Origin of the sequence: Brevibacillus sp. M2.1A (genome assembly GCF_013284355.2) — a bacterium.
In the GTDB taxonomy this organism is placed as follows: domain Bacteria; phylum Bacillota; class Bacilli; order Brevibacillales; family Brevibacillaceae; genus Brevibacillus.
Genome location: NZ_JABSUY020000001.1, coordinates 990,172 through 1,105,131, shown reverse-complemented (window position 1 = coordinate 1,105,131; position 114,960 = coordinate 990,172). Strand labels below are relative to the sequence as shown.

General features: G+C 47.8%; 118 protein-coding genes and 2 riboswitches (2 of these 120 cut by a window edge). Of the genes, 34 read left to right on the top strand and 84 right to left on the bottom strand.

The window, feature by feature from the left end; translation table 11 throughout:
- On the top strand, positions 1–267 hold the 3' portion of the coding sequence (locus HP567_RS05470) for a hydrolase/acyltransferase (protein WP_173611936.1). The gene continues 72 nt to the left of window position 1, outside the view; 267 of the gene's 339 nt are visible here — the last part of the coding sequence; the start codon falls outside the window, past its left edge; its stop codon occupies positions 265–267.
- 76 nt (positions 268–343) lie between these two features.
- Positions 344–466 (top strand): cortex morphogenetic protein CmpA, encoded by a 123-nt coding sequence (cmpA, locus tag HP567_RS05465; protein ID WP_012684250.1) that lies wholly within the window; start codon positions 344–346, stop codon positions 464–466.
- Positions 467–491: 25 nt separating this feature from the next.
- Here the strand turns inward: cmpA and HP567_RS05460 are convergent, their stop codons facing one another.
- The 14 genes from HP567_RS05460 to HP567_RS05395 all read right to left on the bottom strand — a co-directional run bounded on the left by HP567_RS05460 (position 492) and on the right by HP567_RS05395 (position 12,916).
- Positions 492–2,654: a Tex family protein gene (locus tag HP567_RS05460; protein ID WP_173611935.1), complete on the bottom strand. Its 2,163-nt coding sequence runs from the start codon at positions 2,652–2,654 to the stop codon at positions 492–494.
- Between the two features lie 97 nt (positions 2,655–2,751).
- Positions 2,752–3,540, bottom strand: a complete 789-nt coding sequence (gene sigB, locus HP567_RS05455; protein WP_173611934.1) for an RNA polymerase sigma factor SigB — start codon at positions 3,538–3,540, stop codon at positions 2,752–2,754.
- Positions 3,509–4,003, bottom strand: a complete 495-nt coding sequence (rsbW, locus tag HP567_RS05450) for an anti-sigma B factor RsbW (protein ID WP_173611933.1) — start codon at positions 4,001–4,003, stop codon at positions 3,509–3,511. Before rsbW ends, sigB begins: the two co-directional genes overlap by 32 nt.
- Positions 4,003–4,329, bottom strand: coding sequence for an anti-sigma factor antagonist (locus tag HP567_RS05445; RefSeq protein WP_173611932.1), 327 nt, complete (start codon positions 4,327–4,329; stop codon positions 4,003–4,005). The genes rsbW and HP567_RS05445 overlap by 1 nt, the downstream gene beginning before the upstream one ends.
- Before the next feature lie 23 nt (positions 4,330–4,352).
- Positions 4,353–5,354, bottom strand: a complete 1,002-nt coding sequence (locus HP567_RS05440; protein WP_173611931.1) for a PP2C family protein-serine/threonine phosphatase — start codon at positions 5,352–5,354, stop codon at positions 4,353–4,355.
- Positions 5,355–5,374: 20 nt separating this feature from the next.
- Positions 5,375–5,788, bottom strand: a complete 414-nt coding sequence (locus tag HP567_RS05435) for an anti-sigma regulatory factor (RefSeq protein ID WP_173611930.1) — start codon at positions 5,786–5,788, stop codon at positions 5,375–5,377.
- Positions 5,789–5,996: 208 nt separating this feature from the next.
- Positions 5,997–6,347, bottom strand: coding sequence for a type II toxin-antitoxin system PemK/MazF family toxin (locus HP567_RS05430; RefSeq protein ID WP_005830205.1), 351 nt, complete (start codon positions 6,345–6,347; stop codon positions 5,997–5,999).
- 3 nt (positions 6,348–6,350) lie between these two features.
- Positions 6,351–6,650 (bottom strand): CopG family ribbon-helix-helix protein, encoded by a 300-nt coding sequence (locus HP567_RS05425; RefSeq protein WP_007721089.1) that lies wholly within the window; start codon positions 6,648–6,650, stop codon positions 6,351–6,353.
- Between the two features lie 246 nt (positions 6,651–6,896).
- Positions 6,897–8,084, bottom strand: coding sequence for an alanine racemase (alr, locus tag HP567_RS05420; RefSeq protein WP_173611929.1), 1,188 nt, complete (start codon positions 8,082–8,084; stop codon positions 6,897–6,899).
- Between the two features lie 2 nt (positions 8,085–8,086).
- A complete protein-coding gene (locus HP567_RS05415) occupies positions 8,087–8,527 on the bottom strand; it encodes a hypothetical protein (protein ID WP_047074011.1) in 441 nt (146 codons plus the stop codon).
- Between the two features lie 184 nt (positions 8,528–8,711).
- Entirely contained in the window at positions 8,712–10,085 is a 1,374-nt protein-coding gene (locus HP567_RS05410) for a hypothetical protein (protein WP_173611928.1), read from the bottom strand.
- 746 nt (positions 10,086–10,831) lie between these two features.
- Positions 10,832–11,869, bottom strand: a complete 1,038-nt coding sequence (locus tag HP567_RS05405) for an outer membrane lipoprotein-sorting protein (protein WP_173611927.1) — start codon at positions 11,867–11,869, stop codon at positions 10,832–10,834.
- A 264-nt stretch (positions 11,870–12,133) separates the two neighbouring features.
- Positions 12,134–12,520: a holo-ACP synthase gene (gene acpS / locus HP567_RS05400; protein WP_173611926.1), complete on the bottom strand. Its 387-nt coding sequence runs from the start codon at positions 12,518–12,520 to the stop codon at positions 12,134–12,136.
- A 153-nt stretch (positions 12,521–12,673) separates the two neighbouring features.
- Positions 12,674–12,916, bottom strand: a complete 243-nt coding sequence (locus HP567_RS05395; protein WP_173611925.1) for a gamma-type small acid-soluble spore protein — start codon at positions 12,914–12,916, stop codon at positions 12,674–12,676.
- 173 nt (positions 12,917–13,089) lie between these two features.
- On the opposite strand from HP567_RS05395, the gene HP567_RS05390 reads away from it, so the two are divergent.
- Positions 13,090–13,341, top strand: coding sequence for a glutaredoxin family protein (locus HP567_RS05390; protein ID WP_173611924.1), 252 nt, complete (start codon positions 13,090–13,092; stop codon positions 13,339–13,341).
- 21 nt (positions 13,342–13,362) lie between these two features.
- On the opposite strand, the gene HP567_RS05385 is transcribed toward HP567_RS05390, so the two are convergent.
- The 8 genes from HP567_RS05385 to HP567_RS05350 all read right to left on the bottom strand — a co-directional run bounded on the left by HP567_RS05385 (position 13,363) and on the right by HP567_RS05350 (position 19,903).
- Positions 13,363–13,698 carry an ArsR/SmtB family transcription factor gene (locus HP567_RS05385; RefSeq protein WP_047074001.1) on the bottom strand — a complete coding sequence of 112 codons (336 nt, stop codon included), beginning with the start codon at positions 13,696–13,698 and terminating at the stop codon, positions 13,363–13,365.
- Positions 13,699–13,794: 96 nt separating this feature from the next.
- Positions 13,795–15,414, bottom strand: coding sequence for a GMC family oxidoreductase (locus HP567_RS05380; RefSeq protein ID WP_173611923.1), 1,620 nt, complete (start codon positions 15,412–15,414; stop codon positions 13,795–13,797).
- Positions 15,401–16,003 (bottom strand): gluconate 2-dehydrogenase subunit 3 family protein, encoded by a 603-nt coding sequence (locus HP567_RS05375; RefSeq protein ID WP_173611922.1) that lies wholly within the window; start codon positions 16,001–16,003, stop codon positions 15,401–15,403. Before HP567_RS05375 ends, HP567_RS05380 begins: the two co-directional genes overlap by 14 nt.
- Before the next feature lie 27 nt (positions 16,004–16,030).
- Entirely contained in the window at positions 16,031–16,420 is a 390-nt protein-coding gene (locus HP567_RS05370) for a hypothetical protein (RefSeq protein ID WP_007721110.1), read from the bottom strand.
- A 132-nt stretch (positions 16,421–16,552) separates the two neighbouring features.
- On the bottom strand, positions 16,553–17,845 hold the full coding sequence (locus HP567_RS05365) for an arsenic transporter (protein ID WP_173611921.1): 1,293 nt from the start codon (positions 17,843–17,845) through the stop codon (positions 16,553–16,555).
- Positions 17,846–17,951: 106 nt separating this feature from the next.
- Positions 17,952–18,665, bottom strand: coding sequence for an SDR family oxidoreductase (locus HP567_RS05360; protein WP_173611920.1), 714 nt, complete (start codon positions 18,663–18,665; stop codon positions 17,952–17,954).
- Positions 18,666–18,699: 34 nt separating this feature from the next.
- A complete protein-coding gene (locus HP567_RS05355) occupies positions 18,700–19,251 on the bottom strand; it encodes an NAD(P)H-dependent oxidoreductase (RefSeq protein WP_173611919.1) in 552 nt (183 codons plus the stop codon).
- A 28-nt stretch (positions 19,252–19,279) separates the two neighbouring features.
- Entirely contained in the window at positions 19,280–19,903 is a 624-nt protein-coding gene (locus HP567_RS05350) for an ester cyclase (protein ID WP_173611918.1), read from the bottom strand.
- 171 nt (positions 19,904–20,074) lie between these two features.
- Here HP567_RS05350 and HP567_RS05345 point away from each other — a divergent pair, with 171 nt between their 5' ends.
- On the top strand, positions 20,075–20,413 hold the full coding sequence (locus tag HP567_RS05345; protein ID WP_007721121.1) for a winged helix-turn-helix transcriptional regulator: 339 nt from the start codon (positions 20,075–20,077) through the stop codon (positions 20,411–20,413).
- Between the two features lie 64 nt (positions 20,414–20,477).
- On the opposite strand, the gene pstB (HP567_RS05340) is transcribed toward HP567_RS05345, so the two are convergent.
- Positions 20,478–21,230, bottom strand: coding sequence for a phosphate ABC transporter ATP-binding protein PstB (gene pstB / locus HP567_RS05340; RefSeq protein WP_012684227.1), 753 nt, complete (start codon positions 21,228–21,230; stop codon positions 20,478–20,480).
- Positions 21,231–21,460: 230 nt separating this feature from the next.
- Here pstB (HP567_RS05340) and HP567_RS05335 point away from each other — a divergent pair, with 230 nt between their 5' ends.
- Together HP567_RS05335 and HP567_RS05330 are read left to right on the top strand one after the other, a co-directional pair.
- Positions 21,461–23,506 (top strand): methyl-accepting chemotaxis protein, encoded by a 2,046-nt coding sequence (locus HP567_RS05335; protein ID WP_173611917.1) that lies wholly within the window; start codon positions 21,461–21,463, stop codon positions 23,504–23,506.
- A 51-nt stretch (positions 23,507–23,557) separates the two neighbouring features.
- The gene (locus tag HP567_RS05330; RefSeq protein WP_229087918.1) at positions 23,558–23,950 is read left to right on the top strand and encodes a hypothetical protein; all 393 of its coding nucleotides are present in this window, start codon (positions 23,558–23,560) and stop codon (positions 23,948–23,950) included.
- A gap of 73 nt (positions 23,951–24,023) precedes the next feature.
- Here HP567_RS05330 and pstB (HP567_RS05325) read toward each other — a convergent pair whose 3' ends face one another.
- From pstB (HP567_RS05325) to HP567_RS05310, 4 genes are all read right to left on the bottom strand, one after another.
- Positions 24,024–24,797 carry a phosphate ABC transporter ATP-binding protein PstB gene (gene pstB, locus HP567_RS05325; RefSeq protein WP_173611915.1) on the bottom strand — a complete coding sequence of 258 codons (774 nt, stop codon included), beginning with the start codon at positions 24,795–24,797 and terminating at the stop codon, positions 24,024–24,026.
- A gap of 19 nt (positions 24,798–24,816) precedes the next feature.
- Positions 24,817–25,707 (bottom strand): phosphate ABC transporter permease PstA, encoded by an 891-nt coding sequence (pstA, locus tag HP567_RS05320; RefSeq protein ID WP_047073983.1) that lies wholly within the window; start codon positions 25,705–25,707, stop codon positions 24,817–24,819.
- Entirely contained in the window at positions 25,708–26,655 is a 948-nt protein-coding gene (gene pstC / locus HP567_RS05315) for a phosphate ABC transporter permease subunit PstC (protein ID WP_007721130.1), read from the bottom strand.
- Between the two features lie 89 nt (positions 26,656–26,744).
- Positions 26,745–27,680, bottom strand: coding sequence for a phosphate ABC transporter substrate-binding protein (locus tag HP567_RS05310; RefSeq protein ID WP_173611914.1), 936 nt, complete (start codon positions 27,678–27,680; stop codon positions 26,745–26,747).
- A gap of 184 nt (positions 27,681–27,864) precedes the next feature.
- Between HP567_RS05310 and HP567_RS05305 the strand changes: the two genes are divergently transcribed.
- Positions 27,865–28,068, top strand: a complete 204-nt coding sequence (locus HP567_RS05305; RefSeq protein ID WP_048036205.1) for a DUF378 domain-containing protein — start codon at positions 27,865–27,867, stop codon at positions 28,066–28,068.
- A gap of 1,089 nt (positions 28,069–29,157) precedes the next feature.
- Here HP567_RS05305 and HP567_RS05300 read toward each other — a convergent pair.
- From HP567_RS05300 to HP567_RS05265, 8 genes are all read right to left on the bottom strand, one after another.
- Positions 29,158–29,706 carry a GerMN domain-containing protein gene (locus HP567_RS05300; RefSeq protein WP_173611913.1) on the bottom strand — a complete coding sequence of 183 codons (549 nt, stop codon included), beginning with the start codon at positions 29,704–29,706 and terminating at the stop codon, positions 29,158–29,160.
- A 14-nt stretch (positions 29,707–29,720) separates the two neighbouring features.
- Positions 29,721–31,376, bottom strand: a complete 1,656-nt coding sequence (locus tag HP567_RS05295) for an N-acetylmuramoyl-L-alanine amidase family protein (RefSeq protein WP_173611912.1) — start codon at positions 31,374–31,376, stop codon at positions 29,721–29,723.
- A gap of 172 nt (positions 31,377–31,548) precedes the next feature.
- Positions 31,549–32,025, bottom strand: a complete 477-nt coding sequence (locus HP567_RS05290; protein ID WP_173611911.1) for a hypothetical protein — start codon at positions 32,023–32,025, stop codon at positions 31,549–31,551.
- Between the two features lie 41 nt (positions 32,026–32,066).
- Positions 32,067–32,324, bottom strand: coding sequence for a hypothetical protein (locus tag HP567_RS05285; RefSeq protein WP_173611958.1), 258 nt, complete (start codon positions 32,322–32,324; stop codon positions 32,067–32,069).
- Positions 32,325–32,454: 130 nt separating this feature from the next.
- Positions 32,455–34,047, bottom strand: a complete 1,593-nt coding sequence (locus HP567_RS05280; RefSeq protein ID WP_173611957.1) for a peptide ABC transporter substrate-binding protein — start codon at positions 34,045–34,047, stop codon at positions 32,455–32,457.
- A gap of 134 nt (positions 34,048–34,181) precedes the next feature.
- On the bottom strand, positions 34,182–35,831 hold the full coding sequence (locus HP567_RS05275) for a peptide ABC transporter substrate-binding protein (RefSeq protein WP_173611910.1): 1,650 nt from the start codon (positions 35,829–35,831) through the stop codon (positions 34,182–34,184).
- Between the two features lie 423 nt (positions 35,832–36,254).
- The gene (locus HP567_RS05270) at positions 36,255–37,880 is read right to left on the bottom strand and encodes a peptide ABC transporter substrate-binding protein (protein WP_173611909.1); all 1,626 of its coding nucleotides are present in this window, start codon (positions 37,878–37,880) and stop codon (positions 36,255–36,257) included.
- A gap of 242 nt (positions 37,881–38,122) precedes the next feature.
- Entirely contained in the window at positions 38,123–38,926 is an 804-nt protein-coding gene (locus tag HP567_RS05265) for a helix-turn-helix domain-containing protein (protein WP_173611908.1), read from the bottom strand.
- A gap of 115 nt (positions 38,927–39,041) precedes the next feature.
- Between HP567_RS05265 and HP567_RS05260 the strand changes: the two genes are divergently transcribed.
- Complete coding sequence (locus tag HP567_RS05260; RefSeq protein WP_173611907.1) at positions 39,042–39,491, top strand: SRPBCC family protein; 450 nt, start codon at positions 39,042–39,044, stop codon at positions 39,489–39,491.
- A 57-nt stretch (positions 39,492–39,548) separates the two neighbouring features.
- On the opposite strand, the gene HP567_RS05255 is transcribed toward HP567_RS05260, so the two are convergent.
- The 8 genes from HP567_RS05255 to HP567_RS05220 form a co-directional block, all read right to left on the bottom strand.
- Complete coding sequence (locus HP567_RS05255) at positions 39,549–41,198, bottom strand: peptide ABC transporter substrate-binding protein (protein WP_173611906.1); 1,650 nt, start codon at positions 41,196–41,198, stop codon at positions 39,549–39,551.
- Positions 41,199–41,386: 188 nt separating this feature from the next.
- A complete protein-coding gene (locus tag HP567_RS05250) occupies positions 41,387–42,226 on the bottom strand; it encodes a MetQ/NlpA family ABC transporter substrate-binding protein (protein WP_173611905.1) in 840 nt (279 codons plus the stop codon).
- Positions 42,227–42,286: 60 nt separating this feature from the next.
- Complete coding sequence (locus tag HP567_RS05245) at positions 42,287–42,952, bottom strand: methionine ABC transporter permease (protein WP_173611904.1); 666 nt, start codon at positions 42,950–42,952, stop codon at positions 42,287–42,289.
- A complete protein-coding gene (locus HP567_RS05240; RefSeq protein WP_173611903.1) occupies positions 42,953–43,966 on the bottom strand; it encodes a methionine ABC transporter ATP-binding protein in 1,014 nt (337 codons plus the stop codon). It lies immediately after the preceding gene.
- A 100-nt stretch (positions 43,967–44,066) separates the two neighbouring features.
- Positions 44,067–44,183, bottom strand: a riboswitch (SAM riboswitch).
- Positions 44,184–44,290: 107 nt separating this feature from the next.
- A complete protein-coding gene (locus HP567_RS05235; protein ID WP_173611902.1) occupies positions 44,291–45,424 on the bottom strand; it encodes a Ger(x)C family spore germination protein in 1,134 nt (377 codons plus the stop codon).
- Positions 45,424–46,548 (bottom strand): GerAB/ArcD/ProY family transporter, encoded by a 1,125-nt coding sequence (locus tag HP567_RS05230; protein ID WP_173611901.1) that lies wholly within the window; start codon positions 46,546–46,548, stop codon positions 45,424–45,426. The genes HP567_RS05235 and HP567_RS05230 overlap by 1 nt, the downstream gene beginning before the upstream one ends.
- A gap of 11 nt (positions 46,549–46,559) precedes the next feature.
- Positions 46,560–48,011, bottom strand: coding sequence for a spore germination protein (locus tag HP567_RS05225; RefSeq protein ID WP_173611900.1), 1,452 nt, complete (start codon positions 48,009–48,011; stop codon positions 46,560–46,562).
- A gap of 71 nt (positions 48,012–48,082) precedes the next feature.
- Positions 48,083–49,069 carry an LCP family protein gene (locus HP567_RS05220; protein ID WP_173611899.1) on the bottom strand — a complete coding sequence of 329 codons (987 nt, stop codon included), beginning with the start codon at positions 49,067–49,069 and terminating at the stop codon, positions 48,083–48,085.
- 186 nt (positions 49,070–49,255) lie between these two features.
- Between HP567_RS05220 and HP567_RS05215 the strand changes: the two genes are divergently transcribed.
- Positions 49,256–50,485: an MFS transporter gene (locus HP567_RS05215; protein ID WP_173611898.1), complete on the top strand. Its 1,230-nt coding sequence runs from the start codon at positions 49,256–49,258 to the stop codon at positions 50,483–50,485.
- Between the two features lie 59 nt (positions 50,486–50,544).
- Here the strand turns inward: HP567_RS05215 and HP567_RS05210 are convergent, their stop codons facing one another.
- The 6 genes from HP567_RS05210 to HP567_RS05185 form a co-directional block, all read right to left on the bottom strand.
- Positions 50,545–52,263: a DUF4179 domain-containing protein gene (locus HP567_RS05210; protein WP_173611897.1), complete on the bottom strand. Its 1,719-nt coding sequence runs from the start codon at positions 52,261–52,263 to the stop codon at positions 50,545–50,547.
- The gene (locus tag HP567_RS05205) at positions 52,260–52,814 is read right to left on the bottom strand and encodes an RNA polymerase sigma factor (RefSeq protein ID WP_173611896.1); all 555 of its coding nucleotides are present in this window, start codon (positions 52,812–52,814) and stop codon (positions 52,260–52,262) included. Before HP567_RS05205 ends, HP567_RS05210 begins: the two co-directional genes overlap by 4 nt.
- 242 nt (positions 52,815–53,056) lie before the next feature.
- On the bottom strand, positions 53,057–53,761 hold the full coding sequence (locus tag HP567_RS05200) for an SDR family oxidoreductase (protein WP_173611895.1): 705 nt from the start codon (positions 53,759–53,761) through the stop codon (positions 53,057–53,059).
- A gap of 565 nt (positions 53,762–54,326) precedes the next feature.
- Complete coding sequence (locus tag HP567_RS05195) at positions 54,327–54,755, bottom strand: BrxA/BrxB family bacilliredoxin (RefSeq protein WP_173611894.1); 429 nt, start codon at positions 54,753–54,755, stop codon at positions 54,327–54,329.
- A 79-nt stretch (positions 54,756–54,834) separates the two neighbouring features.
- A complete protein-coding gene (gene rnjA / locus HP567_RS05190; protein WP_047073943.1) occupies positions 54,835–56,505 on the bottom strand; it encodes a ribonuclease J1 in 1,671 nt (556 codons plus the stop codon).
- Between the two features lie 98 nt (positions 56,506–56,603).
- Positions 56,604–57,374: a hypothetical protein gene (locus HP567_RS05185; protein ID WP_173611893.1), complete on the bottom strand. Its 771-nt coding sequence runs from the start codon at positions 57,372–57,374 to the stop codon at positions 56,604–56,606.
- A 103-nt stretch (positions 57,375–57,477) separates the two neighbouring features.
- Here HP567_RS05185 and HP567_RS05180 point away from each other — a divergent pair, with 103 nt between their 5' ends.
- On the top strand, positions 57,478–57,816 hold the full coding sequence (locus tag HP567_RS05180) for a YqzG/YhdC family protein (protein WP_173611892.1): 339 nt from the start codon (positions 57,478–57,480) through the stop codon (positions 57,814–57,816).
- On the opposite strand, the gene HP567_RS05175 is transcribed toward HP567_RS05180, so the two are convergent.
- Positions 57,813–58,439 carry an SCO family protein gene (locus HP567_RS05175; RefSeq protein ID WP_173611891.1) on the bottom strand — a complete coding sequence of 209 codons (627 nt, stop codon included), beginning with the start codon at positions 58,437–58,439 and terminating at the stop codon, positions 57,813–57,815. The two genes, HP567_RS05180 and HP567_RS05175, sit on opposite strands and share 4 nt — an antisense overlap.
- 81 nt (positions 58,440–58,520) lie before the next feature.
- Positions 58,521–58,832 (bottom strand): rhodanese-like domain-containing protein, encoded by a 312-nt coding sequence (locus tag HP567_RS05170; RefSeq protein WP_173611890.1) that lies wholly within the window; start codon positions 58,830–58,832, stop codon positions 58,521–58,523.
- A gap of 311 nt (positions 58,833–59,143) precedes the next feature.
- Positions 59,144–59,250, top strand: a riboswitch (SAM riboswitch).
- Between the two features lie 89 nt (positions 59,251–59,339).
- On the opposite strand from HP567_RS05170, the gene HP567_RS05165 reads away from it, so the two are divergent.
- From HP567_RS05165 to HP567_RS05120, 10 genes are all read left to right on the top strand, one after another.
- Complete coding sequence (locus HP567_RS05165; protein WP_173611889.1) at positions 59,340–60,644, top strand: homocysteine synthase; 1,305 nt, start codon at positions 59,340–59,342, stop codon at positions 60,642–60,644.
- Positions 60,645–60,797: 153 nt separating this feature from the next.
- On the top strand, positions 60,798–61,847 hold the full coding sequence (locus tag HP567_RS05160; protein WP_173611888.1) for an ArsR/SmtB family transcription factor: 1,050 nt from the start codon (positions 60,798–60,800) through the stop codon (positions 61,845–61,847).
- On the top strand, positions 61,844–63,070 hold the full coding sequence (locus tag HP567_RS05155; protein WP_173611887.1) for an MFS transporter: 1,227 nt from the start codon (positions 61,844–61,846) through the stop codon (positions 63,068–63,070). The genes HP567_RS05160 and HP567_RS05155 overlap by 4 nt, the downstream gene beginning before the upstream one ends.
- A 48-nt stretch (positions 63,071–63,118) precedes the next feature.
- A complete protein-coding gene (locus tag HP567_RS05150) occupies positions 63,119–64,057 on the top strand; it encodes an AAA family ATPase (RefSeq protein ID WP_173611886.1) in 939 nt (312 codons plus the stop codon).
- A gap of 4 nt (positions 64,058–64,061) precedes the next feature.
- Entirely contained in the window at positions 64,062–65,252 is a 1,191-nt protein-coding gene (locus HP567_RS05145; RefSeq protein ID WP_173611885.1) for a DUF58 domain-containing protein, read from the top strand.
- Positions 65,249–66,577, top strand: coding sequence for a DUF4129 domain-containing protein (locus HP567_RS05140; RefSeq protein WP_173611884.1), 1,329 nt, complete (start codon positions 65,249–65,251; stop codon positions 66,575–66,577). The genes HP567_RS05145 and HP567_RS05140 overlap by 4 nt, the downstream gene beginning before the upstream one ends.
- Positions 66,578–66,732: 155 nt before the next feature.
- On the top strand, positions 66,733–67,830 hold the full coding sequence (locus HP567_RS05135) for an ArsR/SmtB family transcription factor (RefSeq protein WP_173611883.1): 1,098 nt from the start codon (positions 66,733–66,735) through the stop codon (positions 67,828–67,830).
- A 1-nt stretch (position 67,831) separates the two neighbouring features.
- Positions 67,832–68,641 (top strand): ABC transporter permease, encoded by an 810-nt coding sequence (locus HP567_RS05130; protein WP_173611882.1) that lies wholly within the window; start codon positions 67,832–67,834, stop codon positions 68,639–68,641.
- A 21-nt stretch (positions 68,642–68,662) separates the two neighbouring features.
- A complete protein-coding gene (locus HP567_RS05125) occupies positions 68,663–69,649 on the top strand; it encodes an ABC transporter ATP-binding protein (RefSeq protein ID WP_173611881.1) in 987 nt (328 codons plus the stop codon).
- Complete coding sequence (locus HP567_RS05120) at positions 69,646–70,461, top strand: ABC transporter permease (protein WP_173611880.1); 816 nt, start codon at positions 69,646–69,648, stop codon at positions 70,459–70,461. Before HP567_RS05125 ends, HP567_RS05120 begins: the two co-directional genes overlap by 4 nt.
- Before the next feature lie 66 nt (positions 70,462–70,527).
- On the opposite strand, the gene HP567_RS05115 is transcribed toward HP567_RS05120, so the two are convergent.
- From HP567_RS05115 to HP567_RS05075, 9 genes are all read right to left on the bottom strand, one after another.
- Entirely contained in the window at positions 70,528–71,223 is a 696-nt protein-coding gene (locus HP567_RS05115) for a M24 family metallopeptidase (protein ID WP_173611879.1), read from the bottom strand.
- Positions 71,224–71,243: 20 nt separating this feature from the next.
- Positions 71,244–72,017 carry an HAD family hydrolase gene (locus tag HP567_RS05110; RefSeq protein ID WP_173611878.1) on the bottom strand — a complete coding sequence of 258 codons (774 nt, stop codon included), beginning with the start codon at positions 72,015–72,017 and terminating at the stop codon, positions 71,244–71,246.
- Between the two features lie 103 nt (positions 72,018–72,120).
- Positions 72,121–73,506 carry a MocR-like pyridoxine biosynthesis transcription factor PdxR gene (gene pdxR / locus HP567_RS05105; protein WP_173611877.1) on the bottom strand — a complete coding sequence of 462 codons (1,386 nt, stop codon included), beginning with the start codon at positions 73,504–73,506 and terminating at the stop codon, positions 72,121–72,123.
- A gap of 71 nt (positions 73,507–73,577) precedes the next feature.
- A complete protein-coding gene (locus tag HP567_RS05100) occupies positions 73,578–74,957 on the bottom strand; it encodes an MFS transporter (RefSeq protein WP_173611876.1) in 1,380 nt (459 codons plus the stop codon).
- 74 nt (positions 74,958–75,031) lie between these two features.
- Positions 75,032–75,622, bottom strand: coding sequence for a TetR/AcrR family transcriptional regulator (locus tag HP567_RS05095; protein ID WP_229087916.1), 591 nt, complete (start codon positions 75,620–75,622; stop codon positions 75,032–75,034).
- 147 nt (positions 75,623–75,769) lie between these two features.
- On the bottom strand, positions 75,770–76,798 hold the full coding sequence (locus HP567_RS05090; RefSeq protein ID WP_173611874.1) for an NADH:flavin oxidoreductase/NADH oxidase: 1,029 nt from the start codon (positions 76,796–76,798) through the stop codon (positions 75,770–75,772).
- A gap of 559 nt (positions 76,799–77,357) precedes the next feature.
- Positions 77,358–78,461, bottom strand: coding sequence for a citrate synthase/methylcitrate synthase (locus HP567_RS05085; RefSeq protein ID WP_173611956.1), 1,104 nt, complete (start codon positions 78,459–78,461; stop codon positions 77,358–77,360).
- Positions 78,462–78,559: 98 nt separating this feature from the next.
- A complete protein-coding gene (locus HP567_RS05080; RefSeq protein WP_173611873.1) occupies positions 78,560–79,642 on the bottom strand; it encodes a DUF418 domain-containing protein in 1,083 nt (360 codons plus the stop codon).
- Positions 79,643–79,748: 106 nt separating this feature from the next.
- Positions 79,749–80,663, bottom strand: coding sequence for a LysR family transcriptional regulator (locus HP567_RS05075; RefSeq protein WP_173611872.1), 915 nt, complete (start codon positions 80,661–80,663; stop codon positions 79,749–79,751).
- A 214-nt stretch (positions 80,664–80,877) separates the two neighbouring features.
- On the opposite strand from HP567_RS05075, the gene HP567_RS05070 reads away from it, so the two are divergent.
- Positions 80,878–82,527 carry a DUF6583 family protein gene (locus HP567_RS05070; RefSeq protein WP_173611871.1) on the top strand — a complete coding sequence of 550 codons (1,650 nt, stop codon included), beginning with the start codon at positions 80,878–80,880 and terminating at the stop codon, positions 82,525–82,527.
- A 167-nt stretch (positions 82,528–82,694) separates the two neighbouring features.
- Here the strand turns inward: HP567_RS05070 and HP567_RS05065 are convergent, their stop codons facing one another.
- From HP567_RS05065 to HP567_RS05055, 3 genes are all read right to left on the bottom strand, one after another.
- Positions 82,695–83,129, bottom strand: a complete 435-nt coding sequence (locus HP567_RS05065; protein ID WP_173611870.1) for a metal-dependent hydrolase — start codon at positions 83,127–83,129, stop codon at positions 82,695–82,697.
- Between the two features lie 93 nt (positions 83,130–83,222).
- Positions 83,223–83,585, bottom strand: a complete 363-nt coding sequence (locus HP567_RS05060; RefSeq protein WP_173611869.1) for a cupin — start codon at positions 83,583–83,585, stop codon at positions 83,223–83,225.
- A gap of 78 nt (positions 83,586–83,663) precedes the next feature.
- Positions 83,664–85,520, bottom strand: coding sequence for an SgrR family transcriptional regulator (locus tag HP567_RS05055; RefSeq protein ID WP_173611868.1), 1,857 nt, complete (start codon positions 85,518–85,520; stop codon positions 83,664–83,666).
- Positions 85,521–85,592: 72 nt separating this feature from the next.
- On the opposite strand from HP567_RS05055, the gene HP567_RS05050 reads away from it, so the two are divergent.
- Positions 85,593–86,831: an MFS transporter gene (locus tag HP567_RS05050; RefSeq protein WP_173611867.1), complete on the top strand. Its 1,239-nt coding sequence runs from the start codon at positions 85,593–85,595 to the stop codon at positions 86,829–86,831.
- A gap of 61 nt (positions 86,832–86,892) precedes the next feature.
- Here the strand turns inward: HP567_RS05050 and HP567_RS05045 are convergent, their stop codons facing one another.
- Together HP567_RS05045 and HP567_RS05040 are read right to left on the bottom strand one after the other, a co-directional pair.
- Positions 86,893–87,840, bottom strand: a complete 948-nt coding sequence (locus HP567_RS05045) for a methyl-accepting chemotaxis protein (protein ID WP_229087914.1) — start codon at positions 87,838–87,840, stop codon at positions 86,893–86,895.
- Between the two features lie 4 nt (positions 87,841–87,844).
- Complete coding sequence (locus HP567_RS05040) at positions 87,845–88,579, bottom strand: HAMP domain-containing protein (RefSeq protein WP_229087912.1); 735 nt, start codon at positions 88,577–88,579, stop codon at positions 87,845–87,847.
- A 262-nt stretch (positions 88,580–88,841) separates the two neighbouring features.
- Between HP567_RS05040 and HP567_RS05035 the strand changes: the two genes are divergently transcribed.
- Positions 88,842–89,588, top strand: a complete 747-nt coding sequence (locus HP567_RS05035) for a hypothetical protein (RefSeq protein ID WP_173611866.1) — start codon at positions 88,842–88,844, stop codon at positions 89,586–89,588.
- Positions 89,589–89,688: 100 nt separating this feature from the next.
- Positions 89,689–90,324, top strand: a complete 636-nt coding sequence (locus HP567_RS05030; RefSeq protein WP_173611865.1) for a hypothetical protein — start codon at positions 89,689–89,691, stop codon at positions 90,322–90,324.
- 113 nt (positions 90,325–90,437) lie between these two features.
- Here HP567_RS05030 and clpP read toward each other — a convergent pair whose 3' ends face one another.
- The 4 genes from clpP to HP567_RS05010 form a co-directional block, all read right to left on the bottom strand.
- The gene (gene clpP / locus HP567_RS05025; protein ID WP_007726172.1) at positions 90,438–91,019 is read right to left on the bottom strand and encodes an ATP-dependent Clp endopeptidase proteolytic subunit ClpP; all 582 of its coding nucleotides are present in this window, start codon (positions 91,017–91,019) and stop codon (positions 90,438–90,440) included.
- A 35-nt stretch (positions 91,020–91,054) separates the two neighbouring features.
- Positions 91,055–91,312 carry a hypothetical protein gene (locus HP567_RS05020; RefSeq protein ID WP_173611864.1) on the bottom strand — a complete coding sequence of 86 codons (258 nt, stop codon included), beginning with the start codon at positions 91,310–91,312 and terminating at the stop codon, positions 91,055–91,057.
- The gene (locus tag HP567_RS05015; protein ID WP_007726169.1) at positions 91,309–91,902 is read right to left on the bottom strand and encodes a winged helix-turn-helix domain-containing protein; all 594 of its coding nucleotides are present in this window, start codon (positions 91,900–91,902) and stop codon (positions 91,309–91,311) included. Before HP567_RS05015 ends, HP567_RS05020 begins: the two co-directional genes overlap by 4 nt.
- 151 nt (positions 91,903–92,053) lie before the next feature.
- Complete coding sequence (locus HP567_RS05010) at positions 92,054–92,812, bottom strand: MBL fold metallo-hydrolase (protein WP_173611863.1); 759 nt, start codon at positions 92,810–92,812, stop codon at positions 92,054–92,056.
- Between the two features lie 118 nt (positions 92,813–92,930).
- Between HP567_RS05010 and HP567_RS05005 the strand changes: the two genes are divergently transcribed.
- From HP567_RS05005 to HP567_RS29815, 3 genes are all read left to right on the top strand, one after another.
- Positions 92,931–93,344, top strand: a complete 414-nt coding sequence (locus tag HP567_RS05005; RefSeq protein ID WP_173611862.1) for an Lrp/AsnC family transcriptional regulator — start codon at positions 92,931–92,933, stop codon at positions 93,342–93,344.
- A 98-nt stretch (positions 93,345–93,442) separates the two neighbouring features.
- Positions 93,443–93,733, top strand: coding sequence for a hypothetical protein (locus HP567_RS05000; protein WP_173611861.1), 291 nt, complete (start codon positions 93,443–93,445; stop codon positions 93,731–93,733).
- 26 nt (positions 93,734–93,759) lie between these two features.
- Positions 93,760–93,894, top strand: coding sequence for a hypothetical protein (locus HP567_RS29815; protein WP_012684166.1), 135 nt, complete (start codon positions 93,760–93,762; stop codon positions 93,892–93,894).
- Between the two features lie 50 nt (positions 93,895–93,944).
- On the opposite strand, the gene HP567_RS04995 is transcribed toward HP567_RS29815, so the two are convergent.
- On the bottom strand, positions 93,945–94,289 hold the full coding sequence (locus HP567_RS04995; RefSeq protein ID WP_173611860.1) for a cupin domain-containing protein: 345 nt from the start codon (positions 94,287–94,289) through the stop codon (positions 93,945–93,947).
- A gap of 230 nt (positions 94,290–94,519) precedes the next feature.
- Here HP567_RS04995 and HP567_RS04990 point away from each other — a divergent pair, with 230 nt between their 5' ends.
- Positions 94,520–95,683, top strand: coding sequence for a cation:proton antiporter (locus HP567_RS04990; RefSeq protein WP_173611859.1), 1,164 nt, complete (start codon positions 94,520–94,522; stop codon positions 95,681–95,683).
- Positions 95,684–95,776: 93 nt separating this feature from the next.
- Entirely contained in the window at positions 95,777–96,910 is a 1,134-nt protein-coding gene (locus HP567_RS04985; RefSeq protein ID WP_173611858.1) for a glycerate kinase, read from the top strand.
- Between the two features lie 11 nt (positions 96,911–96,921).
- Here the strand turns inward: HP567_RS04985 and HP567_RS04980 are convergent, their stop codons facing one another.
- The 4 genes from HP567_RS04980 to HP567_RS04965 all read right to left on the bottom strand — a co-directional run bounded on the left by HP567_RS04980 (position 96,922) and on the right by HP567_RS04965 (position 101,001).
- Entirely contained in the window at positions 96,922–98,358 is a 1,437-nt protein-coding gene (locus tag HP567_RS04980; RefSeq protein WP_173611857.1) for a glycosyltransferase family 4 protein, read from the bottom strand.
- Positions 98,359–98,492: 134 nt separating this feature from the next.
- Positions 98,493–98,642: a 50S ribosomal protein L33 gene (gene rpmG, locus HP567_RS04975; protein WP_012684162.1), complete on the bottom strand. Its 150-nt coding sequence runs from the start codon at positions 98,640–98,642 to the stop codon at positions 98,493–98,495.
- A 24-nt stretch (positions 98,643–98,666) separates the two neighbouring features.
- Complete coding sequence (locus HP567_RS04970) at positions 98,667–99,881, bottom strand: GTP-binding protein (protein WP_173611856.1); 1,215 nt, start codon at positions 99,879–99,881, stop codon at positions 98,667–98,669.
- A gap of 163 nt (positions 99,882–100,044) precedes the next feature.
- On the bottom strand, positions 100,045–101,001 hold the full coding sequence (locus HP567_RS04965) for a hypothetical protein (protein ID WP_173611855.1): 957 nt from the start codon (positions 100,999–101,001) through the stop codon (positions 100,045–100,047).
- Between the two features lie 254 nt (positions 101,002–101,255).
- Here HP567_RS04965 and HP567_RS04960 point away from each other — a divergent pair, with 254 nt between their 5' ends.
- From HP567_RS04960 to HP567_RS04950, 3 genes are read left to right on the top strand one after another with little or no spacing between them, the layout of a single operon-like run.
- Positions 101,256–102,620, top strand: a complete 1,365-nt coding sequence (locus tag HP567_RS04960) for a VCBS repeat-containing protein (RefSeq protein ID WP_173611854.1) — start codon at positions 101,256–101,258, stop codon at positions 102,618–102,620.
- 38 nt (positions 102,621–102,658) lie between these two features.
- Entirely contained in the window at positions 102,659–103,366 is a 708-nt protein-coding gene (locus HP567_RS04955) for a response regulator transcription factor (protein WP_173611853.1), read from the top strand.
- Complete coding sequence (locus HP567_RS04950; protein ID WP_229087909.1) at positions 103,353–104,747, top strand: sensor histidine kinase; 1,395 nt, start codon at positions 103,353–103,355, stop codon at positions 104,745–104,747. The genes HP567_RS04955 and HP567_RS04950 overlap by 14 nt, the downstream gene beginning before the upstream one ends.
- Before the next feature lie 106 nt (positions 104,748–104,853).
- Here the strand turns inward: HP567_RS04950 and HP567_RS04945 are convergent, their stop codons facing one another.
- Positions 104,854–105,486 (bottom strand): nitroreductase family protein, encoded by a 633-nt coding sequence (locus tag HP567_RS04945; RefSeq protein WP_173611851.1) that lies wholly within the window; start codon positions 105,484–105,486, stop codon positions 104,854–104,856.
- A 127-nt stretch (positions 105,487–105,613) separates the two neighbouring features.
- On the opposite strand from HP567_RS04945, the gene HP567_RS04940 reads away from it, so the two are divergent.
- On the top strand, positions 105,614–106,369 hold the full coding sequence (locus tag HP567_RS04940) for an SDR family NAD(P)-dependent oxidoreductase (protein WP_173611850.1): 756 nt from the start codon (positions 105,614–105,616) through the stop codon (positions 106,367–106,369).
- 223 nt (positions 106,370–106,592) lie between these two features.
- On the opposite strand, the gene HP567_RS04935 is transcribed toward HP567_RS04940, so the two are convergent.
- The 7 genes from HP567_RS04935 to HP567_RS04905 form a co-directional block, all read right to left on the bottom strand.
- Complete coding sequence (locus HP567_RS04935; RefSeq protein WP_173611849.1) at positions 106,593–108,266, bottom strand: b(o/a)3-type cytochrome-c oxidase subunit 1; 1,674 nt, start codon at positions 108,264–108,266, stop codon at positions 106,593–106,595.
- A 15-nt stretch (positions 108,267–108,281) separates the two neighbouring features.
- Entirely contained in the window at positions 108,282–108,749 is a 468-nt protein-coding gene (locus tag HP567_RS04930) for a cytochrome c oxidase subunit II (RefSeq protein ID WP_144618062.1), read from the bottom strand.
- A 23-nt stretch (positions 108,750–108,772) separates the two neighbouring features.
- Positions 108,773–108,940: a cytochrome c oxidase subunit 2A gene (locus HP567_RS04925; RefSeq protein ID WP_173611848.1), complete on the bottom strand. Its 168-nt coding sequence runs from the start codon at positions 108,938–108,940 to the stop codon at positions 108,773–108,775.
- A gap of 254 nt (positions 108,941–109,194) precedes the next feature.
- Entirely contained in the window at positions 109,195–109,977 is a 783-nt protein-coding gene (locus tag HP567_RS04920; protein WP_173611847.1) for a peptidase, read from the bottom strand.
- Between the two features lie 46 nt (positions 109,978–110,023).
- Positions 110,024–110,428 carry a hypothetical protein gene (locus HP567_RS04915; protein ID WP_173611846.1) on the bottom strand — a complete coding sequence of 135 codons (405 nt, stop codon included), beginning with the start codon at positions 110,426–110,428 and terminating at the stop codon, positions 110,024–110,026.
- A gap of 551 nt (positions 110,429–110,979) precedes the next feature.
- A complete protein-coding gene (locus tag HP567_RS04910) occupies positions 110,980–111,636 on the bottom strand; it encodes a response regulator transcription factor (protein WP_012684149.1) in 657 nt (218 codons plus the stop codon).
- Complete coding sequence (locus tag HP567_RS04905; RefSeq protein WP_229087904.1) at positions 111,611–112,681, bottom strand: PAS domain-containing sensor histidine kinase; 1,071 nt, start codon at positions 112,679–112,681, stop codon at positions 111,611–111,613. Before HP567_RS04905 ends, HP567_RS04910 begins: the two co-directional genes overlap by 26 nt.
- Before the next feature lie 159 nt (positions 112,682–112,840).
- Here HP567_RS04905 and HP567_RS04900 point away from each other — a divergent pair, with 159 nt between their 5' ends.
- Entirely contained in the window at positions 112,841–113,362 is a 522-nt protein-coding gene (locus tag HP567_RS04900) for a GNAT family N-acetyltransferase (protein WP_173611844.1), read from the top strand.
- A 40-nt stretch (positions 113,363–113,402) separates the two neighbouring features.
- On the opposite strand, the gene HP567_RS04895 is transcribed toward HP567_RS04900, so the two are convergent.
- Together HP567_RS04895 and yunB are read right to left on the bottom strand one after the other, a co-directional pair.
- On the bottom strand, positions 113,403–114,377 hold the full coding sequence (locus HP567_RS04895) for a copper amine oxidase N-terminal domain-containing protein (protein WP_173611843.1): 975 nt from the start codon (positions 114,375–114,377) through the stop codon (positions 113,403–113,405).
- Positions 114,378–114,503: 126 nt separating this feature from the next.
- A protein-coding gene (gene yunB, locus HP567_RS04890) for a sporulation protein YunB (RefSeq protein WP_173611842.1) crosses the window boundary here: on the bottom strand, positions 114,504–114,960 show its 3' portion. The gene runs 245 nt beyond the window's last position; 457 of the gene's 702 nt are visible here — the last part of the coding sequence; its start codon lies off the right edge, out of view — the gene reads right to left on this strand; its stop codon occupies positions 114,504–114,506.

Genomic DNA, 114,960 nt, shown 5'->3' with positions numbered 1-114,960 from the left:
TTAATCGCTCTATTAAAACGACTTAACAAGGAAATCGACAAATTGACGATCACAGAGCGCCCTGAATTGCCTACGGTTCTGGCAGACTGTGCGGATGTGGAACGGTTAGAGAGCGGGCTTTCGATCGTGGATGGTTTGGCGTACGTCAGTGGTCTGGAGCGACGCTTCGCTGCCCTACAAGAGACCGAGTATCCCCTCATCTCTTTATTGACAGAGATCCGTGCCCTGCAAGCCCAATTGGAGTATTTGCACGAAGAAGAAGAGTAAATAAAAATTCTAGGCACCTCCTGCTCGTCTCGGCGCATACATTGCCTATAGACGAATATCTCCAGGAGGTACTTTCATGCCACAATGGATGCGCAGGCAGTTGCAACGTGCCTTTAATGGGAAGGACGTTCGCCAAATCCGTGTGCTCAACAGTTGCTGGTTCTTATATTTAGAAAAAAATGGCGGCCGCCCTGACTGACAGGAGGCCGCCTTTTAGTTCATTCTTACCCTTCCGTTGGGGCGATCATGGTCATCCCTACACGCTGACGTTTCTCGTCAATTTCTACTACCCATACATCTACGATATCGCCAACAGTCACCACTTCAAGTGGATGTTTCACAAAGCCCTTCTTCAAGCGGGAAATGTGTACGAGACCGTCGTTTTTCAGACCGATATCCACAAACGCTCCGAAGTCGACCACGTTGCGCACAGTACCTTGCAGCTTCATGCCCACACTCAGATCAGACAACTGAAGGACATCACTTCGCAAGAGTGGTTTTGGCAGTTCGTCACGCGGGTCGCGACCAGGACGCAAGAGGCTGTCTACAATGTCTTGCAGTGTTGGCTCGCCAACCCCAAGCTTCGCAGCGGTCTCTTTTACATCCAAAGACTGCAAGCGTTCCTTGCAGTTCTCACTGCCGATCTCCTGAGCGCTAATGCCCAGCATCGACAGCAACTGGTGGGTCGCATCGTACGATTCCGGGTGAATCGGTGTTTTATCCAGTGGATTCGCTCCGTCCATCACGCGCAAAAATCCGATGCACTGCTCGTACGTTTTAGCACCTAAGCGTGGAACCGCCTTTAGCTGGGAGCGCTCCGTGAACTTCCCGATCTCGTCCCGTTTTTTCACGATATTCCCCGCCACTTGACGGCTGATCCCTGATACATACTGCAAGAGAGAAGGAGAAGCCGTATTCACATCTACCCCGACATGGTTTACGGCAGACTCAACCACAAACTGCAGACTGTCTGCCAGCCTTGATTGGGAAACATCGTGCTGGTACTGACCGACCCCAACGGACTTTGGATCGATTTTGACCAACTCCGCGAGCGGGTCTTGCAAACGTCGGGCGATCGATGCCGCACTTCGCTCTGCTACATCCAGGTCCGGGAATTCTTCCTTAGCCAAGGCGGATGCGGAATACACGGATGCTCCTGCCTCGTTCACGATGATGTACATCACCTCACGCTTCAGCTCTTTCAGCAGCGTGGCAATGAACTGTTCTGTCTCGCGCGAAGCAGTACCGTTCCCAATCGCGACAACCGTAACTCCATAGGTTTCGATCAACTGCTTCACTTTCACTGTAGCTTCTGCCACTTTATTGGCCGGAGGGGTTGGATAAACGACTGCAACCTCCAGCAGTTTGCCGGTTTCGTCTACAACGGCGAGCTTACAGCCTGTACGAAACGCCGGATCTACCCCAAGGACGACTTTGCCTTTTACAGGCGGTTGAAGCAGCAAATTGCGCAGGTTTTCCGCAAAGATGTGAATAGCACGTTCCTCGGCTGCCTCTGTCAATTCAGCGCGCACCTCTCGTTCAATAGAAGGGGCAATCAGGCGCTTATACGCGTCCTCGACTGTCAATGTCAGCAGATCGCGGGCAACTGTCTCATGCGGAATGGTGCGTTTTTGCATCCAAGCCAAAATCTCTGCGACTGGGGCCTCAATAGAAACCTTCAAAATACCTTCGTTTTCTCCCCGATTGATGGCCAGTACCCGATGGGGAACGACCTTTTTCAGAGGCTCACTATATGCGTAATACATCTGGTATACATTTTTCTCGTCTGCTTCTTCGGCTTTCTGCTCCGTCAGAAGCAATCCTTTTTGCACGGTGCGTTGACGAATCCACTGGCGAATTTCTGGGTCATCAGACAGAAGTTCCGCCACGATGTCCATTGCTCCTTGCAGAGCTTGCTCAGTCGTCTCGACGCCTTTTTCCGGGTTGATATATGGTTTTGCTTCTTCTTCCGGATTCCCGGTTTTCGGTAAGCTCATGAGGTAGTTGGCAAGTGGCTCTAGTCCCTTCTCCTTGGCCATGGTTGCACGCGTGCGGCGTTTTTGGCGGTAAGGGCGGTACAGATCCTCTACCTCTTGCAGCTTTGTCGCACGTTCAATAGCTGTGCGCAGCTCGTCCGTCAGCTTGCCTTGCTCATCGATGAGCCGAACAACTTCTTCCTTCCGCACTGACAGGTTGCGTAAATAGCGAACGCGTTCCTCAATCGCTCGAATTTGTGTTTCATCTAGCTGCCCCGTCATTTCTTTGCGGTAGCGGGCAATAAAAGGAACCGTGTTTCCTTCATCCAGAAGGGCAACCGTGCGCTCCACCTGGTGAGGTTTGACACCCGTATCTTGGGCGATTGTCTGGATCATCAACGTAAGCTCCATACCTGTCCTCCTGCGCTCATTCTTCGTCGTTTATTGTACCACATTTGCTAACAAGGACTGGAAAAAGGGAAGAAAAAAGAGGAGCCACTTGGCCCCTCTACGTCGCGGTTTCCAGCTGTTCCACTCTCAATGCTTCTCGCAGCTTGCCCAACGCCCTGCGCTGAAGGCGGGATATATGCATCTGCGACATCCCCATGATGTCCCCAGCTTGCTTCTGACTCAAATTTTGATAAAAAGTTAATTGAATGATTTCTTTTTCACGATGATCCAAAATTTGCAGGGCCCGCTCCAGCATCAGATTCTGCTCGACTGCTCCGTACCCTTCTTCCGTCGTCCCCACCAGGTCGAGTAAAGAAATGGTGTTGCCGTCCAGATCCGCTTCCAGCTCGCTGTCCATAGAGAGAGAATGATAGCTGCGCCCCATCTCCAATGTCTCCAGAATCGCTTCTTCTGTAACGCCGAGGCTGTTGGCAATGTCCGCAATTTGGGGAGAACGCTGCAGCTTGATCGTGAGCTCGTCGACCACCCTTTTGATCTTCGGGCTCAGCTCCTTTACTCTGCGCGGAACATAGACACTCCATGTCTTGTCCCGAATATAGCGTTTAATCTCCCCTACGATAGTCGGAATCGCAAAGCTCTCAAATGTCCGCTCAAAGCTAGGGTCGAACCGACGAAAGGAAGCAAGCAGGCCGATTAATCCCACTTGCACGAGGTCTTCATACATGACTTGTCCGCGAACAAACTTCTTCGCTAACGATTCCACAAGAGGAGTATAGGCCCTCACCAGTTGTTCCTGTATCGCAGGATCTTTTGTTTCACCATACAGGTGGATGAGCTCCTTCAACTCCTCTGGACTACATTTCTGCTTCCGAGATTGTCCAGTCATTGCCAGCCACCCCATCCTGCCGAACATACTTGGTCATGGAGACTACTACTCCTGACTCAGAGCGAATCTCCACCTCATCCATAAGCGTGTGGATGAGATAGAGCCCGAGCCCGCCCTCATCCAAATCCTCAAGGTTTTTCCCTGCATAAATCGGCGTCAGTTGCTCAGCAATGAGCTCATTTGAAAACCCAACGCCCTGATCGCTTATCTCGATCACCAATCGATCTTCATAAACGTGGCATTGGATATGAATGGAGCAAGGATTCTCTGTTTCCTTGTATGCATGTCTTACTACATTCGTGCATGCTTCTCCGACGGCAAGCTTGATATCCTCAATCTCGTCATAAGAAAAGCCCATACGGTTGGCTATACCGGATACAGTCAGACGTGCTACTCCCAAATACTCCGCCTTGCTTGGCAAAGTCAATTGAATCACGTCTGCCTGAGGTCGATTTGGACCCATTACTCGCTCTCTCCTTTGCGGATGGCAATATGATCGTATAAGCCAGTGATGCGAAATAGCCTTTCCACACGCGGAGACAATTTGTGCACCTCAAATGTACGATTTCGTTGGATGCACTCTTTCATAATCCCGATGAAAATTCCGATTCCGGTACTGTCCATGTATTCTACTGCTTCCAAATCAACCGTAATGTGATTGATATCCGGCTTGGTGACGAGTGACATGAGTGTTTCCTTTACTTTCGGTGCTGTAAAAGCATCAATATCTCCACCAAGGACCACTCGGTGCTCAGTTCCAAGGCTCGTTGTCTTAATTAGCAGGTCCATCTGCTTCTCCCCCCGTATGTTGCTTAGGTTCTTCGAAGTACAATCATGGTGTAATCATCCAGCAGGTTAAATTGGGAGAGCAGAAGCAGTCTATTGTACAGGCCGTTTGCCATCTTTTGGGCAGATTCGCCCACCTCTTTTTGCAAATGGTGTACAAGCTCTTCCCTTTGCAAATAATATCGGTTATTTTTGCATTCTGTTACACCATCCGTCAGAAGAATCAGAACATCATTTATTTCTAAATAAATCTCCTGAACCTGGTATTCACTGTTTGGGCATAAACCGAGTGCATTCCCTCGCCCTTCGAGATCGTAAAATTTTCCTTCCGCCGACTTGTACAAAAATCCTGGCTCGTGTCCTGCCATCGCATAACGGAAACAGTGTTCCACTGAGTCGTAACTGCCAAAAAGCATCGTCACAAACATGCTCGGATCAATATTTCTTCCCACGATCCGGTTTAAATGGTGCAGCATTTCATCGGGACCCAGCTCCATTTGTCCAAGGCTGTCTATTGCATATTTCACCATCGACATACACATCGCAGCAGGCATTCCTTTTCCGGTAATGTCTGCAATAGCGACGCCAAAACGCCCGTCACTTTGCTCAATGAAGTCGTAATAGTCGCCCGAGATTTGTTTCGCGGCAATACTCACTACGCCAATCTCCAGCTCTGGGTAGACCGGAACTTCACTTGGCAAAAGGGATTGCTGCATCGCTTTGGCCACGGCTATTTCTGATTCCATCTGTTGATGCCGATTCCGCCAGCTATTTACGGATCGGTGCTCGTTCCCATATTCAATCATGACCTCTGTCAAAATGGAGAAGGAGGAGCGCACAAACTCTGGCACTTCCCCAAGCTGCTCAAGCGCTTGCGCATGCAAATCAGTTATTTCTTCTGGTGAAATATCTTGAGAAAGCATCCATTTGCCCAACTGCTGGGCTCCATAAAGCTGGTCCTCCCCTTGAGCACTCAGGTAATCCCGAAGAATTTTGACATACTCTTCCTGGAAGCTCCGGGTTACCATCTATCTCATTCCTCCTTTGCTTAATCGCTCCACTTCACAACAACGACACGCGTCCCTTCTCCCAGGGTACTGTGGATCTCAAATTCATCCATCATGCGCCTGACACCCGGCAATCCGGCCCCGAGGGCACCCGAAGTCGAATAGCCATCATCTAATGCCTGGCGGATATCAGGAATCCCTGGACCGCTGTCATGTGCTATTATTTGCAGGCCGATCACTCCTTCGCGCTCAATCGGCGAAATGGTGATCGTCCCCGTACCCGCATACAAATAAATGTTGCGAGCTAATTCAGAGATTGACGTGGCGATGCGGGACTGCGTGATCGTGCCAAAGCCAAACGACTTCGACATATTTCGCCCCACTTGTCGCGCCGTCACGATGTCTGATTCTTGTTCTATATTGATTGTCTCAGGAGAATAGTCTGCCACAACCAAAAAAACCCCTTCCGCCTCGCTTGGTAGGTAGAAATGAGTTTTTTCTCTACCTCGAAAAATAAATCATATTGTGTCACATTTTGTCTGATATTCTCTTTTCGAACAGTTCGATGTGTACCTGCGAAATCCCTGCAAATTTGACAGCAAAAAACCACTTGCTTCACTCAAGTGGCTTTTCCTATCAAATGGTCTGATCTTTTTTCACACGTTAAAAATCAATGAGTCCTAAACTGATTTGCAAGGATTCATTAACCCGATCCATCATCTCGTCATCGAGATGCGTAATTTTATCAGTGAGACGTTGTTTGTCAATGGTTCGTATTTGTTCCAACAGAATAACGGAGTCACGATCAAATCCATAAGTTTTTGCGTCAATTTCCACATGCGTAGGCAGCTTCGCCTTTTGAATCTGCGCCGTAATGGCAGCGACGATGACCGTCGGACTAAATCGATTTCCAATGTCGTTTTGAATGACTAAAACAGGCCGTACGCCTCCTTGCTCAGAGCCAACGACCGGGGACAGGTCCGCGAAAAACACATCGCCACGTTTGACAATCACCAGTCACACCCCGCTAACTAAGCGGACAAGAGTATGGTCAGCCTCTTCTTCAGCGCCAAAAGCCTCCGATGCCATATTCAGATTGATCTTCGCCATCTCCATGTACCCTTTTTGCATGGTCTCACGGATTGTGCGTTTTTTTCGCTCTTTCAAATACAAATGCATCGCTTGGCGAATAAACTCGCTGCGATTGGATTTTTCCTTTTGAATAACGCCATCCACTTCCTGAAGCAAGTGTTGTGGCAAGCTGATCATGATGCGTTTCGTGTTTGACTTCGACAAGACAAATCCACCTCCAACCATGACCGTAACTTCCATCCGCTATGCTGGTTCTTGAAAGAACAGCCAATATGAACAATACCATTATGTCGAATCCATTGCAAAAATATACCTACTGTGCGCTTTTTCGGTGAAAAAACGTGAGTGTAAACAATCCAAAGGTGCAGGTGAAGACTTCGTTTACCCAAAAAAGCCAGCTTTTTCGCTTAACTAGTATTCGTGTTCCACGGGAAAATTCCTGCTGAATTTCCTTGCTAGTTATTTACATTTTCACGAAGACGAGTGCTTCATCGTCAATGGGTGAAAGACGTCCGTTACTTTCTGGTCGCGTAAATAGAGGCGCGGAATTCGATAATTCAGCATACAAGGCACCTCGTAATTGATTGTTCCCAGCAAATCGGCAATTTCATCCAAGGAGATTTCCTCGTCCCCCTGCTTACCATACAAGACGACCTCATCATTGACCGCTGCTTCTGTCGAATTCAGGCTGACCATCATTTGGTCCATGCAAACTCTGCCTGCAATCGGGTAGCGCGATCCATTGTACAACACCTCACCGCGGTTGGACAAAAGGCGAGAATAGCCATCTGCGTATCCGATCGGCAGCGTTGCGATCCACTCGTCAGGCTTTGCTGCATACGTAGCACCATAGCTGACCGTGAATGGCTCATCTGCCTTCTTGACGTGGGCAATTCTGGTCTTGAGTGCCAGGGCGGGGGCAAGAATGACATCCGCACGTTCTTTCATGTACAAAGAAGGATACAATCCGTATAAACCTATGCCTAAACGAATCGTATCATACCCCCAATCGGGAAATGCGATAGCCGCAGCCGTATTGCAGCAATGAACGGTCGGCAATGTTTTATTTGCTTCACGCAGTACTTGCAAAAAGGATTGAAACAAGTCGTGTTGTCGTCGCACATGGGTTGTATCTGGTTCATCCGCGCAGGCAAAATGCGTAAAAATGCCTGTCCACTCAAGCTTTGAGCATTCTTCAAGGGCATCTACAACCGCAAGCAAATCTTCTTTTGTCCGGACGCCCAAACGTCCCATGCCTGTATCGGTCTTCACATGAATCCCGACCGGCTTGTCATCATTTTTCTGAAGAATGTCGTTCGCTTCCGTGATCCATTCGACGCTGTAAGCAGTTAACTCCACTTCCAGCTCGCTTGCAGTGACAATGGATTCAACAGGTGTGTATCCCAACACTAAAATCGGCGCTGTGATCCCTGCCCTCCGCAAAATAAGCGCTTCATCGAGCAATGCGACTGCAAGTGAATCTGCACCGCTCGCCAACGCTTCTTTTCCAACATGGACAGCACCATGACCATACCCGTCTGCTTTCACAACAGCCATAATACCCGTTTTTTCTGGCAAATGACGTTTGAATGTCTCGAGGTTCGCCCGGATGGCATCCAAATCAACCTCTACCCAAGTGTCACGACAAAACGATTTCATTCCTATCTCCTCTTGTTCCCTTTTTTATAGTAAAACAAGCGTTCATTTAAATGACTGAGAAATTGCCTGGAAACCATCAGTGATTCCTTTTTGCCGCCTACACGATAAAAATGACGGCCTTCATAAATTTGCTCGACTTCAGACAGCGGGTAGCTCTTTTCCTGTCCTGACATAGAGATAATCAGGTGGGTCTTGGTCAGCTTGTACACCGGACGCAATACCGATTTGTACAGAAACGGAGATAATCCAACAACAGCAATGGCAATGGCAAAAACAAGCACTTTGAATCTCGTGTCATTGGTCGGGAAAAATTGAGAGAGAATCATCATCCCCAGCACAAACATGACAGTCTCGTTAATGCGCATTTTCCAGCTTTTTCGCAGGAGCATGTCTTTGTAGGTCGATGCTTCCTGGTACAAAACTTCGTTAGACGGTTTCTTCATGTAAAGCATGCCACCTCATTCAATAAGTTACTCTGAATGTATCGTGTTTTCCCGCTGTGTGTCAATTCGCGGATTGTCCTTTCACCTCATTCACACGTTGGTTTTTGTGTACAAATCGGCCCTCATCGACCAATCCCAGGAAAATAGAAAAGCAGATGGGATTCGCTCCCACCTGCTGACTTTTCTACATGGTTTTCTCCTGGTCTTTTTCCTCTTTTTCATGTCTGGGGAAAACGACTTTTTCAAAGCTGCCATCCACCATTTTTTGCACGATCGCTGTCAATTCCTCGCTGCGCTTATCTGCTTGCTCCTGTGTGAGCTTGCCTGCCTCTACTGCTTCTTTTAGCTTGGCTTCGTGCTGACCTACCAAGAGCTCGATGACGTCATCCACTTCTACGCCCTGCTCCTTGGCAATGGTCGCCAACGATTTTCCTGCTTTTTGCTCTTCCTTCAGCTTGTCTGCATCCAGCTTGAGGAGGGACAGCAGTTCTTCATTTTTTTCAATGCCCATTCCTTTACCCGGTCCGCGTCCGTGATGCGTGTTTTGCACCATTTCTTTTACCCGTTCGCTCGCATTCTCATTCATTTTGTCGGCCTGTTCCTGCGTCAGCTTCCCGGCGGTTACCGCCTCTTTCAGCTTGGTTTCCTGTTGTTTCACCAACAGAGCCACCAGATCATCCACGGATACGCCTTGCGCCTCTGCGATGGCAGCCAGCGATTTGTCTGCTTTCAGCTCTTCTTGGAGTTTATCGGCGTCCAGCTTCAAGAGGGACAACAGTTCTTCGTTTTTCTCGAAGCCCATTCCTTTACCCGGTCCGCGTCCGTGATGCGTGTTTTGCACCATTTCTTTAACCCGTTCGCTCGCATTTTCATTCATCTTGTCGGCTTGCTCCTGGGTGAGCTTGCCTGCTGCTACCGCCTCTTTCAGCTTGGTTTCCTGTTGTTTTACCAACAGCGCTACCAGATCATCCACAGATACGCCTTGCGCCTCTGCGATGGCAGCCAGTGATTTGTCTGCTTTCAGCTCTTCTTGGAGTTTATCGGCATCCAGCTTCAAGAGGGTCAGCAGTTCTTCGTTTTTCTCGAAGCCGCCAATGAAGCCTCCTTTGCCGAAGCCTTTATCCGGTTTCGCGTTTTCTACTTGCTCTTTAACACGATCGCTCAGATTTTCAGACAGCTTATCTGCCTGCTCCTGCGTTAGCTTGCCTGCTGCTACTGCTTCCTTCAGTTTGGCCTCTTGCTGGTCAACCAGAAGTGCCACGACATCAGCGGAGTCAACTCCTCGGGCTTGTGCAATTGCTGCGAGTGTTTTCCCTGCTTGAAGCTCTTCTTTCAGCTTGTCGGCATCCAGCTTCAACAGAGAGAGAAGCTCTGTATTTTCTTTGAGGCCCACACCACCGTGGTGGCCCATCTTGCCCGTTTTGAATTTTACTTCTGCAGGTTTATTCAATGAAGTTGGTTTTGCTGAATCGGCTGCCATTGCTCCGCCTATGCTACCCAAACTCAGAACCACTGCCATCGTTCCCATCAGCATTCCCATTTTCGTTTTGCTAAACATGTACACTCAACCCTTTCGTCTTTGCTCGTGTAGTGTGCTTGTTCTTTGGTACAAGACCAAGTGTACATGGGTTTTTTTAGATTCCCGTTTGAGAAAAAAGGAAAACTTGAGGGAAAATCGTAGAAAACTATGAAGGGCATTTTGGTTTGAGTCAACATAGTGGAGGAAAAGAAAAAGCACAGTTCTCTTCGACTCTGACACGCCAACGCGGGGGGATTCACTGGCCGTCTCCACTCCAAAAAGGGGACCGTCGATCCAAAGCCACCCTACGGGCGGAAGTTTCTCAGGGAAGAAGTGTTCGACAAGCGTGGTCCCCTTTTTGGAGTTCCGACTGGGTAGGCGTTGTCAAGGTCTGCGAGCCCTGTGCTTTTTCTTTTCGCCAGCTTTTTGGATTCATCGCTTCTTTAAAACTTAGGAAGATTCTCCTTTATGTATCAACAGGGGGAGTTTCTAAAATAGTAGAACAAAGTTGCTTGGGAAGAAGTGCATTTCCAGTCCAAGCGCCTCTGGAGCCCACCTGAGCGTAGGATTGAATGTCGGGGAATTTCAGCTTCACTTATGAACTACTTCATCGAAACTTCTACGTTTGAAGCGCTCCCGACATTCAATCCGGAGCGGACAGTCTAACCCCTTGCAGGGCGTAGGCCGAAGCGTAGACTGGAAATGCGCTTCTTCCCCTCCACAGCAGCTACATTCTAAAGCAAAAACAAAAGAGGACGGCATTCACCGTCCCCTCTCCCACGCTTTTATTTCGCGCTGAGGCCATATGTCGACTGTGCGACATTCACCATTTCTTCCTCAGGGAGATCCCCAGCGATTGTATATTCGATGCCGTCGAGCTCCCACGTCAGAAGTCGCTGATTTTCACCTGTCTGCGCAAGCACACCAACCGTAAAACCGAGGTTCACAGGCATACCTTGCTCATACGACACAGATGCTGCCGTCGGGCGCCCTTCGATTACTTTGTAGTTGTAGGTTCCTTTGTAGGTCAGGATAACCTTTCTCTCTCCATCACGGGTGACGGGCTCGATATCTCCTTGCGTAACCCCTTCTGGCATATACGTAGGGACGATGACACCGAATTGGCTGTTCGGTTGTTTCACGACCTGTCCATTTGTTGGTGCCATTGTTGGGATTGTTGTCAACGAGCTTGTTGTCATGTTGCGCTCTTTGTCAAAGGCGTCTTTGTCAAACATAGGGTTGAACGAAAAATCAGTGAAATCAATTCGTACGAGCGGATTCATGCTAGCATCCATAATTTCGGCGTGCGTCGGTTTGAAATCTTCTGTCAGCCAAATTTTTTGCTTGGTCAAAGAACGATTGCCGCTGTAGTTCGCTTTCACTTCGAATACATACTGTTTTTCTTCCATCTTCATTTGGCGCTCCGTGTCATCGATAATGCTCTTGGCCAGCGTTTCGTATAAATATAACGGTCCGTTGTTCTCAGGCCAGCCACTTTGGAAGCGGAAGCTCTTGTTCAGATGCGGGGTCAGTACAAAGACTCCTTCATTGTTTCGCAAGATGATTTGTGTAATGCCACGCTGTTTTGAGGTAAGAGCTACCCGATAATTGGTTGGCTTTTCATACCAGACCTGAACATCGTACTCCATGGGGGTAGAGCCTGTCTGCATGGTCAAAACTGCCTGAGACTTGTACCCAGTCATTTTTCCCAGTGCACCGTTCAGGTCGCTCACCACATCTTCTGGTGTTTTCTGACCGAAACAACCGCCGAGGAACAGGGTGAAAACCAACAATAACACCAGTGGTAAAGCTACCCGTTTCATTCAATGAACTCCTCCTTGTCAATATTTTCGACAAAGAAGGGCATCCCTGTCTATTTCCTGGGAAATCTGTCAGTCTCTCGCCCATGCAGCGCACATCGTGTCAATAGTTGCGAATGGTTACGAAGTTGGCGATATATCGCTTGGATCGGCTACAGACTTAGCCTTCCTGTGTAAGAGCAGGTAGTCCCTCCTGATCTACGCGATATAAATGTATGTCCATCCTCGTCCCAATATGCAGACAAGTTAATCGGTTTTTTCAAACATCTATCGTTCTTCTACAATGACTTGGGCAATCGCATGCGTCTGGCTATGCGAAATGCTCACATGAATATGAACGCGAGCGGGGTCAAGATCAAGCTTGCTGTACACCTCGTTCTTGATGGTCATGACGGGCTTTCCCGAATCATTCGGGAGGATTTCCATATCCAAAAAACTGAGCACAGCACCAATGCCTGTGCCCAGAGCCTTTGCTCCCGCTTCCTTGGCAGCAAATCTGCCTGCAACCATTTCCACCTGTCTCGTCTCTGCTTTTCCCTGTAGGAGCTGTTGTTCATCTGTGGTTAAAAAGCGTTTGATTGCACTCTCTTGTCTTTTTATCAAAGTAGCGATGCGCTCTATTTCCACAATGTCTACACCTGTTCCAATGATCATGAGCACTTGCCTCCTAGTGGGCTGATTTACGAATCACAGTATCATCCACTTCCACGCTTTTGCAAGTGCGAGGATAGAAACCACATTCCATGCATAGACTTTACGTAAAAAAATAAAACCCCCGCAAATTGCGAGGGCTCTGTCCGCTGGCTCCTACTCAGTAACTTGGCCAGAAGATTGTTGTGCAGCCGATTGTTGGTTTTGACGGCGAACTTCTGCAACATTTGTCTCACTTGCGAATTCAGTCGCAGTACCTTGGGAAGCAGCGCGCTGTGCAGATTGTTGGTTCTGACGACGAACCTCTGCTGCGTTTGTTTCACTTGCGAATTCAGTCGCAGTGTTTGCTGCTTGGCTAGCTTGGTTCGCTTGGCCCATACCTCTGTTTTGTTTAGGCATCGTTAACATTCACCTCCTCGACGTCACTGAATATAATTTGTACAGCCCCCTATGTGCGTATCCATCCTCATTTTTCCAAATCATGCTGTTGTTTACTTGCTTTGTCTCGACCGATCATTCATATTGGAAGGAGCAAGGCTTTTACTCTCTGCTTTTGAAAGGGGCAATTCTGTATGGCTCACAAGGTTATTATCTATACCCAAGTCACTTGCGGTCCTTGTCAGGAAGAAAAAATGTGGCTGACTTCCAACAACATTGCTTTCGAAGACAGAGACATTCGTCAAAACGAGGCGTTTTTCCAGGAAGCTATTCAGTTAGGCGCCAGCATGACACCTGTAACCCACATTGAAAAGGAAAATGGCGAGCAAATTGTCATCCATGGATTTGACAAGGAAGAACTAAAAAAAGCGTTGGATCTCAATTGATCCAACGCTTTTTACGACTGATCAGCCAAATGAAGGTTCACTTGCAACTGATTTTTGTTTGACTACTGGCGACATGTCCGGCAAGTTAGACAAAATTTGCTTCACTTCAGGACTGCATTCCGTATTAACGGAGTAATAAACCCATGGTCCTTTCCTACGCTCTTTGACCAAACCATGCGTTTTCAACTTAGCCAAGTGCTGGGAAACAGAAGGCTGGGAAGTTTGCAAAATTTCCACGAGATCACGGACACATAAGGACTGTACTTGCAGGAGAGCCATGATCGTCAAGCGCGTCTTGTCACCAAGTAGCTTATAAGTCTCTGACAAAAACAGTACCTGCATCAAATCCATTTCCATAAGGATACCCACCTTTGCCTTACATATCTGTTTATCAGTATACTATATGGCTTATATGATGGGGAAGATAGAACGCAAAAGTTATGTGAACCCTGCTTATACATCCTGCTTTTTCATCGCCTCAATGATCTTGTCTGCAGTGCGCGCAGCCAGCGCCATGACTGTATTTGTCGGGTTGCTTCCACTCGAGGTAACGAACGTAGAAGCACCTGCTATGAAAAGATTGGGTATGTCATGGGACTGCCCGTATTCATTCACAACAGAAGTTTCCTTGTCATTCCCCATCCGGCATCCCCCCATGAGATGAGCGGTATCAGATACCACATGCTCTGGCTGCCCCCCCATCGCTTCTATAATCCGGTTCATTTGCCCAATGGCATGCTTGTATAGCTGCTTGTCGTTCTCCTGATAACTGAACGTCACCGTAGGAATCGGCATTCCGTATTCATCTTTTTCACCTGAAAGCGTCACTCTGTTATCAGGATGAGGCAGCACTTCCCCTACCAAGGTGATCCGCGCATACATATTGTAATCCAGCATGGTCTCACGAAGCTGTTTTCCCCATAAATACGAGCCATCTTCCCTCTCGGCAGCAATGGCAGTCGCCATCGCGACCGGACGTGACCCGTGTGCACTCAATGTATATCCGCGGGCAAATCCTCGTTCCCGGTCTGTCTCGTAAAAATGCTGGGTCAAGGCAAGGACAGGTGTTCCCTTATACAATCGCACCTCCTCCGGAAGCCGTCCGTATACATCATGGCTGGAGTGGGGCATAATTGCTTTTCCTACCCATCCGCTCGAATTCGCCAGCCCTTGCGGAAACTGTGCATTCGCTGAACTGAGTAACAATCGGGGGGTCTCCACCACAAACCCGGCCAAAATGACGACACGAGCCATCTGCTTGTGCGTCAAGCCATTATGGTTAAACAACACACCGCTGACCCGGTCGCCTGCCATCAAAATTTCCGTCACCATGCAGTCGGACAGCACCTCTGCCCCCTCCGCTATCGCTTTGGGGATATGATGAATCAACCCGCTGTACTTGGCATTCGGCATGCACCCTTGATTGCAAAAGCCACGATTGATACAGGGAGGACGTCCATCAAAAGGACCCGATAAAATCGCCAGAGGCGCAACCACACTCTCGATCCCCAGCTTCTCGCACCCTTCCCGGAACAGTTGGGCATTGGCACTGATTGGCTCCCGAACGGGGTAAGGATACGGGCCTTGAAAGGAACCCCACGGAAAATGATTGGGACCTGAGACCGCAATCTCCCGTTCGATCTTGTCGTAATACGGGGCAAGATCCTGATACGTAATCGGCCAGTCCTCCCCTACGCCGTCTACGGTCTTTGTCTTAAAATCACTCTCGTGGAAACGCAGGAACACCCCCGTAAAATGCACGGTGCCTCCCCCAATTCCCCGTCCTGAGTTGTTATGTCCCAAACGCAGTGGGTCTTTGCCTGCTACCAGCCTCGTTTCCTGCCAGGCCAATCTCCGCATCGACAGCTCATCACTGGCAAAATCGTGTTGTGGGTCCCAAAACGGCCCTGCTTCCAGTACGACAACGCGCAACCCGGCCTTTGCCAGCTCATAAGCCAGCACGCCACCTGCCGCTCCAGCACCTACGATGCATACATCTGCGTCATTGGCGTATTTTCTTTGATCCACAGGAGTGGGGCGATGAGTAATCGTATGATGGTCATGACTCGTCATTTGTTTTCGCCTCCCATGGGTCCGTCAATCCTTTTTCCACCCGTACATAGCCACGCGGATAAGCGGGTCCGCCATAGCCGATATCCGACCAAACTAACGGATGTGAATAGTAAGCACTGACTGTGTCATGCAGCAACCGCTTGAAAAAATCTGCTGGAGCAAAGTCTTTCCACGCCTCCAGGTTTTGAATGCCCCCATTCGCAACGCGCTGAAGAACGGCTTCTTGCTGGTCTAGCTTCAACGCAACAAAATCAGTTCCATAAGCAACATGACTCTCCGCATCAATCCCTTTCAAGCCCGAGCGATAGAACTCTTTTTTGGGGGGAATTCCGACCTTTCGCTGTGATTCGCCGATATTACTAGCCGTCGTATTATCCAGATGCTCCACCACATAGGTCAGCACTTCCAAACGGTGATCATTGACCAATACGCCTACGACTGTCTGCAAGAGCAAGGATTCAGGCTTCGTAAAAAATTGATTGGCAATCGCGGGCATTCGTCTGGCGCCTACCACTTTCCTGGTGTGAGCATCCCACTCTGTATGCTGGTCCCAAACATCATAGGATGGGTAACGTTTAGGCTTTTCCATGTCCTCTCACCCCTTTGAAAACGATTTTTACCAAAACAGCGCAAGAAGCCCCAATGCAGACATGGCCGTGATCAGTAAAGGAAGAATCACAGGAGGACCGACGAGAAAATTTTGACCTTGTGAATAACCTCCCACACGCTGCCCAACCCCGACCGTATGTAAATAGGCCCCGTACAAACCACCAACCATGCCGACTACCATCATCAAGGCAAACACCCAACGCAGCCACCCCGCATTCACAAACGATAAAACAATAGCAGTAACCGCAAATACAGGGAGCTCAAGCACGGGAATCCACATTGCCCAATGGCGGAAGTTTTGTCTAGAGTGAAAAAGTGTGACCTGAACCGCAATCAGGGCGAACGCCAACCCAGCAAAAAGTATCAGTACGCGTTCGATCGGCCAGCCATGCCACATGGAAACATCCTCCTTTTTACGTACATTGCGCCTATTTTTTCCGTCCTTGTCAGGTCCTATTCTGCCTATTTCACTACAAGTAGCATGATGAATAGAAAAAAGCCTGCTACTAGCCAGCAGGCTTTTCATTCCCTATGAAAAATAAACCAATGTCAAATACAAACCGAGCAAGGTGAACAACAATGTCGGTACGGTCAAAATAACCCCCGTCCGAAAATACTGCCCCCACGTAATCGTCACGTCTTTGCGTCTCAAGACGTGCAACCAGAGCAAGGTCGCAAGCGATCCGATCGGCGTCATTTTCGGCCCCAAATCGCTTCCGATCACATTCGCGTAGATCATTGCTTCCCGCAACACTCCATCTGCTTGTGTCCCTGCAATTGCCAACGCGTTAAAGATGACTGTCGGTAGGTTGTTCATGACAGAGGAAATAGCAGCAGCCAGAAAGCCTGTTCCCAATGTCGTTGCCAATAAACCATGCGCCATGAACCAATCCAAGGCGTCTTTGACCAAGTCAGTCAATTTCGCGTTGTGCAGCCCCCACACCACGACATACATGCCAATCGAAAAAACAACGACTACCCACGGTGCTTCTTTCATAATCCGCCGCATGGCGATCGCTTCACTTTTTCTTGCAGCCAGACAAAAAATGATGGCTGCCCCTGCAATGATGATAGAAACGGGCGTATGGATGGACTCGCTAATAAAAAAACCAATCAACAAGACCGCAAGAATCGGCCACGCCAGGCGAAACATTCTGTGGTCGCGAATCGCTTCCTCCGGATTTTTCAGATGGGAAAGGTCAATCTGCGCTGGGATGCTTTTGCGAAAATATAGGTACAAAACCAGCAGGCTTCCACCAATCGAAAACAAAGTCGGAATGATCATTTTGGCCGCATACGCAGCAAAGCCAATATCAAAATAGTCAGCAGAAACAATATTCACCAGATTGCTAATCACAAAGGGCAAAGAGCTCGTATCTGCAATGAACCCGCTGGCCATGACAAATGCCAAAACTGTTTTCCCATCCAGCTTTAGTGCCCTCACCTGTGCCAACACAATCGGCGTCAGGATTAGGGCTGCCCCATCATTCGTAAACAAAGCGGATACGAGTGAACCAAGCAGGATCACATAAACGAACATCAACCGCCCATTCCCTTTGGCAAAACGGGCCATATGGAGCGCAGCCCATTCAAAAAAACCGACTTCGTCCAATACGAGCGAGATGATGATAATCCCAATTAGCGCGAGTGTCGCATTCCAAACAATGGAGGTTACCTCTGCAACATCACCGATCGTGACTACCCCAATCGCCAAGGCCAACAGTGCTCCACCGACAGCCGGATAACCAATCGACAACCCCCGCGGTTGCCAGATAACCAATGTCAACGTAATTAGAAAAAGGAAGAATGAAATCCAAACCATCGCATGTATCTCCTTTCCAAAAGCAAAAAAGAACGGACCTCAAAAAGTCCGCTCTCCTACCATACTACAAATTGAAATGATCTGAAACGTCAAGTAATGGAATCCTTTAAAGTAAAATGTGGCCACCTTCTACATGAAGTACAGTTCCGGTAACAAAACTATTTTGGAGCAGGTATAGTACGCTTTGTGCGACGTCTTTCGCTTGTCCAACTCTCTTCACAGGGAGTTTGTCTGCCAATGCTGCATAGAAATTTTCGCGCACATCTTCAGGCATTTTACACCGTGATGGCGTATCAATAATGCCAGGTGAAACGATATTCACTCGGATTGGTGCCAGTTCCAAGGCGAGGGTTTGCCCCAGATTCGAAACCGCCGCATTGACTGCGCCAAGGGCAGAGGAACCAATCATCGCTTTGTAGGCGACAACCCCGGAGAATAAGGTGATGGAACCGTTTGTGGAAATCTTCGGCGCTCCGTACTTCGCCGCGTAGTATTGACCCCAAAATTTGTTGTCAAAGAGCTTCCGCGCTTGGGCTGTATCCGTTTGAAGGAATGAACCACCTGATGTTTCCGCTGCGCTGACGACCAGATGATCAAACGTGCCTACTTTTTCAAAAAAGGCCTGAACCTGCTCCTCATCGGTGGTATCTAGCGTATACGCCGAGGCTTTGGAGCCAAGACTCTCTTTTGCCTTCTGCAATTTATCTTCGGAGCGGCTGGCAATGATCACTTCTGCACCTAGTGCTACTGCCTGTTTGGCTGTCTCCAAACCAATTCCGGAGCTTCCGCCGATGATGACTAACTTTTGATTGTGCAACATGATAGGATCTTTCCCCTTTACTGTGAGATTTTCATTAGAAGCTCAATGCTTGTTTGAGATGCGCCTCGAGTTCGGATACAAATCGGTCGATCTGCGGATTTTTGATGACATCATAGCAAGCAAAGCTCTTTACAGGTTGCATGCCTAAAAATTCCTGTACGCGGTGCAAATGACTAATTGCATCCTCAAGGCTTTCCCCTTTAAAAAATTGGGTTGGATCGTTAAATGCTTTTTCTGGGGCATTCCAAGTCGTGGAGAACATATATTTTTTGTCGGTTAATAAACCGCCTCTACCGTATTGATTAGCCCCCTTGAAAAACAAACCGTACGCATATACTTCATCCATATATGTTTTCATTAACCCAGGGACACTGAACCAGTAGATGGGTGTTTGATAAATGACCATATCTGCCCAGAGAAATTTCTGGTGCTCTTCTTCGACTTTGTATCCGTTTTGAATAATGGTAGTTCGTACATCGTTCTCTTTTTCGAGCAAACTCACCATATGATCCATCAAGGTTTGGTTCAGTTTCCCCTCCGATGAGCCATATTTTTGGTGACCATTGATGATAAGGATTTTTTTCATTTTTAACATCTCCTTTACGTTAGTTCGTTCAATTTTCCGCTACGACACCAATTTGTTGCATAAAGGTTAAATTGTCTTCCAGGTGCCAGTCTTCAACAAGCTTCCCATCCTTGATGCGCAAAACATCGATTGCCATAAATTGAATGGGCTTCCCGGTCAGAGATTTTCCCATAAACTCGCCTTTGCTCGTACCCGTAAAAGAAAGACGAGCTGTCACCTTGTCCCCCACTACCAGTAAATCCTCAATTTTGCATTGCAAGTCGGGAACTGCTTTACGGAAGTTGCGAGAAGCAAATAACAAGCCATCCGGACCTTGAGGTCTTCCTTTCGGCAACGTGTTATCAATGAAACTTGGAGAAACGGTTTGTGAAATAAGTTCCTCATTCCCCGTGTTCCAGAATCCGTAGAAACGTTGAGCGGCCTGTACCATTTCAGTAGCTTTCGTTGAATCCAACGAGGAATCAATCGTCATCGAAACGGGTTGTGGAAGATCCTTCAATAGTTGTACGTCTGTCTTGGCGGACAACACAGCCGTTTGATTATCATAAGCAGACGTTTTCGAATCAGTAGCGCATGCTGTTGTGAACAGCATCGTCCCGAAGATGACAGCAATACCAGCTATCGAACTCATTCTTTTTGTGCGTGGAATCATATTGTTCCAATCAACTCCTTATTTAGAGTGGAAGTATCGGTTCACATTGCTATTGTAACGACAGTAACTTCATTTATGGAAGTAGTGATATTAAATTCATATAGTTTCCGAAAAGATACTATTGCGCTATAATAGCCAAAAAACCCTACTATTTTTTTGGAGGATATTCCGATGAACGTTCTTGAACCAATCGAACTGAACAAAGGAACCCCAGGCCAACCTTGCCCCATTGCCAAAACGCTTGACGTAATCGGGACCAAATGGACCTTTTTAATCATTCGGGATCTGCTTATCGAAGGAACGCTGCGTTTCAGCGACCTGCTGAAATCCATGGATGGGATTAGTCCAAAAACACTGTCGCTTAGACTTAAGGAATTGGAAGAGCACGGCATATTGGAAAGGAAGGTGTTTCCGGAAGTCCCTCCGCGTGTGGAATATACGTTAACGGAGAAAGGGAAACGATTGGAAGGTATTTTCATTGAGTTAAAGAGGTTTGGGTTGCATTTATAAACGTTTGGAAATCAAAAAGAGCGGACCTCGAAAAGTCCGCTCTTTTACCATCATGCCTATTGAATTATCCGAAACGTCCGGTAATGTAATCCTCTGTTCTTTTGTCACGAGGATTTTGGAAGATCGTCGGGGTGCTGTCAAACTCGACTAGCTCTCCATTCAAGAAAAACGCAGTCTTATCGGAAATACGTGCTGCCTGCTGCATGTTGTGCGTCACGATTACAATCGTATAACGGTTCTTCAGCTCTTCCAACAGCTCTTCGATTTTGGCTGTCGAAATCGGGTCTAATGCAGAGGTTGGCTCATCCATCAAAATGATCTGTGGCTGAACAGCGAGTGCCCGTGCGATACAGAGGCGTTGCTGCTGTCCACCGGAAAGCCCTGTTGCGGGCTTTTTCAGTACATCCTTCACTTCATCCCAAAGGGCTGCTGCCTTGAGGCTTGTCTCTACCAACTCGTCCAGCTTGTTACGATCATTCATACCGTGTAGTCTCGGCCCGTACGTGATGTTGTCATAGATGCTCTTCGGAAATGGATTCGGATGCTGAAACACCATGCCGATATTTTTGCGAAGTCGCTCAACTTCTACACGGGAGCTATAAATATCCTCGTCGAAGACTTTTACCGTTCCCGTAATTTTGGTGTTCGGTACAGAGTCGTTCATTCGGTTCAACGTCCGTAAAAATGTAGATTTACCACAGCCAGACGGACCAATTAAGGCTGTAATGGAATCAGACTCTACATCCAGATTTATATGATAGAGGGCTTGCTTATTACCGTAGAAGAGATTCAACTCTCTCACCGAAATAACGCTCATACGGTCTTCGCTCCTTCGTGGTTGTTACGTCTTTTTACTTCCCCACTATAGCGCACCAATGTTAGGTTTCCGTGTGAAGTTTATTAAGTTTCGTTAAAGATTTCGTTTTAGGACTTTTTACATAGGTCATCTTACATTAATTTATGGTAAATCTTGCTGGCAAAGCATATACGCTCCTCTAGGTACCCCCTACAATAAAGCTGAACGTTTTGATAAGGGGAGAACAATTAATGCTAGACATAAAAAAACTATGGGGTCACTCGTCGTTTCATTATCGTTCAATTTTCACCAGGCTGTTCGCAGGCATCATGGGCATGGTTGTCTGCATGATGGCAATTGCCGCTTTCTTCATCAGCTATCAATCCGAAGCCACACTCAATGAAAAAACAAAGCAGCAATTACACGAAGCATCAGGTGCAGCTCTACAGAAGGTACATAGCAGGGTCTATGACATCGTGACCGCCTTGCAATCATTTGCTTCCACTTATAAAAACAGCAAGATCACGAACAGTCAGATCTTTGGCATTTTTACAGATTTGTCTACCAGCAATCCTACGATTTCCGAATTACAAATCGTCACCACGGACGGAAAGTATTTGACCTTTCCGGGATCACCCCTCGACAGTTCCTACGATCCGCGAAAAATGGACTGGTATGAGGGGGCATTGAACCAACCGCAGCAGGGGGTTTTTGTCTCAGATGTCTTCCAGTTTTCCAAGACGGAGTTTCCCAAAATTGCCGTCTCACTCCCTTTGCGCAATGAAGATGAGGAGCCAGTAGGCGTCGTCGTGGCATTCGTCTCTGTTCCGAAGCTGAGCGAATCAATCGGGCAGATTAAACTGGGCGAAACCGGGTATGCCATGATCGTTGATCAACAAGGCAAGCTGGTCGCTCATCCTGATCAATCCTACGCGTTGCAGCGCCCTCTTCTCTCCGAGCTGGCCATCGTACAAAACGTCATCGCTGGTCAATCTGGGTACGAGCCGAGCAGGATCAATGAGGTGGACTCATTTGCCGCCTATCAATTTGACCCCTCCCTAAAATGGGGAGTGATCGTCGCACAGTCGGTATCCGAGGTAAAGCAAGAGGTTCGCCGCCTTCAGTTAACTATTTTGGCCGTCTCACTCGTCGGACTTGCTGCACTCGCACTCATGTTGTATGTGTATGTTCGTCGAATCATCAAGCCGATTAAGGAAGCACAACAAAAAATGTCCGCCTTTAGCGAGGGTGATCTGCTGCAAACCATGCACGTTCAAAGTAATGATGAAATTCGCCAGCTGGCTGACAGCTTCAATCGAATGAGTGAACAAATCCGGACGATCATCGGTAAAATCCAGTACGTCATCTCAGACGTCAAACAAGTAGCCGATCATGTCGGAAAAGGCTCCCGCCATTCTCACGCCATGCAGTCAGAAGTCGTATCCGTAACAGAGCGGCTGGCCCAAGAAATGGACAACCAGCAGGAGCAGATCGATGATATTCACGCCACGATGGCCGACATCACGCAAGAAATGTCTCGGATCACTGACTCCATGGAAAAAGCAATTGTACAGAGCCGGGAATCACGTCAGCAAAATGCCAGAGCAGCAACCTCCATTGATTTGCTAAAAGAAAATATGCACAATATCTCGGAGGATATGAAGGCTTCTATGCATGCCATGTCCTCCATGAGAGAAAGCATGAGTGACATCAACGAAATGCTCGGTCTGATTTCCGCCATCTCCAAGCGAACCAAGCTTTTGTCCTTTAATGCTCGAATCGAAGCTTCCAGGGCTGGACAAGCTGGGATCGGCTTCAGCGTCGTAGCAGACGAAATTCGCTTGCTGTCCGACCAGACGGAAGAGGCATCGGCCCGTATTCAAAAGGTAATTGAATCAGGGGAAGAACGAATGGAGCACGTAGCTGCCTGCTTGCAAACGACCGATCATGCTACTGTAAATGGCATTCAAACCTTGCACCAGGCCGCTTCTATCTTCCACAATACGATCCAGCTCAGTGAAGCGTTGACTGCTCAATTTGAATCGATCAGAATGCTCACAGGAACAATCTCGATACAGAGCCAAGCCATTTCGCAGCGGGTAGACAATCTGTCCGCCTCTGCACAGCAAGTAGTTTCAGGCACACAGCAGGCCGTAGCTGCCAATCAAGAAAGCCTATCCTTATCGGAACAATTTCTCGATGACTCCCTGCGCCTGACAGAAATCGTGGAGGATCTGGAGCAAACTATCAAATTTTTCCGAGCGGGAGAAACAACCCCTTCTTTGAAAAATTCATGATATCATAAAGTGAATGGGAACTTTTCACAAACCTATCCTACGAAAGGGGATGTGTGGACCTTGGATAAGCGTTCCATTCACTTTTATGTCATTGCCCTATTTGTACTGCTAGCAATGTCCCTCGTAACCTTTATCAAGGTCTTTGGTCAAAGCCACTATCTGCGTTACTTGTTTGTGGCGATATTTTTTGTTGGCTTGATAGTCGGTTATGTTCGATACTGGATGAAGGTCAAAAGCGAGAACATGCAGCATCAAAGCAAATGGTACAGGTATGGATTTTTACTTGCTTTTGCCCTCATCTATATGGCTATCAAATATGGTGTAAAAGCTGTTGTAGGTTATGAGGCTTCCAGCGAAGACTACGGCATTGTCATCGCGTTCTTTTTCTTGGGTCTGTTTATTTCCTACTATGGTTTTTATGCACGATATTTGCGGAAAGCCTGAAAACAATAGCACAAGAAGCCCTCCTGCAAGCTGATTTGCTCGGGAGGGCTTCTTGTGCTTTTTCTATTCTCTCTTAGCCAAAACGTCCGCTAATATAATCCTCGGTTTTTTCGTTTTCAGGTGATGTGAAGATTTTCCCTGTCTCATCCATCTCGATCAGCTCACCCATCAGGAAGAAGGCGGTTTTCTCAGAAATTCGCGCTGCCTGATGGAGGTTATGGGTAACGATTACGATCGTATACTCATCTTTTAGCTGCATGACCAGTTCTTCGATTTTCATGGTAGAGATCGGATCGAGAGCGGAAGCCGGTTCGTCCAACAGCAAAATGGTTGGCTGCATTGCAATTGCACGCGCGATACAAAGCCTTTGCTGCTGTCCACCAGAAAGGGAGAGTGCTGAGTCGCGAAGACGATCTTTTACCTCATCCCAAAGGGCTGCTTTTCGCAAGCTCGATTCAACCAATTCGTCCAAATCACGTTTATTGGTCATCCCATGGAAACGCGGTGCAAATGCGATGTTTTCATAAATCGATTTAAAAAATGGATTCGCTCGTTGGAAAACCATTCCTACCACTTGGCGCAGGCTCTCGATGTTTACTTGCGAGTTGTTAATGTCGATACCATCCACAATAATGGAGCCCTCTACTCGACAAGAAGGAACCAGATCATTCATCCGGTTCAAGCTCCGTAGAAGCGTCGATTTCCCGCATCCGGACGGGCCAATAAAGGCCGTCACGGAGTTGCGTTCAATATTCATTGATATATTTTTTACGGCGTGCTTCTCTCCGTAGTATACATTCACGTTATTCGTCTGAATGATCGTTTCTTGCATGGTCAGTACGGACATGGCTGCCACCTACCTCTTCTTAGTTTGATCCTGACGTCATCTTTTTGTAAACCCAATTCCCGAACCAACGAGCGGAAAGGTTAAAGAGCAAGACGGCAATAATCAGAACAGCAGCCGCGCCATCTGCGACATCACGTGCATCCGGTGTCAGCCCCTCGCTGTTTACCTTCCAAATATGCACGGCCAAGGTCTCGGCAGGACGGAACGGATTCAGAGGTGACGTTGTACTGTTCATCGAGAAGTCGGTGAAATCCAGATTCGGTGAAGACATCCCTGCCGTAAACAGCAAGGCGGCCGCTTCCCCAAATACACGGCCAGATGCCAAAATGGCACCCGTAATGATACCTGGGAGTGCTGCTGGAAGGATGACTGACACGATGGTACGCCATTTGGTAATACCAAGCGCGAGACTCGCTTCCTTTTGACTGCGTGGTACGTTGCGCAGTGCATCCTCTGTTACACGAACCAAGAGCGGCAGGTTAAATACCGTCAGCGCAAGTGCTCCACCAAACAGGGTATAGCCCCAGCCAGTCATATTTACGAACACGAGCAATCCAAACAAACCAACTACGATAGACGGAAGAGAAGACAATACTTCTATACTCATGCGGATGAACTGTGTAATCTTGTTATCCGGCGCATATTCAGCCATATAAATGCCTGCTCCGATCCCGAGCGGCAACGCGATCAGCATGGTCAGGACCAGCAAGTACAACGAGTTGAAAAGCTGTGGTCCAATCCCGCCACCCGCATTGACAATATCCGGCGGAGAGGTCAAAAAGTCGAGATTCAGCTTATGCCAACCTTGCGAGAGAATGAAGCCCAATAGTCCCACCAAGGTACCGATAATCAGTACGGCAATCAGTGTCAAAACAACAGTAGCAGCGCGGTCCATCAGTCTCGCTTTCATCTATTTTGCCAACCTCTTTCTGCCCAACAGGCGCAAAATCACGATAAAGATGAAAGACATCGCCAAGAGCAGCAAAGCCATTGACCAGAGAGCATTGTTATACGGAGTTCCTTGAATCGTGTTCCCCATGTTCAATGTGATACCGCTAGTGAGCGTACTGATCGGTTCGAGCAAACCGCCTGGCAGCTTCGTTGTGTTACCGATAACCATCTGCACAGCCAAAGCTTCTCCAAAAGCGCGGGACATTCCCAAAACAATGGCCGTCAAACAGCCAGGAAGCGCGGAATGCAACACGACATTCCAAATGGTTTGCCAGCGAGTAGCACCCAGTGCGAGCGAAGCATTGCGCAAATCTTGCGGAACAGCCTCGATAGCATCTGCTGCCACACTCGTAATGGTTGGCAAAATCATCAAGGCAAGAACAAGTCCCCCTGCCAATAAGCTGAAGCCAAGAACATCAAATTGTTCCCGAATAAATGGAACAAGCAAAGTTAGTCCAACATAACCGTAAACCACCGATGGAATACCTACCAACAGCTCGATAACCGGCTTCAATACTTTTTTCCCGAAGCCAGGAAAGATTTCTGTCATAAAAATAGCGGCGCCGATTCCGAGTGGCGCGGCAATTAAAGCAGCCAATGCCGTTACGAAAAACGAACCGAGGATAAAGGGCAACACACCATACGCGGAGGGTTCACCTTCTGGGTCCCATTTGTCATGGGTTAAAAATTCTTTGAAGCTTACTCCATCGACAAAGAACGTCGACAGCCCTTTTGAAGCAATAAAATAGGTGATCGATAGAACGACAATAACGAGCAAACCCGCACAAATCATCGCGATGGTTTTGCCAGTAATATTCTCTGTTTTTTGACGCTTGTTCGTTGTCAGCATTTTTTGCGCAATCATCGATTGACGCTCTGTATTTACCCCTTCAGTACGATGGCTCATGTTCTCCCTCCTGGAAAGAAAACGACTGTACGCAAGCAAAATGAGGGGAAGGCCCCCCTACCCCTCTATTTTGCTGTTGACGATAACGCTTATTTTTGTGTTACTTTGCCTTCTGCATCACGTTCCACTTTCATGTCTGTGATTGGCAGGAAGCCCAATTCTGTAACGGTTTTCTTTTGTACTTCGTCAGTCAGGATGAAGTCGAGGAATGCTTTTGCATCGCCAGTTGCTTCACCTTTGGTGTACATATGCTCGTACGCCCATACTGGATATTTGTTCGTTGTAATGTTTTCTGCGTTTGCTTCCACGCCATCCAATTTCAGAGCTTTTACAGTGTCATTGAAGTAGGACAGTGCCAAGTAACCAATTGCACCTGGTGTTTCTGCAATGATTTTGCGAACAGTACCGGAGGAATCCTCTGTGATACCTTCTGCTTCTTCTTTGCCATCCAACGCGAATTTGCTGAATGTCGCGCGAGTTCCGGAAGATTTCGGACGGTTAACCAGCGTGATCTTCATATCATCGCCGCCAACTTCTTTCCAGTTGGTGATTTTTCCGGTGAAGATGTCGATCAATTGTTGCTTGGACAAGTTGTCCACTTTTACTTGCGGGCTTACCGCTGCTGCCATACCGACAACCGCTACCTTATGGTCTACCAGTTCGTTTGCTGGAATGCCTTTTTTCTCTTCTGCAAAAATATCAGAGTTACCAATTGTTGCTGCACCGCTTGCTACTTGGCTCAAGCCCGTGCCGCTTCCTCCGCCTTGTACTTGGATTTGTGCGCCTGCATTTTTTGCCATAAAGTCCTTGGCCGCTTGCTCGACCAGAGGTTGTAAAGCGGTAGAACCCACTGCTGTTACAGGTTCACCGGAAGTTTTTGTTGTCGAACCAGAGTTGCTTTGCTCCTGGGCTGGTTGTTGCGCTGGTGCTGGTGTTTGTGTCTGCGCAGTGTTGCCGCTTCCGCACCCCGCGAGTAATGCCCCTACACATGTCAGCGCAATAAACATTTTGCTGAGTTTTTTCATTGGATGAAAATCCTCCTTAAAAGGTTCGGTTTGTTTTTTCTCTCTTACAAGTACAAACTATACAGCGGGAATGTTGTCGTATTATGTTGTGAATGTAAAGCTTTCTTAAAGATCCCGGAATTCCTGTTGTAAAACGGCGCAAACATGGGAATAATGTCCCTATTCTTTTGGTGGGGGTGTCCATGTGGAACGTTTGGCCTTGCTTTTTGTTATCATCGGTGCCCTGAACTGGGGATTAATCGGGTTGTTTCAATTCGATTTGGTCGCGAGCTTGTTTGGTGGAGCGGAGTCTATCGTAAGTCGAATCGTGTATACGTTGGTAGGCTTGTTTGGGGTATATGCCATCAAGTTTCTCTTCACGGATCGGGAAGAAACGCCAACAACATAAGAAAACTATGTCCGGCTGTTGGGGAGAGGAGGAAACAGGAGAAAACGCTCAGCTTCTTGTCCCACCCGCTGTGGGATTCACTGCCCGCCTCCATGAAAAAAAGCGAAACCCGCGTCCAAAGTCGTCCATTCAAGAGGTGTCTCAGAGGTGGACGCTAAAAGCTTGTTTCTCTTTTTTTCATTACGCCTCGGTCGGTGTACCAAAGATCTTCGCTTATTTCTCCTGTTTCCTCTACGAGCTTTCCGTGCTATTCGAGGTTTTTAAATCCTTAAAAAAATTGAAGAACGTATACAATCACGACAGAGAAGAATATTTCCAGACGTAGCGACTTGTGGAGTCCTACCGAGCGGAGAAGCGATTAGCGGGCAAAAGAAACGCAACGTGCCTATGCGACGAAGCGGCTACCACTTTTGCGTTTCCCCGCTAATCGCTTCGGAGCGGACAGTCTCAACCCCCAGCAGGACGGAGCCTGGAGCTTAGACTGGAAATATTCTTCTCCACGCCGTAGCTACATAATTAGAGACCTTACGTTGTTGCTGTATTGGTGGGGAGGAAACAGGAGAAAACGCTCAGCTTCTTGTCCCACCCGCTGTGGGATTCACTGCCCGCCTCCATGCAAAAAGCGAAACCGCGTCCAAAGTAGTTCTTTCAGGATGTTTTTCAGAGGTGGACGCTTAAGAACGTGTTTCGCTTTTTGCATTACGCCTCGGTCGGTGTACCAAAGATCTTCGCTTATTTCTCCTGTTTCCTCTACGAGCTTTCCGTGCTATTCGAGGTTTTTAAATCCTTAAAAAATTGAAGAACGTATACAGTCACGACAGAGAAGAATATTTCCAGACGTAGCGACTTGTGGAGTCCTACCGAGCGGAGAAGCGATTAGCGGGCAAAAGAAACGCAACGTGCCTATGCGACGAAGCGGCTACCACTTTTGCGTTTCCCCGCTAATCGCTTCGGAGCGGACAGTCTCAACCCCCAGCAGGACGGAGCCTGGAGCTTAGACTGGAAATATTCTTCTCCCCACGACAGCCACTATACGAGAAAAAAGCAGCACATCCCGATTAACAGGATGTGCTGCCTTTATGGTAATGATTAATTGTCCCGTTTCAGTGGCTCGGAGAGATCTACGTGCCCCATCAGCGTTTCTACTTTCTTGCCATCCTCCAAGAAGACTATCTCCTTTACTTCCGAGAATTGAAAGAAGGTATTCTTCAACGCATCTATAGCCATCGTCTCGCCACTTGAACCCATGTTGAACTGATTTTTGCTATCTGCATCAATCGTCAAGGTGCCTTTATCGATTGTAATGGAATGGTACTTGAAGTCTTTCCACAGTGGAATGTGCACGTCTGGCTTTACAGGCGTCTCCAGCAGGGCAAGTGTCTTTTTGTACTTCTCGATATCTTCTGCAAACGTGATCTCTTGCTCTTCTTTTTGCAGCTCCATCACATTATTATCCGAATAGTAAACGGTGACCATTTGCTTTTTCAGAGTCGGCTCTGTTGTCGATGGATCAGTTTTTGAACCAGATGGCTGTTCTACTGGTGTGGTTGGCTGTGGTGTTTCTGTCGCGTTTTGCCCACATCCGGCCAAAAGCAGCATTACTAACGCTGCCATCCAGATCACTCGACTTTTTTTCATCGTGATAAGCCCCCTTACTGATAAGACTCGTAGTATTCACGAATAGCCGCAACAATGGCTTTCGCGATTTTATCTTGGAATGCCGGATTCGTCAGCTGCGCGTTCTCCTGTGGATTGGAGAGGAAGCCAGTTTCGGTCAGCACTGCTGGCATTTTCGTGTTTTTGATCACATAAAAGCCACTCTTCTTGAAGCCCCGATCCGGGAACTGCGTTGCCCCACGCAAATGTTTATGTACCACTTGGGCAAAGTCTTTACTGTTTTCATTATAATAGAAAGTTTCTGTTCCTGCAGCCGTCGGTTTCGGGAATGCGTTGGCGTGAATAGACAAGAACAAGTCGGCTTCTAACTCATTGGCAAAAGCAACACGCTCTGACAGTTCATAAAACACATCTGTTGTGCGGACAGGAACGACTTGAAACTCTGGATATTGCTTCAGCAAAGCCACAATCTTATTGGAGACAGCCAAGTTGTAATCTTTTTCATTGTTGCCAGCAGAGCCCTTCGTACCTGGGTCTTTTCCTCCATGACCGGCATCAACGACGATCAGGTAGCCTGTTTTCTTCGGCTTTGGCGTCAATTTTACTTCGATACCGTCTTTCGTGTAAGCCAGCTCATACGTGCTCTTTTGGTTCAGCTCAATCACGACGCGAACCGTGTCAGGAGATGCACTGTATTGGCTGTAACGCAGGTTAGTAATGAGAGGTTCTTCTTTCGCTTGTTCTGCTTGATTCAGTTCATCCGAATCCGAATCTGTACCTTGGTCTTCATCATCAGCGGAGACCGTTTGCTCGGATTCGCCTACGCTATCGCTTTTCTCGTCTTGACGTTTTAGATCTTCAATTAAATCATCATCCAATGCGGTTTGTGGGAGATCCAAGACGATCCGGTGTGGACCAGTCATTACAAACGACTGAGGAATGACAGGCATGGTCGTTTCAATACGAACACGGTCGCCGTCCTCGGATACATCTTTCATAATATTGAGGCGATCGATCTCAACCTGATTATTTTTCTTGTCCCACGCAAATGACCCTCCAAGCTCGTCCTCCAATTGACGTAATGAGAGGACTAACTGATCATCAATCGTCATCCCGCGCTCAGGTCTTTTCCACGCAAAGCCTTTTTGTCCCACTTGCTCAGCTACGGCCTGTGCGGACGCGTACATCGTGTCTTCCACTTGATACAGCTTGATCGGCTGGGTTGGCATCTTGCCATTCAGCTTGACCTGTGGTGTTTCGTTCGCAATGACAGTACGTGTACTGTTGTCCCACCCGACTGTAACACCAAGTGACTCCCCGACAAAACGCAGTGGCAGCAGCATACGCTTTTGTGAAATAACAGGCGGCGTATCGAGCTTCACTTGTTTGCCGTTCAACACTGCTGTACGGGAGTCTAGTGTAAGGGAGAGCTGCTGTGAGCCTTTGGTAATAACAGCTGTTCGAGTAGCGTCATTCCAATCCACATTTGCACCTAGCCCTTCGGCGATGACACGAACGGGAACCAACGTGCGCCCACTCTTGATGACCGGCGGTACTTCAGCACTTACTGCCTGTCCACCAATCATGAGATTGACAGCTTCCTCTGAGGCACTGCTTGCTGCAACCGCCCAACCGGGGATTAGCAGCAGGACCAGCAATGCAAAAAGCAGAGGGTAAAATCGTCTCTTCATCCTGACCTCCTCCGTGATGTCTGTTTTCTTCGTATTGTGGCGTCAGCCAATGTGCAACGTTCACCATTCTATTAGACGCTTGATGATCTGTAAAGTTTATAGTCTTTTGGTACCAAAATGAAAAGACCGCCTCCGCAAGCCCCGCGAGACAGTCTTTGCAACTGATCAATTGTTATCGAAAAAATCCCCTTCTCTCTTGCCTACTTACTTCTTGAACAGGTTTTTTTATCATGTTCAAGCCCCCGTTGGCAAGAAATTGCTGGATCAGCGAAATCACAGCTGGATTCGACAGCACCTTAATGGAGTCGGCTACTTTTGGGTTTTTCAACTGGGGAATAGCGTCACCCAGATACGGTAAAAGCGGCAGTAAATCTTCGATTGAAATGGCAGGCTTTTGTGGCGGGGATACAGCTTCCACTTGGGCAGTATTCCGTCGTCCTCCAAACAACAGACCTCGCCGTTCTCCTGTACCTTTTGGTGGTGCCTGTTTAAGACGCCCCAGTGTATTTTTCATATCCTGTAGTTCCTGTCGTACCTGACTCATTTCTCTCATCATTTGGGCATTGTTTGTATGTTGCGCATCCGCAAGTTTGTTGATCGATTCTAGCAAATGGTTCTTGGGGACAGCCTGCTTCTTTTTCGCTTTCATTTTCTCAACGATAATCCCACCTCCCTCCTCACTCTACCCCCTTATCTAAAACGTTTTTTTATATTTTCCAAATCCTTTGCAGTGACACCTTTTTTCGAAAGCTTATTCAACAAACTCCCGACATTTTCTGTTTTTTGCATCTGACGAAACTGCGCAGCATACCCGTTAACCTCTTGCTCGGTCAATTTTTTCCCTGACTTTCTGGCCATTTCACGAATGACTTCCTTGATTCCCGCGTCTGTCCTCAGCTTTTCCTTAGGAATGGATTTAACAATGTTGAGCAAAGAACCAATATCCATCAATATCCCTCCTAATTGCAGTTAGTTCCTTTTTACTCTATGTAGCCAAGGGCGTAATGGATTGGTCATTTGTCCATGAGACAGAAAAAAAGAAGAGGTCGTAAAAAACCTCTTCTCATCCGTGTTTACATTATGGAGTAATATCCGCATATTTGAAATCGATAGCACCCAGACCATCCATCACGACATCTTTCAGATTCTCGTTCTGCACCCAAGAATTCACGTAGAAGTAGATTGGCATGATTGGCATTTCATCCATCAGGATTTGCTCAGCCTGCATGAGAATGGCTTTACGCTTCTCCGGGTCTTTCTCCAGAGCGGATTGGTTCAAAAGCTCCTTGTACTTTGGATTTCCCCAACGTGTATCGTTGTTTCCGCCGTCTTTTTCCTGGAACATTTCCAAGAAGTTGATGGGATCATTGAAGTCACCCAACCAGCCTCCACGAGCGATTTGATAATTTCCTTGGTGTACGTCTTCTAAGTATACCTTCCACTCTTTATTTTCGAGCTCGATATCTACGCCGAGGTTTTTCTTCCATTGATCCTGTATTTCTTTTGCGATTTTTTTATGACCTTCGGATGTGTTGTAGATGAGTGTAATTGGAGGGAGTTTGGATATCCCCTCTTCCTTCATACCTTCTACCAGTAATTTTTTTGCTACTTCAAGGTCATTATCTTTGAAGTAACCGTCTTTGTTCAACGCCGTGCTCGGTGGCACAAAGCCTGTTGCCGGCACTTGACCAGCTTGCAGGATATCGGAGGTGATGCTTTCACGATTAATGGCATATGCGAACGCCTTACGAATTTTTGCGTTGGTAAACGGTGCTTGCTCTGTATTGAAACGATAAAAATAGGCACCGGCGATTGGCTGAGTTTTCAATATACCAGCTTCCCTCAAAATCGGAAGTGCGTCGGTTGGCAGCGAGGAGTTTGGAGCACCTGCCCAATCCAGCTCGTCGTTATCAAACAAGGACAATTCCGTATTCTCATCCTCTATCATGGTGAATTCGATTTTGTCCAATTTTACATTGGCTTTATCCCAGTACTTCTCGTTCTTTACGACAGTCAGATTGCTCTTGTGTTCCCATCTTTCCATTTTGAATGGTCCGTTGCCAACAACAGTCTTTGCCTCGTAAGCCCATTTTTTGTTGCCTTCGACTACCTTCTTGTTTACCGGGAAGTACGTTTTGAAAGCAACCAGCTCCGGGAAAAATGGCGTCGGGTTTGTCAGTTCCACTTTTAGCGTCTTATCGTCAATGGCCTTTACCCCAACGTCTCCCGCTTTGCCGGTCCCATTATTGAATGCTTCTGCGCCTTTCACATAATACAACTGGTAGGCGTAGCTGGAATCTGTCTTTGGATCGAGCGCGCGCTTCCAAGCATATTCGAAGTCATGTGCCGTTACTGGATCGCCGTTGCTCCATTTTGCTTCACGAATCTTGAATGTATAAGTCTTCCCATCCTCTGAAACGGTATAGCTATCTGCCGCGGCTGGGTGCACCTTTCCGTCTTTTCCGAGACGTGTCAGACCTTCGAATACAGCTGTGATGATCGTACCAGAGGTAGTATCCTCCGCAATTCCAGGGTCTGCTGTAGGCGGCTCCGATTGCAGATTTATTCTTAATACCTTAGGCTCAGCCGCTTGGATAGAACCTTCGTACCCGGTCATCATTCCACCGAAAACGAGGACCGAACTCAATACCATAAAAACACTCTTCTTCATCATACACCCTCCAATAACCCCTGATAGAATCTTCCAAAAATAGTATACAATAAAAAGTAAAAATTTGGATGTTAAATAGATAAAAAAAGAAGAAAGGTGAGTAAAGCACCTTTCTTCTTTTACATGCACAGCTATTATTTCTTTTCTACGAAATCTGCGTACTTGTAGTCAACAGCACCCAGACCATCGATGATAACATCTTGTACTCTGTCGTCCTTAACCCAAGATTGAGTATAGTAGTAGATTGGCATAATCGGCATTTCATCCATCAGGATTTGCTCAGCCTGAGCCAGGATTGCTTTACGTTTTTCTGGGTCTAGCTCCAGAGCGGATTGGTTCAGGAGTTCTTTGTACTTCGGATTTTCCCAACGAGTATCGTTGTTTCCGCCGTCTTTTTCCTTGAACATTTCCAGGAAGTTGATTGGATCGTTGAAGTCACCCAACCAGCCTGCACGAGCCACTTGGTATTTACCTTGGTGTACATCATCCAGGTAAACCTTCCACTCTTTGTTCTCAAGCTTCACGTCTACGCCGAGGTTTTTCTTCCATTGGTCTTGGATTGCCTCAGCAATCTTTTTGTGACCTTCGGAAGTGTTGAAGGAAAGAGTAAGTGCCGGGAATTTGGTGAGACCCTCTTCTTTCAGTCCTTCTTCGAGCAATTTCTTCGCTGTTTCGATGTCGTTATCTTTGTAGAAACCGTCTTTGTTCAGCGCCATGCTTGGTGGTACATAGCCTGTTGCAGGCAATTGACCAGCTTGCAGGATATTGTCGATCAGGCTTTGACGATCGATCGCATAAGCAAACGCTTTACGGATTTTCACATTGTTGAACGGTGGTTTTTCTGTGTTGAAACGATAGAAGTAAGTACCCGCGATTGGCTGAGTTGTCATTTTGCCGGACTCTTTCAAAGCCGGGATCGCGTCTGTTGGCAACGCAGAAGTTGGAGCGCCTGCCCAGTGCAACTCACCATTTTCCCACATGGACAGCTCTGTATTCTCATCTTCTACCATGGAGAATTCGATTTTGTCCAATTTTACGTTGTCTTTATCCCAGTAGTTATCGTTTTTGGAAACAACGAGCTTGCTCTTGTGCTCCCAAGAATCCATTTTGAATGGACCGTTACCAATAACTGTTTTCGCATCGGTAGCCCATTTATCGTTGCCTTCCACTACTTTTGGATTAACTGGGAAGTATGTTTTGAATGCAACCAGCTCCAGGAAGAATGGAGTTGGGTTCGTCAATTCTACTTCGAGTGTTTTATCGTCAATTGCTTTTACGCCAACGTCTTCCACTTTACCTTTACCTTTGTTGTAGGCTTCTGCACCCTTCACATAGTACAGTTGGTATGCATAGTTGGAAGCTGTTTTTGGATTAAGAGCGCGTTTCCAAGCATATTCGAAATCTTTTGCCGATACTGGATCGCCATTGCTCCATTTGTTATCACGAATTTTGAATGTATATTTTTTACCGTCTTCAGAAACAGTGTAGCTCTCTGCTGCTGCTGGATTGTATTTACCGTCTTTACCAACGCGAGTCAGACCTTCGAAGGTAGCAGTGATGATGGTGCTGGAAGTTGTATCTTCCGCGATACCTGGGTCAGCAGTTGGTGGCTCGGAGTGCAGGTTCAGTTTCAGTACTTTAGAGCCAGCTGGTGCAGAATTTTCTGTCTTTGCTCCGGAAGCGTTGTTATCTGCCGGTGCCGCCTGGTTTCCGCCACCGCATCCTGCGAGTGCCGCGCCAAGAACGAGGATAGAACTCATTGCCACGAAAACATTCTTTTTCATACAAGTAATCCCCCTTTTCTAAATCTTTTATCAATATACATGGTTTTATATATTTTTTAAATATGTTTTAGAATGATTTAATAAATTTTTATTTATTTATAAAGAGAATTAATGAATTGTAAAATATGTTGATCGATAAATAAATTTTCCAAAACATTCCTACCCCAATATCCCTAAGAAAAACCGCATGATATCAAGCTTTTTCAGAGGTGAAGATTAAAACCTCATTTATTGATATCTTTTTTCATTCACCCAATTTTATTCACATTCAGTAAAATGACAATAGTAATTTAATTTATAATTTTATAATTTCTACTATCACCTTCAATCCTCTGGTCGATTCTTTTCGCTTAAAATGGTTTACAAAAAAAAGAAGAGTGCCGTAGCACCCTTCCTTTATCACAACAAGCTATGCGCTTTTTCTTATTGAATGTCTGCCCATTTCCAGTCTGCGAAACCGAGACCGTCGAGGACTACACCTTTTACTTTGTCTTTTTTCACATAAGAATGTGTGTAGTAGTAGATTGGAGCTGCTGGCATTTCGTCCATGAAAATAGCTTCTGCTTGTGCCAGGATTTGTTTGCGTTTTTCTGGGTCCTTTTCCAGAGCAGATTGGTTCAGCAGCTCTTTGTACTTCGGATTTTCCCATTTCGTGTCGTTGTTGCCGCCATCTTTGTCCTTGAACAGGTCCAAGAACGTGTATGGATCGTTGTAGTCACCAGTCCAGCTGGAACGTGCGATTTGGAATTTACCTTGGTTCACATCTTCCAAGAATACTTTCCATTCCTTGTTCTCCAGCTTAACATCTACGCCGAGTGCTTTTTTCCATTGGTCTTGGATCGCTTCGGCAATTTTCTTGTGACCTTCAGACGTGTTGAAGGAAAGAGTCAGGGTAGGCATTTTGGTAATGCCTTCTTCCTTCATACCTTCTTCCAGCAATTTTTTCGCTGCTTCTACATCGCCGTCTTTGAAGTAAGGGCTTGTTGCCACTGCCATTGTTGGCGGGATCAGACCCATAGCTGGCTCTTGGTTTGCTTGCGTGATGTTGTCGATGATCGATTTACGATCGATAGCATAAGCAAACGCCTTACGGATTTTCGCGTTGTTGAACGGCGGAACTTCCGTATTGAATTTGTACAAGTACGTACCCGCGATCGGGCGTGTTTGCATTTGACCGGATTCTTTCAATGCAGGAATCGCATCGGTAGGAAGTGCGCTCAGAGGCGCTCCGGACCAATCCAAATCGTCATTGTCGAACATGGACAGCTCAGTATTTGCATCTTCAACCATGGAGAAGTTGAGCTTGTCGAGTTTTACAGCGTCTTTATCCCAGTAGGTATCGCTCTTCACGAGAACCAATTTGCTCTTATGTTCCCATGTTTCCATTTTGAATGGACCGTTACCCACGTGAGTTTTTGCTTCGCCTGCCCATTTATCGCTGCCTTCCACTACTTTTTGGTTAACTGGGTAGTACGTATAGAACGCAGTCAGCTCCAAGAAGAATGGTGTTGGGTTCTTCAAAGTTACAACGAGTGTTTTATCGTCTTTCGCTTTTACGCCAACATCATCAGCTTTTGCTTTACCCTTGTTGTATTCTTCTGCATTTTTCAGGTAATACAATTGGTAGGAGTAGTTAGATGCTGTCTTCGGATTGAGCGCTCGCTTCCAAGCGAATTCAAAATCCTTTGCAGTAACTGGATCTCCATTGCTCCATTTGCTGTCACGCAGGGTGAATGTATAAGTAAGGCCATCTTCGGATACGTCAATTTTTTCTGCTACAGATGGATGTGGTTTGCCATCTTCGCCAATACGAGTGAGACCATCAAATGTTGCACGCAGAACCGCACTGGAAGTAGAATCCTCAGCCAATGCAGGGTCAGCAGTTGGTGGCTCGGACATCATGTTCATTCTCAATTCTTTAGGACCACTTGTTTGCTCACCAGCAGGTTTGCTACCTTGCTCGCCTGCTTTCTCGCCGCCGCCACAGCCTGCCAGCGCCGCACTCAGAACCAGAATAGAACTCATTGCTGCAAAAACGCTTTTTTTCACGGTGTTGACCCCCTCTTTTTCTATCGGTAAAGATTCCTTGAAAGCTACTCCACAAATATACTGCATTTTTAGTAATATTGAAGACATTTTAAGTAAAATTAATTATGTTTTATTGAAACATCAAATTCTATTAAAGGAAATAAAAATGGTAGTTTCATCATGATGAAGTATGCCTCGTACATAAAAAATTATGCAGCAAGAAAACAACCCCTCCAGCCAGAAGGCGAAGGGGTTCACTATGATTAAATTTGTGCTCGTCGATACTCGTTCGGCGCTACACCGACGATTGCTCGAAAATCTCGAATGAAGTGAGAGTGATCGTAGTAGCCTAGAGAGGTAGACAGATCCAGCCAATCCTGGACTGTTCCTTGATCAATCTGCTCGGCTGCTTCATGCAATCTGTATCGTTGGATGACCGACTTCGGGCTAACCCCTACATAACGGTCAAACAAGCGCTGCATCGTCCTCATGTTCATACCGGTCAACTGTACCGCATCCTCGACCCTGAGTACGGATCGGTCTGCCTGGATCATCCTGACGATTTCACTGATGCGCGCTACATTCGGGTCAGGCTTTGGCAAATGTTCGAATAGAAAGGCTTCTACCCCTTTCCTCATTTGCTCATCATCTGGCAGGCTTAGCACTTCTTTCTCAAGCGGGTCGGTGGCAACACCAAATACGGCTTCCAGACTCGTAGAAGTTCCGCTCAGCTTTGATATCGGAGCATTCAGAAACGGATAAAAACCTCCGGGCCTGAATTTTACTCCGAACACCTGACCTTGTCCCTCTAAAAGATGCGAGGAAGTCGTGCGGGCTACACCAAAAATACCAGTCGCTCCTTTTTCAAACACCAGATTCACATTGGGATGAGCCAGTACGGTTTGCAAGTAAGGAAGTTCCTTACGCAAATCCCACCGGACGACCCAGTAATGCTGCACGAAGTAGCTGATTTCAGCAGATGGCTCGTATCTGGCCAGCGAAAATTTTTTCTGTCCAATCATGGCATGCAGTACACCCTTTGGGAACTTGGCAGTCTGATTTTCCAAGGTGCGCCTCCTGTCGTGTTTTTACAATACACACTACCGATTTCTTCTTATAGTAAGAGTAGTAGTTGGGAGACTTGATTACAATTCCCAAATGAAAAAATCAGGGGGTAAAACGATGGATCTTCGCTTCGATTTCTACATTGGTGCTACGCCAGAGCAGGTCTGGCATGTCCTTACTTCCGATGAAGGCGTAAAGAGTACTTTCTTTGGCTGTACGATCCGTTCAACTTTTCAAGTAGGCGATGAGATGGCCTACGTTGGTCCGGGAAAAGACGGTGACGACACGGTGCATGTATACGGGAAAATCTTGCAGTTTGAACCTCATCACATTTTCAGTTTCACTGAACATCCTGGTCCTGCCTATTACGAGAATCATGCGGAATTGCAGACTCGCGTCACCATTACCTTAGAGCCGGTTGGCGGCTGCACCAAACTGACACTGATTCAGGATCAATGGACAAAAGACCATCCCTCCCACGCAAGTGCCAGCAGCAATTGGCCAATGATGCTCTCGTCGATCAAGACGTATGCGGAGACAGGCAAGACACTTGATTTTGGCTACTAATACAAAAGAATCCCGAGTCCAGCAATTTCGTTGGCCTCGGGATTTTTGTTCTATTCGTTACTCTGTCATCTCTGCCCACTTCAGGTCGATAAATCCGAGTCCATCCACTTGAACGCCTTTCACCTTGTCACTTTGCACCCACACATCCACATCCGTGAACAGCGGGATTAACGGCATGGCATCCATAAAGATTTGTTCAGCCTCTGCAAATAGTTGCTTGCGTTTCTCTGGGTCAATTTCAACCGATGACTGTTTCAGCAGCTCTTGGTAGCGGGGATCTTCCCAGCCCGTGTCGTTGTTGCCTGTTTTACCATCCCGGAACATTTCCAGGTAGTTCATTGGATCATTAAAGTCTGCATTCCAACCGATACGGCCCATCTCGTAATTGAGTTCGTGCATATCCTGCAAATGAACGGCGGACTCCTTCACCATGATCTTTATATCAATGCCGAGCTTTTGTTTCCATTGGTCCTGAATCGCTTCGGCAATTTTCTTATGTCTATCGCTTGGATTGTAAGACAAGGTGATCGGAGGCAGCGTTGTCATGTTGAGCTCCCTCATGCCTTCTTCCAGCAGCTTTTTCGCTGTTTCTACATCATTATCCTTGAAGTATCCGTCTTTTTTGATAATCATGGATTGCGGCAGCATCCCCATCGTTGGCACCTGTCCGACTTGTGTGATGTTATCTACGATGGTTTGACGATCTACCGAGTATGCCAGTGCTTTACGAATTTTCACATTGCTGAGCGGCCCTTTTGTCGTATTCATCTTGTACCAATACATCGTTGCTTTTGGATGAACAACGAGTTTGCCCGACTCTTTTAGTGACGGAATCGCATCGGTGGGAAGTCCACCGAGCGGCTGGCCTGCCCAATCCAGCTCACCGTTCTCGAACATGGACAGGGCTGTATTATCGTCCTCGATCATCGCAAACTCAATGCGATCGAGCTTTACTACGTCTTTATCCCAGTAGTGCTCATTCTTTTCAAGCACGATCTTGCTCTTGTGCTCCCACGCTGTCATCTTAAATGGACCGTTGCTTACGTGCGTCGCCGCTTCGTTTGCCCATTTCGGATTGGCCTCCACTACTTTTTTGTTAACCGGGTAGTATGTGTAGAAAGCCGTCAGCTCCAGAAAGTAAGGCGTTGGATTCTCCAGCGTGACTTCCAGTGTTTTGTCATCGAGAGCCTTTGCACCGAGTTCGTCGGGTTTCATCTTGCCTTCGTGAATCAGCTTCGCATTTTTAATGTAGTACAGCTGATAGGCATACTCGGCACCAAATGTCTTGCCGAGTGCACGCTTCCATGCATACACGAAGTCATGGGCAGTGACTGGATCTCCATTGCTCCACTTGGAGTCGCGAAGCGTGAACGTATACACCAGTTTGTCATCCGAGAGCTTCACATCGGATGCTACTGAGTTCACTGGCTTAGCATTTGCATCGAAACGCGTCAAGCCATCAAAAGTAGCACGGATGATCGCTCCCGAAGTGGCATCCTTCGCAAGACCGGGGTCCGCTGTCGAAGGCTCACTCACAATGTTCGCCCGAAATACCTGCGGCCTTGCATTTGCAGGCTTTTCAGCTGATGCTGCGGTTCCCTCAGCCGGAGGGGTTGTCGTTGATGGCTGCGTACTCGTCGAACATCCAGCTAACATGCTTCCGGCGACCAGCATCGCGCCAAGAAACAACTTGAGATTTCTATTCATCAGAAAATTCCCCCTTATCTATATTTTCCCACTTCAAACACAATATACTCGACGGGAAATAAGTTGAAAACGGGGACGAGATATATTTAACTAAATTTTATAAAAATTCACTATATTATTAATAAAAATGAAACCCAACCAGCTTTGGAGGCCAGTTGGGTTTCTTTGATTGATCAATTATTTCTTCATTAGAACGCTGGAATAATCGCGCCTTTGTATTCATCTTCAATGAACTTTTTCACTTCAGGTGAGTTCAGTTCTTTTGCCAGCTTTTGAATGGCTTCGGAATCCTTGTTGTCAGGACGAGCTACCAAGAAGTTTGCGTATGGAGAATCTTTATCTTCAATAAACAGAGCGTCTTTCGTTGGAACAAGCTTTGCTTCCAGCGCGTAGTTCGTATTGATCAACGCCAGATCTACTTCTTCCAGAACGCGCGGCAGCATTGCTGCTTCTACTTCTTTGAATTTCAGGTTTTTCTTGTTCTCAACAACGTCTTTCACTGTACCGCTGATGCCAGCGCCTTCTTTCAGTTTGATCACGCCGTTTTTCTCCAAGAGTGCGAGTGCGCGACCGCTGTTTGTTGGGTCGTTTGGCAGCGCGATTGTTGCGCCATCAGCTAATTCGTCAACAGATTTTATTTTTTTGCTGTAAGCTCCGAATGGCTCAATGTGTACAGGCACTACTGGCACCAGGTTCATGTTTTGTCCTTTATTGAAATCTTCCAAGTAAGGCTTGTGCTGGAAGAAGTTTGCGTCGAGTTGTTTTTCGTTCACTTGAACGTTAGGCTGTACGTAATCAGTGAACTCTTGGACTTCCAGGTTCACGCCTTGTTCTTTCAGTTTTGGTTGAATAAATTTCAAGATTGCTGCATGTGGAACGGGAGAAGCGCCTACCTTCAATGTTACTTCCTTTTGTCCGCCTTGTGCGCCGCCTTCAGCTGGAGCAGGTGCTGTTTCCGTTTTGCCTCCGCAAGCTGCCAAAGAAAATGCCAATACAGTAGAAAGTACAGATACGACTAGCTTTTTCATGAATGATTTCCCCCTTGCATGTATTTCATCTTATTTTTTGAAAATCTATATGGAAAGATCCTATTTGCGGCTGAATTTCAGAACCAGACGGTCCCCCAGCGATTGTAAGATCTGTACCATCACCAGCAAAATAACAACAGTCACAATCATGACATCGGTTTGGAAACGCTGATAACCGTATCGGATCGCCAAGTCACCCAAACCACCGCCGCCAATTACCCCAGACATTGCCGTGTAGGAGACCAGTGTTACCGTCGTGATCGTAATACCTGCGATCAGACCTGACCTAGACTCTGGCAAAAGGACATTCCAGACGATCTGCCAATTGGAAGCACCCATAGATTGTGCGGCCTCGATCACGCCTTTATCAATCTCACGCAGAGAGGTTTCCACCAAACGTGCGAAAAATGGAGCGGCCCCAAACACGAGCGGCGGAATGGCACCCAGTACACCGAGTGAGGTTCCTACGAGCATTTTCGTCACAGGAATCAGCAAGATCATCAAAATGATAAATGGTACCGAGCGCAATACGTTGACAACGAATGATGCGATCGTATAAAAAGTGCGGTTTTGCAAAAGCTGTCCGCGAGAAGTCAAAAACAGAATGATGCCCAACGGCAAACCAATCAGGACGGTAAACAGGGTGGAAAAGCCAAGCATCGTGAGCGTGTCCATCGTACCTTCGCCGATTTCAGCCCAATCCACATTTTCGAATGTCCAGTCCATTTATATCACCTCTACTTCCAAGCCACGTTGGCGCAGCGTCTCGATGGTCTTTTGATTCTGTGCGACATCGCCTTCCAGCTCGATCACCAACTGACCATACGGCGTATCTTTCATGCGGGAGATTGTTCCCTGCAAAATACTGAACACCGTACCGGTCTCTTGCATCGTTTGGAACAGGATCGGCTGGTACGTTTTTTCTCCGAGGAAGGTGACACGAGCAATCGTGCGGTTCCCCGAGGCTTTTTCGTGCTCGACTGCTTCGCGCAGCTCTGTAGAATCTGCTACTTGTTCCACGAATTCTTGTGTTGTTGGATGCTTCGGACGAAGGAATACATCCAGTACGTTACCCGACTCGACGATCTTTCCTCCATCAATCACGCCGACACGATCACAAATAGAGCGAATGACGTGCATCTCGTGAGTAATCAACACTATGGTCAAGCCCAGCTTGCGGTTGATGTCCAAGAGCAGTCCCAGAATGGAGTTCGTCGTCTGCGGATCGAGAGCCGATGTAGCTTCGTCACAGAGCAGCACTTTTGGATCATTCGCGAGCGCACGGGCGATCCCGACACGCTGCTTCTGTCCGCCAGACAGCTGGGACGGATATTTGTCCTTATGTGCCTCCAAGCCCACCAGCTTCAGCAGTTCGTTTACTTTCTTATCAATCTCTGCCTTTGGACGCTTTGCCAGCTTGAGCGGAAAAGCGACATTTTCGCCGACTGTCGAAGAAGACAGCAAGTTGAAGTGCTGAAAAATCATGCCGATTGAGCGGCGCTTTTCTTGCAGCTTCCCTTCATCCAGCTTTGTCAAATCGACGCCGTCCACAATAACTTCCCCTGAAGTTGGGCGCTCTAGCAAATTGATGCATCGGATCAATGTACTTTTCCCGGCACCCGAATGTCCAATGATCCCGTAAATTTCGCCTTGCTCTATGGAAAGGTCGATCCCCGTTAACGCTGGGATGGTTTTACCTTGAACTTGATAGCTTTTATGCAAATGACGCAGTTGGATCAACGCATCCACCTCCCGACCATAATCTTGATAAAAATATGAAAACCCCTTTTTCATAAACGAAAAAGGGGCTGCAACGCAATGTATACGTTCGCATCCACCCTTCTCATCTACACAAGATCCAAACAATCCTGTAGGAATTGGCACCGCGACGTTCATTCGAAAATGAACCGGCTGCCGGGCTTCATAGGGCCTGTCCCTCCGCCTCTCTTGATAAGAAAGATATCTACGTATATTATGTTCGTTTTTTCTATTTCTTGATGATACAAAACGGATTATATCCTTTTTGAAAATATCACGTCAATAGTAATAGCAGGAAAAAGTTTTTTAATCCATGACGCCGTTGCGTATTATGGTCGACTTTACGTGAAAGTGAAATGTCGCATCTTTGAACATCTTTCTCCATTCGGCCTGCGTCATATTTGCCTTCCCTCTTCTATTTGAACGATACACGATCCCGAACCCAGCTGGATCGACATTGAGGTCCTGCAATTTGTGGACTACTTTCTGCAGTTCTTTTCCGAGCTCTTCTTCCAGTGCATGTTCCATGATTTTCATCAACCTTGCATTCTCTAGCTTCAGCGGGAGGGTTAATTCCAAAATCCGCGCATTTAATCGGATGTAAATATCAAAGATCGGGGGAGATACTTGGGTCAGCTCGATTTTTGAATGGCTGGAAATCGTATCAAAGACAAGCTGCACACGATCATTTTTACTTCCGTGATTCTTGTGCACCTCGCCAAAAATATGAGCAGGGACAGAAGTATCGTAGCTCCCAATCCTGAATTTGCCATGCATGAGCTTGATTAAAAAGGCTTCCTTTGGTGTGATCCACCCTACATAACGCTCCCCTTGAAATAATGCGATACCCTTGATTTGCAGCTCATTTCCCTTTTTTGCAATAAACGGCATGATCGGGTCGATTCCTTTGTCATAATAAGCTCGAAAAAACTCATGCATGGTGGAAGACGGAATTTTTTCCCCTTCAATATTTTGCTCAATCATACGGTATAGATAGATTCCGATATTCCCTGCTTCAGAATAGGGATACGTTAACATATCATATGTTTCGCCTTCGAAAAGGCAAAGATAAACCCTGCTGGAAATAGAGGAATCCCGATACAACGTGTCAACGATACTGCCAAGTCCACGCTTTGCCAATTTTTCACTGTAGAGTGCGACACGTATTTGCCCACCCAATACTCTTTTATCTGATTGTAAATTGATCCGATCCCGAATTCCCTTGCTGGTTTCACCGGTGGCTGAAAAAACTTGTATCTTTTCTTTCGCCTCCGGATTAATGGAGGGCATGATTGCTGTCCCCCGAATGTTTCCATCCTTTAACAGATCATAGCCGACAGACGTGGCAAGTCCTGTCTCATCAAAAATTTGCCGATCTGAACAGCCTGCCAGAACAAGGACACATGAACACCACAAGGCAAAAAGACGCTTGGGCAGCATCAGGCACTCTCTCCTTTGCTGGTTGGTTTCGCCCTTTGCTTTCGTTGCTTCAGCCAGACCATCAGGTACAAAAAATAGGGGTACACGTATATAATGTACAGGGTTATATGCGAGTAAATATTCGTCATCCGACTCATCTCCTGCCTGGAAAGCAGCGACAAGGAGGCTACATAAATCACGGGTATAATCCAATACAACGAATGACGTAGATTGAATCCGAACAAGCGCTTGAGACCTCGGGCAGAAGCCCACAAATACAGCATGATATTCGGCAAGATCACGAGAAGCCATAACGAAATGACAACCAGCTCAAACCTTTCCAGAATAGGGAGGTACACCATCTTTTGCATATTGAGTGTCGCCCAGATCGTTCTCATGAGCTGGCCCTGACTAAAAAAGACCAGCGCCACAATCATAACTAGCAAATAGATCAGATACGTCACCAGCACCCCCAACTGTACACTTTTTTGTACCCTCTCTTTATTTTGTACATATGGATAGGCAACGTAGAGGATCTCAAAGCCGGCACTGGTCAAAGACATGGCAATCATTCCATTGAAAAGGTTCTCCAGGCTGGTGTCCATGATGGGAAACAAATATTCCCACCTGGCAAATTTCAAGGGGAAATATAACTCAAATATCATCCATATCGTGACCATAAAGGAGAACAATGCATAGCCTGCGATGACTCTTATCCCCCCTACGACTGTGTAAAACGCTAGAAACAGGATGATTCCTGACAGAACCCACGTCGGTAAATTCGGAAACATCCAGGTTTGGACAACTTCAATGTAGGTGCGTAAAATGACTCCAGCCGACACAAAAAAATAGGTCAAATAAATGATGCTAATGCCTGTTCCCAGCCACTTTCCAAACACATCTTCCTGAATTCCGTAAATATCGGCTGAGGGGTATTTTTGCAAGGTCTTGTTAATGGTCATCACCGTAAGATGAGTAAACAAGGCAGCGAGTACGACAGATATCCAAGCATCGTGCCCCGCTTCCTTGGCAATGATTCGTTGGAAGCCCAAAATGCCCATCCCTAACTGCGTGCCATGCACAAGAACCCCTGCAAGAAATGCCGTTATCGTATTGTCCTTGCTTACATCGATGTTGATCTTCATAGCCGCCTCGCTCACTCGTCAATGTCTTTCTTCTCTTTGGCTCTATCCCTGTCAAAGCGTGATATTCGTTTTGGGTTAAAAAACTTGAGCCGTTCCGAAAGGGAGGATAAGGGAGCGCGTATAAAGCCATCCTTCCAATCTGAAAATCGCACGGGATAAATCGGGTACATATAAGGACGGCCCAGACTGGTCTGGCGAAGCAAATGACTGGCTAAAAAACTAAATCCGACCACAATGCCTAATGCACCCAGTACACCTGCCAGCAAAATCATCGGAAAACGAACCACCCGGATTGTAGAGCCGATCATATAGCTAGGCGCGATAAAGGATGACAAAGCCCCGAGGGCAACGATAATAATCAAGATATTGCTGGTGAATCCGGCCTGAACGATAGCTTGTCCGATAACAATACCGCCTACAATACCAATCGTCTGACCGACCTTGGTCGGCAGCCTCGCTCCCGCTTCCCGCAAAAGCTCAATGATCAGCTCCATCAAGATGGCCTCCCACAGTGGTGGAAACGGTACCCGAGAGCGCGATTGCGCGAGAGAAAGCAACAGATCAGCTGGAATCATCTCGTAATGATAGGTCAGCGCAGCCACGTAGATCGGGGTCAGGATCAGGGACAAAATCATGGCAAAGATTCGCATGAGCCTGTTAAAAGTAGCGAGACTCCAGCGCAAGTAATAGTCATCTGGCGACTGAAAAAATTGTAATAGGGTGGTGGGGCCGAGTAAAGCAAACGGGCTCCCCTCCACGAGTATGGCAATCTGCCCTTGTCGCAAACCGTGTACGACTCGGTCTGGACGCTCTGTTTGTTGAAGAGTAGGAAATAATGACTTCTCATTGTCTGCGATATGCTGAGCCAGTATGGTAGAATCCAGACTGGTGTCCAATTCCAGATGATTAATCCGTTGACGCACCGTATTCACATTTTCCTCATCTACCGTCCCAATCATATACAGCATCGACACATTCATCGGTATGGTTTTCCCCACTCTCAATCGTTCATGGAACAATCTAGGGGTAGACATATATTTGCGAATGATGCAGATGTTCACATTCAGTTCTTCTACAAAGGCGATCTGTGGGCCGAGTACAACGGTTTCGATTTCTGGTGCTTGAATGTTTCTGCCAACTGAGCCATCACTGGGGAACGCCAAGCCATAGGACGATTCCTCCACTTGAATGACAATATGACCGCTGAGTAAACGCTCAATGGCTTCCCCTTCATCGAAGACTCGGCTGCTGCTAGACGCTCCTAGGTGCTGAGCAATCACTTCAATCCCGCTTTCCTCCAAACAAATCTCGCGTAGCTTCGGGATGAGCTCACTGTAAACAACTTTGGCATCCGCCATGGTCGATAAAAAGAAAAGTAGCACGCGGCCCTCAGGCTCATCAATATGTTCAGTGACCAAGTCGCTAGTATGTGAAAACCAATTGCGCGCACTCTCTCGATCCATCGACACTGTCACCTCAGTACTTAGAAAATCATGGTTAGTCTTTCCTAAAAAATACAAAAAAAACAGCACGCTTAGTTTTGCGTGCTGCTTTTCTTTTCTCCCACGGTTTGATCCGTTGCTTCTGTAGGAGGAGCGATTTTTTCCTGGATAAACGACTGAACCTGATCGACATCCGGAACCAGAACTGAACCTGCGCGGTGCGATTCGCGGAACATCCCCATTGGCGGCAACTGATAGTTACCTGGCTCTAACGTATTCAATTTTAATCCGAGTGCAGACAGCTTGAGCATGTCCACCGAGCTAATATTGGTTTGAACATACGGTGTTACTTCCTTCAAAATGGTAGGAAGCTGCATCAACGTCGTACCATTTTTCATCTGATCTACGACTGCCGTCATTAATTTCCGCTGACGCTCGGTCCGTGTATAATCGGAGGTCGCATCATGGCGGAAACGGACATACTGCAATGCTTTGTCTCCATCCAGCTTTTGCAGACCTTTTTTCAGATTAATATCGTAGACACCCTTGTCAGTCGGGTCATGATAGTACATGTTTTTTTCTACATCGATCTCGACTCCGCCTACTGCATCAATCAGAGCCTTGAAGCCTTCAAAGTCAGTAATCACGTAACGATCTACCGGAAGTCCAGTGAACTGGCTAACCGTTTCCATTGCCAGCTCAGGTCCGCCTTCTACAATCGCAGAGTTGATCCGCGAGCTACCTTTACCAGGAATATCTACATACGTATCACGCAGGATTGAAAACATATCATAACGTTTCCCCATAGGATCGATGCTGACCAGCATCATGGAGTCAGAACGAGGAAGCCCGTTATTTTTCATTCCTCTGCGGTCTACTCCCATCAGCAGGATGTTGACACGTTCCTTGCCATCCCACTCTGGTATTTCTGCTGCTTTGGTTGGATTCCCACCACTAGGCGGTGCGATATTGGGCTCTTGAATATTTTGAGTAAATTGATAAAAAGAGTATCCGTAATATCCAGCTGTCGCAGCCATCACGACAAGCAAAAGAAGCAACACTCGTTTCCATATTTTCATAAAGTCCACCTTTATTCTCTCTATCCTCAGTTGATGTCATCTCTCCACTTTGATTAGTATACTCGAATTTGCGGAAAGTGGAGCAGCCTTTATTTGGGTACCTGCGACATTATAAACATTTTAATTTACAAAGTTCAGAATATTGACTATACTATTCTTATCCTTAATGGTAAGGGGTGCATTCGCGTGATATCACCGTCCGCTTTCCTCAATCGCTATCCACGTGAGGCCATTTTCTTCCTCATCGCCAGCTTTATTAACTCCTCCGGGAGCGCTTTTATGTGGCCGCTTACTACCTTATACGTACATACCATTTTGCAACGCTCCATGACAGAAGCCGGATTCGTCTTGATGATCCAATCTCTGGCTGGAATCTTCGGCCAATTCATCGGCGGATCGTTGTTTCATCGACTCGGTGCCAAACGTCTTATTGTCGGAGCATTGATTATTCAAGGACTTATTCAGTTTTCCATTCCTTTCGTTCAGAGCTGGCCTGTCTACCTGATTCTTATGATGGGGCTTGGTTTTACCTTCAACCTGTCATTCCCGGCTATTCAAGCATTTATCGGTTTTCGCTGGAAAGAGCAGCGTCGCGAATTATTTAACATCGTCTACGTCGGCAATAATTTGGGGATGGCAATCGGAACCGCGTTGGCTGGCGTCATTGCCACTTTATCCTTCCAGCTTACATTTTGGTTCAACAGTACTAGCACCTTATTGTTTGCCTTGTTCTTCTTTCTTTTTATGAAGAACATATCCCATCAGGAGCTGGTCGGAGAAAACCTGGAAGAACAGCAAAAGCATCGCGTAAAAAACAACTTTACCCTGCTATTCCGCTACCAATTGTACTTGTTTATGGCATTGGGCGCAGCATTGATTTTCTTTTCCAATACGGTATGGAACACTGGCGTTGCTCCTTACATTACAGAGCAGGGTATGCCACTGTCTTCGTATAGCTGGCTGTGGACGATTAATGGCATCATCATTTTTGCCGGGCAGCCCATCACGTCCTGGATCAAGCGGCTGTTGAATCAGAGCTTGTCTGCCCAACTCGTCGTCAGTGCCATCGCGTATGCTGTCGGTTTTGGGTGTATGCTTGTCTACCACGGTAGTTATTACGCATTTGTTGTCGGAATGGTTATCACTACATTTGGAGAAATGCTCATCTCGCCAACTATCCCTACTTTTATATCGGAAAAAACCGGAGAGAATGCACCATTTTATTTGGGAGTCGTAGGGGCGATTACAACTGGTGGAAGGCTCTTGGGGCCGCTGGCTATGGGGTTCATGTATGACCATGGCGGAATTCATCCAGCTCTGTTCTTGGCAACACTTGTCTCTGCGGGTTCGGTCCTGCTCTGTCTGTTACATGCTTATTTTCATCGGGAAAAACAAACAGAGGTTGCTAAATACTGATTTCAATTGCCAAAAAGCCGCCCGATCCTTTTTCAGGAACTGGCGGCTTTTTGGTTACACTACTTCTTTTCTTCCTTAATGGATACTTCCCAATCTGCCTTATGCTCTTTGAACATCGCGTTGAAACCAACCGTCAGTTCCTTCACATCTGCATTTTCACTCCAAACCTTCAGTTGGCCTGTGATGTTCGATGTGCCGTCCTCATTGACTGTCTGGTCGAATAAGAAATTGCCCCCTTCATCATTCCCCTTATCATCGGACACCTTCCACTCGTATGGAACTCCGACAATATCTTTGGCAAACTTGCCCTCTACTTCAATTGTGTAAACCGTAATATCATCTTCCATTTCCTTCTTCACGGATTTAAAAGTAAATTCATTTCCGTCACTTTTTACAGTGATCGGTTTCTTTTTCAGTTCAGCCAATGGCAGCTTTGTCTGGAGCGTTGACTTTTCTGCTGTATAGACTGCATCGAGCTTCAGTGTCAGGTTCTTGGCCGGGTCTATTGGCATGTACGAATGAACCCAACTCGTCAATGGTTCCCTTCTAGTATAGTCCATGTGCGAGTAACTCCCCGCGCCATAACTCTCGGCTATCATAACGAGATTGTCATCCCTTTCATCGTCGTGCATCATGTCATCCCATTTGCCCACTACGGTACCCGTTTCATCCACGAGCTCGTAACGAATGCCCTGTAGTTTTCTATCTGGCTTGCTGGTCGTAAACTTCAGCTCCGTACCAGTAGGGGCGAAGCGCGCTTCCTTTAACTCCACTGTGGTCCCGGTCGGAGTTTCTAACTGCTTGTTCACCGCTACTGTTTTCATGGCTGCTTTTGCTGGTCGCATATCAATCGGGATATCGAAATTCCACGTGCCTTTCGTATCTGTCAGGCGCTTCACGCGCATTTCCAAAATCAATTCGTCCGGCATTGGATTCGCTTCATTAAAGAAATCGTCCATATCGCTTTGGTAGCCGAAGGCGAAGTTTTCACCGTTCGGCAGCGGCAGCCAGGGCAGCAATTCCTGCGATTTATCATCTATTCTCGTGATTACTTTGCCATTTTTATCTTTCAGTCGAACTTCCCTGAATTCATTCAAATTGTCGCTTGAAATGAACGTGAACTGATCCTTCCAGAACGAAGGAAGTTTTTTGCCTGACGAGTCCTTCACAGAGCCCAGAACTATGATACGCAAGGGATCAGCTACAACCGCATTGATTTCCATGGTCAGCCCTTGGTCTGTCGCCTTCAAGTCAAGCGGCTGTACAAACCCGTTTTCTGCCGCTTTCAGTACGCCAATGTCCGTCTGCTTTTTATCAAACAGGTTGACTACTTGTTTCGCATTGTAAGGCCCTTTTGTTACCGTGATCTCACTCGGATTGATCGATGCATAGATCCCATTCATATAGCTCGCAAACGTAGGAGAAACTGCTGTTCCGAATGTGACTACCATAGCCAACCCTGCAACTGCAATCGTTGTTTTCTTCACAATATCCACACTCCGCTTTTTCCAATTTATTTGAACCGGTTGTTTTTGAACGGGTTTGAGCACGTTCATCGGGTATGCGGGGAGCTTTTCCATGACATTTTGGATTGTTGATCCCGTCTGCCATACATCTTCTGTTTCATCATCGGGTATATCCAGCTCATCCAAATATTGCTCAAACTTGATCTGGCACGCTCTGCATGTATCCAGATGCCGTTGTACGTCTTGTTTCACTCGCAAAGGAAGCTTGTCTTCCAAATACGCGTTCAGCATGAATGTATCCAAGCATGTCATAGGTAGAGGTCCCCTCCTTTCCCCGAATTCGTTATGGCATTTTTGAGCTTGGCCCTGCCTCTGGAAAGACGTGTTCGCACCGTACTGATGGGAACATCCAGCTCCTCGCTAATTTCTTCGTAGCTCAAAAATTGGAGGTAACGCAGTTCCAGGACGACGCGGTATTTGGACTCCAGGGTCATCATTCGATTTTGCAAAAAGGCCCTCTGCTCCTTAGCAAGGTACTCCATTTCAGGTGTTTGGCTGGTAGCCACTTCGATCTCTGCATCCGTAACCGCAATCGATCTTTTCCTGTTACGCAGTTCATCGAAACAATAATTGGTGGCAATCCTGTAGAGCCAGGCACCAAATTCGGAGCTTTTGCTGTAGTCACCCAAATGGTAATACACCTTGATAAAGATCTCCTGAGCCATATCCTGCTCAAGATGCGGCTGTCCGATCATCTTGCGAATGAGCAATCTGACCCTTTTGTTATATTTTTGTATGATCTGAGAATACGCCTCTTTGTTCCCTTGGAGGACCTCCTCAATGATCAGCCTGTCGTCCTGCATCTGTCTTCCTCCCCATATCAAAACCTGTATCGAGGGCTACAGGTTCAAAAAGGTACGCTGCGCAGCTATCACCTTTTTGCTTGTACACCTTAATACGACGGAAAATGGTGGAAAAAGATCGCAACTTTTTTTGAAAAATATTTATGGAAGACAAATAATCGATGAATAAAGTCTCCCATCGACAGGTACCAAAAAAGCTGCCGAGGGTATCTCGACAGCTAATGAAACAATGGCAATGATATTCAGTTGGTTCTTTTTCTCACAGGTGGGCAGGTAAGTGACTTTCCGTTGTCTTTCGGACCAAGACTGATGATGTACGGTACCGCCACACGGCTCCACTCTACCGGATTCGGTGCGGTGTCCACATCTTCTGGTGAGCATGAACGGAGCATAGAAGTATCGATACTGCCTCCTGGATCAAGCGTCACTGCCGCCATTCCCTCAGGCAATTCGGCTGCCAATGATTGCGTCAATCCTTCGATGGCGAACTTCGAAGCGCAGTACGGCGATAAAAACGCTTCCCCGTGTCTTCCCCAATACGAGCTGATATTGACGACGACTCCTTTTGCGCGCTGAACCATAAACGGTAAAAAGGCGCGAATCACATAGAAAACACCATTCACATTGATGTCCATTACTCTTGAAAACTCATTTGCTGCAAGCCCAATGACTGGACTGTTCCGATTTATAATGGAAGCATTGTTAATCAACAGATCGGGAACTCCCACCTCGGCTTTGATTTCCTCTGCCCACTTTTCCACTTGCTCCATGACCGAAACGTCGACAACAGAAAAATGATGCTGCTCTCCGAATTGCTGACGCAGTCTTTGCACCTCTTTTTCCGAACGACCGCAGCCTGCAACTGTCCAGCCTGCTTCGTGAAAACGCTCGACCATCTCTCTGCCCAACCCACGTGTCACGCCTGTAATCACTACCAGCTTGTTCATTTTCTCTCCACCTCCATTATTATACTTATTAAATATTTTAGTATAATAACTAAAGGGAATCAATCCCAATAAGTTTGAGTTTGGGCTGTAGTGGTGGGGAGGAAACAGGAGAAAACGCTCAGATTCTAGGTCCACCCACTGGGGGATTGACTGCACGACTCCATGCAAAAAGCGAAACCGCGTCCAAAGTGGTCCTATCAGGATGCATTTCAGAGGTAGCCGCTTAAAGGCGTGTTTCGCTTTTTGGAAAGAATGAAGAAATGTCCTCAGTAACGACAGAGAAGAATATTTCCAGGTGTAGCGACTTGTGGAGTCCTACCGAGCGGAGAAGGGATTCGCGGGCAACAGAAACGCAACCGTGCCCATACGGCGTAGCGGCTACCACTTTTGCGTTTCCCCGCGAATCCCTTCGGAGCGGACAGTCTTAACCCTCAGATGGACGGAGCCTGGAGCCTAGACTGGAAATATTCTTCTCTTCACTACAGCCCCATTTCAAACGATTACTAACACCAAGTCTGTCAAAAAAGACGCCCGTTACCGGGCGCCTCTTAATGTTTCGCATTTCTTATTTGTAAGTGTCGTAAGCGTTGGTCAACAGGCCAGCGATTGTTGCCAGTTCGTTGTTCTCGATCTGATGACGCTCGATCATGGTCATGATTTTGCCGTCTTTCATGATCGCGAAGGAAGGGGAAGATGGAGCATAGCCTTCGAAATACTCACGAGCTTTTGCAGTTGCTTCCTTGTCTTGACCAGCGAATACAGTGAAGATGTTATCCGGCTTGGTAGTGTGGTTCAAGGAATGTACAACTGCTGGACGAGCGAGTCCTGCTGCGCAGCCACAAACCGAGTTCACGACAACAAGTGTCAGGCCTTTTGCATTTGGCAATGCTTGCTCTACTTCTTCAGCAGTGCGAAGCTCTTGAAAACCGTTGCGAGTCAACTCATCGCGCATCGGTTGAATTACTTGGCTCATATATGCTTCATAAGACATCATTGGGCAACTCTCCTTTTTATCACGAAGTTCAACTTACTTATTATTATACCCCGACTGCGCCTACCCGAGAAAGCAGGAGCTACACTTCCATCAAAATGGTAAGAATCATTGGGTTACGGCCTGTTTTTTCATAAATGAACGGCTTGATCACTTCATTAATTTGTGACTTCAGCTCAGACCATTCCTTGATTTTCTTATCCAATGCTTCCTGTAGGCGCCCACGAACAAGCTGTGTCGCTTCCTGAATCAAGGATTCTGAACCGCGTACATATACGAAGCCGCGGCTCACGATATCTGGGCCCGTCAAAATTTTGAAGTTCTTCATATCCAGGCTGACAACCACGACCATCAAGCCATCCTCAGCCAAATGCTTGCGGTCGCGCAGGACGATATTGCCGACGTCGCCGATACCGCTGCCATCAATGAGAACAATCCCTGCTTGTACTTTACTGAGCCACGCTTTTTCGCGGTTGCAATTCAGCACTTCGCCGTTGTCCATAATAAAGATGTTGCTCTCCTCGATCCCAACCTGTTGGGCCAGCTTGGAGTGAGTCTTGAGCATCCGGTATTCCCCGTGGATCGGGATAAAATATTTCGGACGAATGAAGTTCAGCATGAGCTTCAACTCTTCGCTGCTGCCATGACCCGATGCGTGAATATCAAATTCGTGACTCAATACTACGTTAGCACCTGCACGGTACAGCTTGTCTATCGTGCGGCTTACGTTGATCGTGTTTCCTGGAATCGGAGATGCAGAAATGATCACCGTATCTTCCGGATAAATGGAAACAGTGCGATGCGATCCGGATGCAATCCGGGTCAACGCTGCCATCGGCTCACCTTGACTGCCTGTGCAAATAATCAGCACTTGGTTGTCCGCGTAATTATCGATGTGCTTAATATCAATCAGCATGCCCTCTGGCATCTGAATATAGCCCAGCTCTTGACCAATCAAGAATACCTTTTCCATACTGCGGCCAATAACCGCTACTTTGCGATTGCACTGCTCTGCAGCATCTACCACTTGCTGCAGACGATGCACGTTGGAAGCGAAGGTAGCCAGAATGATGCGTCCACGCGCTTTGCGTACCACATCGAGAATCCCTTCCCCTACCGATCTCTCTGACATCGTAAATCCAGGACGCTCACTGTTCGTACTATCGGACAAAAGCGCCAAAACATCTCCGCTCGCACCAATGCGTGCAATTTTTCCGTACTCCGTTGTTTGTCCGACTGGTGTCATGTCAAACTTGAAGTCACCCGTGTGAATGACCATACCCTCTGGTGTATGGAGCACAATTCCCAGAGAATCTGGAATACTGTGGTTCGTCCGGAAGAATGTCGCCTTCAGCTTCGCAAATGGAATTTCCGTATCTTCCGAAATCGGAATCAGCTTCACTTCATTTTGCAAACGATGCTCTTCCAGCTTCGCCTTGACCAAGCCCAGGGTCAGACGACCACCGTAAATCGGCACCTTGATTTGCCGTAAAATATAAGGAATCGCGCCAATGTGATCCTCATGTCCGTGCGTTAACAAAAGTGCTTTGATCTTGTGCTGGTTGTCCACTAAATAGGAAACATCTGGGATAACCAGATCGATACCGAACATTTCGTTCTCGGGGAATTTCACCCCGCAGTCAATGATGATGATTTCGTCCTCATACTCGACGCAGTACATATTTTTTCCGATCTCGCCGAGGCCGCCCATCGCGAAAATCTTAACGTCGCTCAAACTCTTTCCTCCTAACATCGTCGTGCATGATTATGGGAATCCGAACCAAGCATGCCATTCTTATTATATCACAACGTAAGACGTTCGTTTCACCCAGTCTTGTCTATTCCACACATTCATCTTCGGTCAATAATCGAATACTGATACTCCAAATCGGCAACTCGTTCATCGGTAACGACACTAGCTCTCGCCCAGAAGTCGTGCTTCGCATAAGAATCGCCCGTCCATACCTCCGTAATTTCTCCTGAAGAGAGTTGTAGTGGTACGGCCTCGACTTCTTTTAATACGGCACCGCTTTTGTTTTTCAATCGCAACTTCAAATCGATCTCCAACGGCTGGTCCGACTGATTCCGTACCAAAATGAGGCTTGAATAAGGATACCCGGCACAATTTTTCGTACACTCTTGTCTGCTGTATACGAGGGCGAGGTCAATGGGCTTCTCATTGTCCATCTTCGCCTCTTTCCACTGGTCTTTTGCTTTTTGTACGACGATAACGTACTCCGCTTTCTTCAAAAAGGGACCCATCCCTAAAAAGGCAGCAGCAAAAAAACTAAACAAACCAAAAGCTGTGCATAGAAAAACGAGGTTCATCTTCCAGAACTGTTTTCTCATCGTGATCAAAAAGCCAATATACAGGAGGATACAAACAAACACCAACAGGATACAAAAATAGAAAAATACCTCCAAGTCGGCCTCCGTGGGCAGCACCGGAATACCATACTTCATTTGCCAATATACATTCGCGGCAAAGCAGCCCCCGTAAATCAATACGGCTGAAGCAATCGTGAGCCCCCATTTTTTCCAGAAAGGAGGCTTTTGGAAAATCGCCGCAAGAACCCCCACTAACACAGGAACGCCAAATAAGGGAATGAGCAAGTAATGCATCGAATACCTCCCGCACTTCATTGTCATTATTTTCTACGAATCATATTCCGAAAAGTCTTCAAAATACATGGCAAGCCATTTCGAAAAGGAGAGGGATCAGCAAGTGCAAACCGCTCGTCGCCTATTTCGCTATCGGAACATGATGCCCCTTCTCTCTATCGTACTTTTCCTCTTCATCTTTCAGACGGTCCCTACCTACGCCCAGCCTTCCTATGCAAAATGGGGCAGACTCGCAATGCAGGAAACGATGAAGCGATATCCAAGCGCTCAAATTGTGGATTACCTGCATCTCGGACGAAAACAAAAAACGCCCACCACGTCGGAAGAGACGTTTAAGCTCTTGCTTCAAGAAAGCAATCGCAGGTGGGCGTTACTCGTTCATATTGAATTCGTGAATCAGACAGAAGAAGTCGTAAACATCTCCTATGAGGAGACCCGCTAGTCAGCGAGCTGTACCATCTCTTTCATCATGACATCCAGTTCCATGTTGGCTGCCATCCCGTATGCGCGGCGCATGTTTCCATCTCCATCCACCAGGAACATGCGAGCTGTATGGGAATAAGAACCATCTGGCTCCTTAATGACCATCAGACCAAAATCCTTCGTCACTTTCTCTACAGCCTGAGCGTCCCCACGCAGGAACTTCCAGCCACTCTGATCTGCCTTGAACTTGGCTGCATACTCCTGCAAGACTTCCGGCGTATCGTTATCAGGGTCAAAAGAAATGGAAACAAACTCCACTTTGTCTCCGAACAGTCCCTTTTCCTTCAGCTGATCTTGCAGCTTGGCCATGTTGAACGTAGTCGCTGGACAAATATCCGGGCACTTGGTAAACATAAACTCTACCAATCGTACCTTGCCAGCACTTGAATTAAATGTATAGGTTGTTCCGTCACTGTTGTCCAAGGTGAAGTCCGCGATCGGCTTCAACACTTCGATCTTCTCTTCTGTCATGTAATTATAACCAAATACTCCGATGATAGCCAAAAGGATAATACCAGCTAACACAGGAAACCAATGTTTTTTCATTGCAGATTCCTGCTGCAATTGTGCTCCTTCACTCACGGGTTGCTACCTCCCTGCTTGTCCCATGCGTGATGCCTCCTGATTACACACGGGAGGCATTCACACTGTTTCTATCACATCTTACTGTTCCACTTCACCTGGCCATGCGAGCATGCCGCCAACCATATTTGCCACGTCGTATCCTTGTGCACTCAAATACTCTGTTGCTGTATTGCTTCTGGCACCACTGCGGCAAACCATCACAATCGGAATGTTCTTATCCAATTCATCAATGCGATGTGGCAAAAAGCCGAGCGGGATCAGCTTTGCCTCTTTAATGTGACCTGCATTCCACTCTTCCACTTCACGTACATCAATGACTTGCAGTTCCTCTTTGGCTTCCAGCTTTTCCAACAGCTCTTGTGGTGTAATTTCCTTTACTCCATGGCTCATCGCTATTTATCCTCCTATATGTACAATCAGATCAGTTGTAACCACCTCCATGATATCACACGCTTTTTTACTTTTCTAACGCGAAGAGCACTTGGCTTCACCATGCATCCATACTCCCCATTTTCTACCATTATCTCCTATTTCGCTGCGGCAATAGCCACACGGGTTGTGAACAGCTTGAGACAAAACCGTTACAAATTAATGGCATGGGTGAACCACCTTCATTCATATATACATAAAAACCTCCCCGATAACTGTATATTTATCGTTGACAGCAAGGTTTTATTTTCATACAATTACGACAACAATTGTTTTCATCAAGAGCGGTGGAGGGACAGGCCCTACGAAGCCCGGCAACCAGCAGACTAGCTGCATGGTGCCAATTCCTGCAGAATCCAGTGATTCTGAGAGATGAACAAAAGCCCGTGCATGATGGAGCTTCTTCTTCTCAGGAGAATGCTCCGTTTTTTTATTTGCCGATTCCCCATAGTAAAAGGAGAGATGGACATGTCCGATCAACAACAATGGAAGCCAGAAACACTTGCGGTACACGGTGGACAGGAGGTTGACCCTGTAACAGGCTCGCGTGCTGTTCCGATCTATCAGACGACCTCCTATGTTTTCCGCGATACGGAGCATGCAGCCAACCTGTTTGGCTTAAAAGAGTTTGGGAACATCTATACACGTATCATGAATCCCACGCAGGATGTGTTTGAGAAGCGCGTTGCCTTACTTGAAGGTGGTGTTGGCGCACTCGCAACCGCATCCGGGCAAGCTGCCATTACATTCGCGATCTTAAATATTGCGCATGCAGGAGACGAGATCGTCGCTTCCAGCAGCCTCTACGGCGGTACCTACAACCTGTTCGCCCACACGCTTCCCCGCCTTGGAATCAAGGTTCATTTTGCAGATCAATCCAATCCGGAAAATTTCCGGTCCTATATCAATGAAAAGACAAAAGCCGTGTTTTGCGAGACAATCGGAAACCCGCGCATTGATGTCGCTGATATCGAGGCGATCGCCCATATTGCTCACGAAAATGGCGTGCCTTTGATCGTGGACAACACCTTTGCAACTCCGATTTTGTGCCGTCCTTTTGAGCACGGGGCCGATATCGTCGTGCACTCCACCACCAAATTCATCGGCGGCCACGGAACGGCAATTGGCGGTATCATTGTAGACTCTGGAAAATTCGACTGGAACAACGGAAAATTCCCAGGTCTGACTACACCAGACCCCAGCTATCATGGCGTCGTCTATACAGAGGCAGTCGGTCCGCTTGCCTATATTATCAAGGCCCGTGTTCAGCTCCAGCGCGATATCGGAGCAGCAGTCGCCCCAATCAACTCCTTCTTGTTCCTGCAAGGATTAGAAACTCTGCATCTGCGCATCGAGCGGCATAGCCAAAACGCCTTGGCAGTAGCCCAATTCCTTACCAATCACTCTGCCGTAGAGTGGGTGAGTTATCCGGGATTGGAGTCAGACTCCCAGCGTGAATTGGCCCAAAAATATTTGCCAAAAGGTGCTGGCGCGATTCTGACCTTTGGCATTCGCGGTGGCGTTGAGGCAGGAAAAACATTGATCGAGTCAGTGAAGCTGTTCTCCCATCTCGCAAATGTCGGAGATTCCAAGTCACTCATCATTCACCCAGCGAGCACAACACATCAGCAGATGACGGAAGAAGAGCAGGCAGCAGCCGGAGTGACCCCGGGACTTATTCGCCTCTCCGTCGGCACAGAATCCATTGACGATATCATTTCCGATTTGGAGCAAGCCCTGCAGCGTGCGTTGCAATTATCCACGGTAGGTTAACCATACCTTTACAGAAAGAAGAATCATGTCATCTCTTTGGATAGAGATTTTGTGATTCTTCTTTTCCTTTTCTATTTTCGTTCGAAAAACATTGAATTTAACATTCGGTATTTATAAAATACAATCATGCACAAATTTTGGAAGGATGATCACATGAAGATTTTGAACATTGGCAGTGAACGAACGACCTACCGGGTTGAGCTTTCGTATTCTCCTTTATTCGAAGCTGCCCTGGGAATCGCTGCCGCTACCTACGATCAATTGCATCACACGATGGAACACCCTCCTGCCTACTGGCGCCAACTGTTGGACGAGCTATCACCTTCTGTACGGCAAGAGGTCGAATATGCGAAGGAGCACAACACGTGGAAGACGCTTTTGCAACTGCTCGATCTTTGCCCTTTCGCTGATCTGGATTCCTTTCTCTCGTATGTCAGAGATCTCTCAACCGAACAGCTCCGATACGAGGCCCTCCCTTATCTCGGTGAAAATATTCAGGAAGCACGGCGGAAGGCTGCACAAGGAAGCGAAGATGATTGCGCCGCTTTGCAGGAAGCGTGCCGTGCGCACCTCTTTTTTGAATCGTATATCGGCCATATTACTTCCGTTGATACAGAAGAGCTGCGGGGCCATATTCTCCAATTGATGGAAGGCTGGTATACCACTCACATCAAGCCGCGTGAGGAAGAAATCGTTCGCATGCTAGAACGGGATTGGTCGCAAAAGCAAAACAAGCTAGGAAAGCTCACCCCGGAAGCCTTGGTAGAGTATGCGACGGGTTCGAACTACCTCCCTGAGCCTGCCGTGACACGCGTACTGCTGATTCCACAAGCGATCTATCGCCCGTGGACCGTACAGGCCGATGCTGTCGGGACGAAAATTTTTTATTACCCTGTGGCCGACGAAAATTTGCACGATGCTGTAGATCCTTATCAGCCACCCCCTTCACTGGTGCAAGCCTTAAAAGCACTCGGAGACGAGCACAGGCTACGCATGGTCAAATTGCTGGCGGAAAAGGACCTGAGTCTGCAAGAGATAACCGATCAACTCTCCATGGCGAAATCGACCGTGCACCATCACCTGTCCATGCTGCGGTCTGCCCATCTCGTTGAACAAGCAGGCTCCCGTTACAGACTACGCCGTCATACGCTGGACAAGCTTCCCCTGATGTGGGATGACTTCCTGGACAGGAGCAACCCATGAACCAAAACGCGGTACAAGCCTCTGTCTGGCAGCAGCGTTCTTACCGTTGGATTCTTTTCGGTCAGCTCATTTCAGAACTCGGCGCCTCACTCGGTACCCTCGCCAATAGCTGGTTAATCTATCAGGCAACAGGCTCACAAGGTGCGGTCGGACAGATGTGGCTTCTGTATTTTTTGCCGTCGCTCGCGATTCAGTTGGTAGCTGGGCCGTACATCGACCGATTCGATAAGAAGCGTGTCATGCTTTTTTCTCAATGGATGCGAGCTGCTGCGTTTTGTTTGTCCTTTGCAGTCATTACTTCCGGGACAGAATCGCTCTGGCCGCTGTATTTCACTGCTTTGATCAACGGTCTCGTCCAACCGCTGTATGTGCCAGCCAGTCAGTCGCTCCTCCCTACTCTGGTCAAAAGAGAGCAACTCCTCCAAGCCAATGCGTATTTGGATAGCGTCCTGCGAATTGCCTTGATTACAGGTCCGCCTTTGGCTGGAATTCTCGTGGCGAGTATTGGTGGTGAGGCCGTACTCGCATTGGTCGCGATCAGCTATGCGCTCAGCGGTTTCTTTCTGGTTCTTTGTCCAATCGCCCCAGCGAATACTGCCAACAAGAAGCAATCCTGGTTCGTCATGTTTAAGGCTGGTCTAGCGATTTTTTGGCAGAAACCCCTTCTGCTCTGGCTTGGCCTGTACTCAGCTCTCGTCCAATTCGCTGTCGGAGTCACACTCGTACTAAACCTGCCTTTTGTAGCCGGCGAGCTGCAAGGCACCTCATTTCATGTAGGCTTGTTCTTGGCTGGCTATCCATTGGGATATTTCTTCGGCTCCTTGCTCGTCCCTCGCTTCCGTAGCAGCTTCGGACAGCCCCTGATCATGTTGGGATCACTGGTACTAGGTGGCTTGAGCTTTGTTGCAATAGGCTTTACCCATGACATCTGGTTCGCAATCACCATCGAACTACTGGCTGGTCTGTTTGCTCCGTTTTTCCAAGTACACAGTACTAGCCTGTATCAGCTTCACGTTCCTTCCGAGCTAATGGGGCGTGTACTGTCTGTCCGCTTGCTCATCGCACGTGCGACGATGCCCGTCGGTATTTGGCTTGGCGGACAGCTGAGCGATCAGGTAGGGATTCGCCCTCTTTACATCTCTGTAGGTGCCGTCATCGTGATCGCTGCGCTTACGGGAATATTATTTCGAAAATTTGTAACTAACAGGATATTCCATATATAATAAAAACCGTACGACTCCTCAATTTTGAATGGGAAAAGGAGAATTTTCATGACTCATCCGACATTGGATAACCTTCAGCATGCTGTCAGCAGCGTCATCGTGGGCAAGGAAAGTCAGATCCGCCTATTAGTAACGGCATTGCTCGCCCGTGGACACGTATTGCTGGAGGACTTGCCCGGAATGGGAAAAACCGTGCTTGCCAAAACATTGGCGCAAGCAATTGGTGGCTCTTACAACCGTCTGCAATTCACCGCGGATCTACTGCCATCTGATGTCGTCGGTCTACACGTGTTCAATCAACGAACAAGTGAATTCGAACTGCGCAAGGGACCTGTTTTTGCGGATGTCTTGCTCGCAGATGAAATAAACCGGGCCACTCCCAGGACTCAATCCGGCTTGCTGGAATGCATGGAGGAACGCCAGGTTACGATTGAAGGCGTCACCCTGCCACTCCCATCGACCATGCTGGTTATTGCTACCCAAAATCCGATTGAATCGGAGGGGACCTATCCACTGCCGGAAGCACAGTTGGACCGCTTCCTTTTCAAGCTGTCTCTTGGCTACGGTACAAGAGAGGATGCCAAAGAAATTTTGCGGAGATTCCGCAGCGACTCCCCATTAGAGGCGGTCGAGCCGGTCATCACTGTCGAACAAATTGCGGTTCTGCAACGCGAGGTCACAACTGTTCACGTCAGCCAACCAGTGGAAGACTATATCATCGACCTGACGGAAGCGACTCGCCAGCATCGCTCGGTTGAGGTGGGCATCAGTCCGCGCGCCATGCTCGCCCTGTTGCGATCCGCTCAGGCTTACGCGTTCGTTTCTGGTCGTACTTTTGTCTTGCCAGATGATGTAAAAGTGGTGTTTCCAAGTCTGGCAGCCCACCGCATCCGCCTCTCTATGGAAGCAGAGCTGCATGTGACGGAGCAGGAAGTCGTGGAGCAAATCTTGACCAGCGTCCCCGCTCCCGTCGAAGAAAGCGTGTAGTGCTATGATCACCAAGCAAACCTTTCACGTAATCGGTTTTGTCTTGCTGCTCTTCGCCGTTTTTTCGGGCCACTGGTTTTTCTTTCTGTTTGGGGGCTTTTTCTTTTTTCTCCCCGCTGCACAAGACTGGTGGGCCAAGTCCATGTCCAAGTGGGTGTCGCTCGAATGGTCCAGTGATCAAACGCGCGTCCTGTCAGGGACACCCGTGCACATTACAGTTCGCTTGCACAATCGTTCGTGGCTGCCTTTGCCTGCTACCTGGCTTCGCTTCACACTGCCGGAGCATGTTTCGGTGGAAGGCGCAGACGAGGTGCGACTCCTCAATCATCGGACTAGCGTTCGCCTGCGGTTTGATCTGCCGATGCGGCAAAGTGCTACACGCACCTTGATTCTCGTCCCGAACAAACGCGGCACAGTTTGGCTGAGAGATGTTCAATCCGAGACTTTGCCGTTATTGGGTGAGGAGCCTACCGCCATGACATTGTCGGTTTCCTTTTCCTTGCTGGTCTATCCGTTGCCTCTTGCTCTTTCTCCCGTCGTGCTCGCTGAATCGGAACCGGACGGGAATCGGCTCTCTCGTCAGCGCCAACAGGACGACCCCACTTTTCAGCGTGGTGTTCGGTCATACATGCCAGGCGACCGTTTCAAGCACATCCATTGGAAGGCAACCGCCAAAACAGGTTCACTGGAGACGCGTCTTTTCGAGTATACAGCCCATCCGAACTGGCGAATCGTCGGGCATATCCTGCCCTCCTATGAACCAATGATGCAAAAGTATAACGATATGACCAATGAACGGACGATCTCCTGTCTTGCGGCTTTGGCTGGCCTGTGCAGGAGAAAATCGGTCGGATATGAGCTGTACCTTACCGTAAAGCAACGAGGACGAGAGCATTTTCATTTGCCTGCGGGAAATGGCAAGGCACACCACTTGCACGTCATGACCCAGCTGGCGCAAATTCACCATTTTGTGACGACGCCACTGGCGCCTGTTCTTCGTCGGTTAGAGGGGGCACATGGGGAGGAAGCCATTCTCATTGTGACACCACGAATGGACCCATCCTTACAAGCCTCAGCGGAGCGCCTTATTCAATACGGTCATCAGGTTGCGGTACTGGATGTTTCTTCTGACCCTGTCACCATCCAGCGTTTTGAGCATGCTCGCTTGAAAAAAAGGAGCGTGGTGATGGGATGACACTCTCCTTGATGGGGCGTTGGACGCTCGCGTTTTGGCTGGAGGCCATGCTGACGGGCGTTTTCCTGATCTTGTTTGGGTATATGACAGCAGGCTTTACTCAACTCCTCACGTTTTGCCTGGTCGCAGCGATTCTGCTCATGGCGGGGAGCTGGTTGTACTATGGTGGTGGCGGTCGATTTACGCTCCATCTGTTGCTGTACCCCCTTGTTTTTTTCATAGGAATGGGCTGCTTCTATCTCTACGATTCTTGGCTCATCGCGCTTGTACTGGCTGCTGTTTATTTTTGGAGAGTACAAAGTGCCGCATCGAAAGGTTATCGACATGACAGTCTGCAACGCAGATTTGTTCTGGCGTTGATGGCGGGCCTGATGCAGCTCGTGATAGCTGTACTTTACACTTCCATTGTTGACCCGGGTTCCTATTCGCTCGCAGCCTCTTTTTCCATGCTCATCCTCATTACTCTCAGCTATATGTTGGTGACGACTGTGGCGTTCGTGCTGCGGGAAGGATCACTTTCTACGAGGCTGCCTGCACGTATTAGCTTGATGCTCGGCAGTCAAGTGCTCGGCACTCGTATTCTTTTGATCGCGGGTTATGTGGCTGTCAGCTCTATCGCACTTGGACTCATCTATTGGTTCTGGAGTTGGATAAAAGGACCTGTCAGCAATGGGCTGTATACGCTCTTTGAGCCTGTGCTTATTTTCATTGTGGAAATGTTGGAACATTTGTACGAGAAGGCGAGCCAAAAACAGGCAGGCATGCAGATACTCATGGAAAGTGCAGGACAAAAAGCAGATAATCCCGAGGCACAGATACCGCTCGGAGAATCACTCTTTTCTATTCTGCAGCCATACTTAATCATTGCCTTCATCCTTACCTGTGTGATCCTGCTCGGCCGATACATATGGAAAAAGCGCTTCAAGGGGACGATTACGCGGGAAAAAGAAGTGGCTGCTGCACAAAACACCGTGTTGTCCACTATCCCCCCCTCTTCCAGTAAAGAAAGTGCTGAGGATGACTCTGCCAAATGGTTCAAACAGCCCGTCGGCCCAGAGGATGATCCCACTAGATACGCCTACTATCAATTCCTCGTACTCATGGAGAAGCAAGGAATGCCAATCAAGCTGCATGAGACACCCCAAGAGTTTTTCAATCGCCTGCGCGAACAGCTTTTACTAGATGCAGGTCAGCTAGATGCAGTCGCTCGCATCACACGTTACTATCAGCAATATCGCTATCAGGAAAAATCGCTTCCCGAAGCGGATTTGACTGCGATGCAGCAAGCCGTGCAGACGCTCGGCTCTCGTTTCTCCGAGACGTAATACGTCCCACAACCACGCGCTATGTGTTAGCCGTGGTTGTTTTCTTTTTCTTTCTCTTGACATCGGGATGCCCCTCCGGCATAATTTCTTCAATTTTGCCCACTCTCAATTTGAATTCACCAAATGATTAATTGAACAAGAAAGGAGGATGCTCGGTGCAAGATTTGCCTGATTGGCTGCGTAAGCATCTTCATGTCGCATACATACCCGGCTATGAGTTTTTCTTAAGTCTCCACGTGCTTGCAAAGCCTGAGCATCATACCTCCCGCTTGCATTGGGCGGAGGAGTTGCTCATTGCTTTACCTGCCTCGCTCTTGAAAAAGCTTCACTATTTTAGTTCCATGTCCAATCAGTTTCTCGATGCCATGGACTTCCTGGCGCCTTGGGAGGAGTGCTTTGAGCATTCTGTTGAGGCCGCATTGGAGCGCGTACAGGCGATGGATGCTGGTGAGTTTGTCCAGCTCATGATCGGTCCCGTCTATCATCCCAAACAACTTCATGCTTGGATGCAAGGGCGTACGGACGAGATTTTTGACGAACTGAAACCGGAGCATCGGGAGCTTTTGCGCCATCCGCTCTCGACTAAGCGCAGTTTTCTGGAGTTTTGCTACGACTACCTGCCTTTTTTCCAGACGGAAGAACGGCGGATTGAACCGTGGCTCGTTCGCGCCGTACATGAAGCACAAGAGCAGATCAAGCTGGAACCGATTCCGTTTTTGTCGCAGGTACATCCGCGCTTGAAGGTGCACGAGAACTTCTTGCAATTTCATAAGGCAAAAACGTACACATTTGGCTATTCGGAGCTGGCTCGTATCCATTTGCGTGTCTCTACTTTTGTCGCGCCGCATTTGTTGCTCGGCATTTACGACGACCATATCTCCGTGTGCCTATCCGTTGATGTTCCCGGCACCAGAGCCACCTCGGTGATTCCCACTGACTTCATCAGCAAAATGAAGGTGTTCAGTGACCCGACACGGACGGCGATTCTCAAATCGTTATTGGCTCATCCTTACTGCACGCAGCAGTTGGCTGACCTGCACAACATCAGTGAGCCTGCCGTCAACAAGCACTTGAATCTGTTGGTAGACACAGGCTTTATCTGGAGTGAACGGCGGGGACGGTATGTATTTTACCGCGCGATTGCATCACGGCTGGAACAACTCGCCGTCGATCTGCATGAGTTCATCGATATGCCCGTTCCCGGACTTGTCTCTCCACCTGCTTCATCACATCTCCCAGAACGGAGGAAATAACGTGTTTCATGTCGCCAAAGCTACCTTTATCCGCAATACCCGCGTAATGATTCGTGCCTATCCGTGGTCGTTTGTCATCGGCCACATTTTTTCCGGGGTGTATACGGTGCTGTTCGCCTTTTTCGCCTATCACTATTTATTTGCCGGGCAGTTGGACGAAAATTTCGCATATCTCACCGGCTCGTCCGATTACTTGTCGTACGCCATCCTCGGCGGAGCTTTTTATGCGTTTGCCGTCTCTACCTTGATGAATGTCAGCCGTTCTCTCATTACGGAGCTACGGGAAGGGACCTTGGAGGCGGTTTTGCTCACCCCTTCCTTGCGCAGAGGATACTTTTTGGGGAATGTCGCTCAACAGCTCATGCGTACTCTGTTTGAATTTTCAGTGATTGTGTTGGTGGGGGCGCTGTTCGGACTCACGCTCTCTCACACGAACGTATGGAGCGCCGTTCTTGTCTGGATATTGTCTACAGGGGCTTTCTTTTGCCAGGCGCTCGTTTTGGGCAGTCTCATGCTTTGGTTCCGCGATACGTACATCACACAAAACACGCTGTTTGCCGTGATGGCCTTTGTCAGTGGGGTAACGTTTCCGATTCCGTATTTGCCTGAATGGGTGCAACCACTCGGTCTCATCATGCCGCTCGCGCCTGCGTTGGATGCTTTTCGGCAATGCGTGATTCAAGGAGCCCCGCTGCATGCTGTTTCCCCACAGCTGTTTCATATGGCAGCCCTGTCCCTTGTCTATCTCGTCATCGGGGTGTGGGGCATACGTCGGATGGAAAAACGCGTCATGGAATCGATTTTTGGATAACGAACGAGGAGGTCAACAATCATGCTGATTGCAGAAAATGTACGGAAGGTATACCGGGTGAAGGAGAAAAAAGGTTGGTTTCGCCAACAATGGACAGAGGTCGAGGCAGTCGCTGATCTGTCCTTTCGCATGGTACCCGGCAAAATCATTGGATTGTTAGGCATTAATGGTGCAGGAAAAACAACAACGATCAAGATGTGCTCCACACTACTCACCCCGACCAGCGGCACGATCACGGTAGACGGATATGACGCGGTAAAGGACGATCGTTTCGTCAAAGCCAAGGTCAACATGATCGCCGGTGGAGAGCGCATGCTGTACTGGCGGCTGACAGGACGGGAAAACCTGCAATATTTCGGAAGTCTATACGGTTTGCAAGGGCAGGAACTGCGCCATCGGATCGATACATTGCTTTTGCAGGTTGGCCTGTATGAGGCCGCCAACACCCCTGTCGAGCGCTATTCCAAAGGCATGAAGCAACGACTGCAAATCGCCCGCGGCCTGATCAATGACCCGCGTTACCTGTTTCTGGACGAACCGACTCTCGGCTTGGACGCCCCCATCGCCCGACAGCTTCGCAAGCATGTAAGTGAGCTCGCTTCCCAGCACGGAAAAGCCATTCTGTTGACCAGCCACTACATTCATGAGGTAGAAGAGCTTTGTGACGAGGTATACATCATCGATAAAGGAAAGCTCGTGGCGCATGATACACCGGAGCACCTGACCAAATCGCTCCACCTGGATACAGCCTTACAGGTAGTGATCCCCTCTCTTTCCGACTCGCTCGATTACGATCTGCGCCAGCTGGCTCAAGATTACGGCGGCTCGCGTGAAATCGCAGAAACAGACGAGCAGACCTGGGAAGTGACATTACGAGGAAAAACGGATATGACAACTCCGCTGCTTTCCCTCTTGGCTGCTCACCAGTCCCCTGTCTTGCGTCTCTCTACCCAACAGCCATCACTGGAGGACGTCATCCTGCACATGGCAGATCGGAGGGGCGCATGAAACAGCTAGGCAGCCTGCTTTTGGCCGAAATCATCAAGGAGCATCGCCATTCGTTTCACAGCAAAATGATCTACTTCTCGCTCTTGGTCTGGCCTGTCATTAATTTCGTGACCGCTTATTATTCGTTTGCACCGTTCCGTATGGGAGCTGATTCCCCACTAGCCCGGTTCATCAGCTACGAGCAGTTGCCGCTGTTCCTGTTGACTGGTTATTTAGGCTACATCTTTTATTGGTGCCTGGTGCAGTCGTCCTGGCAAATGAGCTTTGAACGGCAAGCGGGAACCATGGAAATGATCTTCATCAGCCCGGTCAACCGACTCGCTTTTCTGTACGGGCGTTCACTTTCCTCGCTGATCGAAGGGGTCTGGCTGTTCTTTTGCTTCGCCCTGTTAGCCTTGTTTTTTGTCGATGGCATTCAATTGAGCGGCTGGTGGGCGCCTCCACTCGCCTTCCTCATTTTGCTTGTATCGGCCATCGTCTGGGGCGGCTTTCTCTGTGTGCTCTTTCTGTTTTCACGCGACGCGAGCTTTCTGTACACCGTTTTGGATGAGCCGATGCTGATCTTTTCTGGTGTCCGTCTGCCCCCGATGGCCTTTCCGGTTTGGGCCAAGGTCATTTCCTTTTGCTTTCCCTTGACCTACGCGCTTCAGTTGATTCGCGAGCTGCTGATGGAGGGAGCGTCGTTGCAAACCATGTTGCCAAGTATGGGACTTCTCGCCGCTGTTCTGCTGGTGCTCGTGACAGCGACCGTCTTGTTATTGAAGCAAGCGGAGAAGCATATGAAAAAGACCGGGAACATGGTGATGTATTAGTTAGACAAAGGAGAGTTACATATTAAACGCCCTTTCCTGATTGGAAAAGGCGTTTTTTTATTCCTCTTACTCTACCGTCAACAGCTTCTCCACAAATCCCCCGATTTCCCGTTCCCGATCAATAAAATGAACCTCCAAGATCCAATCGCGCGGCTGACCGTGCTGATCTGGTTCTCTCATCGGCTTGTGGTTGTCTGGGTGAATGTAATTATCGATATCATCGCCTTGGATTTTTTCATGCGGGAATTCGCCGATGAGATGTCCTGCGTGTGGACCGCCGTACTCCCAACCGTATGCTTTTGCAAGCTCGCACATGTAGGCAAACAGCTCACTGCTCGTAATATCCGGCTTGGACAAAAAGTAAGTCTTGCCCTCGTCCCACGCTTTTTCAATATCGTCGCGTAGCTTTTGTTTTACCGGATCATTTCCAAGCACATACGTCCGACCAAGATCAGCTTCCCAGTCCTCAAAAATGGGCCCGAAATCGAGAAAGACAATATCTTCAGGGGAGACAGTCAAATTCGGTGGGTTTTCTCTGTACGGATACAGCGTGTTTCTGCCCGCTCGCACAATTCGCTTATGCCAATATTTTTTGATCCCGAACAATTGAAAGGCCAGCTCGTAAATCTCCTTGTTGATCTCTTTTTCCGTCACACCGCTGCGAATGATTCCCTTCTCTTCGATGGTGGCAAATAAAAACTCTGCTTTGGTCTCTGCTTCGCGCAGTGCCTGATGTCTCTTCTCCAATAATGGATTCATCATTTGATGGCCTCCTTTTCCGTTTACGGAAGAGCTAACTCATACTTCTCTCCTAGCTCTCGCAATTTTGCGACAATGGATTGCTCCACTTGATCATCCATCGTAATTTTTTCCTTTGCCAGTGGAAGAAGCGGCTCATAGTCGCCAATCAATACGGAATGATGCGCTTTTTCAAACAGCGGCAAATCATTCATGTCATTACCAAAGCAAATGAACGGCTCCCCTGCCACATCGAAACGATTCAGGGCAGCCCATTTATTCACCCCCCGATACGTGAGGTCGAGAATGCCTTCTGCGGAATGATAATGCAGCGTAACGTCTAGTTCCTTGATTCTCTTCATCAATTCTTCGTGACGGTCACACGATAAAATCAGGATTTTCAGCACGGCATTCAGTTGATCCACGTCCACGCGGCTGGCTGTCCGATTGGGATCGATATTGCTCAAAAAAGGATGCGTCGACACACAATTATGTGCGTAATTCCACGAGTCATCGATGAAATACTGCGCGCGAAAATCCTCGAGAATGCTGATGATTTCTTGCGCCAGACAATCCGGGATCGGCACGCTGCCCTGCAAGCTCCCTTGGTGATGTGTCATCGCTCCATTCGCGCCAATGAGGAGATGGTTGGCAAACCGCTCATCGAGGACAGGCAGCATGTCACGGCACGGTCTTGCGGAGGCAAAACCTACGGCATGTCCCGCCTGTTCGAGTGCAAGCAGGCTATCCAAAATGTTTGTAGAGATCGGTTGACCCTTGAAGCAGATCGTCCCGTCCAGATCAAAAATAAATTTCATTTTTCCCACCCTTTCTAATCGCTGTCCCATCCATCGTAATGGATAGCCGTCCGAGGCCAAAGGGACAGATTGTTCAAGATGAGTGGGACAGAAAGCTGCTCTGTTACTCGAACCAGGCGCTGGCCAACAAGCGAATGCCCTCCTGAATATCTTCGGGGGTCAATGCTCCGTACCCTAGCAATACCGTCGGATGCTCCCGTGTATCATGCAGCCAGTATCGGGCAGTTCCGTAGACTTTTACGCCTTTTTGATAGGCACGCTCCATGAGTTCCGCTTCTGTACACTGACTTTTTACGGTCAAAAATACATGCAGCCCCGTATCCTTGCCTTCTATTTCCACACGTCCGTCCATGTAGCGAGCGACTGCCTGAAGAAACACCTCTCGCTTTTCCACATAGTTTTTTCGCATGTGCTGCAAGTGTCTATGCCAATAGCCATCGGACAAATACGCCGCTAGCGTCAATTGGTCCAGGCGGGAAACAGGCTGATCGTATTCAGGTACCCGCTGGTGAAAACGTGATAACAGCTCGTAAGGAAGGACAACGTAGCTGACGTTTACGAGCGGCAGCAATGCTTTGGAAAGTCGCCCAATGTAAACAACTTTTTGGGGAGACAGACTCTGGATCGAAGGAATGTAGCTCTCTTGATATTTAAACTCCCATTCGTAGTCATCCTCCACCAAATACGAATGCGCGATAGATTGCGCCCATAGAGTCAATTGCTTTCTTTTCTCCAAAGGCATCGTCATTTTGTTGATGAATTGCTGGGAAGGACTCACGTACATGATGTTTGCCCCGCTTTGTCTCAGCTCTTCGATGGATACACCGTCTGTGTCCAAAGAAATACCGTGTACCCGGTAGCCACCGTTGAGAAACGTATTTCTCGCACCATCATAGCCCGGATTTTCTACGCCAATCACATGCTTCTCTCTGTCCAGAAGCTGGACGATCATCGACACCAACTGTTGCGGAGTGGCTCCAATAATGATCTGCTCCGGCGTAGCGAGGACTCCTCTCGTTTCATGCAGCAATTTCGAGAGTTCTTTTCGCAAGGCGTATTCGCCCTGTGCCAGCCCCTCCACCATATACGTTCGCTGATGGTTGGAAATGAGCTTGTTGCGCAGCTTATTCCACGGATGAAAGGGGAATGCCCCCAGCTCGATGTTGCCGTAGCGAAAATCATAGCGAATCGGCGTTATACGAGGGTCATCTCGTTCTGTTACATGCTGCCCGAAAGGAGGTTCTGCCTTGTACGTCACCTGATACCCTTTTTTCGGAATGCTAGTGACGTACCCTTCCGATACCAGTAGCTGATACGCGACTTCTACCGTGTTTTTGCTGACAGCAAGCGATTGGGCACAGCTTCTGATCGAGGGTAGAAACTCTTCATACGCGATTTGGTTACGCAATATTTCGTCTTTGATAAAGTGATAGATTTGGATGAACAATGGCTCTCCCTCTGTAAAACGAATGGCAGCAAGTTCTCGCACCGAGCAGGAACCCCCTTCCTTTTTTGCTTTAGTCTATCACATAAAGTATTTAAGCCTGAATGAACAAAAGATCAGCTATCCGCCAGAAGGCTATGTCTTTTAGCCCTACCGAACTGAAAGTAGTAGAAGACCATCAGACACACGTGCATCAGGGTCATCATCCAATAAATATTGCTGTAAATATAGCCGCTCGTATAAGGATTCACCGGGTTCCAATTGGTTGTCGCGCCAAGATCGATCACTTTGCTGTATACCGCAGACGCGATCCCCATGGAAATGAAGCTCAGCATCGAAAAGATCCCCATGCCTACTCCTGCCTGCTCCTTCGTCAACGTCCTCGAGATCGAGTTCGCCATCGAGATTTGCATAAAAGACTGCCCCACATTGCCAAGGATCAAAAAGAATGCAATGCCTAAAACTGCGGTGCTTGTGAAAGTAGACAACAACCCAAAGCAGCTAATCAGTAAGCTAGACGCAACGAAATACAGAAAAGCATTCCCCCGCCTGTCCGCGAGCTTTCCTCCCACACGACCAAGCAATGCCGAAGCGACGGCCGCTGGAACCATCACAAAGCCGATCCAGCTCGTCGATAGCTGCTGCACCTGAGCCAAGAGCAGCGGGCTGAGATAATAAAGCGATATCCCCATTCCATTTATGAGAAATGCCATCAGAATCCCGATTGTATACTGCTTGTTGGCAAAAACCTTCGGCTGGACAAACGGATCAGCTACCGAACGAATTCGTACGACGAACAGAAGCAATGTAACCAAACTGCCCAATGCAAACCACCACGACCCATTCGTTACTCCCAAAAGCAGTGACGTCACGCTGATCGCAAGCAAGGAGCCACCCACCCAATCAAAATTCCCACCAGCTGCGATCTCTTCATCCTCCAAATATTTACGGTAGAACGGCAGCGTAAGCAAGATCAGGAGCGGTATGGAAAACAGCCAGCGCCAATGAGCAAAGCTGACGATTAAAGCCGCGACGACAGGACCGAGTGCACCGCCAAGAGCCAATCCTACTGCCGTTCTTCCTAAAACAGAACCTCTGCTCTCGGGCGGGAAGTATCGCAAAGGAATGAGCATCGCAGTAGCCGGAATGACAGCCGCCCCTACTGCCTGCAAGCACCTCCCGAAAAGAGCCATCGCAAAGGAATCGGAGACCAAACCGAAAAACGAACCCGCCGTAAACACCATGAGTCCAAACGTCAACAAATTCTTGAGCTTGTATCGATCCGCCAGCTTGCCATACGTCACAGTTCCGATCGCGTATAACAATCCATATGCAGTCGATAGCCAGCTCACCTGCGCTATGCTCAAACCAAACTCCTTGCTAATTTCCGGGAGTGCAATGTTAAACACCAAAGCACTCATGGAGGATATGACCAAGGTAAACATCAAAATTCGGATTAATATGTCTCTGTTCTGCTGCGTTTTTGTCGCTTCCATGCCGCATCTTTCCTTTCACTTTGTTATTCACATTCTGACTGTCAGTACTGACTGACATTGAGGTTTTAAAAAAACTAGGGAGTCAAACCCCTAGCGAAAACCTCTACACTCTCTTCGATAAATACATCCAGGGATACCCCCGAAAAATTGCTAGTGCCATCCAGATCGTTCAAAAACGCCCCGAAATTCATAACCATAAAGGCAGTTGCCTGTGCCTCCGGGTTTGTTTGGATCATCTTGCCCTTTTTGCCCATCTCTTTGAAGTAATCTGTAAACAGTACCATCAATTGTCGCGGGTGCTTTTGGGTCCGCTCGCGGAATCCGGGCAAATGGGCCTCATCCTTAATGCTAATCAAAATCATTTTCCGATTGCGGTTCATCATTTCGTGATACGTTCGGCTGATTAAAAGCAAATCCTCGCGCAAATTCCACGTAAGCTTCTCCGCGAAAAGCTTTGTCAGTCCTTCCGTGTAATGAAAACGGTCAAAGGCGCTCTCCAGCAAATTCCGCTTGCTGCCGAAGTGACGAAACAACGTCTTCTCGCTCAATCCTGCCGCAGTGGCGATTTCTTGCGTGGTTACGCCGTTGTAACCTCTTTCCGCGATGAGATCGATTGCGGCTATCATCAGTTTTTCACTGCTTGTAAGACTTTTGCTGCTGCTCATTGCTATCCTCATTCCCGGAAGTGATTGTCAGTACTGACTGACATTTATCTTAAACCGACTGTAAATAAGTGTCAAGAATTTACCATTGAAAAGGGCTCTCCCCCGACCCATGCAGTCGAAAGGAAAGCCCCGCTCTCTTTTACCTGATTAAAACGCTCTCGAATATTGCTTCGGTGGCTGCAGCTCATCCGCCGACAGCTCATGAATTGCATGCAGTGCCCAATAAGGATCACGCAGCATGCCGCGTCCGACTGCTACCAAATCCGTATCGCCATTGCCAATCGATGCTTCCGCCACTTTCGGATCATCGAGGTTGCCGACAGCAATGACCGGGATATCCAATGCCTGCTTAATTGCGCGTGCCAATGGTACTTGATAGCCAGGATGAACACCTGGGCGACCTGCTGAACCAATCGGTCCTTCCCCGCCGCTGGATATATGGAAAATATCCACGCCAGCTTCCTTGTAACGGCGGCAAAGCTCTGTGCTGTAATCCAGCCCATACCCACCATCCACGTACTCTACGGCTGAGACACGCATGATCAGCGGCATGTCAGCTGGAATGACCTCTTTGATCGCCTGAATAATTTCCACGCCAAACAGCGCTTTATCCCGCCCGTACTCATCGTCTCGCTGATTGGTCAAAGGAGAGTGGAACTGGTGAATCAAGTATCCGTGCGCACCATGGATTTCAATGGTATCAAACCCTGCTTCCACCGCACGTCTCGCTGAGTCCTGGAACTTGACGACCATTTGCTTAACCTCTGCTGTCGTCAACGCCCGTGGCGTTTTGTATCGCCCCCCTGGGAAAGCGATCGCGGACGCCGATACAGGCACTTCTGCGTCTTCCGCTTTGCGACCCGCATGAGCAATCTGTATGCCAATTTTGGCCCCATACTTTTGAACCTCGGAGACGATTCGCGCATACGCCGGAATCTGCTCGTCAGACCACAAGCCCAAATCGCCGTTGGAAATTCTGCCATCCGGCTCGACATCGGTCATTTCCACGATGATCAGACCTGTTCCGCCTACTGCACGAGAAACGTAATGAACAAAGTGCCAGTCTGTTGGTGTTCCATCGTGTGCATCCACAGAGTATTGGCACATCGGCGGCATGACAATCCGATTTTTCAAGCTAAGTCCTTTAAACTGAAACGGGGTAGACAACAACGCCATTTGCTCCACTCCTTACTTTTTTTCATTATCATGCCAAAAGTAAGCATGTTCTGCAATCCTAAGTTGCACTTTGTAAAAACGAGATATATTTCCGGCTGTTGTGGTGGGGAGGAAACAGGAGAAAACGCTCAGATTCTAGGGCCACCCCCTGCGGGATTGACTGCACGACTCCATGCAAAAAGCGAAACCGCGTCCAAAGTGGTATCTTCAAGGATGCGTTTTCAGAGGTGGACGCTTAAGAGCGTAAAGACTTAAAGATTGAAGTAGATCATCGGTTACGACAGAGAAGAATATTTCCAGACGTAGCGACTTGTGGAGTCCTACCAAGCGGAGAAGGAATTCGCGGGCAAAAGAAACGCAACGTGCCCGGGCTACGTAGCGGCTACCACTTTTGCGTTTCCCCGCGAATCCCTTCGGAGCGGACAGTTTAAGCCCTTAGCGGGACGGAGCCTGGAGCCTAGACTGGAAATATTCTTCTCTTCACCGCGGCCACATTCTATGTTGCACTAAGTAAAAAAGCCATCCGCATAACGGATAGCTTTTATAATTAACGTCTTTATTATTCTGGCATCGTGCCAATGTAATTGGATTGCGGGCGAATAATGCGGTTTTTGCCTGCCTGTTCCAGAATGTGCGCACTCCAGCCAACCACACGGCTCACGGCAAATGTCGGTGTAAACAAATTGTCGTCCAAACCAACCGCGCGCATGACAGCTGCGGCAAAAAACTCTACGTTTGTATTCAGCTTGCGGCCTGGTTTGTACTCTTCCAGCAGCTGCAAGCCTACTTTTTCTACATGTGTCGCCAGATCGAACCACGGATCGTTGGATGACAGCTCTGATGCAACAACGCGGAGAGCAGTTGCACGCGGATCAACCGTTTTATAGACACGGTGTCCGAAGCCCATCAAACGTCCGCCGCTCTCCAGCTTGTTGCGCAGCCACGGCTCTGCATTTTCCTTCGTGCCGATCGCCTCGATCATCTCCGTCACTTCAGATGGTGCTCCGCCATGCAAAGGCCCTTTCAGGGTTCCGATTGCTGCTGTAATGGAAGAAATCAGATCGGACTCGGTCGAGCTGACGACACGACCGGCGAATGTGGAGGCATTCATGCCATGCTCCTGCGTCAAAATCAGGTACGCATCGAGCGCACGTACATGTGCCGCATTCGGCTTTACGCCTTTGAGCATATACAGATAGTTCGCTGTATGATCCAGCTCCGGATTCGGTGCCAGCGGCTCGCGGCCCTCCAGACAAGCAAAGCGATACGCGACGATTGTTGGCATTTTGGCCGCCAGCGCAATCACCTCATCGATGGTTGGCGGAAAGCCGTGTGAGGAACTGCCCAGCGCCGAAACACCTGTACGCAGGACACTCATCATATCTACATCTGCCGGGATCAGCTTCAGGATTCCTTTTACATGCTCCGGCAGCTCACGGTTTGCTTTGAGCTTATCCTTTAACTCCTTCAACTCCTGCTCGCTCGGCAAATGTCCGAACCAGAGCAGGTGCGCCACTTCCTCAAATGTGTGGTGAATAGCCAAATCACGCGCCCAATGACCACGGTACACCAGCAGTCCATTAATCCCATCCACCAAACTAAGGTCTGTTTCTGCTACGGCGATACCATCCAAGCCGATAGCCAAAGGATGTTGTTTTGTCATCATCACCACTCCATTTTCATCTCTTTTCCCTTCAGTATATCGATTCATAATCGTGAAGGGAAATAGAAGAAAAACGGGATTTTGATCACGTTTTACAATCAGTTAGCAGGAGCTGGAACTGCCTTCTTTTTACGTCCATATGTCAGGAAACGCCACAGCTTTTCCATCGGCCCTCGATTAAATTGCTTCAGCCACAGCCAGCTTGCGAGTAATTGAAACACATAGATCGGCAGAGCGAGCAAAAACCAAGCAGAGAGCGGCATAGCCGTAATACCGAACAAAGGAATCAGAATGGTCATGATGACTGTCTGACCCAAATATGTCGTTAACCCCATTTGTCCTGTGTAGGCAAATGGCTTAAGAACTTTCCTTGCCGCCTCACGATCCAACAACAGAAACAAGCTGGCTATCAAGCACAGCGCCATAGGCAGCGTACTCAGATCAACCAATATTTTATTCACCTGTTCAAGCTTTGAACCAAAGACGACACCGCTCGCCCACACAATCCCTGCTGCGATCGGAAGACTCATTGCCAGAGTAGTAGTAGCGATTCGTTTCAGAAACGGTTTATGCTCGCGAATTTGAGCAATCAAACCGCGTTTTCCCGCATACAAACCAAACAGAAACATCACAAAGATCGGTATCAATGTCGTCTGGAGTGATGCTACAAACGGATAGACTTCCTGACCATTGAGCGTCTGTACAAGTGCCACGCCTTGAGTGAGCATGTACACTCCTCCCAGACTGGCTGCCCATGCTAGAATCGTAGAAGACTTTCTTCGATAAAATGGCATCAGTAAAAAGCCGAGTAGCGCGTACACTGTCAAAATATCCCCAAACCAAATAACGATGTGAATCACACCAAAGGCAAACATCGCGAACAACCGTCTGCTGAAGAGACGAAATACTTTTTGTCCACGCTGTTCAGCCCGTGACATGAAAATGTAAAAACCTAAGCCAAACAGAAACGAAAAGATCCCGAAAAACTTCGTTTGAATGAATAAATCATAGCTCAAGCGGATCCACGCATCGATCCCCGCCTCTATTGGCATACGAACGTCTTCCGAATACATGATAAAGCTAGGCAAGTTCACCAGCAAAATCCCGAACAATGCCAATCCCCTTACAATATCAATGGAATAAATCCGATCCTTCTGTGTGATTGGTTCAGCCTGCTGCATACTCGTCATTCCCTCCTGCTGTCTTTAAGCAGGGTTCAGTATAGGATACATATGCTCATCAAAACTATCGATTCACCTTACATCTACCTTACAGGCTTGTTATCTTCTATGTCCGTCCCCCTGGCTGAACAAGCGGCATCGGTGGATACAAGGAATGCAGGATTTCCATAAAATGCTGCGCTGGCTCGCTGATTCCTGCTTTCGGTACCAGCAAATAAGAAGCAACCTTTGGCAAAACGAGGCCAGGTGTGGGAAGTTCAATAAAGCGGTTTTCAAATAAATCCCGATCGACAGCCGTCCGAGGCAAAAAGGAAACGCCCAATCCATCCTCGATGAATCGCTTTGTAATGTCTACTTGCGAAACAGCCATCGTACGCAAGGAAAGCCCCCTCTGACGCAAAAGCAACAGCAACTCATCCCAGTAACCCGGGTGATTATGGGTCAGCAGACGATTCGATTGCACCTCTTGCTCCCAATCAGGCAAGGGCGCCTCCATATCTCCACCGCTGTGAGGGACTGCAAAAACAATAGGATCTTCGTACAAAAGATAAGTAGACAACTGAAATTCTCCTGGCACCATCCGGGTTAAGCCCAGATCAGCCTGTCCATTTTGAACCAGCGGGCCAATCTCCACGGAGTCAACAATTTTAATCGAGATATCTACATCGGGATAGAGCTTGGTGTAACGATGCAGCAAATGGGAAAAACGAGCACGGGCGATAATCGGGGAAACAGCCAGTTGAAGCTTTTCCCGATAGCCTTGTCTCCAAGCCTGCAAGTCTTCCATACTGTTATGCCACTGTTGGAGAAGTCCTTTTGCATGTGGCAGGTAGCGTTTGCCCGCAGCCGTTAACCGAACGCGCTTGCCAACCCGTTCAAACAGCTTGATCCCCAATTCCTTTTCCAATTGTCGTATATGTTGGCTGACAGTAGGCTGCGCAATGAACAACGCTTCTGCTGTCTGGTGAAAATTTTCTGTCGTGGCCGCCACCATAAACGTTTGCAGCACGCGAAAATCCACGTGATCTCCCCCCTGCTGTCGCTTTTTCTTTGTTCTATATGCATACAAAAGTAGGAAGAATGCAACTTTTTGGGTCTTTCTTCCTCATTTTTGAAGAAATTTACTGGAAGTCGTTCCCCTTCTTCCTCCTTATGGTACAATACAAAATCGAGTGCGCAAAATCATTACGCACATTGGATTCAGCAAAGAGAGAGAGCAAAAGGGGAGAGAAAAGATGGAAACTGCAACAAACGTGAACCCACCGCGCAAAAGCAAGAAAAAAGCATGGCTGATCGCGGGGGCAGCGGCTGTCGTTGTGCTGGGTGGTTTAGGGACCGCCTATGCCAAGTACGATCTGTTTAAGAGTGCAAAAACGATTTACCTGCAAGCGGAAGCGGAAAGCATGATGAAGTTTTCTAGCGACGTATCCAAAGCTTACGGGGAATACCAAGACTACATGAAGCCGTACCTGGAAAAACCAGTTCACTCCACCACTGAGTTGAGCGATATTGCACTAGATGCCACCATCCCAGACCCGCAAGCACAAAAAATTCTCGACATGCTGGGCAAAGCGAAGCTCGTGATGCAAAGCAACATCGATGAACAGAAAAATCAACAATCGGGGAACCTGGAAGTTCACCTACAAGATAAAAAGCTAGCTACTCTTGAGTACTTCATGAATGATTCTGTTATGGGCTTCAAGCTGCCGGAGTTTTACTCTAAATACGCTTATATGGACCTGAAGGATCGCGATGCACTTAAGGAAAAGCTGGGCGGCGAAGAACTGCCGAAGCGCTTCGTAACCTATAGCGATTTGTATAAAGCAATCAATTTTAACCAGGATGAACTCAAAACGGTCATGACTCCGTATGCCTTGCTGTATGCTGACAACATCAAAGACAGCCAGGTAAGCATCAAAAAAGACGTTTCTTTCTCTGAAGAAGGACTCAAGGAAGATGCACGTGAGATCACCGTTACTTTCAACGCCCAAGAAGGCGCGGCTCTGTCGAAGCAAATTGCAGAGAAAGCAAAAGCTGACCAAAAGCTGTTTGACCTGATCTACAGCCGCTACCACAATGTGGCTACGCTGATGCTCGACAGCGGCTACAAAGTAGAAGAAATCAGCAAAGAAGAATTCAAGAAAAATTACGAGCAAGCCTTCGATGACATCATCAAGGATGCAAAAGATACAGACGCCAAATCAACTGAGCAATTGAGAATGGTCGTGCTCGTGAATAGTGATCATCAAATCTTGTCCCGCAAGCTCTTGGTCGATGACAAAGAGAAAAAAGATCAATTGGTCTACAGCAGTGTTTCTTACGATAAAGGCGCTGAAACGTACTACCGTTACTCCCTGCACAACCTGTCTGACCAGCAAAGTGGCGAAATGTCCTTAACCTACAAAGCGACAGAAGAAAAAGACAAGACAAAGGGCAAGTTCAGCATCCTGATGAAAGAGACCGACCAGCCAATTCTGGACCTCTCGACCACTTTTGAGACAACCAAGCAAGACAAGAAAACAACCGGAAACTATGACTTTGCACTCGTAGTGGCAGACGAATATTCCTCCAACCCTGTTGCTCTGACCGGTAATGTTACCATGAACGAGACAAAGACGGACAATGGTGTAGATTCTGACGGCACAGTAAAAGTGAAGTTCTCGAACCCTACTCCAGATATGCCAAAAGGCTTTAGCTTCAAGCTGAAGTCCAAAGCAGAATTCGGCAAAGCACTGGAAATTCCAGCTATGACTGCTGACAACTCCATCAATTTCGCTACAGTGACTGACCAACAAATGATGGAAGCGCAACAAGAAGTCATGCAAAACGCAGATAAATTCATGAATGAAAACGCTGAGCTCGTGCAACAGTTCATGATGCCTTAATTGTTTCGTAATAAGAAGAATCCGCTCATAGTAGCTACTAGCAAGCTGGCATCGGTGCTAAACCGATGTCAGCTTTTTTATTCAAATCACGATCTGTTCTAAATATTCCGATTACAATAAATAGGGGGACCTCCTGAGGGGAGGCCCTTTCTCCATTTCCATTCTTCTTACTGATAACCTTTGATCACAATATACACAATCGCTACATAAAACACGATTCGATCCACAATCCGATACATCGACTTGGACACCGGAATGCCGAGCCATCCCACTCGCAACGGCCACAATAACTGAATGCGTCCCACCAGCATATCGCTGATCAAATGGGACAAAATCCCCCAAAGTCCTGCCATGGCAGCCAAAGAATCGCCGAACAGCAGGAACGGAAGGAATAAAATCACCCAAGAGTGCGTAACTGTACGATGACCAAATCCTTTTTGCAGCATTTTGGACAAAGGTCCCATCAAGTTTCCGAGCTTGCTATTTGCTTGATCGATATCGGGTACTAGTGCCATCGTTGCACCAATAACACTGCCCTTCCATGAAGGATAGGCGCAGTAGCCTGCAATGGCACCGAGTACCATATGTGTTTTCCATGTCATTTGCCTTTCACACCGTCTTTCTTGGGTAATCTGGGGAGCTTATGTACGGTTGGTGGAATGGCAAACCAATACCATCATACATACATACGGATGCTACGTCTCCAATAAGGACATGAAGCTCTCTGGATCAAGCCCATCTCCTTCAATCACAATGGCTGTCATTCCGGTTTCACTGCCTGATTCATGCCCTTCACCTGTGATCCAGAATGCCGCCTGACCACTCTGGATCGGGATGCGCTCTGTACCTTCTCCACGTACCCAGCCTTCACCATTCACCACGAGAAAAAGCTGAGGGCAAGGCGCCGGATGATAACCGACAATCCCACCCGCCTCCAAATGGATACATCCTATCGAAACGGAATTCGGCGTGCGCACAACACGAGAAATCGTCGCATGGACGGAATTATAGCGATCAATCGTTTTGCCTACTTGCTGATCAAATCGAAATCGTTTCATACTTTCCCCTCCGCCTTTTGACTCGTAAGCCTTATCATAGCGCAACCAGAGGGGCTGTGACAGACTCATCTTCCACGATTACTGCCGAAACCAAATATTTTTGTAATCAACAAGACCAAGCGCATTCAACGAAACACCGGCCAGAGCCGAATGGTAAGCAGAATGCTGACGCGTATGGTATAAAAACAGCATCGCGCACTGCTCACGCAGCAGTCTCTCGACCTCCTGCAAGTGATGACGCTGCCCTGTCACATCCCTCTCCAGCATTAAGGCGTCCAGCTCATAATCGATTTGCTCCCGCAAGACAGGACTCCACAACTGCCGCGAAAAGCTGATATCCGACTTAAAGAACTCCACCATCCCCAACTCCCACTGTTCATCAAAAACCTCTCCCGCAACCACCATATCTGCCTGCTGAATGACCTCTGACTTCTTCAATTCCTCAATCGGCAGGACAGTCACTTCAACTCGAATGCCCTCATCCGCCAAATGCTGCCGTAACCATTCCGCATTATTTTCGTTGCCTGCCCCTTCGTACGTAAACAACTGTATCGGTTGATGATCATGCCAGTCTTTGAAATCCCCATCCCAGGCCACTCCACCACCAGGCACATCCTTGTTTTCAGGTAAAAATCCGTAAGCAGGCGCATACCGATTGCCGCGCAGCTCCGTAATCATTTTCTCGCGCACGATAAGACGATCCAGCGCTTGCCGGAATGCGATATCTTGTTGTGGGCCTGGGCGATTCAGGTTAAAAGCGAGATACGTGCAGCCTTTCTCCAGGCTCTGCAACTCCTGCCAATGCTCCATCGGCCCGAGCTTATTCCAAAAGGTTTGAAAGTGCACCTCTCCTCGTTTTGAAAAGTAATCCTCGTTTCGCACATCCTGACTGTTTTCGGGAACAATCCAAATCTCTACCCGATCCAAATGAGCCCTTCCGAGAAAATACGTTGGGGCAGCCTCTAAAATGAACATCTGCGAGTCATTCGTCACCAGCGAAAATGGTCCACTGCCCACAGGTAATCGACTAAATGCTTGTCCTTTTTCCTGAATGACATCTCCCGGAACAATCGAAAGCCGATTCGCTGCCAGAATGGATAGCAGTAATTGATTGGGACGTCTGAGTGCAATTTTTACTATCGTCTCTTTTTCAGCAGTGACTTTTTCTACATCTTCCAGCATCCAGCGATAGGGAGACCCCGTCTTCGGATCGGCAATGCGCTCGAGCGTCCAGACGACGTCATGCGCTGTCAGTTCACGTCCATGGTGAAACAGTACCCCTTTGCGCAAATAAAAGGTCCATTCTGTTCCACTCTCATTTACTTCCCAATGGTGGGCGAGATGCGGGATGAATGTATCCATTTTTTCGTCATAACGAATGAGCGTATCAAATAGTTGCTTCACCATGTGTGACTCTGTGCGCCTGTTGACAAAGGCAGGGTCGAGAGCGGGAATCGGTCTGTAAAAGGACATGCGAAGCGTATCCAGTTTTCGTTCACGGATTTCCTCTTGAATAAAGCCAAACTGCCCGGAGAGCCAGTCAAAAAAGTGCTCCCGCCCCTTGGCAGTGATGGCAAAATCATTGAGGAGCTGCATAGCGCCTTCCAAATCGCCATCTTGGATACGCCCCTGAGCGATAGGCAAAACGATCTGCTCGATCCCATATAACAAGACGATCCGCGAGACATGGCCTCGTCCTCTTCCCGGACTCCATTCAATCCACTTCTGCTCCTCCATCTGTTTGATGACTTTTTTCGTGTTCCGAATCGTGCAACAAAATATTTGAGCCAGCTCGGCAAGCGTAATCTCCTGCTGTTCACCCTCTGCCGCAGAGGCAAAATGCTGGCGCAAGCGCAAGTAGTAGTAGGCACTTTGCATCGAGAAGATCACTCTTTCTACGTAAACAGTCGCTGTCGAATCCAAAAAGGGGTCCATACTCTCCAAACACTCTACCCTTTTTCTTCCCCTTTTTCTAGCTACAATGAGATCGAAGAAGGAGGTTTTTTCATGCCAGCGCCTAACAACACCCCCGCCACGAAGCTTGAATCACACGAGAGAATGTCGATCTGGCGGAATCGGCCCTTTCTCGTCCTCTTTTTCACGTCCACCTTTATCGCGTGTGGAGCAAAGGTGTACGAACTGGCCTTGCCATTGATCTTGTATGATATGACCCAATCGCCAGTTGCCATGACGACCATGAAAAGCATTGAGTTTTTGCCAAATCTGCTGCTCGCCATGTTCATCGGCGTCTGGGTGGATCGCTTCTCCAAAAAACGCTGGTCGCAATGGATGGTTTTTGGCCAGATGATCCTGTTGTTTTTGCTATATGGACTGACCGAATCCGGACATGCACAGGTCATTCATTATTATGTGGCTGGCTTTTTCCTGATGGCGTTTAACTACGGCTTTCACAACGCTCGCGTCAGCATGATCAAGCAGGTGGTCCCTACCCCTCTGTTAACCTCAGCCAATGCTCGTTTTTCTTTTATGAGCACGTTTATTGAAATTATGGGACCTGCGATTACCGGGTTTATTCTGCTTCTATCGGCGCTGCACACCGGGCTGCTTATTACGGGTACAGCCTATTTACTGGCTTTTATCGCCATATCGTTTTTAGATCGTACAGATGCGCCTGCCCCCTCTCAGGGCGGCTTTTGGCAGGAGTTGCGAAACGGTTGGAAGGAGCTGTTGGGCAATCGACCATTATGGCAGATTACAGTACTCGTGATTTTTCTCAATGCGACCTCGGGCATGTATGACGCCATGATCATTTTCTTTGCCAAGGATCACCTTAGGTTGGACAATTCCACATTAGGGCTGGTGCTTTCCGCGGCTGGACTTGGCGGTCTTCTCGGCAGCTCAGTGGTTGCCTATTTGCGGAGACGATTTCCCATCGGCCGCATCATGGGCATGACCATCCTGCTTCTCGGTTGCTCCTATTTGCTCATGGTTTTCGCGCAAAGTACGTGGATGCTCTGTCTTTCTCTATTTCTCACGGGACTGATCAGCACGATTGAAAACGTCTGTATTTGGACCTTTCGTCAAGAGACTACCCCTGCCCACATGATTGGAAGAATTAGCGGGATCACCGGCTCTATTTTCAAGCTCGGAATTGTCTTCTCCATCTATGGTTCGGGCTGGATGACCTTGTCGTTCGGGCCTTGGTCAGTCTTTTTGGCAGCGGCAGTGGGGAATCTCGTGGTTTTTCTCTTATATCGAAGATTGGCTTTGTGGAAATTGGCGTAAACAAAAAACACCCCTCAGAATCATTCTGTCGATTCTCAGGGGTGTATCCTGTGGCGAAGCTTTATACCTTGAAATGGCCTATCAGTTTTTCCAAATCATCCGCGAGACCCGCCAGCGATGCAGCCGAGGAGTAGATTTCCTCCATCGAGGCAAGCTGTTCTTCTGTAGCAGACGAGACTCCCACCGACAGAGAGACAGCCGATTGCGCGACAGTGGCGATCATCTGCATCGATTGTCCGACCTTGCCTGTACTTTCCGTAAGGGTATGTGCAGCAGTCGATACCTCTTGTATTTCATTCGTCACGCCAACAACAGCATCACGAATTTGAGAGAACGCTTCCCCTGCTCTTGCGACGCCCCCCATCCCGTCTGCTACTTCTTGAGAGCCTTTTTCCATCGTGAGGACCGCTTCGTTCGTCTCCATCTGGATCGACGCTACCAGTTGGGAGATTTCTTGTGCTGATGCAGATGCCTGCTCAGCCAGCTTTCGCACTTCATCCGCCACGACAGCAAAGCCTTTGCCGTGCTCGCCAGCCCTCGCCGCTTCGATAGCAGCATTCAATGCCAAGAGATTCGTCTGACCTGAAATTTGTGTAATGACTTCGACGATTTGGCCGATTTGCTCGGAGCGTTTTCCCAAACCACCTACCAGTGCAGTCAAATTCTCCATCGTTTCTCCGATCCCGTTCATCTGGGAAACCGACTGCTGGATAGTACGATCCCCCTCTGTCGCCAGCTCTGAGGTACTGGCAGCCGCAGCCGACACACTTTGCGCACGTGCCGCAATTTTTTCAATGCCTGCGGATATTTCTTCGACTTCTTGCTGACTTTCCTCTACGTTTTGGGATTGCCTGTCCGTTCCTTCCGTCATTTCCTGAATCGTGATGGCGATCTGCTCCGTAGCTTGGCTCGTTTGCTTCGAGCTCGCTGTCAGTTGTTCAGCTGCGGCTGCAACCTGCTGGGCATGCCCACGAACCTGAGAAATCAGCTCTCGTAAGTTGGCTAGCATCCGGTTAAATGAGCCCTGCCAACTGTCCAATCTCGTCTTTGGAAGAGACGGTCAACTCTTGCGTCAAATCTCCTTTTCCTTCAGCGATATCATGTAGCTGTTTGTTCACCCGGTGCAGTGGTGCCACAATCGAGCGAATCAGAAAACCGCCAACCACAATCGCGACGAGAATTCCCACTGCATTAAAAAACAACTGGATCATGGCCGAAGTTCCTTCGTTCTCCGCCAGCTCCTGTCTATCTACTTCGATTTCATTACGCACCTCTTCGACCAATCCACTCACAACCGAATCCAGTGCTAATCTCGATTGCCGCTCCTGACCGAAATGATGATCGATGGCTTCTTCATGTAGCCCATTATCCTGTGCCTCTACCGCTTTCTCACTCGACTCCAGAAAGGACTTGTACAGTCCCATTGCCTCCTCCATTTTTTCACGATGGTGAGAAGACTCTAGTGAACTGTTCATTTTGGCAAACAGGCTGTCCACCTTTGCTGCCTTTCCCTTCAATTCCATCCGAAATTCTTCATCGCCTGTTAACAAGTAGGCTCGTTCGTCATTATTTCGACCTGTCATGATAAACTGCATTTCACGCAGATCCGTCAATAATTTTTCCTCTTCGATAATCTGGGTGTAGGATGCCTTCATTTCTAGCATTTGCAGGTGCATATACGTACCTGAACCGAACATGACTGCCAATATGACACCAAAAGCCAGGATGATTTTTGTTCTGATTTTCACAAGGTGTGCCTCCCGTCATCTGATACTCTTGTTCATACCCAGCTCCTCCTTCCTTCAAACAATTTGATGTGCAAACAAAAAACCGCCAGATTAAATCGAGGTAATTTTTGTATTTTTCAAAAAATCTTGAACGAACAATCAAGTAACAGTAGAATACAAATGAAGTGTATACCATAATTAGGGAGATGAGTTAATATTAGGGAATTTATCTAAGATAATTACACCTCTTGCACTTTCAATGTCATTGCTCACTGTTCCAAGTATGGCTTTTGCTGAAAAAGTTGATGCAAAATACGAGAAAGCAGTAAAACAAGAAAAACTTGAAAAACTTAACGAAAAATTAGATTACTTACGAGAGCAAGTAAGAAAAACGAAAGATTTTGATAAGGCAATGAAAATAACAATAGAAAAATACAATAATTTGAAGGTAGTAAATTCAGATGGTGAAGATGGAAAACCGATCAATGCATTATCTAACGAGGAAGGATGGATAACATTTACTGATAGAATTGTTTACGATGATGAAAGTGATCAATATGTGTTTGTTGGATATTGGGAGTGGGATGAGAAAGAAGGTTTTGTCGGACGCGACCCATACGATTTCGTAGGTGTTTATACAGATAATAAAAGAAGTATGCCAATAGACGTAGATGGGGTTGTCATCCAAGGCTGGAATGGCTTGGGTGATGAAGAAGCTTACTTCGATACAAGAACTGATAAAAAACGTGGTAAGGTAGCGTTAGCAAAACGCGCTACAGACGCAGGTGTTGGCTTTTGGATTAATGATCGATATGTTACAAATGGCACAATAACAGCTGTACTTGAAAAAGTTACAACAAACAAAAAAGAGCGGGTCTATTTACAATATGACCATTCTTGGACAAGCACTTCAATTACTGGGATAGGTGGTAACGTATCAGGTGGCGGTGGAGGTTTTAATATAACATGGAACACGGGTGTGAAGTATTTAAATACACTCACCTCTACAGGTGAATATTGGAAAGGATAATGTTAAAATTTGGGTGTCCCCCTTTATGGTGGACACCTGTTTTCTTAATAAAGTAGGAAAATTCAGTCTTTTCTATATAATTAAATGAAGGGGCGACATAATGAAAAAGATACCAATCATGCTATCCTTGATTCTAGTGTTAGTGACCTCTGGATGCAATAAAGGTACAACCGACATTAGTGAAGATCAAATCCGAATGGTTGCATACACCTACTCAGAAAATGTATTTAATAACTATAGATACGTAGGATCTATCAGTGATTTTTTAGGTAATGCTAATGGAAAAGAAATCACATTGGAATCACTTCAAATGTATGTAAGTGGGTATAAACAAGGAAATGGCAGGAAGAAAATTTATGAAAGTGTAGAAAATATCATCTCTCTCTACTTTGCAAAACACTACAATGAACAAACCATCGCAAAATTATTTGACACGAATCGCAAATTAACCCAACTAACAAGGCAACTTAATGATTTGTTGACAGAAGAACATATATCTGCAAAACTTACCGCAAATGAAATCATTGAGCTAAGAGAGCGAATTGACGATCTACTCATCTATGTATACCCTGAGCAAGAGCAGGATGAGACAGGTATAAATCTATACACATTAATTACGAAACCTGAGAAATTACTTGAAAAGCATACCGTTACGGATATCGATATCTTTTTTATGAATGTTAACAACGCTATGGAGCAATTGAACAACTTCCTAGAACAAGTCGGTAAAACTTAATCCTTTAAACACGTTCGTGTGCAGAAAAAAACGTCAGAATAAATCCTGACGGTTCAAACATTCGGTACGCTAAACTCCAAGCTTCGCAGCCACTTTATTCTCTATCCCCATCTTTACAATTTTTCGATCACTTTATCAATCAAGCCGTATTCAAGCGCCTCTGCGGCGGTAAGGAAATAGTCGCGGTCTGCATCTTTTTCGATTTGCTCGACTGTCTTTCCCGTACGCTCTGCGATGATCGTATACAGCATGTTGCGATGTCGCATGATACGGTCTGCTGCGATCTTGATATCGCTCGCCTGTCCTTGACTGCCTCCCCACGGCTGGTGGAGCATGACTTCTGCATTAGGCAACGCGTACCGTTTTCCCGGCGCTCCCGCTACGAGAAGCATCGCACCCATAGACGCTGCCATCCCTGTGCAGATTGTGGACACATCAGGCGCAATGAAACTCATCGTATCGATAATCGCCATCCCTGCTGTGACAGAGCCTCCGGGCGAATTGATATAAAGATGAATGTCTTTTTTCGGGTCCTCTGCTGCCAGGAACAGCAACTGAGCTACGACTGCATTGGCTACCTGATCATCGATGGCACTGCCGAGAAAAATAATGCGATCCTTCAACAGCCGGGAGTAAATGTCATAGGACCTCTCTCCATAACTCGTTTGCTCGACTACTACCGGAATGAGATTCATGAAAAACCCTCCTTCGCTTGTTTACGCTGCGTTTTTTACGCGGCCATACTCATGCTGATTGCTTGTGGAACCGCCACTGATTTTTTGTTAAATCCTGATGAAACCTGCGTCACGACTGCCGGATTACTCGCCGGGCCCACTGACCATGTCTGAACAGCCGCTTCTCTTTCGACAGCAACCCCATTTCCGTTTCGGGCAGGCATGGCAATGACCTGGTCGGTTTGAGGCTGGACTCGACTTTCCCAAACGATTACGGGTTTGGACTTATTGGACTCCGCAGCTTGTGCTTTCATGCCTCGTCTCCTCCTTGTTTTGGATAAACCGCGAGAACCACCTGATACGTCTCTTGTCCCTTTTCTTTTGGCTGATACTTCGCCACAAGCTGATTCACCAGTTGGACGTACTCCTCTACAAAAGCACTGCGCTGTTCCGCACTGGCTAGCTGAATACTCGCATTCAGTGAGGCGCTCGGAACCTCGACCTCTTGATCGGAGCGCTCCAGCAAGAGCATGGCATCACGCTTGATTCGTTCTGCTGTCTGGACCAGATGAGACAGCGACCCTTGATCCTTCATTTGCTGAACGGTATCGTTGCCCCAGTTCAGTCCTTCCGAGAGCACATACGTCCGCGCAATCGCCAAGTAAAGCACCTCGACGAGATTGCGCACCTGTCGACTCCCTACCCGTCTGACCAATCCGACTTTTTCCAAGGCCTTCAAGTGATAATTGACACGCTGCGGGATTTCATTGATACCACGTGCGACTTCTGCTGCCGAAGCAGGCTCTGCCAAACGGCTTAAAATCTCGGCACGGAGCGGGTTCAATAGCGCCATCGCCTGTTCCGGCTTCTCGACTACATATGTTTCCAGTTGTTCGTGCGCCACAACAACACCTCATGACATTAATCATTTACGTAAAAATAGTTTATTACGTTCGTTTTTGTTTGTCAAATGATGGATAAGCCTTTTTTTCGACAACGCCAAAAGCCCCGCTATCACCTGCGGAGCTTTGTTTTTTCTTTTTTATTCGATTCGCTCAATGAATAGAGATAATTTCTCCGTCCTGCGGAACATGTACACGTCCGGATAGCTGTTTTTCCTGCAAACATTCATTCAATTCCCGGCGGCTGAGCAAGCAATGGTTCCACGTCTCCATGTGGGCAACAAGGATACGACTGTCGGGCGCGGCATTTGCGACATGGACGATATCCTCCTTCGTCATCGTGATCGGGTCTCCCGTCAAGAACCGGGCCGCACCTGCGAAAACGATGATCACATCAGGACGATACGCTGCAACAGCTTGCTCCGCTTCCTCACACCAAATCGTATCCCCCGCCACATACAGCGTCTGCTCACCAGCTCGCTTCAAGACAAAGCCAGATACTGGCCCCATCTGCTGCCCAATTTCCCCTGTTCCGTGTTGACCACCTGTCCGATGCAGGTGAACCCCTTGCCATGTATACTCCTCTTCGATGGAAATGACTTGTTCGAAGCCATGCTGCATCAGCTTATCCAGATCCGGTGGCTGGCAAAATACAGGCAAATGCTTCGGGAGGAGGCGAATGGCCGCTTCATCGAGGTGATCGAAATGAGTATGCGTCACCAAGAGGGCATCGACTCCAGCAAGTACCTCTTCCACGGATATAGGCAATTCTACTCCTGGGTTCGGGCGCTGATTCGGCGTATTTGGTACTGCTGGCATTTCGCCCTTGGAGCTAAACATCGGATCGACCAAAAATGTCAGCCCTGCATATTCCACACGCAAGGTAGCATGTCGTACAAGCTGAATCTGCATGTCATTTCTTCCTTTCCTCGTTACCGTTATAATGGTTGTACGTTTATTGTATAAGGCAGTGAACGGTTGCCGCGAAACGATTGCTGGCTTCCCACTTTCGCCGTGAAAGGAGTTACGCATGCTAGACCAAATTGATCTCTCCATTCTTGCCTTGCTACGAAAAAACAGCCGCTTGCAGTGGAAGGACATCGGCGAACAGGTCCATCTAAGCGGTCAAGCCGTCGGCAACCGCATTAGACGAATGGAGGAGCAAGGGATTATTCAAGGCTACACAACGCTCATTGATGAAGCCAAAATCGCCCCGTTCCTCACTGCTCTGGTCACGATGTTCATGACTACTACTGATCATTCTCTCTTCACTCGTTTTATCAAAAGTCGTAGCGAGATCGTCGAAGCGCATCGCATTAGCGGAGAAGGCTGCTATACCATGTTGGTACATGTTCCAGATCAAGAGGCCCTCAATCATTTTTTAGATACCCTTCTTCCTTTTGGGAACTACCGCGTCAACCTATCGATTAACAAATTGAAATAGTTGGTAGTTTGTCAATGAATTCGCTCTCATGAACTTTCAGGATTGCACGATTTTGTGAACAAGAGTAGAATGATGAATACGAAAGGAGGAGAATCGCCATGGAAGATATGCTATTGCTGCTGTTTTCGCTGGAAGATTTCTTCGCCTTGGTCGCGATTTTTGTAGGATGCTTCACTTCTGCTTTTTGTCTCAGACAGTGTTGCCTGCAAAACCGGGCTCTACCGCAGAACGTCACGGATATGTACCGACCTCCCATTAACACGTTGTTGGTTGAGACTTATCCAATGGCGGCAAGGCAACCGCAGCGCCTTCGTTTCTTCAGGCGCATCCAGCATACAGACGGCGAAATGGATACATATGGTTCCTTTGTTTTGGATCGCGTAGCGTAACGAACATCCAAAAGGAGGTTGATCATATGATCGCCAAATATATCGGAGAAGCTTTGTTGTTTATTGTGGGTTTGCCTATTTTTGCTTACCAAACATTCGAAGGAATACATGCATTGGCAGATTTCTTCGCGCAAGTATCCGATTTTACCAATTTCAAATAAGCATGACACATAAAAAAGCCTGACCGCATCCATTGACGGTCAGGCTCTCTTTAATTTGCTTGGATGCGATCTCCTCTTGTTGTCGGTTGCGAGATCACAAGAAATTCCACATCCTCTGCTCCCTCGTTTTTCATCTGGTGTTTGACTCCCGGAGGCACTTCTACCCCTTCCTGCCTGCCCAGCACATGACGAACGCCATCCACTTCCAGCATAGCCTGTCCTGACAGCACGAAGAAAAACTGCCGCGACCGCTCGTGATAATGGCGCACCTCTGCTGTATTTCCGGGCATCCGCTCATGAATGACGCTGAGGTCTTGGCCTTTGACCAGATACCAGCCATCGCATTGATCTCCCCAATGATAATGCTCTGCATTCTCTTTGCTGATTTTTGCCACGCCTGCTCCTCCTCCGTTTTTTGCTCTATCTTCACACGCTGAGGAGCATTTGTCACCAAGTGTTTACTTTTTCTGCTGGCTATGTTAAAATATTTGTGTATTCTAAGTGAATATTTGATTCGTTACTGGAGGAGCCTGTCATCATAGGGTTCTTTTTGTCTTTTTTTAGCCGACAAAAAGAAAGCTGTGATTGCGGGCTCTTTTTTATTTCGTAAAAAGGGGGAAACCAGATGCTTATTTTTCAGCTGGCTGTCATTTTGATCGCCTCCAAAATCGCCGGTGACATCAGCGTGCGGCTGGGACAGCCATCCGTTTTGGGGAAACTGCTCATCGGTATCGTTCTAGGTCCTACCGTTCTCGGGCTAGTCACAGACACAGAAATCCTCAAGGAAATTAGCCAAATCGGGGTTATCCTGCTCATGTTTATCGCGGGCTTGGAGACCGATATTGATGAGTTCAAACGCACTGCCAAGTCTTCAACCAGCGTAGGTGTCGCAGGAATTGTCATGCCACTTGCACTCGGTTATGGTGCCGGGATTGCGATTGGTCTCTCCAACATTGAAGCGATCTTCCTCGGCCTGTTGCTCTCTGCTACCAGTGTGAGTATTTCCGTACAAACGTTGAAGGAATTGGGCAAGCTAAAATCAAGGGAAGGCGCAACGATCATGGGGGCTGCTGTTATCGATGACGTTTTGGTCATCTTGGCACTCGCTTTCTTGATGAGCTTTGCTGGCGGCGATGTTAATCTTGGTATGGTGATTTTGAAAAAGGTCGCATTTTTTGCCATCGTCATCGTTCTTTCCTGGAAAGTTGTCCCTTGGGTTTTGAAAAAATTTGCTCCGTTGCAGGTTACAGAATCGGTCATTTCAGCGGCACTCATTATCTGTTTCCTGTTCGCTTATTTTGCTGAATATACAGGGGTTGCCGCCATCATCGGCTCCTACATCGCCGGTGTTGCGATCAGCTTAACCAATTACAAGACAGAAGTAACGCACAAGGTCGAAACCATCAGCTACGCGGTTTTCGTGCCAGTCTTCTTCACCTCGATCGGGGTAACGGCACAGTTCTCTGGCATCTTGGAAAATCTCGGACTGATTGTGCTCCTGAGCGTCATCGCGATTGTTTCCAAGCTCATCGGTGGTGCATTTGGTGCAAAAATCACGGGCTTCCCGTGGAAAAACTCGATGGCCATTGGTGCAGCCATGGTATCGCGTGGAGAGGTGGCACTCATTATCGCCGCCATTGGTTTGGAGAACAATTTGCTCACGCAAGACATGTTTGCCGTCCTGATTGTCGTCGTACTCTTGACGACCATCGTCACTCCGCCAATGATGAAAATGTTCTTCTCGAAAACATCGCAGCCAGAAGGAATGGCGTTGAAAAAGAACGCCTAGCACAACCAAGACTGTTTCTCGCCATAGACGCGGGAGACAGTCTTTTTTTATTATGGGAAAAATACCCTCTGCACTGATAGGAGGAACACCCTCATGAAAATTGTCATCGCTCCCGATTCCTTTAAAGGCAGCCTAACAGCCAAACAGGTGGGCGAAGCCATTCGCTCAGGGATTCAACGCGTACTCCCGCAAAGTGAACTCATCGTAAAACCGATGGCTGACGGCGGGGAAGGTACTATGCAATGCCTGGTCGATGCCACAGATGGCAAAATACTGACCGCCACCGTAAAAAACCCGCTCGGACAGGACATTTCTGCTGAATTCGGCATTTTGGGTGACGGTGCAACCTGTGTGATCGAAATGGCTGCTGCGTCTGGTCTTTACTTGATTTCTTCCGCAGATCGCAACCCGCTTGTCACGACGACCTTTGGCTTTGGTCAGCTGATTACGGCCGGACTCGATCAAGGCTGCCGCAAGTTCATTCTCGGACTGGGTGGTAGTGCTACCAATGACGGAGGCGCTGGCATGCTCCAAGCTCTCGGATATGTGCTTCTCGATCAAGACGACCAGCCACTCTCTTTTGGAGGTGGGGAATTATCACGATTGAGCCGTATTGATACGAGTCAGGTTGATAAGCGACTGGCTGACTGTCACTTCGTCATCGCGTGTGATGTCACCAATCCTTTTGTTGGACCCAATGGCGCTTCACACGTTTTCGGTCCGCAAAAAGGAGCCACACCGGAAATGGTGCTGCAATTGGATGATCATTTGCGCCATTTCGCTGACTTGATCGAAAAGACCCGTGGCATCGCCATTCACGATTTGCCTGGAACTGGTGCTGCCGGTGGTGTCGCCGGTGCCCTACTCGCTTTTCTGAATGGACAGCTTACTTCCGGTATTGAGATTGTGATCGAGACGACAGAACTCGCGGAAGCCATGGACAAAGCCAATCTTGTGATCACAGGCGAGGGACAAGTCGACTTCCAGACTGCCCAAGGAAAGACGCCATGTGGAGTTGCCCAAGTCGCGCAACGATACGGCATTCCCGTCATCGTCCTCGCTGGTTCCATTGGAAATGGCATCGACACCCTTTATGAAAAAGGCGTTTCTGCCGTTGTCGGCATCACCAACAAACCGATGACCCTAGATCAATCAATGCGCGAAGCCGCCTCGCTCTTGGAGCAGACAGCCGAGCAGGTTATGCGGATTTATAGCTTGAAAACCTGATCGGCCTCTCGTTAACCGTATATGAGTGCATCGACAAGCCTTTGATAGCCGATATCGGAAAAGAAATCGAAAGTGGCTTCGGCGGAGTCATTACTCCCATCGGACTCGTCATCATTTTCCGTACATAGATCAGCAAAATTTTGGAAAACCCCGGTACTGGTGATGCTTTGGGTGTCATCATCAAAGGAACTCCAATCGTGGACGATGTCAAATGGTTGCGGGATGGCTGGCTCCTCTTTCATTCGCTCCGGCTGGGCGCCTTGCCCGGTTTCATTGCATTCTTGCAAATCTTGACGTTCATGGGAATCGGCAGCGGTGCAATGGTATTCATTTTGGGTCTCATCCTGTTGTAAAGCTTTTTCAGATTCATAAATGTGGTTGAGTCTATCGGCTGTTGCACACCAACTGAATTTCTCCAACGCAATTTGACGAGCTTCTTGCTTCATTTTCAAATACAGGGGCTTATTCATGATCAGCGAACAGATCGCATCGGCAAAGGCTTGCGGATTTTTATATTGCTTGATCAACAATCCAGATCGGCCATGCTGAATCACTTCTTTTATGCCCCCGTTTTTCGAGGCAACGACTGGCAATCCGGAAGACATCGCTTCGACGTTAACAAGTCCAAACGATTCATGCTTTTGCGAAGGACAAATGAACAAATCGGCTTTTCTAAAAACGCGATGGATATGACAATGGGGGATCGTACCTAGGAATTCAGCATGTACGCCAAATTTACGAGAGAGCGACTGCAATTGCCTTGCATATTTGCTTGTGGGTGACCCTCCTGCAATCATTACTTTGACAGGTTGGTTTACCTGTTTATTCACGAGCTTAACTGCCTGAAGCAATACGGGAACGCCTTTGCGTGGAATAAGCCTGCCTGCGAACAATAAAGTGAAAGCACGGGGATGAGAGGTTTTTTGAATAGGGGAAAAGCGAGATGTATCAACGCCAAGCCATGCAACCCGGATTTTTCTCGACATACTGGGAAACCGAGCAGAAAGTCGCCTTTCAAGAGAGGAGCTGTTGGTGATAATCAAGTCTGCCTTTCGCAACCCGGCCAAAGTCTCTGCCCGACTGGTATGGGGAAAGTTGACAAAAGTCAGCGAGTGAAGATACAAGGAGACAGTAGCTTTCGGAAACATCGATTTAATCTGCCCGACGAACTCTGGACGGTTATCAATTTGCAAAACGTCAAATTGGCGTTTTTTCAGGATTTTTTTCACATGGGTTAAATATTTCGCAGGACTCCCGGTAGGAACGCGATAGATGTGCACCCCATCGATAACAGAATACTTTGGGTACCGAGAATGCGCTCTGCTGATGATCGAGACCGAGTGCCACTTACTCAATTCTTTGGCGATCGCCAGAATTGTAATTTCGACGGACCCCCCAAGAATGGGGGGAACGGGAATTTGCTCAGGGGCGATGATCACGATTTTCATACCGATCCCTCTCCTGTTTAAGAGCTAGGACTTGCAGAGAATTTTTCTTTCGATAGACACAAGTACATTTTATGTTTGGGTGAGTAGAAGGTGTTGGGCTCGGGGCCTATTGCCCTTAGACATTTTTTTGGGAATCACTTTGTTTCCCTATGAAGGGTATAGCGCTTTAGTCGCGGGGAATATTTTTTCAGTTCCAATCGCTCGGGATGATTCCGCTTGTTTTTGGATGTGATATAGTTGCGATCTCCGGTTTCAGTGCATTGCAGGGTAATGTTCACGCGCATGGATGTCAGCCTCCTCTTTTTTGGTTACAATGTCGTCTCGATTACAGCATCTGCTGTTGGGAGTGGATCGGGCAGCTTACTCCAGTCCGCCTCGTATTCCTCATCGTTCAGGAGACATGCATCGAGATGCTTCACGATTTGCTCCTGGTTCAGATCGATCCCGATAAAGACGAGCTCTGTGGTTCGATCCCCATGTACGGGATGCCATGTTTGCTGCCAGTCTGGGTCCTCTACCAAAATGGCTTGTTGCTCTTCTGCCGATAACGCTGCTGTCCAATAGCCTGCCGTTCCGATTTCGATGGATGGCCCCGCCTGACTGAGTGTCATCGCCACGTCATTTCGTGTCGCCAACCAGAAAAAGCCTTTGGCACGCACGATTTCTTCTGGCCAAGCCTCTAACCACTTTTCAAAACGGGCTGGATGAAACGGTCTGCGACTGCGATAAACGAAGGAGGAAATTCCGTACTCGTCCGTCTCAGGTGTATGCACTTCCTTTTGCAGCTCAGCAATCCATCCCGCTGATTGACTGGCAGTCTCGAAGTCGAACAGATGGGTATTCAAAATTTCTTGCGGGTCCACCTGCCCACGAACAGCGCGGATGAAGCGAGCCTTTGGCTGTAGCTTGCGCAGAACGGCTTCCAGCTGGATTAAATCGTCTGGAGCGACGCGATCGCATTTGTTCAGAATCAACACATCACAGAATTCAATCTGGTCGATTAAAAGATCCGCGACCTCACGAGTATCCTCTGCGCCAACTGCCTGCCCTCTGTCCAAAAGGTTTTCGCCGGAAGAAAAGTCATACCAGAAGCGGTACGCATCCACTACGGTTACCATCGTGTCCAGGCGGCATAAGGACGACAAATTAATGCCATTTTCTTCGTCTACGTATGTGAAAGTCTGGGCGACAGGAACCGGCTCGCCTACTCCCGTCGATTCAATCAGTATGTAGTCATACCGTCCTTCCAAAGCCAGACGCTCTACCTCCATCAGCAAATCCTCTCGCAAGGTGCAGCAAATGCAACCATTCGACAGCTCCACGACCTTTTCGTCCACGCGTGACAGACCACTGCCTGCGAGAATTAGAGAGGCGTCTACGTTTACTTCGCTCAAGTCGTTAACGATCACGGCGACTCGTAGCCCCTCCCGATTGTTCAGGATATGGTTCAGTAGCGTCGTTTTGCCTGCTCCCAAGTACCCGCTCAGGACTGTGACAGGGATTTTCTTTTCGTTTATGCTCATGCTAGATCTCCTTTTCAGTTTGTTAAAACGTAATTATTACGATTTGTTGGTTATCATAACGCGTCAAAATATCTAAAGTCAATACAAAACGTAATTATTACGATTTAAGAGGCAAAAAAATCAGCCAGTTTTCACTCTGACTGATTCGTCCACGCCTACTCCACTATTGTTTTTTCGCCTTATTCATCCCAACTGCTTCACCATAAACCCCAATGACTGGCTGGTACGACTGACGATCATTTAACTTCCCCTGCTCGACGACTGGCTGCGGGCGATTGTCTTTCCACGTAAGCTGGCTGTACACATGACCTGTCGCAGTCGGCATCGTGACGAGGATGTCTTTTACCTGATCAACATTGCCATCCGTGATGGCGAGCTTCGGAAGAATACCACTGTCACGTTTTCCTACAGAGATAAACGTCTGCTGATTATCCTTCCCTTCGCGAACTACGACACGCAGGTTATGAGCCGTCTGATTCATCGATACGCCCATCTTATCGCCTACAAGCAAAATCAGATCCTTGATATTGTCTCCCGTTACGTCTGCATACTTCGTATCAAGGACAAAGGTACTATCGCTGCTCATACTGAAGCCGCTATTGATCGTCACATCTGGCGACGGCATATTGTCCCAGTCTGCTTTTTGAACCGTTACCTGTAAAAGCTGCGGCTGTTTGTCGACGACGTTCCATACACTGGTCGCCACCGCCAGGCGATCCTCCGTATTCAGCCCCCACAAGATTTGCTTGCCCATGTAACGCAGGTTGCCTTTCGCATCCCGGAATGGCACCAGCTCCACCAGCTTTTGCGTATATCCATTGGTTGCCTTTTGCAACTTTCCATTGGCATGATAAATCCCTTGCTTCACGTACGTAGCCTTATTGTCCGATATATCTACTGTACTCGTCGCTTTTGTTTTTGTGTTCGTTACTTTTGCCACAAATCCATCGGCAAATTGTATGTTGAACGGGATATTTTGCTCTGGTTGCAATAAGACTACCGGCGCGTACGCTTGCGACTGGGTGCCGCTCGCTTGAACCGGGTTAGCCCCAACGCCTGAAGCCATGAGAACCGCGCCGCTGCAAAGAACTGCCGCCATCGTTTTGTGCCATGCTTTCATCCTATTCTCCTCCTTCGTATAGATAACATCCAACTCCTATCCTACATTTTTAAACGAATTTGCTAGGTCAATTGTTGCTAGTAAAATGTTCCCTGTTCTCTCGCACTTTTTTCCTGTATAAGGTAGCTTAGAGCATGTTCGTTCGTTCTTGAAAAGCTCCAAAACGGGTTTTTTTACCGTTTTGCAACAAATTTGCGGGATGGGCAAGCTACAATATAGTCAAATGGATGCAGCAACAGAAAGGAACATTTGAAATGAAAAAGGCTTGGCTCGTAACGACAGCACTCTGCGCCTCGCTTGTTAGCGGTTGCGGACTCACAGATACACCCAATGAATTGATGCGCGCCCCGTCAGCAGACGGCGATCAAAAATCAATCAATCAGGCCGTCATGCAATTTTTGCCGGCTGGGTCACAATTATCTGTTCCTCTTCATCCCGCAGAAGCCAGTGCCGTCTCCCTACAGGACCTAAATGGAGATGGAGTTGCAGAGGTCGTCGCTTTTTACAAAACCGAAAAAACCGATTATGAAATCGGTGTGCTTGTGCTTACCCAAAAGCAAGGAAACTGGGAAAAGCTCTCCTCCTTTACTGGAGTCGGCAGCGAATTGGATTACGTCTCCTTTCAAGATCTCACAGGGGACAAAATTCCAGAAATGCTGATCGGAATGGGAGGCGGCGAAGATTTAAACAAGGAGCTCTCCATCTATTCGCTAGCGAATAATATGACCCAGGAATTAATGAAGCAGCCCTATACCATTATGGCAGTAGGCGATTTGACAGGAGATGATCACGCGGATCTCGCTCTCGTTGTTCTCGATAAAAATAACTTCACATCCAAAGCCGAGTTGTACGGGGCGGCGAATGGAACAATCGCCAAAAAGACAGAGATAGCCCTTGACGGATATGTGAATGGTTACTATCAGGCTATCATCGGAAAAGCTTCGTCAGCCCGAAACGCACTATTTATTGATGCTGGATTAGGTGCTCACTCTGCTTCCACTGAACTACTCCTCTGGGACAATGGACAACTGTCCAACCCTTTGGCAAAAATAGAAGGAGAGATGGACCTGACCTTCAAGCCTTATTCTTTGGAAAGTGAAGATATCAACGGTGATGGCATCATCGAGATCGGCACAAAGATACAACCCGCTGGGACAGAGGATTTGGCCATGGCAGAAATCCCCTGGGTGTCCTCCTACTTCCAATGGGACGGGAAAACGGGCTTGAAACACATCGAGGATCATTATCAAAATTATACACAGGGCTTTGACCTCAAGATTCCGGCAAAATGGGGCGAAAAGTACACCATCTCCATCAACCATGATACGAATCCACTTCTTGTCCGATTCCAATATTACGGTGCGAATGGGAAAAATAAGGCAGAATTACTAACGCTGCAAAGCATTCCACAAAACGAATGGACCAAATTTGAAAGCGGATTGAAGCAAAAGCAAGTTCCCTACATTTTGCTGAAGGAAGAGGGAAAACAAGTCTTGATCGCCATTTTACCGCAAACGACACCTACCCTTGGAAAAGCTGCGCTCGCAGAATATCGATCCATGCAGCTTACCGCAGAGGAGGTTCGTCAGCTCTACAAACCGGTGACGAGCCGGGAATAAAAGTGAAATAGTAAATCCTTATCAAGGAGATTTGCCCTATGAAGGTTCTATTACTGGAAGACGAGAAATCCATCCGGGATTTTGTGCGCATCAATCTCAAGCGCGAGGGCTATGAGGTAATCGAGGCTGGGACCGGAGAAGAGGCACTTGATCTCGCAGATCAACAATCGGACATCGTCATCGCGATTCTCGACGTCATGCTCCCCGGCATTGATGGCTTCGAAGTATGCGGGCAGCTACGAAAAAAATATCCGCGCCTCGGGATCATTATGTTGACGGCGAAAAGCCAGGAGTTGGACAAAGTCATGGGTCTCGAATTCGGGGCGGACGATTACGTCTCCAAGCCATTTAGCCCTGCGGAACTGCTGGCCCGTGTCAAAGCGTTGCAACGAAGATTGACACCCATTCCTGAGGCTGAGGACAAAAATGAAATTAACATTGCCCCCTTCAGGCTATTGCTAGATGAACGGAAGCTGATTCGGGTGGAACAAGAAATTGACCTCACGCCAAAAGAATTTGCCATCATCAAATTACTCGCTGAAAATGCGAACAAAGCCATCAGTCGAGACGAGATTTTGACAGCAGTTTGGGGTCAATTTTTTGTCGGGGACTTAAAAATCGTTGATGTGAATATCCGCCGAATCCGGCAAAAAATCGAGGACGATCCGGCTCATCCAGCTTTCCTGGAGACTGTCTGGGGGTATGGCTACCTGTGGCGAAAGGACGTCCCAGATGAAAGGCATTAAGAGTAGGCTGGTTCTTCATTTCGGCCTGATCCTCCTTCTGATCGTGCTGCTTTTGGAAGGACTGTTTTACTGGGCCGTTCATACATATTACATCGGGACTGCGACCGAAGCGTTAGTGACCCGCAGCACGACCTTCACCAATTTTATTAACAAGTACGCCACTGGCTATCGGTTAAAAGACAAAGCACGTTACATTTTGGAGAATGTTTCGAATCAGGAATACGCCAAAATTGAGGTCTTGGACCCGGGAGGAAAAGTCATTCTCAACTCCTACGGCTTTCAGACCAGCGAGATCATCAATACCCCTGACGTCATGGATGCGCTCAAGGGACAAAGTGGTCTCTACATCGGGAAAAGTCCACAATCGCGGGAGCGTGTCATCGCGGTGTCCAATCCGCTTACGTACAGCGGAGAATTTGTAGGCGTTCTTCGGTACACGATCTCTGCTGAACCGCTCTATCAAGCAGTAAATCGCATTGCCTTGTACGGCGCTGGCGTTGGGACAGGCGTAGTCGTCCTTGCTTTTGCACTCAGCCTGCTCATGGCAAAACGAATCGTCGACCCTATTGAAGATTTAACGAGTGCGGCCAAACAAATGGCGGAAGGAAATTTCGCTGTCCGCGCACCAAAACGATTCGATGATGAGGTAGGAACCCTCGCAGATACTTTCAATTACATGGCAACGGAGATAGGGAAAAACGAAAAACTGAAAAATGACTTCATCTCCTCGGTCTCCCATGAGCTGCGTACCCCACTTACGTCGATTAAAGGGTGGGGCGAAACACTCATTTCGGGTGGTTTGGAAGAACCTGAAGAGACAATGCTCGGTCTGGAAGTCATCTCCAAGGAGACAGATCGTCTGATTGGTCTGGTCGAGGAATTACTCGATTTCTCGAAGTTTCAATCCGGTGAGATGAAATTGTCTCGAGAACGTATGGATGTCCGGGATCTTCTTCATGATTTGCATCTTCAATTTTCAGTACGTGCCAACGCCAAACAAATCGAGTTGAAACTGGAGACTCCCCCTACTCCACTCATAGTTATGGGAGACCCGAATCGGCTGAAGCAAGTATTTGTGAATCTATTGGACAACGCGTTAAAATTCACGCCACAAAATGGCTCGATCGTCATCGCAGCTTCTTTGTCAGGCGATAGGCTCCTTGTCACCGTCACGGATACTGGTGAAGGCATTAACCCGGAAGACCTGCCACATGTCACAGAAAAGTTTTTCAAGGGGCGCTCCAAGCTCTCCGGCAGTGGTTTGGGATTGGCAATCTGCAAAGAGATCATTCAACTCCATGCCGGGAGGTTTTCGGTTAGCAGTGCCCTTGGTCAAGGAACATCGATTATGGTGGATTTACCGTTGTTGGCGAATCAATAAGGCAGGAAGAGCGGGTTGCTCTCCTGGAGAAGATATTGCAAAAAAACTCACCCTTGCCGCATTGAAAATGAGGCGTGGATGAGTTTTTTGCTGTTAGTACACGATATTAGAAGCTGTTTTGAATGACCAACTGATCCAGACCAAAACGGGAAGTCGAATAAGCTTGCACGCTTGCTTTCCCCAAAGTCAGCATGAGTGTTGGCAAATAGCGGGATGGGATGTTCAGCTCTTTAATGAGCGCATCACGGTTGTATCCACCCATCGGGCACGTGTCGTATCCTTTTGCTTTTGCCGCCAGCATGAGCTGCATCGCTGCATAGGACGAATTACGGATTGCTTCATCGCGCGCGATTTCCGGGTTGTTATTGTAAGCCCCTTCGATTTGCGCGATCATGGTCTCCCGTACTTGCTCTGTAACGTAACCTTTTGCCAATGCTTCATCATAAACAGGGCGAGCAGACTTGTAAGCCTCCAGATCGCCGAGAATGATGATCGTAGCGTAAGCATCCACTACCTGCTGCTGGTTGTAAGCGATTGGGAGCAGTTTTTCTTTGATAGCAGGATCGGTCACGACGAGAAAACGCCAATGCTGCAAGTTCCAAGACGATGGCGCACTTGCTGCAAGACGCAGGATTTCGTTCAGCTCGCCTTGTGGAATTTTTTCATTCGGGTCGTATTTACGCACGCTGTGACGGGCTTCCATTACCTGTTCAGCGGTAATTTTCAGTTCTGAATTCATGGTTGAATCTCCTCCATACGGTATAGTACGCTGTTAAAAAGATACTACTTACTTTATTATCGTTACAAACATTTTGCAATTAATTTTTACATTTTGCTTCATACCCTATTGTTTGGAGGCACTCTCGATGAAATACACGGATAACATTGTCATCGTCACTGGCGGTGGCCAAGGCATCGGACGGGCTGTGGCCACCATGTATGCTGCCGAAGGAGCACATGTCGTCATCGCCGAGTACAATCGCGCAGCGGGAGAAGAAACGGCCTCGCTAATCAACACAACAGAAGCAGTGAAAGGCACGGCACACTTCGAGCACATCGACGTCAGCGTACCAGCGCAAATCGAACAGTTGATGAGAACCGTCGATGAACGCTGGGGGCGGCTCGATGTTTTAATCAACAACGCGGGCTTGTCCGTATGGGAATCTCCCTATGAACTGACCGTGGAAGCATGGGACCATATCTTGAACACAAATTTGCGAAGTGTTTTTCTCGCATCGAGAGAAACAGCCAAAATCATGCGTCGCCATGGTGGAGGCGCAATCATTAATCTTTGTTCGACGCGGGCACATATGTCTGAGCCACACTCGGAGGCATACGCGGCTTCCAAAGGAGGTATTTTATCCTTAACACATGCGCTTGGTGTCTCACTCGGCCCCGATGGGATTCGGGTCAACGCGATCTCTCCCGGCTGGATTGAACACCGCGATTATGCCGCTCTTCGTCCCGGTGATCATGCCCAGCATCCGGCAGGTCGCGTAGGAACACCCGATGATATTGCCCGTGCGTGTCTATTTTTGACGCAAAAGGACAACGATTTCATTACGGGTACTGAGCTGATTGTAGATGGCGGAATGACTCGCAAGATGATATACGAGCCATAAGCTAAACCAATGCCCTCCCTCTTGAATATGCTGTGCTAACAAGAGAAAAAGGAGGAGTTGTATGCCATTTGAAGAGGAAGACCTCAGAATTCTCGCCCTATGGCTTTTGGCAATTGGGTATCTGATTCTTGCCTTTACCGAATTGGCAGCGCTAGAGTTTTTTTAAAAAAGGAGAGCCGCTCGCTTCCAAACGGAATGAGCGGCTTTTTTCGTACGTATCGTCTTACCAAGTTACAAAAGGCGGCGAGCCTGGTGCCTGGTGCTGAATTTGTTGCAAAATCGGATAACCGTACGCGAGAATAATCAGGAAGGCAACCAATCCGATCCAAACTGGCCAGCGTTCCAAAATTTTTGGAACTTCTTGCGTTGTCTCTGTCTCGGCAATCGGATATTCTGTATTCCCTTTTGGTGCGTAGAACGTCAGGTACAGCAAGATCAGGATCAAGAGAATCGCAGATACGAACAACAGTCCTCCACCGAAAGCCATCACGCGCTGGTAATCCATCCAGCCCAGAGCTAACGGGTGATCCATATACGTTGTGTAGTCTGTGCGTCGTGGCGCTCCTTGCAAGCCCATTGTGTGCATGGCGAGCGACATCAAGAACATTCCTACTGCCCAGAATACCGTTTGCACCATTGCCATCCGATTCGCAGTCTTGGTCAACTTCCGTCCGGTCAATGCTGGAATCAGCCAAAAGGTGACACCGAAGAAGGTGAGCGCAACAGCTGCCCCTACCGTGATGTGGAAGTGACCGGTAACCCAAATCGTATTGTGAACGACCGCGTTAATCTGGTTACTTGCGTTAATAATTCCCCCAGCTCCGCCAGGAATGAAGAACAGCATCCCTACAAAAGGAGCAAAGAAACGTACGTCTGTCCAAGGCAGTTTCTTGAACCAACCGAAAAGTCCAACTCCGCCTTTTTTACGTCCAGTCGTTTCAAAGATGGCAAACATCGAAAATGCTGTCATCAGTGATGGGATTACAACAATCAACGTCAGTGTAACGTGAATCATTTTCCAAGCTGGTGAGATTCCCGGCTCCATCAATTGGTGGTGGAACCCGACAGGGATCGAGAACAACAGCAGGCAGATAAAAGCGAGTCGACTGAGCGAGTCACTGAAGATGTGACCGCCAATGATTCTTGGTAAACATACATACCATGCCATATAAGCAGGCAATAGCCAGAAATAAACGAGCGGATGTCCGAAAAACCAGAACAGCGTACGGCTGAGCATGACATTTATCGTTGGCACCAGCCCGAGTGACCACGGGATGAGTTGGAACAGAACCTCCACCGCTACAGGAATCGTAGCAGTAATCCACAGGATGTAAGTAGTAACCCCCATGTAGAGGAAGAGCGGAGACGTTTTCCCTTTATTTTCACGTTTCCATTTGCGATAGCTGGCAAAAACACCGAATCCAGCTAGCCAGCTACCTACTACGAGCAAGGCAGAACCAATGTAAAAGTACGGAGATGCTTTCAGTGGTGCGTAGAACGTATAAAGGACAGAGGCTTCATTCAACAGAATGGTGACAACAGCCATCAACGTCCCTAGCGTCATGAAAATCCAGCCTGCCCATCCGAATTTCAGAGCGGCTCCGTGCAAGGAACCACCTGTCGTGCGGGCAACTCCTGAGAATATAAATCCGACGATGAAGTACGTGGTAAAAATAAGTGCCATCAACACGCCATGGGCAGTCAAAATTTGATAGTAATTTGTCCAGCTCGGCAGTTCCATGATTCCACCGCGAACCATGCCCTGTACCATCCCTGCCACAGCTGCCAATCCGAATGCAATATAAGCTACCCACACATAGGCCAAACTAAGCGTTGCCGCAGAACGCTGAACCGGAACATGTGGGAGTTTATCGTCGATCTTCCGTTCGATTACCATAGGATTCACCTACCTTTATTTCACAATAATCGTGGTCGCCATAACCTGATGACCTGCGCCACAGTATTCGTTACAAAGGATCAAATACTCACCTGGCTCGTCAAACGTGTGTGTCGCCGAGCTGATGTGTCCAGGCAGAACCATGAAATTAATGTTGGTCTCTGGAATCTGGAATCCGTGAATAACGTCTGGACTCGTAACGTGGAAATTCACCGTTGCGCCAACTGGTATTTCCATCTTGGTCGGAGAGAAGCCGAACGCAAATGCTGTCATATAAGCGTCGTATTCGTTGTCCCCCACCTGTTTCAAACCTGGTTTATCAAAAGGAGGCGTCTCCGTAACCTTCTCCGGATCAATCATTTCCATATTACTTGGCGGAGCCATCCCCATGGCAAACGCATTGACGCACAACAATACAATAAATAAGGCCAAACCGCCTGCGCCAAGCATCAACCAGATTTTTTCATATCGATGCAAATGCATAAGTACCCTCCTTTACTTCCTTATTACGCCCTATCCAGAAAAAGCCCGAATACACCCAACCAACCGACTAGAATGATACCTCCGACGATCAGAACCGCGACAAACGTTCCCTTCAAGTCTTCCTGTTCCGTTTGCAGCTTGCTGGATTTTAATTTCTTGCCTTTCTCCGCCTTGTCAACTTGCGTCTCCATCGCGCTCATCTCCTTTCCTACGTGCCTCATGGGCGCGGTGTAGTTTTCACGCCTTCATTCTAACGCTGGAACCCCTTGGAAGTAATTCGGGGAAATCCCCTAAAATGTTCCGGGAAACCCCTGATTTCGACCGTTTTATGACCATTTTTGGTCACAGGTTCGACACAAAAAAAGACGACCCCGTATGGGGGTCGTCCTTGGACTTGTTGTAGCAAGAGCGTTTCAGCACTCTGGCCTATTTATTTTCAAGTCTCTTATTCTTTATCCTCGATTGCCTCATGATTGGAGATCAATTCAAATTCTCCAATTTGAGTTTCTCCATCCACGTCATAAAGGGGGATAATTTGAACATTGCCCTTATCGTGATTCTGTTCAAGCGCTTCTTGAATTGTCTTGACTTTTGGGGTTAAATCCTCTGCTCGTACGTACCCTTCTTCCCCATTTGTGCCGACCGCAGAAATCAGATCTGGGAATTCGCCTACTGACTCTTCAGACAATCCAGAACCGTAAGTTTCGCCGTTCTCGTTTACATCGTATTCATCCCGTGATAGCAATTCCTCTATAATTGGTGAAGTTTCAGTTTCTTTTGCAAAAGAAGACCCTATTAGTTCTTGTTTGGGAGATTTATATCCAGTCACTTTGGTATATCCATTCCCATTATAGAACTCCGCTCTACTTTGGGCATAGTATCTTCCAGGAGTTATTATACGAGGGGAATATCCAATCCAACCTGCAACTTTGGAGTCATTGTACTCCATACTACTTGCTGTTTTCAAAGTTCCATTATCATCATACAGAAATGCTTGTCCACCCATATAACCGATAGGTACACTCCGAGCGGTATCGATAGAGACAACGGCTTCCACTGAATCATCACGTCCACCCGTCCCAAAACGCTCCCATACTGCAGATGTAAACGAATAGTCAATTCCCTTTACCGTTACATTATACGGATCTGAAGAAGTGTCTGCGGATGCTGGTGTGGTTATCAGAAACAATGACAAAGCTGAGCCTAATAAGATATTGCTCTTTTTCACTTTTCGCTCTCCTCACCATATTTAGTTGGATTTATGTTGTGTTACATTAATCCCTTCTTGAAGAATACAGTCTAAATTCTCCAATGACAGTTTTGCCATCTGATTTATACAAAGGTATTGATTTATAACCGAGCTCCTCCATCGATTTCTGGTAAGCATAGGCTTCTTCAGGTGAAGAAACATTTGTATTCAAATCAGAGGCTTTTACATATCCATTGACACCATTTTCACCAGTTGCACTAATTAAATCTGGTACTTGTGTTGTGCCCACAGGGTAAGGTCCTTCTCCATAAGTTTGTCCCTGCTCGTTTATTGGATAGTTAGGAGTGTTTTGACTTAATGCACCTTTGTAATTCATCGTAGAAAACAAAGCCCCGCTCTGATTTATTACAAGCGCAGCCACGAGACCAATTATGACCAGTGCAGCACCAATAAATACCTTTTTTTTCATTTGATGACCACTTACCCTTCTTTTGATAGTTGGCTCTGTTTGTTATGACGCAAAAAGGGTTCTAAATGTTCTATTTCAGCGCATAATGTGAGGAAGATGTGATACTTATGTTAGAATAAAAAGGAATTATTACCCATTTTTCATAAATAATAACATATCATTGCGTTGACGTGTACTTTCATCTAGTGAATTTGTAAAATAGGGTCTTTATGATTAGTGCTAGAGTACCGAACTACTCCCCCACAATGGAAACTTTCTGTTACGGCTGAAAGCAAATAAGACTCGCAGCTAGCGAGTCTTATTTGCTTTCACCGATTATTCACTTGATTTTTGCTCTTCAACCGCAGTTGCAACTTCCCCGGTTGTAACAACAGAAACATTACGGTTTCAACAGCCATTGTTGATATTTGTGATCAGCTATGTTGGCAATATCAATCGGAATAATAGCAGACGGATGAACAGGAATCATCGTTATTCAGGTTTTTCACGCCTAATTTTCCATCAGCGATTTTGATAAAATCCAATCGACAAAATACAAACCAAATCCATATCTACTCAAAATCCAGCCAGCCCTTCTTAATCGCATACCGCACCAAATCAGGCCGCGTGCGCAGGTGGAGCTTTTCCATAATATGCGCTTTATGCGATTCTACCGTCTTGACGGAAACAGTGAGCTGCTCCGCAATTTCCTTATTGCTGAAGCCCTTTGCGATCAAGACCAGCACTTCTTTTTCCCGATCTGTCAGGATGTCGTACTTGGCCTGCTCCTCACCGTTCTTGACCATTTGCAGGAATTCCTCGATCAGCGATTTCGTCGCAGATGGATACAAATAGGCCATGCCCTGATTGACCGAGCGAATCGCCGTGATCAAATCGAGGTCTGGGGCGCTTTTTAAAATATAGCCGGCAGCACCAGCTTGCAGTACCCGAAACAAGTATTCCTCGTCATCATGCATCGTAAGTACAAGCACCTGAATGTCTGGTGCCGTTTCCTTCAGTCTGGCTGTTGCCGTCAAGCCGTTTTCCCCAGGCGGCATGCTCAAATCCATCAGAACGACGTTGGGACGGACTTCCCATGCTTTTTCACATGCCTCTTTTCCGTCAGCTGCATAACCGACGACTTCCATGTCCTCCTGGGCGTTGATCAGCATCCCCAGCCCAGAGCGTACAATCGCATGATCATCAGCGATCAAGACGCGAATGCTCATCCTCTACCCCCTCCTTCGGCACCGGAATTCGGACGATCACCGTCGTTCCTTCCTCGGGTGCGGAGCGAATATCAACGGTACCACCAAGCAGCTGGGCACGCTCCTTCATGCCAAACACACCGAGACCTTTGCCGATGTTCAATGTTTTCTCTACTTCAAACCCTACGCCGTCATCCACAATCGTGACGACAATTTCCTTCTCCCGATTCTCGAACATGATTCCTAGATGGCTCGCCTTTGCGTATTTTGCCGTATTAGTCATGGCTTCCTGTACAATCCGGTACAGTGCTGTTTCCATCGCAGCGGAGTATCTGCGTTTCTCCCCCTGAACATGCAGCTCCACCTGGATATGAAACGTCTTTTCTACCCGTTTCATCAACGAACGTAATGCAGGCAGTAAACCGAGATCGTCCAGTGCAGACGGACGCAGCTCCAGCGCCATGCGCTTCACTTCCTCCATCGCCTTCGAAGTCATATTCACCAGTTCCGTGACATGCTGCATAACTGGCTCGCTCAATTCCCGTTGTCTGACTACGTTTAGTCCCACTAAAATACTATAAAGCGCCTGCCCTACGCCATCATGCAGCTCTCGGGCGATGCGCTTTCTTTCTTCTTCTTGTGCCTGGATCGCAAAATTCGTCAGCTTATACTGATAGCGCTCTTTTTCCACTCGCTGTTGCGCAGACATATCACGCAAAATCATGACCAGCTTCCCCTGCGATTCATCCTCTAGTCTCGCAGAGCTGGCAGCGACAGGGTAATCCACACCCGATTTCGTTCGGAGCCTCATTTCGAATGAAGGCATTTGCACGCGCTTAAAAAAGCAATCCGTGCAGCTCGTTTCTTCCATACACGTTGCCATTCCGAGACACAGCTCGCAAATATGTTTATCTCGAATCAGCTCTTCTTCTGTCCAGCCCGTCATCTGCTCAAACGCAGCATTGGCCTTTACGATTCGTCCCTCCTGATCAATCACCAGGATCGCATCGCTGACGTTGGCAAAAATGGACTGCATCAGGGAAAGCACTTCACTCGACGTACCCATGGCTCCTCCTTTTGAGACAATCATCCTAACGTTATTGTAAAGTTTCCATAAAAGAAAGTGTATCAGGGAATTCCCTGAACATCATCGGATTGACTTTTTATGAAATTAGAATATCATCTAATTAGATTAATGACAAATTCACTGGAAGGAGCTTTTGACATGCCTAGCACTACTCCCTTCCCAGCCTATAGCGCTCGATTGGTTTTTCAGCCCGTCACGGAACACGATTTCCCCGAACTGCTGATGGTGTACAATTCAAACCCCGATTATATGGAGTTTGCCTTCGGAAAACGAGTCGTCACTTTGCAGACAGTAGCAGATGACCATCAAGATAATCTGGCTTTTGCGGACTCCTACAGCTTTTCGATAAGAGAAGTACACGGTACCGAAATCATCGGGATCGCCCAGTTCATTTTGCGTAATCCGCGGGATGGCCAGCCTTGGCTCGGCCTCATCATGCTGCACAGCGCCTACCAGAGTCACGGCTACGCTAGAGAATTCCTGGATACATTAATTGCCTGGTACCGGGAAAACGGCTACACCTCTCTGCATCTGGCCGTTTTGGAGAAGAATAGCCGGGTCGTGCCTTTTTACGAGAGATACGGTTTTGCTGTCTACGAGGAAAGAGAGACGGAAAAGATCGGTCGCGTCATCTGTATGAAATACTCGATCCAGTCATGAACGTAAAAACGGGACAGCAAATGCCATCCCGTTCTTTCTCTTACTCTACTACGATTTTCTCAGCTGTGCCGATAGGCGGCAGGCTCTTTGTCATCATTGGGCCGTAAAAGGCCACTACTTGCATATCCTCTTTCAGTTCAGCTGGCGAGAGTACTTTGTTGTCTCGCGCATTGATGATCACCGTTTTCTCGGTAATGTTCAGGTTGATTTTTTCTTGGGAGGTGGCAGTAATACCGCGACCTTCTACGAGCATTTTGTAGTTGCCGTCTTTGTCAGCAGAGATGTTCGCTACTTTTCCCGCTGTCCCCAGGACGTCCTGAGTCTCCAGTCCACCTTTTACCGTGATGCTGAGCGCGCTCGTTTGTGGCGGCAAGCTCATCGCCATGAATTTTTCGGTCGTAGCATCTACGGCCATACCCAGCTTCAAATCTTCTGGCTTCAGCACTTTACCAGCTTCATCCGTAATTTTGGTGTCTTCTGTCAGGTGCAGGATGATGCCAGACTCATAGATGTTCAGTGTAACCGAGTAGCCTTTATCGGATTTGTTGATGTTCGTAATGGTACCTGTGCGCATAGGAGCGATTTCGTCCTCCACTACTGTCACTGTATCATCGGTTACATTCACGTCTGCTTGCAGGATTTCGTCTACGAATTTAACTGGCACATAGGTGCTGCCATCCAGTACGCGAGGCTCTGCTCCCAGCGTTTTGTACATTTTTGCGAAAGGATAGCGATCCTCTCCTTCTTTTGCGTAGCTGGTGATCGCGCCTCTTTGCACTTCTGCTGCTTTTTCCTTGTCGTTCCAGCTTACTTTGAAACCAAGGGCTTCAGCAACAGGACGAAGTGGAACCAGTACGGTTTGTTGACCTTTATCGAAGATCGCATCTTGTGCGATTGATTGACCGTTAATGTTAACAGAAAGTTCTTTTACTGGTTCGGAGGTTGCAGATGCCACGCTAGTTCCCAAAACGGCCAGTGCCGCGATTGTCATCATACCTGTACGGAATGTTTTCATATTGTTTATGCCTCCAATGTGCTTGCTTGTTTTTGTGTGTCTCTATTCATTGGACGGCACCCTTTCAGAAACGTTTCAAATTAATTTTCATAGATGTGTAAATCGTTCGCGTAAAAGCGAAAAACATCACGGCTGGCTTGGGATTTGGCTGTTTTGTGGCATCGGCACATCGGGCTTACCAGACTGGTTGTCGTACAAATAAGTCGGTACCTTGCCGACAATCAGGGCTTCGGAGACCGGGATTTGTGTGGTGACCGTCTGTTGTTTAGTCGCGAACGGGATAATGACCCGCAAATCGACCTCGACATGAATGTAGACAGTCACCAGCACCATGTTGATCCCGGCTTGCTTCAGGCCTGTTTCCAGCTTCGTTTTGACGGCTCCAATCGGGACGAACGACACCGGAATATCAGGCCCAAAGTGCTCCAGAAAGACGTTTTTCGTAGCCAAGCCTAGTGGTATGGTTGTCTGGACGTGCTCCTGCTCGAATTCCTTCAAGCGATTTTGAATACGGGCTGTCGTTTCCCCCACAATCCGGGAGTACTCTTTGAAATTAAAATTCACCGCTTTGATGCTGCCATTC

What these genes read in the sequence shown, in the direction of transcription:
- HP567_RS05440 (WP_173611931.1), bottom strand. Translation starts at nt 5,354, where the DNA reads ATGGTAACCCGGAGCTTCCAGGAAGAGTATGTCAAAATTCTTCGGGAT.
- HP567_RS05065 (WP_173611870.1), bottom strand. Translation starts at nt 83,129, where the DNA reads ATGACATGGAAAACACATATGGTACTCGGTGCCATTGCAGGCTACTGC.
- HP567_RS05060 (WP_173611869.1), bottom strand. Translation starts at nt 83,585, where the DNA reads ATGAAACGATTTCGATTTGATCAGCAAGTAGGCAAAACGATTGATCGC.
- HP567_RS05185 (WP_173611893.1), bottom strand. Translation starts at nt 57,374, where the DNA reads ATGCATTACTTGCTCATTCCCTTATTTGGCGTTCCTGTGTTAGTGGGG.
- HP567_RS04940 (WP_173611850.1), top strand. Translation starts at nt 105,614, where the DNA reads ATGAAATACACGGATAACATTGTCATCGTCACTGGCGGTGGCCAAGGC.
- HP567_RS05045 (WP_229087914.1), bottom strand. Translation starts at nt 87,840, where the DNA reads ATGCTAGCCAACTTACGAGAGCTGATTTCTCAGGTTCGTGGGCATGCC.
- HP567_RS04970 (WP_173611856.1), bottom strand. Translation starts at nt 99,881, where the DNA reads ATGAGCATAAACGAAAAGAAAATCCCTGTCACAGTCCTGAGCGGGTAC.
- HP567_RS05220 (WP_173611899.1), bottom strand. Translation starts at nt 49,069, where the DNA reads ATGAAAATATGGAAACGAGTGTTGCTTCTTTTGCTTGTCGTGATGGCT.
- HP567_RS05300 (WP_173611913.1), bottom strand. Translation starts at nt 29,706, where the DNA reads ATGAAAAAAAGTCGAGTGATCTGGATGGCAGCGTTAGTAATGCTGCTT.
- HP567_RS05405 (WP_173611927.1), bottom strand. Translation starts at nt 11,869, where the DNA reads ATGAAACGGGTAGCTTTACCACTGGTGTTATTGTTGGTTTTCACCCTG.
- HP567_RS05005 (WP_173611862.1), top strand. Translation starts at nt 92,931, where the DNA reads ATGCTAGACCAAATTGATCTCTCCATTCTTGCCTTGCTACGAAAAAAC.
- HP567_RS05195 (WP_173611894.1), bottom strand. Translation starts at nt 54,755, where the DNA reads ATGATGTCTTATGAAGCATATATGAGCCAAGTAATTCAACCGATGCGC.
- HP567_RS05100 (WP_173611876.1), bottom strand. Translation starts at nt 74,957, where the DNA reads ATGGAAGCGACAAAAACGCAGCAGAACAGAGACATATTAATCCGAATT.
- HP567_RS05125 (WP_173611881.1), top strand. Translation starts at nt 68,663, where the DNA reads ATGCTGATTGCAGAAAATGTACGGAAGGTATACCGGGTGAAGGAGAAA.
- rpmG (WP_012684162.1), bottom strand. Translation starts at nt 98,642, where the DNA reads ATGCGCGTGAACATTACCCTGCAATGCACTGAAACCGGAGATCGCAAC.
- HP567_RS05230 (WP_173611901.1), bottom strand. Translation starts at nt 46,548, where the DNA reads ATGAAGATCAACATCGATGTAAGCAAGGACAATACGATAACGGCATTT.
- HP567_RS05445 (WP_173611932.1), bottom strand. Translation starts at nt 4,329, where the DNA reads ATGGACCTGCTAATTAAGACAACGAGCCTTGGAACTGAGCACCGAGTG.
- HP567_RS05080 (WP_173611873.1), bottom strand. Translation starts at nt 79,642, where the DNA reads ATGCAGCAGGCTGAACCAATCACACAGAAGGATCGGATTTATTCCATT.
- HP567_RS05425 (WP_007721089.1), bottom strand. Translation starts at nt 6,650, where the DNA reads ATGGTTGGAGGTGGATTTGTCTTGTCGAAGTCAAACACGAAACGCATC.
- HP567_RS05035 (WP_173611866.1), top strand. Translation starts at nt 88,842, where the DNA reads ATGGCTTTTGCTGAAAAAGTTGATGCAAAATACGAGAAAGCAGTAAAA.
- HP567_RS05200 (WP_173611895.1), bottom strand. Translation starts at nt 53,761, where the DNA reads ATGAACAAGCTGGTAGTGATTACAGGCGTGACACGTGGGTTGGGCAGA.
- alr (WP_173611929.1), bottom strand. Translation starts at nt 8,084, where the DNA reads ATGAAATCGTTTTGTCGTGACACTTGGGTAGAGGTTGATTTGGATGCC.
- HP567_RS04955 (WP_173611853.1), top strand. Translation starts at nt 102,659, where the DNA reads ATGAAGGTTCTATTACTGGAAGACGAGAAATCCATCCGGGATTTTGTG.
- HP567_RS05295 (WP_173611912.1), bottom strand. Translation starts at nt 31,376, where the DNA reads ATGAAGAGACGATTTTACCCTCTGCTTTTTGCATTGCTGGTCCTGCTG.
- HP567_RS04910 (WP_012684149.1), bottom strand. Translation starts at nt 111,636, where the DNA reads ATGAGCATTCGCGTCTTGATCGCTGATGATCATGCGATTGTACGCTCT.
- HP567_RS05390 (WP_173611924.1), top strand. Translation starts at nt 13,090, where the DNA reads ATGGCTCACAAGGTTATTATCTATACCCAAGTCACTTGCGGTCCTTGT.
- HP567_RS05350 (WP_173611918.1), bottom strand. Translation starts at nt 19,903, where the DNA reads ATGATTCCACGCACAAAAAGAATGAGTTCGATAGCTGGTATTGCTGTC.
- HP567_RS05370 (WP_007721110.1), bottom strand. Translation starts at nt 16,420, where the DNA reads ATGTGGCATGGCTGGCCGATCGAACGCGTACTGATACTTTTTGCTGGG.
- HP567_RS05160 (WP_173611888.1), top strand. Translation starts at nt 60,798, where the DNA reads ATGAAGATTTTGAACATTGGCAGTGAACGAACGACCTACCGGGTTGAG.
- HP567_RS04905 (WP_229087904.1), bottom strand. Translation starts at nt 112,681, where the DNA reads ATGGGTACGTCGAGTGAAGTGCTTTCCCTGATGCAGTCCATTTTTGCC.
- HP567_RS05225 (WP_173611900.1), bottom strand. Translation starts at nt 48,011, where the DNA reads ATGGATCGAGAGAGTGCGCGCAATTGGTTTTCACATACTAGCGACTTG.
- HP567_RS05255 (WP_173611906.1), bottom strand. Translation starts at nt 41,198, where the DNA reads ATGAATAGAAATCTCAAGTTGTTTCTTGGCGCGATGCTGGTCGCCGGA.
- HP567_RS05275 (WP_173611910.1), bottom strand. Translation starts at nt 35,831, where the DNA reads ATGAAAAAGAATGTTTTCGTGGCAATGAGTTCTATCCTCGTTCTTGGC.
- HP567_RS05410 (WP_173611928.1), bottom strand. Translation starts at nt 10,085, where the DNA reads ATGTTTAGCAAAACGAAAATGGGAATGCTGATGGGAACGATGGCAGTG.
- HP567_RS05030 (WP_173611865.1), top strand. Translation starts at nt 89,689, where the DNA reads ATGAAAAAGATACCAATCATGCTATCCTTGATTCTAGTGTTAGTGACC.
- HP567_RS04900 (WP_173611844.1), top strand. Translation starts at nt 112,841, where the DNA reads ATGCCTAGCACTACTCCCTTCCCAGCCTATAGCGCTCGATTGGTTTTT.
- HP567_RS05210 (WP_173611897.1), bottom strand. Translation starts at nt 52,263, where the DNA reads ATGACATGCTTGGATACATTCATGCTGAACGCGTATTTGGAAGACAAG.
- HP567_RS05010 (WP_173611863.1), bottom strand. Translation starts at nt 92,812, where the DNA reads ATGCAGATTCAGCTTGTACGACATGCTACCTTGCGTGTGGAATATGCA.
- HP567_RS05150 (WP_173611886.1), top strand. Translation starts at nt 63,119, where the DNA reads ATGACTCATCCGACATTGGATAACCTTCAGCATGCTGTCAGCAGCGTC.
- HP567_RS05155 (WP_173611887.1), top strand. Translation starts at nt 61,844, where the DNA reads ATGAACCAAAACGCGGTACAAGCCTCTGTCTGGCAGCAGCGTTCTTAC.
- acpS (WP_173611926.1), bottom strand. Translation starts at nt 12,520, where the DNA reads ATGATCATTGGAACAGGTGTAGACATTGTGGAAATAGAGCGCATCGCT.
- HP567_RS05250 (WP_173611905.1), bottom strand. Translation starts at nt 42,226, where the DNA reads ATGAAAAAGCTAGTCGTATCTGTACTTTCTACTGTATTGGCATTTTCT.
- HP567_RS04985 (WP_173611858.1), top strand. Translation starts at nt 95,777, where the DNA reads ATGAAAATTGTCATCGCTCCCGATTCCTTTAAAGGCAGCCTAACAGCC.
- HP567_RS05415 (WP_047074011.1), bottom strand. Translation starts at nt 8,527, where the DNA reads ATGAAGAAACCGTCTAACGAAGTTTTGTACCAGGAAGCATCGACCTAC.
- pstA (WP_047073983.1), bottom strand. Translation starts at nt 25,707, where the DNA reads ATGAAAGCGAGACTGATGGACCGCGCTGCTACTGTTGTTTTGACACTG.
- HP567_RS04965 (WP_173611855.1), bottom strand. Translation starts at nt 101,001, where the DNA reads ATGAAAGCATGGCACAAAACGATGGCGGCAGTTCTTTGCAGCGGCGCG.
- HP567_RS05140 (WP_173611884.1), top strand. Translation starts at nt 65,249, where the DNA reads ATGACACTCTCCTTGATGGGGCGTTGGACGCTCGCGTTTTGGCTGGAG.
- HP567_RS05260 (WP_173611907.1), top strand. Translation starts at nt 39,042, where the DNA reads ATGGATCTTCGCTTCGATTTCTACATTGGTGCTACGCCAGAGCAGGTC.
- HP567_RS04980 (WP_173611857.1), bottom strand. Translation starts at nt 98,358, where the DNA reads ATGAAAATCGTGATCATCGCCCCTGAGCAAATTCCCGTTCCCCCCATT.
- HP567_RS05280 (WP_173611957.1), bottom strand. Translation starts at nt 34,047, where the DNA reads ATGAAGAAGAGTGTTTTTATGGTATTGAGTTCGGTCCTCGTTTTCGGT.
- HP567_RS05365 (WP_173611921.1), bottom strand. Translation starts at nt 17,845, where the DNA reads ATGGTTTGGATTTCATTCTTCCTTTTTCTAATTACGTTGACATTGGTT.
- HP567_RS05050 (WP_173611867.1), top strand. Translation starts at nt 85,593, where the DNA reads ATGCCAGCGCCTAACAACACCCCCGCCACGAAGCTTGAATCACACGAG.
- HP567_RS05335 (WP_173611917.1), top strand. Translation starts at nt 21,461, where the DNA reads ATGCTAGACATAAAAAAACTATGGGGTCACTCGTCGTTTCATTATCGT.
- HP567_RS04950 (WP_229087909.1), top strand. Translation starts at nt 103,353, where the DNA reads ATGAAAGGCATTAAGAGTAGGCTGGTTCTTCATTTCGGCCTGATCCTC.
- HP567_RS05360 (WP_173611920.1), bottom strand. Translation starts at nt 18,665, where the DNA reads ATGTTGCACAATCAAAAGTTAGTCATCATCGGCGGAAGCTCCGGAATT.
- HP567_RS05245 (WP_173611904.1), bottom strand. Translation starts at nt 42,952, where the DNA reads ATGGACTGGACATTCGAAAATGTGGATTGGGCTGAAATCGGCGAAGGT.
- pstC (WP_007721130.1), bottom strand. Translation starts at nt 26,655, where the DNA reads ATGAGCCATCGTACTGAAGGGGTAAATACAGAGCGTCAATCGATGATT.
- HP567_RS05110 (WP_173611878.1), bottom strand. Translation starts at nt 72,017, where the DNA reads ATGAAATTTATTTTTGATCTGGACGGGACGATCTGCTTCAAGGGTCAA.
- HP567_RS05070 (WP_173611871.1), top strand. Translation starts at nt 80,878, where the DNA reads ATGGAAACTGCAACAAACGTGAACCCACCGCGCAAAAGCAAGAAAAAA.
- pstB (WP_012684227.1), bottom strand. Translation starts at nt 21,230, where the DNA reads ATGAGCGTTATTTCGGTGAGAGAGTTGAATCTCTTCTACGGTAATAAG.
- HP567_RS05170 (WP_173611890.1), bottom strand. Translation starts at nt 58,832, where the DNA reads ATGAGCCATGGAGTAAAGGAAATTACACCACAAGAGCTGTTGGAAAAG.
- HP567_RS05205 (WP_173611896.1), bottom strand. Translation starts at nt 52,814, where the DNA reads ATGCAGGACGACAGGCTGATCATTGAGGAGGTCCTCCAAGGGAACAAA.
- rnjA (WP_047073943.1), bottom strand. Translation starts at nt 56,505, where the DNA reads ATGTTAGGAGGAAAGAGTTTGAGCGACGTTAAGATTTTCGCGATGGGC.
- HP567_RS05375 (WP_173611922.1), bottom strand. Translation starts at nt 16,003, where the DNA reads ATGGAAAAGCCTAAACGTTACCCATCCTATGATGTTTGGGACCAGCAT.
- HP567_RS05120 (WP_173611880.1), top strand. Translation starts at nt 69,646, where the DNA reads ATGAAACAGCTAGGCAGCCTGCTTTTGGCCGAAATCATCAAGGAGCAT.
- HP567_RS05380 (WP_173611923.1), bottom strand. Translation starts at nt 15,414, where the DNA reads ATGACGAGTCATGACCATCATACGATTACTCATCGCCCCACTCCTGTG.
- HP567_RS05095 (WP_229087916.1), bottom strand. Translation starts at nt 75,622, where the DNA reads ATGAGCAGCAGCAAAAGTCTTACAAGCAGTGAAAAACTGATGATAGCC.
- HP567_RS05285 (WP_173611958.1), bottom strand. Translation starts at nt 32,324, where the DNA reads ATGGATATTGGTTCTTTGCTCAACATTGTTAAATCCATTCCTAAGGAA.
- HP567_RS05460 (WP_173611935.1), bottom strand. Translation starts at nt 2,654, where the DNA reads ATGGAGCTTACGTTGATGATCCAGACAATCGCCCAAGATACGGGTGTC.
- HP567_RS04925 (WP_173611848.1), bottom strand. Translation starts at nt 108,940, where the DNA reads ATGGAGACGCAAGTTGACAAGGCGGAGAAAGGCAAGAAATTAAAATCC.
- HP567_RS04990 (WP_173611859.1), top strand. Translation starts at nt 94,520, where the DNA reads ATGCTTATTTTTCAGCTGGCTGTCATTTTGATCGCCTCCAAAATCGCC.
- HP567_RS29815 (WP_012684166.1), top strand. Translation starts at nt 93,760, where the DNA reads ATGATCGCCAAATATATCGGAGAAGCTTTGTTGTTTATTGTGGGTTTG.
- sigB (WP_173611934.1), bottom strand. Translation starts at nt 3,540, where the DNA reads ATGACTGGACAATCTCGGAAGCAGAAATGTAGTCCAGAGGAGTTGAAG.
- cmpA (WP_012684250.1), top strand. Translation starts at nt 344, where the DNA reads ATGCCACAATGGATGCGCAGGCAGTTGCAACGTGCCTTTAATGGGAAG.
- HP567_RS04945 (WP_173611851.1), bottom strand. Translation starts at nt 105,486, where the DNA reads ATGAATTCAGAACTGAAAATTACCGCTGAACAGGTAATGGAAGCCCGT.
- HP567_RS05165 (WP_173611889.1), top strand. Translation starts at nt 59,340, where the DNA reads ATGTCCGATCAACAACAATGGAAGCCAGAAACACTTGCGGTACACGGT.
- HP567_RS05310 (WP_173611914.1), bottom strand. Translation starts at nt 27,680, where the DNA reads ATGAAAAAACTCAGCAAAATGTTTATTGCGCTGACATGTGTAGGGGCA.
- HP567_RS04930 (WP_144618062.1), bottom strand. Translation starts at nt 108,749, where the DNA reads ATGCATTTGCATCGATATGAAAAAATCTGGTTGATGCTTGGCGCAGGC.
- HP567_RS05145 (WP_173611885.1), top strand. Translation starts at nt 64,062, where the DNA reads ATGATCACCAAGCAAACCTTTCACGTAATCGGTTTTGTCTTGCTGCTC.
- clpP (WP_007726172.1), bottom strand. Translation starts at nt 91,019, where the DNA reads ATGAATCTCATTCCGGTAGTAGTCGAGCAAACGAGTTATGGAGAGAGG.
- HP567_RS05395 (WP_173611925.1), bottom strand. Translation starts at nt 12,916, where the DNA reads ATGCCTAAACAAAACAGAGGTATGGGCCAAGCGAACCAAGCTAGCCAA.
- rsbW (WP_173611933.1), bottom strand. Translation starts at nt 4,003, where the DNA reads ATGGGTCCAAATCGACCTCAGGCAGACGTGATTCAATTGACTTTGCCA.
- pstB (WP_173611915.1), bottom strand. Translation starts at nt 24,797, where the DNA reads ATGTCCGTACTGACCATGCAAGAAACGATCATTCAGACGAATAACGTG.
- HP567_RS05290 (WP_173611911.1), bottom strand. Translation starts at nt 32,025, where the DNA reads ATGAAAGCGAAAAAGAAGCAGGCTGTCCCCAAGAACCATTTGCTAGAA.
- HP567_RS05000 (WP_173611861.1), top strand. Translation starts at nt 93,443, where the DNA reads ATGGAAGATATGCTATTGCTGCTGTTTTCGCTGGAAGATTTCTTCGCC.
- HP567_RS05355 (WP_173611919.1), bottom strand. Translation starts at nt 19,251, where the DNA reads ATGAAAAAAATCCTTATCATCAATGGTCACCAAAAATATGGCTCATCG.
- HP567_RS04915 (WP_173611846.1), bottom strand. Translation starts at nt 110,428, where the DNA reads ATGAAAAAAAAGGTATTTATTGGTGCTGCACTGGTCATAATTGGTCTC.
- HP567_RS05085 (WP_173611956.1), bottom strand. Translation starts at nt 78,461, where the DNA reads ATGACAAAACAACATCCTTTGGCTATCGGCTTGGATGGTATCGCCGTA.
- HP567_RS05020 (WP_173611864.1), bottom strand. Translation starts at nt 91,312, where the DNA reads ATGAAAGCACAAGCTGCGGAGTCCAATAAGTCCAAACCCGTAATCGTT.
- HP567_RS05345 (WP_007721121.1), top strand. Translation starts at nt 20,075, where the DNA reads ATGAACGTTCTTGAACCAATCGAACTGAACAAAGGAACCCCAGGCCAA.
- HP567_RS05115 (WP_173611879.1), bottom strand. Translation starts at nt 71,223, where the DNA reads ATGATGAATCCATTATTGGAGAAGAGACATCAGGCACTGCGCGAAGCA.
- HP567_RS05090 (WP_173611874.1), bottom strand. Translation starts at nt 76,798, where the DNA reads ATGGCGTTGTTGTCTACCCCGTTTCAGTTTAAAGGACTTAGCTTGAAA.
- HP567_RS04895 (WP_173611843.1), bottom strand. Translation starts at nt 114,377, where the DNA reads ATGAAAACATTCCGTACAGGTATGATGACAATCGCGGCACTGGCCGTT.
- HP567_RS05055 (WP_173611868.1), bottom strand. Translation starts at nt 85,520, where the DNA reads ATGGACCCCTTTTTGGATTCGACAGCGACTGTTTACGTAGAAAGAGTG.
- HP567_RS04935 (WP_173611849.1), bottom strand. Translation starts at nt 108,266, where the DNA reads ATGGTAATCGAACGGAAGATCGACGATAAACTCCCACATGTTCCGGTT.
- HP567_RS05235 (WP_173611902.1), bottom strand. Translation starts at nt 45,424, where the DNA reads ATGCTGCCCAAGCGTCTTTTTGCCTTGTGGTGTTCATGTGTCCTTGTT.
- HP567_RS04960 (WP_173611854.1), top strand. Translation starts at nt 101,256, where the DNA reads ATGAAAAAGGCTTGGCTCGTAACGACAGCACTCTGCGCCTCGCTTGTT.
- HP567_RS05385 (WP_047074001.1), bottom strand. Translation starts at nt 13,698, where the DNA reads ATGGAAATGGATTTGATGCAGGTACTGTTTTTGTCAGAGACTTATAAG.